Genomic DNA, 108,882 nt, shown 5'->3' with positions numbered 1-108,882 from the left:
CGTTTGTAGAACTGGATGAATACGGGCATAAAGAAGGCTTAATCCATATCTCGGATGTAGCTTCGGGCTGGGTCAAGTACATCAGGGACCATGTCAGGGAAGGGCAGAAAATAGTATGCAAGGTACTGTATGTGGATACAGCCAAGCACCACATCGACCTCTCGCTCAAGGACGTGAATGAACACCAGCGCCGTGAAAAGATACAGGAGTGGAAGAACGAGCAGAAAGCTGAGAAATGGATACAGTATGTGGCTAAAACCACAAAACTTGGAAACGAAGACCTGAATAAGTTGATAGAGCTATTCTATGGGAAGTTCGGCAGCGTTTATTCTGTTTTTGAGAAATCAAGGCTCGAAGGGGTGGCGGTACTAACAAAGATCGGAGTGGGCAAGGAAGTTGCCGAGGCTATCGCAAAGGTTGCAAACGAGAACCTGAAGAAACCCCAGGTGGATATTTCCGGCTATATTGACCTCACAAACTATCTTCCAGACGGCATCGAGCACATAAAAAAGGCTTTGATTGCAGCAGGCAGTGTGGATGGGGAGGATATCGGTGTGAAAATTGCATATACCGGAGCGCCAAGGTACAGGATTCATGTTACAGCACCTGATTATAAAAAAGCTGAGAGCGTGCTTAAAAAATCGGCACAGTCAGCGATTAAGATTATTGAAAAGGCAGGCGGAAGCGGCGAGTTCCACAGATATAGTGAGCAAAACAGCTAAACATGGTATCGAAAATAAAAAAATGTGCCTGCGGGAGATACACGCTGAAAGAAGTCTGTCCTGTGTGCGGCTCTTTGACAAAGTATTGCCGACCGGCACGATTTTCCCTTGAAGACAGATATGGCAAATATAGAAGGATAACCAAAAAAGAACCATGATTAAAACAACCATTTTACGCAGTAAAAAACCGAGGCTGAAAAACCCCGTACTTGTAGAAGGGCTGCCTGGAGTCGGGCATGTGGGGAAACTGGTAGCAGAGCACATGGTGGAAGAGCTCGGGGCGAAAAAGATAATGGAGATTTACTCTCCGCATTTCCCACCTCAGGTACTGGTTAATGATGACGGCACTATCAAACTCGTCAGAAATGAACTCTATGCGTATAAGTCCAAGGGAAAACACGACCTTCTGATACTGGTTGGCGACCATCAGAGCGCCACAAACGAGGGACATTACGAATTATGCGGCGTATTCCTCGATATCGCGGAAGAATTCAAGGTTGAGCGGATCTATGCACTCGGAGGCTACGGCGTAGGTCAGCTTGTTGAAACTGATGTTGTTCTTGGCGCTGCAAATAACATAAAACTTGTGCGGGAGCTTAAAGAATACGGCGTGGAATTCAGGGCGAACGAACCCGGCGGAGGTATTGTCGGCGCATCAGGACTTCTTCTTGGCTTAAGCGAGCTTCGCGGCATCGATGCTGCATGTCTCATGGGAGTGACCTCTGGCTACCTTGTTGACCCAAAAAGCGCCCAGGCTGTACTGAAGGTGCTGTGCAAGATTCTTGATATAGACGTGGATATGCAGGCGCTGGAAGAAAGGGCTGCTGAGATGGAAAAGATTGTTGCAAAGCTTCGGGAGATGGAGCAGGGTCAGATGCCAGCTTCCACGGATGAGGATTTGAGATATATAGGGTAGTTATAAACCGCAGAGTTCACAGAGGACACAGAGACAAAATACAATTCTCTGTGCTCTCCGTGTCCTCCGTGGTTGATTATGTTTTGCGGATGACTATATATCATTAAAACGATATCTGTTACAGGTGTGATTTATGTGGTAGAAGAAAAGAAATCCTTCATGCAGGAGTTTATAGACTTTTTGAACAAGTATGGAGTGATAGGGCTTGCCGTTGCGTTTGTCATTGGTGCAGCAGTTACCAAACTTGTGTCTGCCCTTGTTACAGACCTGATAATGCCGATTATCGCAGCTTTGCTTCCTGGCGGCGACTGGAGAGCTGCGACCCTGAATATTGGAAGCATAAGGTTCTTGGTCGGGGATTTTGTGGGGGAGCTCCTCGATTTCATAATCATCGCATTAGTGATATTCCTGATTGTGAAGTCTATCGTCAAGGAAAAGAAGTAAACAGGATATTTAGAAGGATTTTTCCAAGAAAATAATGTAAATATCAACTTTTTTCAACTTGCAACTGCCTCCAAGGATTATATTTAGAAAATTATTGTACTTAAAATTATGTCACAAACTATTTGATAAACTTGGGTTATAATCATAAAAGGTGAAACAGCGTGGGCGAAAAGATAAAACTCTACGGGATTTGCGGCAGCCCAAAAAAAGGCGCAACAGATTATATCGTGCAGGAGGCACTGGAATACGCAAAAGAGAAATACAATGCAGAAACGGAATACTTCTCTGCAATGCGGAAAAAATTAAACTTCTGCATCCACTGCGATTACTGCATTCGAGAGAAAAAAGGGTGCATCCACAATGATGACATGCTGGAGGTATATGAGAAACTCAAATGGGCTGATGCGCTCATAATCGGCACGCCTGTATACCAGGGAACGCTCAGCGGTCAGACAAAGGTAATAATAGACAGGTGCAGGGCAGTTGCCGCACAGGAGCCGCATTTTATCCTGAACAAGCCCGGTGCTGCTCTTGCCGCAGGTGGCGACAGGATAGGAGGGCAGGAAATTGCGATTCAGGCAATACTCAATTTTTATGTCATAAATGAAGCGCTGCCTGTTGGCGGGGGTTCATTCGGGGCAAACCTTGGCGGAACTTTCTGGTCAAAAGATAAAGGCGCAGAAGGTGCAAAAGAAGACGAGGAAGGATTAAAAAGTATGCGCAAGACCGTGAATAGATTGATGAAACTGGCTTTAACGATAAAGAAAACAAAAGAGACAGATGTTTAATCCAACCATCGAATCCGGAAGGATTGCCGCATCCTTTTACAAAAGCTGGATAATGGCTAAAAGGAATTTCTTCACCATTTTTGAGGTGCTATTCTGGCCTTTTATCGGTCTTATGTCCATCGGTCTTATGGGAAGCTTTTTCAGGCTCGACCCGAACACGATTTCGTTCATTCTCATAGGCGCAATCGCATTCAGCATAGTCCAGGTTTGCCAGATAGATATCGCATACGTAATGCTGTTTGATATGTGGAGCAAGAGCATAAAGCACACATTCATAGCTCCGGTGAGGGGGCACCACCTGATAATCGGTTCGCTGCTGTTCGGCATACTGCGCAGCAGCCTTGTGTTTATCATCCTGATGGCTATAAGTCTCTATGCTTTCGGATTTAATTTCCTGATTGCAGGCGTTATGCCGGTGCTGGTGTTTCTGGCAGGGCTTTTCCTGACCTCGGCATCGGTAGGGATTCTGGTCTGCATCTCGATACTCAGGTTCGGGCAGCGTGCAGAGGTGGCTGCTTGGACAATGACGGGCATAATGATGTTCATCTGCGGGATTTATTATCCTGTTTCTGTGCTTCCGCAGGCTGTTCAGGTCGTAGCAAGGGCGATTCCGCTTACGTATTTCCTTGAGTATATGCGTTCGTTCTATGGTTTTGGGGAGGCAAATATAATGCTCGGGTTTGGGCTTGGGATTTTCTATTTCGCCATCGGGTTAATTGCACTGGACAGGGCGATTATCATGGCGAGGCGGTCGGGGATACTGTTGCGACTTTCGGAATAATCACGCAATCCCGTACATATCCTTTAATCCGTGCCCTGTCGCAAGGCACACAGTCGTACCGCAGAGCTCGTTTTTAATAAAACCCGCATAAGCCACTGCGCCGCTGGGCTCGACAAATATGCCGTTCCTGGCAAGTTTATCTCTTGCAGAAAGCGCCTCCTTATCACTGACCTTGATTGCACAGCCTCCCGAATCCCGGATGGCACGAAGCGCAGCAAGACCGTCTATTGGGTCGCCGCATGCTATGGCTGTTGCTATCGTATCCGGGTTTCGCACCGGGATTATTTCCGAAAGCTCATTCTCCCATGCATGCACCACAGGGGCGCAGTTCTCAACCTGCACACCTACTATCTTCGGTATTTTATCAGTAATACCTACAAGCGCAAGCTCCCGGAAAGCTTCGTAAATACTCCATATCAGGGTGCCGTTACCCACCGGCACTACAACATACTCGGGCACATGCCAGTACAACTGGTCTGCTATCTCAAAACCCACGGTCTTTGTGCCTTCACTGCGCCATGGATAATCGCCTGTAAGGAACGAATCGCCATGGGAAAGAACATACTCTTCCGCCCGTTTCATTGCGACGGAATAATCCCCATCAACAATTATAGCCTCAGCGCCATAGGCTTTTATCTGTGTAATCTTTTCTCTGCCCACCATGTCAGGTATAAATACCGTGCACTCAAGTCCTGCAAATGCTGCATATGCTGCGATGGAAGCTCCCATGTTGCCCGTGGATGCAAGCGCCACCCTGTGTTTTCTGAACTCAAGTGCTTTGGTTATTTCAAGTGAAGAGCCGCGATCTTTAAAGGAGCCGGTGGGGTTTACAGCTTCATATTTTATGAGCAGCCTCCCGTTCTTGTCCAAACGTTTGTTCGAAAGTAAGGGAGTGCCGCCTTCTCCCATCGTTATTTTCTTGGAGAGGTCTTTTACAGGCATAAATGCCCAGTATTTCCAGTGGGTGGGCATATCCCGCATGAATTCATCGCGCAGAATTACTTTCTGTATGGACTTGTAATCGTATTCTGCGTCAACTGCGGAGCCGCATTCGCATCTCGGTATGGGAAGCCTTTCTATTTCATGGGGCTTATGCTTCCTCCCGCATCTGAAGCACTTGAAACCTGTAACATATACCATGAGTATTAATTCACACGCTTTTGTTAAATATTATTCGCTGATTAATCCAATAAACTTGATGAATTTAACACAAAAATCTGCGAAAGTTTTATTTTTATTGTTAATTTTGAAATAAAAATTGAAATCGCTATGCATTGAGGCAATAAGCTATATATGCTTTGAGAACAATTAGAGACGGAAGGAATTGAGCGGTCGAAGGAATGGAATGTTTAGATGCAATTAAAAAATTTATAATTATTTTTACTAGAATATAAAGGAATTTGATATGGCAGAAAATGAATACGGCGCAGAGCAGATACAGGTGCTTGAAGGGCTTGAGGCAGTACGCAAACGCCCCAGCATGTACATAGGCAGCACAGATGCCCGAGGGCTTCACCATTTAGTGTACGAAGTGGTGGATAACAGCATAGATGAAGCCCTCGCAGGCTACTGCAACAATATCGAGGTGACAATCAGACCCGACCACAGCGTCAGGGTGATCGATAATGGCAGGGGAATCCCGATCGAAGCCATGCCGAAGTATAATAAATCTGCACTGGAAGTTGTCATGACCATGCTCCATGCAGGCGGAAAGTTTGACAATAACGCCTATAAGGTCTCAGGAGGTCTCCATGGCGTTGGCGTATCCGTTGTTAACGCTCTCTCAGAATGGCTCGAGGTAGAGGTCAAACGGGATGGTAAGCTATACAAGCAGCGGTATGAGCAGGGGAAACCTGTTACCAAAGTAGAGGAGATAGGTAAAGCCGATGGAACGGGGACAACAGTCATATTCAGACCCGATAAAGCTATTTTCGAAACGCTTCAGTTCGATATTGAAATAATAGCAGGACGACTTCGTGAGCTTGCGTTCCTCAATAAAGGGCTGAAAATCTCAATCAAAGATGATTTTTCCCAGAAAGAGCAGGTGTTCCAGTACGAAGGAGGCATTGTATCGTTTGTTGAGTTCCTGAACAAGAACAAAAACCTGCTGCACGAGAAGCCAATCTATTTCCAGAAGCAAAAGGATTCCACAATAGTGGAAATCGCAATGCAGTATAACGATAGCTATACCGAGAACGTCTATACTTTTGCCAATGATATAAACACGCACGAAGGAGGGACTCATCTTGCGGGATTCAAGGCTGCCCTCACCAAGGTGTCCAACGATTATGCTAAATCAAAGGGGCTCCTGAAAGGCGAGGAAAAGCTGTCAGGAGAGGACGCGAGAGAGGGATTAACCGCAATAATCAACGTCAAGCTCACAAATCCCCAGTTCGAGGGACAGACCAAGACAAAACTCGGCAACAGCGACATCAAGGGCATCGTTGAGACGCTTGTTTCAGAAGGGTTATCGGAGTTCCTTGAAGAAAACCCAGCCGCAGCAAAGAACATTCTTTCAAAAGCGCTTGAAGCAGCCGAGGCGAGGGAAGCTGCAAGGAAGGCGCGCGAGCTCACGCGGAGAAAGAACGCACTTGAGGTTAGCTCGCTCCCTGGAAAATTGGCTGACTGCTCAGAGAAAGACCCGGCAAAGAGCGAGATATATATCGTGGAGGGTGATTCCGCAGGTGGAAGCGCAAAGCAGGGACGCGACCGAAAGTTCCAGGCGATACTTCCTTTGCGTGGCAAGATATTGAACGTGGAGAAGGCGCGCCTTACCAAGATACTGAAGAATGAGGAGATACGCGCGCTAATAACAGCCATAGGCGCGGGCATAGGCGAGGGAGAGGAATTCGATATTAATAAAGCCCGCTATCACAGGATTATCATAATGACAGATGCCGATGTTGATGGAAGCCATATCAGGACGCTTTTACTTACTTTATTTTACAGGTACATGCGCCAGCTTATTGACATGGGTTTTGTATATATTGCTCAGCCTCCGCTTTTCAAGGTCAAGAAGGGAAAGTCCGAGTTTTACGTGTATAATGAAGATGAACTCAATAAGAAATTAGCCGAGATAGGAAGGGAGGGTATTGCTATGCAGCGCTACAAGGGTCTTGGTGAGATGAACCCGCAGCAGCTCTGGGATACCACGATGAACCCCGGGACAAGGACGATGCTCAAGGTCTCGCTTGAGGATGCGATAAAGGCTGATGAGATTTTTACGATACTTATGGGCGATAAGGTGGAGCCGAGGCGGGAGTTCATCGAGAGGCATGCGAAGGATGTAAGGAATTTGGATGTGTGAATATGGTCGATTGGACATCATTTCCAATTTCTATTATTTATAGAGTATATTCTTATTTTAAGAAATATTTTGATTTAGATAAAAAAAAGAATGACTTGGATGTGAAAGAAAAACAACTTAAAATATGGGAAGAAGAACTAACTCGCTTGAAAAATATTAGCGAGGAGAATTCACATGACTATAAATCGATGATTGATTTTAATCTTCATAGCCCTTATGAAACATATATCCAGGCTGGAGACAATGTTCCATCGCCTAATTTAGAATTTAGGTTTTTTATTACAAATCACAGTCTATTTAATTTAAAAGTCAAAAAAATCCATATGAATCTTTATTTAGAGAATTTTGGTGAATTAGGTGAAATTAACATATCAAATGTCATTGATTTGCCACATCAACATACTCATGTCGATCGATTGAAATATCAACTGCATCCTAATACTATAAACATCTTAAAATCATTAAAAAGGGAAGGCAAAAAAAACTTACTTCGACTTAATCTACAACAGGTGCGGATAGATTTTGATGGAGATATGGTGTTTAGTAAGGATTGGCCTTACAATTTTATTTTAGAAATAGCAATGGACAGAGTTTACGTAACTTTGTGAGTAGAATCATGCAACCAATAACCGAAGAACTAATCCAGGAAATCAAAGACCGCATCGTCAGCGCCGTCCATCCCGAAAAAATAATCCTTTTTGGTTCATGCGCTTATGGAACCCCTACAAAAGATAGCGACTTGGATTTGTTAGTAATCCTTCCAACAAAAGAACCGATGCACACGAGAGTGACAAGGATAAGAAAATTGCTTCAGGACATAAGAATACCTAAAGAAATTATCGTTTACACTCCGCAGGAAGTTGAAAAATGGAAAAATGCATCTGCGGCATTTATTACTTCCGTCATGAAAAAAGGAAAGGTCATTTATGGATAATATATTTAAATTAAATAAAAAACCGCAGATAAACGCAGATGAACGCAGATTAGTTTCTCGGGTATCCATGTATGCGCCCGAAAGCATATGTGTGTGCGTCCTCCCACAGTGCGACTCCAGAGCTGATTCACAATGCCTTTAAACATCGCACAAATTTCAAAAGATAAAAAAATTCAGGACGCATTCACCGATATCATCCAGAGCATAATCAGCAACTATGCTCCACAGAAAATTGTGCTTTTTGGTTCTTACGCAAGAGGAGAAGCGCATGAAGGCAGCGATATAGACCTCATGTTGATAAAAGAAACCTCTAAAAGGTTCATAGATAGGATTGCAGATGTAATAAAGCTGAACAATACTCTCCTTACGCTTGAACCTCTGGTTTATTCTCCTTTAGAGCTTGAAACTATGAAAAAAGAAAAAATGGATTTCATAATGACCATTGAAGAAGAGGGAATTGAAATTTATGATGAAAGAAGCGGAAAGATGGCCTAATTTCACAATTAATAAATATTTAACTTATATCGATTTGAGCTGATACCATGACCGACCCAGAACCCAAAGACACACAGCAGAAACTTGTAGTTGAAAAAATCACCCCGGTAAATATCGAGGACGAGATGAAGCGCTCCTATATCGATTATGCCATGAGTGTCATTGTGGGGCGCGCGCTTCCAGACGTCAGGGATGGCTTGAAACCCGTTCATCGCCGCATCCTCTATGCGATGAACGAGCAGGGGATGACCCATGACAAACCATACAAGAAATCCGCAAGAATCGTGGGAGATGTTCTGGGTAAATACCACCCGCATGGTGATATCGCTGTTTACGATTCTCTCGTAAGGATGGTACAGGAGTTTTCGCTTCGTTATCCGCTTATCGACGGGCAGGGCAACTTCGGTAGTATTGATGGAGATAGTGCAGCAGCGATGCGATACACTGAAGTCAGGCTCGGAAAAATAGCAGATGAGATACTCGGGGACATAGACAAAGAAACCGTTGATTTCGTACCCAACTACGATGATTCATTAAAAGAGCCTTCAGTTCTCCCATGTAAGCTTCCCAACCTCCTCATCAACGGTTCGACAGGCATCGCGGTCGGCATGGCGACCAACATGCCGCCTCATAATCTTGGGGAGGTTATTGACGGAATTATTATGGTCATAGATAATCCTGCTGTCGAATGGAAAGAACTCATGACCGCTGTCAAAGGGCCTGATTTTCCCACAGCTGGATTCATATACGGACGGCAGGGAATTCAGGATGCGTACCAATTCGGTCGTGGCTCAATCAAGATGCGCGCCCGTGCAATAATCGAGGAAGAAAAGAACAAGGAACAGATAATTGTTAATGAGCTCCCCTATCAGGTGAATAAGGCAAAATTGATAGAGGATATTGCAGGTCTTGTGAGGGACAAGAAAATTGCGGGGATAACCGACCTTCGTGATGAATCTGATAAAGATGGTATCCGCATAGTAATGGAAGTATCAAGACAGGCGCAGGCGAACATCATTTTGAACCAGTTGTATTCGCATACCCAGCTTGAGACCACTTTTGGCGTTATCAACCTTGCACTTGTCGATGGGAGGCCAATTGTTCTTCCGTTAAAAGAAATAATTGTCCAGTATATTTCACACAGGAAGAATGTAATAATAAGAAGAAGCCAGTTTGAGCTCAAAAAGGCACAGCAGCGTGCCCATATCCTCGAAGGTTTGATAATTGCACTTGACAATATCGATGCGGTTATTAAACTCATAAAAGCTTCAAAGACACCGGATGATGCGCGTGTAGGTCTTATCGCAAAGTTCAGCCTGAGCGAAGAGCAGGCAAAGGCTATCCTTGATATGAGGCTTCAACGCCTCACTGGCTTAGAGCGCGAGAAGATAGACGCTGAATACAGCGAGCTTTTAAAAACGATTGCCTGGCTCAAGGACCTCCTGGCAAGCGAAATCAAGATACTTGCTTTGATAAAATCAGAGCTTTCCGACCTCAGGGCACGATTCGCAGATAAAAGGCGGACCGAGATCATCGAGAGTACAGGGGAACTCGTAACCGAAGACCTCATCCCGAAAGAGGATGACGTCATCACAATCACGAACAGTGGGTATATCAAGCGCATCGCCGTGGATGCGTACAAGCAGCAGCGCCGCGGCGGGAAGGGCGTTGTGGGCATGGAGACAAAAGAAGAGGATTTCGTAAGCGACCTTTTCATCGGCAACACGCACGACTATATTCTTTTCTTCACGGACAAAGGCAAGGTGTACTGGCTGAAAGTATATGCGATACCCGAGGCAGGGAGGCAGGCGCGGGGAACAGCGATAGTGAATCTGCTCCAGATTGAGCAGGGAGAGAAGATTAACGCCTATATTCCCATCAGCAAATTCGATGACAAGCACTATCTCTTGATGGTAACAAAGAAAGGGACAGCCAAGAAGACAGCGCTCTCAGAGTTCTCAAATCCAAGGAAGACAGGGATTATTGCCATATCGCTGGATGAAGGGGATAAGCTTGTTTCCGTGAAGCTCACTGATGGCAGCCGGGAGGTAGTAATCGGCACAAAGCACGGCAAAGCCATCAGGTTCAACGAAACTGGTGTTCGGGACATGGGGCGCGGTGCATACGGCGTCAGGGGCATGAAACTTGTGGGCGAGGACGATGTGGTGAGCATGGCAGTGGTGGAAGAGGGAGCGACGCTTCTCACTGTGACCGAGAACGGCTACGGGAAGCGCACGGGATTTGAGGAGTACCGCACCTCGAACAGGGGTGGGCAGGGTGTGATTACCATCGACGTGAACGTGAGGAACGGCAATGTTGTGGATATCAGGAGCGTTCATGAGGACGATGAGATAATGGTGACGACCTCGAACGGCATCGTCATCCGCGTGCCAGTGAGCGGGATTCGCGTGCAGGGCAGGAACACGCAGGGAGTTACGATAATGGATGTTAAGGAGAAGGACAGGGTGGTTGGGGTGGCGACGCTGGCGAAGGAAGAGAATGGGGAGGAGAAAGCGGTGCAGGAGAAGCTGGAATGAGGAAGGCAGGAGAGCAAACTATCAATTACATGGAAAGATTTGCATCTTTTAAAAATTTAACTGAAAAATTTACAATAAAATATTGTGATAAAAAACAGAACGCCCGTATCTCTATTTAGATGACCCTCGTATTCTTGCTAGATTTGCGGGATATCTCAAAAAAAATATAACAAAACCTGACTCAACATCAAAAGTTTTCCTTCGAGGTCAATATAAGGATGGTACCATGATACCTAGCCTTTTTAGAGAGGATATAACTAAGGAATTATTCAAAAGTCGATATTCAGCTTACAAAGAATTAATAACTTCCATTCAAAATGATTTCAAAAAACAACGATTTAAAAAAGATAGCGTTGGACCACTCTTACAAAATTATGGAATAAAAACGCCTTGGTTAGATTTGGTGGCTAATTTATACACTGCAATCTGGTTTGCGACACACAATCCAAAAAATGAAAAAACTAAGCCAAAATTTGGATGGATTTACTTTATTAGGACTAAGCTAGACAATGGCGCAGAGTTAAAGTATTATGATTTAAAAGAGGAGCAATCATCATTAAGCTTAAGATTACACGTTCAACATGGCTTATCTGCAACCAGAAAAGATCCAGCATGGAATTTTAATAATCGTTGCTTAAACGATTTTGTTGTAGCGACTGTTAAATTCCGTAACAATGATAAATGGAAACTAGAAGGGCCTCTTTTCGAGAAGAAGTATATGTTTCCAAGTGAATTATATGATAGTACATATAGATACCTTAAAGGTAATAAAAAATTCATAAACATAATTAACGACATTACAAATAAATACGATTTGTCTGATGGCGAATTAGGTAGAATTTACGAGTATATATAGAATTATTAAGAATCTTGATACAATTGCACGTGCAGAACGGAAGAAATATGAGCAAAAATAAAAGTTCAATATCGAAAGCACAGAGCTACAAAGAAATCGGTGAGTATTGGGACAAGCATGACCTTGCCGAGCACTGGGAAGAAACAAAACCAGCCGAATTTGAAGTTGATATTAAATCCGAAGTTACATACTATGCAGTTGACAATAAATTATCAGCAAAGGTTCAGGAATTTGCCAGGCAGCACGGTGTATCACCGGACACTCTTTTAAATTTGTGGTTGCAAGAGAAATTACAAGAGCAGAATACTTGAAGTGTAATCGTACTAACAGGTTTACAGGGTAAACCCCATCAAGCCTGCCGCCTCCACGCATGCGCGCCCTCCGGCTCGATGACAGGGCGGCGCCGCCCCTAAAACAGCATTAGCTCATCAAATCCTTCAAAGTGGTCTTTATTGAAAGTAAACAGCTTAAAACCCCGGTTTATCGCAACCGCTGCGATCATTGCATCAAACCTCGGAATCTTTTCACCTCTCTTCTCGGCTTTCACCTCAAGCTTTGCGGAGAGAATTGCATCGTTCTTGGTGAAATCAATAACTTCGAGAAATTTTACGTTCTCTATCTTTTTGTTATCAGCATACTTATACAGACCGAAAAGAATTTCATGGAGATTTAAAGATGTGAGGCTAATATCTTCTCCGGCATCCTCGATTTTCCTCAACGCTTCATCTCCTTTCTTCGAGTTCTTATCAAGGATTTCGATCAGTACATCAGTATCAACAAGAATCAATATCTTGTCTCCCTTCTTTTCACGGATAACTCTCCCAAAAGAGCTTCCTTGTTCATAAACTCAACAGAACCCCTCAATTCCCTGAGTTTATCGATGTTACTGCGGGATTTCACCAGGCGCTCGAAGAAATTGCTGAAGCTCTCATTTGTTCCCTTTATAGAGAGAAGCATTTTGTAAATATCTTCCTTTATTGTTATCGTCTTGGTTGCCATATGTCAACATATGTTCAAACATATATTTAACTTGCTGACAAAGCAGATTAGGACCGAAAGGATTATCAAAAGTTATTCAGCGACCTTTATATTCGTGTATGGAACTGCAGAAACCCACATCGCCCCTCCCTCATGCAGGCGCTCCTCCGGCTCGATGACAGGGCGGCGCCGCAGCACAACCACAGATGAATTGGGTTCGTATCAAGTTCGTACCCAGTTCGCGGCTAATAACCGTAATCCCGCTCAGAAAGAAGGGGTAATGCTTCGGAGAAGAGAGCGAAAGCTACCCTATTTTTTGTCAATCATACCACCAGCAGCATAATACAAAGTCTTATTAACTTTAAACAATAATATTAAAATTGGGACATTAAGGGACGAATTTCACGTGGAATCCCATATAGTGTGGATGTGGTAAAATTGAATATTGGAGGTAATCAGAACCAAAAGTCATTATATACTTATCTGATAATTTTAATAATAATTACTATAATAAATTCGCTTTTGTCGCGTTTTGCCGTAATTACCTGGCAGATTGCCCAGGGAGTTTCAGGATTATACTTTGCAGTTGCCTTCATGATTGCCTTTGCGCTATGGTTTGGGGTTTGGGGCGCAATTGCAGCATATATTGGATGTTTTATAGGAGCCGGGATGAGCACAACAGGTCTGCCACCCAGTGTCAATGTCTATTGGTCTTTAGCCGATTTCTGGCAGGTTTTGATACCATTGATAGCCTTCAGGACATTAGGTGCAGATGCGGTTCTTAAAACACAGAGGGACTTTTTAATATTCCTGGTTTTTGGCGTGGTGTTAAATAATCTTGTGGGGGCTGGATGGGGTGCAAGTACGCTTGCAGTGGGCGGGATTATTTCATGGAATAATGCTCCTGATATATTCGCCAGCTGGCTCATCGGCGATCTGATAGTAACTATCGCGATTACCCCATTGCTGCTCAGATACATTACGCCTCACATTAAAAAATCTGGAGTATATGTTAGAAATTATTGGATTTAAACAAGAGGAGGTGATGAGAAATGGCATTTATATGGGATCCGATCACCGCAGTAAATCTGGTGCTCAGCGTAATAATACTGGTCTTGGGCTATTGGGGCTATAAAAAGAGCAACGATAAGGTGCCTCTTTATGTTGGTGTAGCCTTCGGGCTCTTTGGCGTTTCGCATCTTGCAACACTGCTCGGCCTTGCACAAAGGATAGTAAGTATGTTAATAATAATCAGGACGCTTGCCTATCTGATAGTTATATTTGCTGTGAATAAAATAGCATTTAAGCGATAAACATAAAAGATATTCAGGCAAATATCGAAGAGAGAAGTCAGTTATGGATGTCTATATTGAAGCGGCTATTGAAGAAGCCAAAAAGGGGTTAGGTGAGGGTGGAATTCCAATCGGTTCCATCCTTGTGAAGGATGGGAAAATTGTCGGGAGAGGACACAACAGACGCGTTCAGGATAATGACCCGATAATGCATGCGGAAATTGATTGCCTGCGTAATGCCGGAAGAATTGGCAGATACAGCGGGACAGTTCTTTATTCCACATTGATGCCCTGTTATCTTTGCGCCGGAGCGATCGTCCAGTTTGGGATTAAGAAAGTCATTGTAGGAGAATCTGAGACCTTCGCAGGCGCCAGGGAATTTATGGAATCTCAGGGTGTTCTGGTAGTCGATTTGAACAATGATGAATGCAAGCAATTGATGAACAAATTCATATGGGATTTCCCTCTGCTATGGAAAGAAGACATCGGAAAACTTTGAGCTATTAAAATCTTTATTGTATCGATGCTTTGTAGCATGATTACCTTATTTTCTATTAGCACGTATACTTCTTGCCGAAGTACTTTTTTGAAGAAGTATACATTTAACCCAACCAAAACCAGCGACCTTCCCCATCAAGCCTGCCCCCCGCCCTCACGCGGGCGCGCCCTCGATTGGATTATTTTCTTCGCAAGATCGAAGTAATACTTCAACTTACAGCTATGCTCTATCTGTGCCGTAATAAAATAAGCTTCCTCAAGTGCTTTTCCAACTGCAAAAATGCCATGTCCGAAAATGATAGCCCCTTTGTGGTCTCTTAACGCGTCTGAAGTGCTTTTCGCAAGCTCTGGCGTCCCTGCGACGCCTCTCACTACAGGAATCTCAAGCAGGAAGTACTGCCCTTCGATATTTACCGGAACAATCTTATCTTCTTCAGCAAGCAGCGACTCAACAACAGCAAAAAGTGGATGAGCATGGATAACCGCAAGCGCCGAAGTGTATTTGTTATCGACCTGTGAACTGTCACCTCTGATGATGCGATATTATCGAGGCTCGAAGGCTTATCTATATCCACCTCCACAACACTTTTCCCGGATATCCCATCAAGAGGAGACCTGGTTTTGGTTATGAGCATTTCGCTTCCTGTGCGGACACTGATATTCCCGAAATGCGACTCCACAAGCCCGTGCTCAACGAGTCTCTTCCCGAATTTTGCCATGTCAGGCCACATGTTTTCATTTCCTTTTAAAGAAGAGCCAGGAATCCTTTCCTCTGAACCTTGTTTTTATCAGGGCGTACTTGCCCATTAGCTTTCGTCCTTTAAGTTCAAAGAGCAGTTCATCGCCCACATCTTTTTCAAGATTGAACTCGCCTTTATCCCAGATGCGCACTGTCCCGGCCCCGTACATACCTTCAGGAATTATGCCCTCAAAGTCTGCATACTCAAGGGGATGGTCTTCTGCCTGGATGGCAAGACGCTTGACGCCCTCCTTGTCCGGCGGCTCCTTCGGCACAGCCCATGAACGCAAGACACCGCCCATCGCAAGGCGCAGGTCATAATGCAGGTGCGAAGCGTCGTGTTCGTGCACTACGAAAATATTCCCACCACTTCTTTTCCCGCCGCCTTTTGGTTCGGGCGATTTTGAAAAATCCCTGTGTTTCTGGTATTCCTCAAGCGTCATAAACATCATCCGAAGGTAAACGCGCTCGGACAGACCTTGTTCAAAAAGCATATCTCGCACTTTGGTTTTTTGGCAATGCAAATCTCTCTTCCATGCTGAATCAGCCGGAGCGCAAAAATATCCCACTCGTTTCTTGGAACGGTCTTCATAAGGTCTTTTTCGATTTTATCTGGATCCGTGTTCTTGGTGAACCCAAGTCTTGCAGAAACCCTTTTCACATGCGTGTCCACTGCAATTCCCTCTCGCTTCCCGAATGCGCTTGATAATACGATGTTCGCAGTTTTTCTTGCCACGCCAGGCAGCGTAATCAGGTCTTCCATGGTGTCAGGAACTTTTGAGTTGAAATCATTAACCAGAATCTCGCACAGTTTTTTTATGTTCTTTGTCTTATTCCTGTAAAAACCCGTAGAATAGATGTCCTTTTCAAGTTCTTCCTGCGGAGTTTTTACATAATCCTGTGGCGTCCTGTACTTTTTGAAGAGGGTCTTTGTGACTTTATTTATCTGTTTGTCCGTGCTCTGAGCAGAGAGAATGGTGGCGATCAGCAACTCCAGAGGATTTGAAAAATCAAGAGCGATCTTGACATCAGGGTAATTCTTTTTTAAGAGTGCAACGATTTCATTAACCTTTTCATCCGCCATGATTTGTATTATACGATGCAAGATAATTAAGACTTTTGACCGATACGTATAAATTATAGTATTGTTAATTAATTTTCTATATAGATTTAATGGAGGTAAGAGTATGGCAAAGAAAAAAGCATCAAAATCCACCATATCATCTTCGTCTTCATGGTGGAAGGAGAGAGGTAAAATTATGGCAAGTGCTAAAACAGTTGCAAAGACCGCAAAACCCAAAGCAAAAAAGAAAGTACAGGCAAAGAAGGCTAAGAAAGCAGAGAGAGGCATGGCATATGTCTGCGATGTCTGCGGATGCGAAGTCGTATGCGTTTCAGACAGTGCCGGGAATGTTGTTTGCTGCGAAGAACCGATGAGTTTAATCTTCTAAAAATAACATTTTAAATTTTTATTTTAATTTTTCTTTTTTACTCTACTACATCTTCCAACGACTTTGAAACTTTACCCCCGATAGCTCTTTGCACTTTACACCTTTTTTCTGTATCAGCACTTTAAAGGTCTCGCCCATCTCCATGATTAGAGTCTTGACCTGAAGCAATCTTTTGTGATAGTCTTGCGGGTTGGTTTCCTGTAATTTTTTCAGATATTCCTCGATACCAAGTCCGAATAAGAAATGCGCCAGGTCGGTGAATCCGCAGAGCTCCACTCCATTTTTACTGCCAAAGTGAGCTAATGCCGAGAAATTTACATGGGAGGTTATATCCTGCTCACCGATGTGCTGGTAGGGATTTTCACCTGAAGTGTGTTTATAATAACACATGAGCGTCCCTTTATTCCTGTACTCCTGATATAACTCCGAGGAAGGGTAGCCGTAATCAATAGTGATGACAAATCCTTTTTTTAAGGCAGATGCAACTTCTTTTATCCATTTTATCGCATCAAGGTTTATTTCAGTCCTGTATCCATAAGGCAAAACCACGTTGAGTTCAGCGAGATAATTTTTAAGTTCTTTCGATGCAGGTTTCAGAACCTCGAAAAAATCGTTATTATAATCCACGTACACTTCCATAAGTTCACTTTCCATAGTTACTGCATGCACCGGAAAAGCATCCACAAGCTCGTTTGAGAACACGCAACCGGTAATGCCTGAAACCTCGTGTATGGAATCACACCACCTTACCCTATCACCCAGCCTCTTTCTCTGCTTTTCACGCATCGCAGGACTTTTTTCCACGATGCAGTAATCAAGGCTCTTGTATAGCTGATTTTTCTCAAGATAATAGAGGATATCATACGAAAGAAGTCCGGTTCCTGCCCCCATTTCAACGACCGTGAACCCTTCTTCTCCAAGGATATTCCACATCTCCCCGATTTGTTTTCCAAGCATTTCGCCAAAGGCAGGGCTGATGTTAGAACTGGTGTAGTAATCCCCTCTTTTTCCTATCTTATCTTTTGAAGAAGTGTAGTATCCAAGCTCGGGGTAATACAGCGCCATTTCCATGAAATCGCGAAAGGGTATGGCGCCATTTTGCCGGATTTTTTTTATTAGAATTTCGGACAACTCCGTATCTGCGTTCATCTGCGTTCATCTGCGGTTTTATATAATTTCAAACTTACCCCGCGTAATAAATCCTGTATATTTTACCCGCATTGTCATCGCTAACAAAGAGCGAGCCGTCCTGCGCCACAATAATATCCACAGGTCTTCCGAGCACGTCATTACTCTGAAGCCAGCCTGTTGCAAAATCCACAACTGTGGACGTGTTCATATCTATACTTACAATCTTGTAGCCGATAGGAACTTTTCGATTCCATGAGCCGTGGTAAGCCACGAACAGCCTGCCCCTGTATTCCTCCGGGAAGCTTTTGCCGTAGTAGAACGCTAAACCAAGAGGCGCAGAGTGTGCCTGCAGATCAATAAGGCTCGGCGTTTTATCAATGCATGGATCGCTGATGTTCCTGTCAAAATCAGTGTCGTGGATATTTTTCCCGTAGCATAGCGGCCAGCCATAGTTTTTTCCCTCCTCAACGAAATTTATCTCATCAGGCGGCACGTCCTCACCGAGGTTGTCGCGCCCGTTTTCCGTGGCATACATCCTGCCAGTCACAGGATGGAAGACAAAACCCACCGCGTTTCTCAAACCTCTTGCAAAAACACTGCAATTTGTTCCATCAAGGTTGCATTTCATAATGGCTGCCCTCCTTTCATCCTGCTCATAGCACACGTTGCATGAAGAGCCGATGCTTATGTATAAACTGTTGTTATGAACTTTTACCGTCCTGGTAAAATGACCTCCTGTTGGCAGATTGTCAACAAGAACTTCAAGTGTATTCCTGTCTGCAATCAAGCCGTTTTCGATTGATTTTACCCGTATTACCCTGTTTTCCTCGGCGATATAAAACCAGCCTTCATAATAATCTATTCCGTGCGGCTCGTTGAGCCCGTCGATAAACGTTATTGTTTCATCGGCTTTATTGTCGCCGTTCCTTGCAGGAAGCGCAACAACTCTTCCCTGGCTAGGTATGGTAACAAACAAAACATTATCCTTGAAAAGCATCATCCTCGGACCGGGATTTGTGCCCGGGTATGAAACCGGGCTTCCTCCAAGATTACTTGCAAAAACCTCAATATTGAATCCCCCCGGCAAATTAATTTCGTTGAGAGAATCCGATTTCACGGCAGGCTTGAAGCCGTATTGTAGAAACACAGCTGCGGCTAATGCAATTGCGAATAATGCCATTAACATCCATGCAATTTTTTTACTCATAACGCCTTCTCCCTCTTATCATGGCAAATAATAAGCCGGAATCGTTATCAAAACAGCGACAATTACCGAATATATGATAATCTGCCATGCCTTCCTCCTGTCTTTTGCTCGGAATTCTGCCTGTTCAATGGTATCGGTCTTACCAATTTCTACAAAATTAAACACGCCTCGCATGCCGAAGTAAGCGCAAAAATGCATCCGCGCTTGAAGGAAACCAATTGCAGTCATTGTCGCCGGAATAAAAATTAAAAGCCGCCAGAAGCGGGGCACTTCGAGGTACGTGAACAAACCGAAAAGACCGACCGTGATGATAAGTCCTATCCAGCCAGCAGTTTGTCTTTTTGTTATTTCATTTTTCCCGATGTTACATACACCCGGCACGTATTGGTTCTGTGTTTGCATTATCTTTTTCATTTATCTTTCAAATATCAAAAGGCTTCCCTGTCCGGCAGCATCGTTAATTATATATATCGTTATAACCATGTAAGTCTGTCACACACTAACATGAAATTGAATAAAAGGTGATTTAATTGTCGGAAATTGGTAAAAAAATTCGTTTAGAGAGGATAATGGACAGGGAAAGCAGGAACATGGTAATAATACCGATGGACCATGGAATATCCATGGGACCGGTGAGAGGTATCGTCAATCTTGCCGACATGGTGAACAGGGTGGCAGACGGTGGGGCAAACGCTGTTCTTTTGCAGAAAGGAATGGCAAAGCATGGGCACCGCGGATATGGACGCGATATCGGGCTTATCATACACATGAGCGCATCCACTTCGCTCGGGCCAGACCCCAACGACAAGGTACAGGTATGCTCTGTGGAAGAAGCCATAAAAATGGGAGCTGATGCCGTGAGCGTGCATATCAACATAGGTTCTGAAACAGAAGCAAAACAGTTGAAGAAACTGGGCTCTGTGGCGGAGCAGTGCGATAGCTGGGGGATGCCACTTATCGCGATGATGTACCCGCGCGGCAAGGATATCATGAACCCGAACGACCCGGAACTTGTGGCGCATGTAGCGCGCGTGGGTGCTGAGCTCGGCGCAGATATCATAAAAACCAATTTCACAGGCGATATCGATTCATTCAGAACAGTTGTTGAAGGTACTCCTGTGCCAGTGGTAATGGCAGGAGGACCCAAGACCAGTACGGACGAGGAATTCCTCGCGATGGTTCGCTCTGCGCTGGATGCCGGAGGAAGGGGCGTGGCAATAGGCAGGAACGTATTCCAGCATGAGAACCCAACTGCAATGACACACGCACTTACCCTTATAGTTCACAAAGGCGCAAGCGTAGAGGAAGCCATGGAGGCGCTGCGGTGAAAAAAGAAAAGGCAGTATGGATAAAGGCAGACAGCGAAGCGTGGGAAAAAAACAAGCCGCGTGTTACGACCGGGCTTGAGTCAGGCGCCGACTGCGTTCTTCTCAATGCCGGGGATATACCGAAGGTAAGAGAACTCGGGAATATCAGGATAGCGGCGCCCAGCGAGGAAGCCGATATAACAGTGGTAGGAAGGCAGAGCGAAGGCGACGGGACAAAAAAACTGCCCCCGGATTTTTCTAACTCCGGGGACATAGCCGAAGCAAGGCGCCTTACAATAGGGGGTAAAGCAGTTGCAGGATACGTGGTGATAAAAAACAAAAGGTACGAGCAATTCGCGTTGGAGCTTGGAAAATCGTGCGATTTTCTTGTCGTTATCGGCACTGACTGGAAGGTGATTCCGCTTGAGAACCTGATCGCAGGGCTCCAGAAGCTTGACGTGGAGATCATCGCGGGTGTCCGGAACGCGGAGGAGACAAAGCTTGCGCTTGAGACGCTGGAGCATGGCTCGGACGGCGTGCTGCTTGATACGGATAATCTCTCCGAGATTAAGAAGGTCATAGCGATTCGTGACAGGTCTGGAATGGAAAAGGTACCACTGGTAAAAGCCAAAGTTACAAAGGTTAAGCAGGTGGGCATGGGTGACAGGGTATGCGTGGACACAGCTTCGCTGATGGTTCCGGGAGAAGGAATGCTGATTGGTTCGCAGAGCAATGGGTTGTTCCTGGTGCATTCTGAAAGCGAGGAAAGCCCCTATGTGGCTGCGCGCCCGTTCAGGGTGAATGCCGGAGCGGTGCATGCCTATATCAGAGTCGGCGAGAAGACGCGCTACCTTTCAGAGCTTGCGTCGGGCGATGAGGTGCTGATAGTGGATTCTGAAGGCGAGACAAGACCTGCTGTCGTGGGCAGAGTGAAAATCGAGCGCCGCCCCCTGATGCTTGTGGAAGCCGAGGTTGAGGGAACAAGGATCAAGACGCTGCTTCAGAATGCTGAGACCATAAAACTTGTCGGCGCCGATGGGAAGCCCATAGCTGTGACCGCACTCAAGGAAGGGGATGAGGTGCTGTTGTATTTTGAGGCGGCGGCGAGGCATTTCGGGATTAAGATAGAGGAGACGATTATTGAGAAGTGATTTTCCGGCGCAGGCGTAGTCGCGGAACGCACGAGGAGACCTACCGTGCATAGCCGGGTACGTTATTTCAACTTCTTAGTTTCTTTTTTCCCTGTTATGCTGAGAAAGTTCTCAGAACTTACAACTTTTCTCCCTGTTTTTTTCTCAAGTTCTTTTCTTGCGTTTCCCGCAATCTTCCCGCCCTCTTTTGAAGAATCAAGACACTCATCGAATCCTTTTGAGTCCCATGATTTCGTGATTTCCGTTGTGGATTTTTCCCCGAGCATGGTGAAAATCAATTCCAGATCGGTCATGTGGTCTCTCAGGTTCTGGTTTTTGTTCAGCGGGTCCAAGCTTTTTATTTTTCTATGCTCCTTAATCGACTTCCCGAAGGTCGCCTTAGAAATCTCGTTTGTAAGGATGGCATAATCTCTTTTCTCGTCGGCCCCTCTTTCTCTCCATTCATCCGTGAGTTCCTGCCTGATTGCGACGCCACGGAGCCTTTTTTCTATCCAGTCTTCAGGATAGCCTTTGAGTTCATAATATTCTTTCGCCCTGTCCTGCGCCAGTTCGGGATTTTCTATTTCCTGTATCCTTTCGTATCCTACTTTTGCCAGCCATCTTTTGAAGGGTTCGGCTTTCTTTGAGGGGATGGACTGGATTATCCTGAACATGGATTCGGTGTTTGCGCAATCGGTTTCGTATTTTTTGCCGTCGGTTGATAGCAATTTCAGTTGTCGACAAAATGTCGATAACTCGATTCCGCTTGACTCGGCTTCGCGTTTTTTTAGCCTGTACCAGTAATCCTTTGGGTCGGCGCTGTCTGTCAAAACCCTTACAACATCAACCACTGAGAAAAACCATTGTTCATCATGCCATGTTCGTCTTATTTTAGCTCCTTCGAATACTACCAGCGCTTCTTTTGAATCCATGTTATTTCCCCTTGTTAAAGTTCATGGATGGTAAAGAGAGCGTCATGGTTAAAAAGGGTTAGGAGAGCGGGGTGAAAGTGATTGGTTATCATGATATCGAATCTATTTTCATACTAGCGATAAAGTGATATAATTAAAATAACCCCCTCACTCGCGCGCCGACGGGGCGGGCGGTGCGGCTTTCGGCTGCGCGGAGTTTGCGGAGGCGCGCCGCAGATTTATAATTTTTATAATATACTTCTACGCTTTGCGTTCTTTGCGCCCTTAGCGGTGGAATCACCAACTGCATGCGTGGATGGATTTGAGTATTGGAGCACATTCTCAGGAAAGAATTATGTTTTAGCTGAACAATTATATTATAAAGGATATTCAGAAAAGCTCAAAAGTGAAAGCAATACTGTGAGATTAGAATGTCCGATGAAGGCATAAAGGAGATTAATTTATGGACATGCAAATCAAACAAAAATTCCTTGAACTCTGGAAAAAATACTTTAACGATTCCGAACTTCCCATCACCTTTTATTATACTGACGAGGAAGGACACGCCGAACTCGCAAAACCCGGCTCGGTAGTCCGATGCGTGATCGGGGCAGTATCAAACATAAGAAAAGGAAAATCTTTCTGTTTTAACATCGAATCCATAGGCTGCTTTGGCGGGAAACGATATCTCGGCTTCACCGACAAAATCAGACCCAACTTCGAATATTTCCTCTCCTGCGGTATTCCCGGCGAACTTGAGGGGGAGCGCTATAAAAAATCCCCGCAGCTTGTTAAGGAACTGATGGAAAAAATCCCTGCATTCAAAGCGCCTGCGCAGTACATTGTATTCAAGAGGTGGGACATGCTCGAGGAGCAAGATAACCCGGAGGTTGTTATCTTCTTCGCTCATGCCGATGTTCTCTCCGGTCTTTTCACCCTTGCAGGTTTTGACATGGCTGAACCCAACGGGGTAATCTCGCCTTTCGGCGCTGGCTGTGCCACCATTGTCCAGTACCCATATCTTGAGAAGGACTCCGATAGTCCAAGGGGAGTTCTCGGCATGTTCGATGTCTCAGCGCGTCCTTTTGTTCCCGAGAACGTGCTCACATTTTCAGTTCCCATGAACAAGTTTGTAACCATGATAGAGAATATGGAGGAGAGTTTCCTTATCACCGGGTCATGGAAGATGGTGCAGAAGAGGATAGCGTCTGCCCGTAAATAACAGCGAAGGGAGATTTTACGAAAACCATTATCATCGGCGGCGGACTTGCAGGGCTGGCTGCTGCATACAGGCTTGCTGGCAGGGATGAAATATTGATCATCGAGAAAGAACCCGAGCTTGGAGGCATGGCTTCAAGCTATGATATCGATAACTATCATATCGAAAAATACTACCATCATATTTTTGCAGGCGATACAGAACTTATATGCTTGATAAATGAACTCGGTCTGGGGAATCGGCTTGAATGGCTCAGGGGCACGACCGGGTATTATCTTAACGGTAAGATCTATCCTATGAATACCCCTTTTGAAATCCTGAAAGCTTTGCCGTTGATGGATGTTATAAGGTTAACAAGGCTTGTGCTGAAAGCAAGGGCTATAAAAGACACTACTCCTTACGATGATATCACTGCAAAAGACTGGATAATCGACACCGCAGGCGAATCCGTTTATAATAATTTCTTCTTTCCTCTACTTTCGAGCAAGTTCGGGGAAAATAAAGAAAACGTCTCCGCTGCCTGGCTGCTCGGACGCGTCAGGATACGCTCGAACAGGGGTGCAAGGGGCGAGCGGTTGGGTTACATGCGCGGGGGATTTCATGCGCTTATAGAAGCAATGGCTGATAGTATCAGGAAACGAGGGGGCATAATAAGGCAGGGCAACGTATCAAAGATCGAGGTTGCGGATGGTTCAGTGCTGAGCGTGGTTGCGGATGGTGAGCGCATTGAATGCGACAGGATTATTTCAACTGTTGCCCCCCATATCCTTGAAAAAATAATCAATACAAGGCTTTCAGGACTTGATATGGATATAAATTATCAGGGTACTGCATGCGCTCTCTTTGGATTGACCGAAAAAGTAATGGGCGATGTTTACTGGCTGAACATCAAGGGAAAATTTCCGTTCGGCGCAGTGATTGAACATACCAACTTTATCCCGGCTTCAGATTACGGGGAGCATTTGATGTACGTGACCTCGTACTTCCAGAATCCCGACAGTATGCTCTGGAAATGTAGCGATGAAGAGCTTATCGAGCTGTACCTTGGCGGTCTTGAAAAACTCTTCCCGGGATTTCGGGAAAAGGTGAAATGGTGGCGCATGCGCAGGGATTTAGATACTGCGCCTGTGTATGAAGTAGGATACAGGAGAAAACTCCTTCCTTATAAAACAAATATCAATGGGCTTTATCTTGCCGGCATGTTCTCGGCTGGGAACTATCCTGAGAGGAGCATGAACGGCTCGATCAAGGCTGGTTTTGAGTGTGCAGAAAGTATGAACTCGATAAAATAACTCTATAAAACAAATGTCGCAAGAATAGCCAGTGTGGATACAAGCCCAACTGCAGCGACCGTACGGATTTTGGGGTTCTCGAAAAGCTTCAGTGTGGCAACGCATATAAAAATATAAGGCAGCAGTGTGGCGAGAACTGAAATCGTAGCAAGCTGTGCGAAATGATTGGTGAATAGCAGCAGCGATGCCCCGACTGCGGCACTGACTGCAATCGCCATATACGGCGTTCCTTTCCTGCTCAGATCAGGGAGCAGGCGAATACTGTTTTCAAACGATATATTCTGCAAAACACGCGAGGCTGCAAGAATATAAGCATTGAGCGCAGACAGCATGGCTATAATTCCGATTACAGCCATTACCTTTCCAGAGGTGTGAAATGCCTTGGCCGCCGCGAGTGCCAAAGGTGCTGAGGATGAAGCCAGCAACCCGCTTCCCATGCTGCCTATCAGGGCGACGTTCAGAAAAAGATATACAGTTGTGGTAATCAGCATCACAATTACAAGCGATGCGAACACATCCTTTATATTCCTGGTCTCACCCGCCGGTATTGCGCTTATCTCAAAACCTGTGTATGGCCAGTACACGATAATCGCTACTTTTAAAAAATCAGTTTTATTCCCTGTGAAAAACGGGGTAAAGTTTTCCTTAAGAATATACGGCAGCAAAAAAATAGCCAGAACAATCAGGGGAAGGGTTTTCAGGAGGGTGAGGACGTTTTCAATATTCCCTGAAGGTCTTACGCCTATAATGTTGATTATGCCTAACAGAGCTATGATTACTATCTCAAGCCAGAGCACATCAGGATACCCGAAAAAAGTCACATACTGCCCTATCCCTGCTGCAATTGTAGCTATGCCGAAAACTGAACCTATCAAATAAAGTATAACCACAGAGCCTGAAAGCCTTCTGCCAAAGACTTTTGAAAATATGGAATAAAAAGCACCCGTAGAGGGATATTTTGATGACGCCCAGGCAAGCGATAACATGACGCAGCTTGCTGAGATTGCAACCATGAGCCAGGCAAGCAGCGAGCTTGGACCTGCTAATCCAGCAGCTATGCCTGGAACCACGAATATGCCTGAGCCTATGGTTCCTCCCACACCGAAACTTACAAGCTCGGCAAGACCAAGGTTTTTTCGATACTCTGACATGAAATAAGCCGCCGGATAGACTGAGTAATTAGTGTGAATCCGTATCAGGTTGCGATTAACCTTATGTGTTTTCTATCGGGCAGATAACGGCATTGTACATTAATAAAGTTTAAAACTTTCCGTATAAGAATACGACCTTTTCACCAACAGGCGTGCAGATGATACGTCATTTGAGAACCTCGTTTTAATCCGTCAGCCCATATTTGGTTAAATCAAAGGGGTAGTCCTTTCGTTCTCCGTTTATCATCACACCAAGATTTAACGTTGGGGCATCGCTCTTATGGACTAAGGGATAGCACATGGCAAGATTTTGATTCGTATTAGCACTCAGCTTAAACTGCAAGCCGGTACTGCGCACGCACGCGGTACTTAATCCGCCCACGCTGTCGTACATATTCGGTGTTCTCCCGTCTTTTAGTCCGAGTGTGTTTTTAACCACTGCAACATCGAGGCTCTGCGGATTGTTATTTTTAACATCCAGATTTACTTGAGTACAGGGCTGTTTTGTTCCACTTACGATACAATCCGCAAGTGTCTTAACTTCAAGTGCAAGCTGATAGCTTGAGGTCGCAACAGGAGTCTGTTCGCCTGTGGTTTGCACAGCAGGGGTAGGCGCCGCAGTTTCTGATACTTTGCCCTGCTGGGTACCTGTGCATCCTGAGAAGAGAACTACAAGCCCGATAGCTGCTATAAATAGTGCATTCTTAAATGTTACCATAATACCACGAGAATTAAAATTACCTTCTATAATATAAAACTGTCATGTTATATGTTGGTGGAAGCCTTAAGCTCAGTTTTTATCCTTCTGAAATCTTCTTCGAGGCTGGACAAATACGCTGGATTGTAGAGCACCGCTGCCGGATGATATGTGGGTATTATCCTGACCGGAAAGTCAAAAAGCCTCTCCTTGTAGAGCCGTCCTCTAACCCCGGTTATTCCTTCACTCTCTATATTCACCTTTGATAGAATATATCGTGTTGAGTGCTTTCCCAGTGTAACAATAATCTCTGGCCTTATTATCTGAATCTGTTCATCAAGGTAAGGAGCGCAAGCCTTGATTTCATCCTCCTTCGGTGCCCTGTTCTCAGGAGGGCGATGCTTTACGATATTGCTTATATAAACATCCCTTCTCCCAAGACCAATGCCGCAGAGCAGCGTATCGAGGAGCTTGCCCGCCCTCCCAACAAAAGGTCTGCCCTTAATATCTTCCTGGTAACCCGGCGCCTCGCCTATTAGCATCAGCTTGGCATCCGGGTTGCCCTCTCCAGGAACAGGGTTCTTTGCATATCTCCAGAGCCGGCATTTCCTGCAATCCTGAACCTCTGCAACTACCTCCTCCATAAGTTTCTGCTTTGACATCCTGATTATGAGAGGTTGAGCAATCGCTTTAAAGTTTCCTTTGAGAAATTCTTTTTAAGCATCCTCACCTTTTAGCTCTGAAATGAACATCCAAGACCTCGACCTTCCTGACAGCGTCATCCAATTCTATAAGGATTCAGGTATAACCGAACTCTATCCTCCTCAGGCTGATGCTGTTGGTAGAGGGTTGCTCGAAGGCAAGAATCTCGTGGCGGCAATACCCACGGCCTCAGGCAAAACCTTGCTTGCAGAATTTGCCATGCTAAGCTCAATACTGGATGAGAACAAGCGGGGAAAAGCTCTGTATATCGTGCCACTGCGGGCGCTTGCAAGCGAAAAGTACGACAGCTTCCGCAAATTTGAAAGTATAAGGAAAAGAGACGGCAGGGGAATATCTACCGCCATTTCAACCGGCGACTATGATTCTTCTGAAGAGTGGCTCGGGAATTTTGACATTATCGTAGCCACGTCCGAAAAAGTGGATTCCCTCCTGCGCAACAGGACGCGCTGGATGGAGGAGATAACAATTGTAATCGCGGATGAGATTCATCTCATCGATTCCCCTGACAGGGGTCCCACGCTTGAGATAGTGCTTGCAAAATTGATGCGCATGAACCCGAAAATGCAGCTTATCGCGCTTTCAGCCACCATAGGCAATGCCAACGAGATTGCAAAATGGCTGAGTGCCGAGCTTGTTGTGAGCGACTGGCGCCCCATAGAGTTAAAAGAGGGGGTCTTCTTCGGAAATGCTATAAATTTCGCCACCTCCCAGCGCGAAATCAAAGAAACCCACAAAGACAGCACCATATCACTGGTTGTCGACACCCTTGCCGAGGGCGGGCAGTGCCTTATATTCGAGAGCAGCCGCAAGAATGCTGAAGGCATGGCTTTGCGCATCGGAACATCCATATCCTCTCTCCTATCCGGTGAAACAAAAGAGAAACTTCACGTTCTTGCCTCAGATCTCCGGGAATCAAGCGAGGTGGAGGCTGCAAGAAAGCTTGCCATGGGCATCGAGAATGGAAGCGCATTTCACCATGCAGGTCTTATCTCTGAGCAGCGCAAGATTATTGAGGACGGGTTCCGCGCGGGCACGATAAAAGTGATAGCTGCTACGCCAACGCTGGCTGCGGGGCTGAATCTCCCGGCGCGGCGCGTCATAATAAAAGGATATCGGAGGTACGATGTTAATTTCGGACTCGTGCCCATCCCTGTGCTTGAGTACAAACAGATGGCAGGCAGGGCAGGGCGACCTCGGCTTGATCCTTACGGCGAAGCCGTTCTTGTGGCAAAAACGTACGATGAACTTGAGGAACTCATGAGGCAGTATGTTCTTGCTGATGTTGAAAAAATCTGGTCAAAACTCGGTTCGGAAAATGCACTTCGCACACATATCCTTTCCACAATCGCAACAGGTTTTGCAAGGAGCATGGAAGAACTGCTTGAGTTCATGGGAGCAACTTTTTACTCTACCCAGCAGGAGCCGTGGAGCTTGAAGGCTGTGATTCAAAAAATAATAGATTTCCTTGTTGAAAAAAAGATGATAATAGAGAAAGACGGTCTTTTTGCCACCCGCCTCGGGGAACTTGTATCCCGCTTATACATAGACCCGCTTTCTGCATCAATGATACTTGAAGGGATGGAGAAGATAGATGAAAAAGGCATGCTGTACACGGAGCTGACGCTTCTTCATCTTGCATGCAGGACGCCGGACATGCGGCAATTGTATCTTCGCTCAAACGATTATGAATGGTTAAGTGATCTGGTCATGGAGCACCACATGGAGTTCGTTCACGTACCTGCGCAGTTCAAGGTTGACTACGAATGGTTCCTTTCAGAGGTAAAAACCGCATGCGTGATGCTTGACTGGATAAATGAGAAAAAAGAAGAAGATATTGTTAAGAAATTCGGCATCGGTGAAGGTGATATACGTGCTCTCTCCGAAACAATGCTGTGGCTTGTTCATTCAACGGCTGAACTTGCTGCATTCCAGAAAAGCCCGATAGCACACAAAACGCGGGAACTTGAAAAACGCGTTGAATACGGGGCAGCACAAGAACTTCTTGACCTTATCCAGATAAGAGGCATAGGCAGGGTGAGGGCAAGAAAGCTTTATGATGCCGGATTCAGGGATATGGAAGCGCTTCGGGCGGCGGAGCCGCGTATTATTGCAAAAATCATTGGCCCGAAAATTGCTCAAAAAATCCTGAAACAGATAGGTACTCCCGTACCCGTCGAGGAGCCAGCCGATGAGCAGCGTAAGCTGGGAGATTTCAGGTAAATTTTAATACTTATTAGACAGTTAATGATGCGTGGTTCGATTGAGCTTGTCGGGAATTTTGTACGGAGGTTATGAGGCTTTACTTGCCAATGAAATAAAGGATAAGCCTGTCCCATCGCATGTTGCAATTATAATGGACGGCAACAGACGCTTTGCAAAGAAGCATGGGCTGGCACAGTATTATGGTCATTTCAGGGGAGCAGACACGACAGAAAAAGTTCTTGACTGGAGTTTTGATCTGGGTATTAAACAGCTCACAGTCTATGCTTTTTCAACAGAGAATTTTGTAAGATCAGAATTGGAGAAAAAAAGGCTTTTTGAGCTTATAGGGATTAAGTTTGATAAAATATGCACTGATGAACGAACTCATAGACGCAGAATGAGAGTCAGGGTGCTTGGTACTATAGAAAATCTTCCCCTCTCTTTGCAATCTTCTGCAAAACATGCCGAAGAGATTACAAAAAATTACGACGGTGTATATCTTAATGTGGCGCTTGCCTATGGCGGGAGGCAGGAGCTTGTTGATGCTGCACGGAGGATGGCGTGGAAAATCAGGAACGGCGAGCTATCTCTAAGAGACATTAATGAAGAGACCATATCGAATAACCTGTATCCTGCAAGCGGCTCTGTGCCCTATGTAGACCTTATTATACGAACCGGTGGAGACGAGCGCTTATCAAATTTCCTTCCATGGCAGGCAAACGGGAATGAGTGCGCTGCATATTTCTGCGCCCCTTTCTGGCCCGAGTTCCGAAGAATAGACTTCCTTCGCGCTATACGCACGTATCAAACGAGGGAGCATGAAAGGCAAAAGAGCACGGTTATGCGAATTGTCAAACTGTTAAGTTATTACGGCATGGTGGAAGTGGAAGATGTTATCCGCATCTCAAGGAGATTCATTTCAATCCCCAAGGAAGAGATAATAAAGATACTCCACGAACTCGCACATCACAATGTTGCGATGCAAGGCATGATAAAGTGGTAACTATTATTTCCCGAACCTGCGCTGCCGCTTCTGGAAATCCCTTATCACCCTCAGGAAATCAACCTTCCTGAAATCCAGCCAGTTAACATCCGTAAAATACAGCTCAGAATAAACGGATTGCCATATTAGGAAATCTGTCAATCTCTTGCCTCCTGCACGTATTACAATGTCAGGTTCGGATTTGAACAACAGATAGGATTCGATTACTTCTTCATTGATATCCTCAGGGTTCAGGATTCCACGTTCTACCTGTGCCATTATTTCCTTAATTGACCTTGTCAATTCATATTTTCCGCTATACCCGAGTGAGATATCAAGAGCCATTCCTTCGCTTGCGTGTTTTTTTATTTCTTTGTCCCCGCGCGTGATTACATTAATATTGGGAGTTATGCCATGTAGTACGGACGGTATTTCCGTGGACAATTTACCGCATATTTTTTTGCTGAGCTGTGCATCCACTTCGATTATACTTATGTATATTGTAACGGCATCTGTCCCCGTCTCTTTGCACCATGCAGCGAAAGAATTCAGTTTATTATAATTGTTATCTGCGAGCACATCGCTTTCTGCTATGGCAAGGACGACATGTTTCGGTACATCCTGTTTTTTTATTGCATTTCTGAGCTTCCATTCATATAATGCTGAAATCAATCCCATTGTTCTTTTATTGGGGCGTAAGGATAAAGTATTTGCCTGTAAATACCGTTTCTGTGATGATGAGGCTTGCATCGGGCTGTAAGAAACAGGGCATCTATATTTTTCTTGGGCTGATTGTACTGCTCTTTCCTTTCGTAAAAACACCTTATTTTATGTCAGCAGCATTTTTTGGTGGAGCAGTATTTTTTTCAATAATCCCCCCTAAATCATCCATTTTCAGCTTCCTTGCTCGTGAATCCGATGTTAAAGCAGGAAAACTTATTGGTTTTATACAGCTCTTTTTTACCATGTCTATCCTTTTCATGATACGTTCAATTGTTGAATTCCCTCTATTCATAATAGGTGCGGCTTTTGCTATTACAACGTTTGGCGATGGCGTGGCTGATGTTATAAACGGTCTTGATAAAGCAAAACAAACTGAAGAGAACGATGCCAGGTTATATTCTGCAAAATCAAGCATTATTTTTTTGAGTGCGGGTAGCGTTTTTGCCTTCCTTGCAGGAGCTTGGATATGGATACTTAGCTCTACTTTACAGGATTTCCCCTACGGAAAGCTCTTTTTCCTTGCAGTAATCGGAGCCATTACCGCCGCACTTCTTGAATCCATGACAACCACAGAGGATAATATCGTTATCCCTTTTGGCTCGGCTATGGTAATGTGGCTTTTCTTTATGTTTGGATATAACGTGGGTATAGTATATCTTATGCTGGCGCTTGTTTTTTCTTTTGTACTCGGATATCTTGCATACAGGCTTCGTATCGCGGATATATCCGCCATGCTGAGTGCAACACTGTTCGGCGTCGTGATTATTATATCAAGCGATAAAGGCTGGTTTTTATTTTCTATACTTCTCGCCTTTTTTTTATTGGGAAGTATATTTACCCGTTACAAATACCACTATAAATTCGCTCGTGGGATTGCCGAGGAAAAAAGAGGTATGCGGGGATATAAGAACGTCTTCAGCAACTCGCTGGCTGCCCTTTCCCTCGCAGTGGCGTATGGGATATTTCCTTCGTATGCGAAGATTTTATTGCCCGCCTATCTTGGCTCGGTTGCCACAGCATGCGGCGACACGCTGGCAAGCGAGATAGGCGAAACATACAAAGGGGAGCCCAGGATGATAACGACATTCAAAAAAGTCAGGTCTGGCACCGATGGCGCAGTTTCGCACTTAGGCGAATGGGCTGCCTTTTTCGGAGCATCCATAATTGCTCTTTTTGCATACGTGTTAATAAAAAATGATGTCGGTATTCTGGTGGCTGTTATAGCAGGAGGATTTATCGGAACAAACATTGATAGTGTGCTCGGCGCCACGCTCCAGCGGAAAGGTTACCTTTCTAACAACGGGGTCAATCTGTTCGCTACCATTTCAGGGGCGATTATATCCGGAACACTTTATTATTCAATGGGCTCGTAGTATAGTCCGGATAGTACACGGGCCTCCGGAGCCTGTGACCCGGGTTCAAATCCCGGCGAGCCCGTATAAAATCAAACGAGGGTTTTAGCGAACTCAGGAATGAGCACTGATACTAAGAATAAGCCTGTAATTGCCGCGCACGCCCAGCAAAGATAGCCCAATAATAACGAAAGCTTCATTAATTCACCTCGTTTAAAATTGAGATATGACGTATAAAGCTGGCTTGAAAAAAAATAAAAAAATTTTATAATTTAAATTTTCGCAAGCTCCTCGACGCCTACCTTCTTTACATTCGGCTTATTGATCTTGGCAGGCATCCATTTTGGCTTGTTCTTGGGTGCAGATACGGTCTCTTTCCAGCCTTTATAGATATGGATCTTCTTGGATCCTCTCTCTCTCAATCTCAGTTCTACTGGTTTTGCTTTTGATCCACCGCTGCGGTTGGCTGCCTTCAATGCTGCCTGCCGCGGCTGATGTCCTGTGAATACTCCAGTCTCGTTCCCTTTCTTGTCTCTTAATACAAAGTTTCTTATTTCCATATTTAATACCCCGACAACGATTTGTTGTCTAAGCTTTAGAATGTAGCATCATAGTATTTAAGCCTTGTGGTTAAATATCAGGCTAAGCATGCTGATTTAATAAAAACTGGACTGCTGATGTTGGTATTTCAAAACCAGAGAAAACCGAATCTTGAGACTTAAAATACAGTTTACGCAGCTAAAAATCGAGAGTTATAGAATAGTCGAGCATTTCCTGCACAAAAAAATCACTACCTATCATGAACTTCGGGCTGTTAATGTCATATCAACCATTCTTTACAGCACTTTAATATTCTTTCCAGACAAAATTGGGCATGTGCTAAGTAACCGGGTTAAGAAAACTGTCATTGAACTCGCACCATGCATTCATGGAGCAAGGCTGGAAGAATTTGCAGAAGCTTCGGGAAAGAGCGTGGACGAGCTCGCGGACTTCAGCGTCAATCTTAATCCGCTTGGTCCGCCAAGATTAAAGAAGCTCCTTAATGGAGCCTCTAAAAGTATCAACTATTATCCCGACAACAGGTACATGGGTTTTAAAAAAGCAGCGGCGGATTATCTCCATGTGTCGCCTGAAAATATCGTCCCGGGTAACGGCTCATCCGAATTAATCCGTCTCTTTGCGGAAACAGTTATCGAGCCCGGGGACGGAGTGATAATACCATACCCAACGTTCGGTGAATATGAATTCCAGTGCAGGTTGTTTGGTGCAAAGGTTGAGTATATCGAATACAACGACATAGCGAATGTCAAGCCCGATGGGAACAAGGCTGTTTTTCTCTGCAACCCCAATAATCCAACCGGCAAACTTCTTCGGCGAAAGGAGGTCATTCAACTGGCTCAGATCTGCGCCTCGTCTCGCGTTTTCTTATTCGTTGATGAGGCGTTCATCGAGCTTTCAAACCCTGAGGAAAGTGTCGCAGGGCTTGCAGCCAATAACGATTTTGTCATCGCGCTCCGTTCACTTACCAAGACCTACGCTGTTCCTGGATTAAGAATTGGTTTTGCTGTCGCTTCTTTGGATTTTGCAAAGCTCCTGAACAATATCCGCCTCCCGTGGAATCTCAATTCCATTGCATCGTCAGCAGGTGAGCTGTTTCTTGAACATAATAAAAATTATATCGAAAATTCACTTCTCTTAATAAGAAAAGAGCGGCAGTGGCTAACCTCCCAGCTCAGTGGTATAAGGGGTTTTAAACCCTATCCAAGTGATGCAAATTTCATTCTCATTGATACCCGCGACTTTGCAATAAATTCCAAAGAGCTGGCTGAGAGAATGTTAAGATACGGGATTATTATCCGCGATTGTGCCTCTTTTGGTCTTGAAAATCACATCAGGGTTGCGGTTCGAAAGAGAAGCGAGAACAGACGGCTGGTTAAGGCTTTTGCAGGGGTGGTATCGGACTGGGGAGCCGAACTTGCAGAAAAGGAGATCGCCAGGTCTCTTGAAAGAGGAGTTGTTGCCAGGAGCAGGATTGACTGCGAGTATTATCCCTGCCACTTTGAAGGTCAGGATTGCACCTTCTGCTTCTGTCCTTTTTACCCATGCGAGGATGCAAGGGCGGGCGGAGAATTGGTCAAGAGATCCACAGGGGGAACAGTATGGAGCTGCGCAAAGTGCAGCATAATCCACAGTGGAGATATTGCAGATAAGGTTTTGTCCGCCTTGATGAAAGGAAGGAAAATCAACGAAGTCTGGAAGCTTGTAATGGAGCCGCATCTGTGATGGATTTCTGGATTCAGGTTTTGCTTCTTGCCGTTTTGTTTGATATTTTATTCGGGGAACCGCCTGCAGCTCTTCATCCTGTGGTGTGGATGGGAAAACTGATAAACCTGTTTGTGCGCAAATCACCCATTCACCGAAGGAGGCTGTACGGGCTGTTCATGGTGATTTTCTGCATCGGGGCAGCAGTGCTTGCCAGCTTAGCTGTAATCTCACTTGGCAGAGGCTTCCCGGGATTGATTGCATCGGCATATCTCTTAAAGTCCAGCTTTTCCATTCGCATGCTGTTAGCATCTGCTCTGGGAATAAAAAAAGACCTTGACGAAAGGAGGATTGAAAAAGTGAGAAGCGAGCTTAGGACTTTCGTGGGAAGGGATACATCAGAGCTAAATGAGTCACAGTCAGCTTCAGCGGTTATAGAATCGCTGGCTGAAAGCTTTGTGGACGGCATCCTTTCGCCATTGTTTTATTTTTTCTTATTCGGTCTTCCAGGCGCGCTTGCCTGCCGCATGATAAACACGCTTGATTCCATGGTGGGTTATAAAAAAGAACCTTATATCTATTTGGGTTATACCTCTGCAAAACTGGATGACCTTGTGAATTTTGTACCTGCTCGTTTGTCTCTGGTATTTATCTTCATTGCCGCCGTTTTTTTTGGCAAACCAATCGACGCAGTCAAAACGTGCATACATGACCATAACAAGACCGCATCTCCCAATTCAGGATGGTCCATGTCAGCGGTTTCGGGTGCTCTTCACGTAAGACTTGAAAAGATAGGTTATCATGTGCTGGGGGCTCAATATAATGAACCGCAGCCATTTCAGATTAAAAAAGCTGTATATATTGTAGGGTTCTCATCGTTCATGGTGATTGCAGGAATCTTTTTTGCCGGCAATGTCCCCTTAGTGCGAATTTAACCGCAGATAAACGCAGATGAACGCAGATTTAATGAATCGGATAAGTATGAGTAAGGTTGTTAGGGATTTATGAAACTGCATATAAGAGATTATTCGGATTGTTCAGTCAAAATTTTTGATTTTTGAAAAAATTTATACGGAAGAGCGTTATTGAAGTGAAATATGCCTGACATCCAGAAAATTAAACTTGATTTTCAGAATCTCTATGAGAAATCAAGGAAAAATCCTGAGATGCCTGAGGAAGAGCTAAGGACACTTTTTACTAAAAGTGATATTCTTGAAAATTTGGGATATAGAGCAATCGGGAAGGATATACGACTTGAGCTGTTTATTAAGGGAAAAAAAAGTGATATTACTTGCATAGATGACTATGGGAATGTTATCTTTGTAGTTGAATTCAAGAAACCTTCTGATACTGTTGACTTAAAAGACCATTTCGATCAGCTCTGGGACAGGTATGTAAAGCCTTTGCGCGCTGATTTTGGCGCATTAATAAATGGATATGAATTGATTCTTTACAGGAGAATCGGAGAAAACAACAAGCTTGAGCTTCGTGTAAATCTCAGCGAGATTTCGGATAAGGACTGCGAACTTATTATTAAATTGTTAAAAAAGCCGGATTATGAACTTACCAAAGTAAAAGATATATTAAATTATTTGAATAAATTTTCGGCGCCGGAATCAAGAATCTATTTGACTTCGGATGCCGCGCGTGAGCATTTTTTTGAGAACTTCAAGCTTGAAGAGGACTCCATCTTTGGCGAGCTCCTTAAAAAGACCATCAAGCTATTTGACTATGAGTATTCTCACTCAAAATTCCTTACCAGCGCGTACGATTTCTGGCGCAAATCCTACGCAAAGAAGCCTGATAAAGTGCCTGAAAGCTGGAAGAAGCTCCTGAAAGGCGCGGGGCTTACAACTGGCGAAGAAGATTTGTATAAATTCATGTTCTGCCTAGAGACCACATACGCTTTGTTCACCCGTCTCATCCTTGCCAAGGCGTGCGAAGACTATAATTTCCAGGGAATCGACTTTTCGGAATTCATAGAAAGTGAAATCAAAGGCAGCGAGCGCAGGGGCGGCACGTTCCTTGTGGTGTGGGGCGTGCTTGTGATGCGCCTTATCCGGAAAATGCGGCGCGACCTTGTAGAATCTGTTTTCGAAGAGGATTTGTTTTACTGGTGGACTGATGATTTTGAAGGCCTGCAGAACAATATCTACACAGACCAGAGAAGTTATGAAGTGGCGCTGATGGATTTCAGCAGGGCGCTGGCTAAGGTGCTATACGCTTTGTATAAATTCGATTTTTCAAAAATCATCGGCGACCCGCTTGGCGATCTATACCAGAAATATTTTGATCGTGAGACGAGGAAGGCACTGGGTGAGTTCTATACACCCAAAGAAGTAGTGGAATATATTGTTGATGCTGTTGATTACAGGGGGCGTGGAATCGTTGACAAAAGGCTTCTTGACCCTGCCTGCGGTTCAGGTACGTTCCTTGTGGATGCCTTGAAGAAGTATCTTGATGAAGCCAAGCCTCTTGCAGAGGAAAAGGGATGGGATTTTGTTCTTTCCAAGCTCTGCAACGAATATCATATCGTAGGTTTTGACATCCATCCTTTTGCAACAATAATGGCGCAGATTCAATTCATGCTTGTTCTTATTCCTTATTACAGAAAGGCTATCGAGAAGAACAAAAGTTTCGTGCTCAAGCGCCTGCCAATTTTCAGGACTGACTCGCTGATAGACGAAAGCAAGAGCGAAGCAATGACGCTTTCCATGTTCGAGGGCGGGCGCAGTATTTCGATTAAAATCACGCTTCCTGTTCGCGCCGGCAATAAGTTCGTGGATGCTGAGATAATAATGCCTTTCAGGGGCGAAGCAATATCCGAGAAAACAGGACTGCTGAACATCCCTGAATATTTCGCCGCGCTCCAGGCGCTCTTCGATACAGTGAAGGAAGCGGCGCGCGCCGAGCAAGAGGCGATAACGCAGGAGAAGCTTGAGAGCAACCTCAAAATATATCTGCAAAACAAGGACTGGTCGAGGCTTTCGGGTTTCTTTTTGCCCTATGGGCGCTACTTTCTGGATACGATAAAGAAGCTGAGGAGCGAATATGGCGATGGCAGGCTGGTGAAGTCAATAGAGGATATTATACTTGCTGGATTGTTGAAGAACCATGTGGAGTATGATTTTGTGGTGGGGAACCCACCTTATGTGAGAGTGCAAATGCTCTCAAAAGAAGTAAATGACTATCTAAGAAATAATTACACTACCGTTATAGGAAAATTTGATTTATACATTCCATTTGTTGAAAGGGGAATTCAGTGGTTAAATAATCAGGGAAGATTGGGATTTATAAATCCAAATCTTTTCTTTAATAGAGATTATGGGAAAAAATTGAGAGGTTTAATAATTGATAGTTGCATTATTAAACAAATTATCGACTTTGGTGATTCAGGGGTATTTGAAGATGCGACAAATTACCCATGTATAATAATACTTAACAAGCAAAAGCCTGATAAAAATATAATCAAATGTGTAATTATACGGATGCCAAAGGAGAATGTTTTAGCCGATGTAAAAACTAACATTAGCACATCGAAGTATCGAAACGAATTCTATTCGATTTTTGATATGGAGCAGTCTGTCTTGGGGTTAAAAAGCTGGAAATTAGCTCCAGTCCCTATTTTAAAAGTTATGGAAAAAATGGAGATGATTTGTGAAAATAACTTAGATACTCTCAAAGAAAATATTTACGAAGGATTTATAACAGGTGCAAATCCAATTTATTTTATAGATTCTGATAATTATTCCAAATTGAATTTGGAAAAAGATAGTCTAAAGAAAGTTCCAAAAGGTAGAGATATAAGGCGTTGGAAGATTTATTGGGATAACCGCTATGTAATTTATCCACATAATGATGAAGGAAATCCACTTGCAGAAGACCAATTCAAAACAAAATTCCCTCATGCATACGAGTATCTAAAATTACATATCGATGATTTAAAGGAAAGAAAATATTATGGAGAAACCCCTGAAGAAATGTTTGGGGTCTGGTTTGCATTAGTTCATCCGAAGCCAAAAAAGATTTTCGAGCAATATAAAATAATTACTCCCAATCTATCGACAGAAAATAATTTCGCTTTTGATGACCAAGATTATTATTTAGATCATGATTGTTACGGAATCATCTTAAAAAATAAAGAGAGAAATCATTACCTTTACATTTTAGCATTACTTAACTCAAGACCACTCGAATTTTACCTAAAACAAATAAGTCCTTTCGCATCTGGTAAATGGTATCGCTATATGACGGGTTATTTAAATCAACTTCCAATTTATATCCCCAAAACACCCGAAGAAACCCTCGTCTCCCAGATAACTTCGCGCGTGGAAAATATACTCGCAAAAGTCAAATCCGACCAGCGCGCCGCGCGCTTCCCAGAAGAGTACATCAAGGAATACCGCGCCCGTGGGGAGGAATTCGATGCGCAAGAGATTTTTTTCAATGCAAATCATAAGGAGCTTTCTGTTGATATCGAGAAGTCCCTGGATAAAGAATTTGTAATAAAAATAAAAGGCGTTGCGCCGATGCTTGTGGACAGCGAGGCAAAAGCTGAGTATGTTAAAGCCGCGCTCACAGGCAGGAAAGTAAGCAAAGGCGAGAAAATAACGATACTAATCCCGCGCGCCGAGGCGCTTGCGAAAGAGGCGCTGGCCCATTGGCAGAAAGATGTGCAGGAAGCACAGGGGATTGCGGCGCTTGAGGAAGAGATTAACGAGCTTGTGTATAAGCTGTACGGACTGGATGAGAATGATAAGAAGATTATTGAGGAGTTCTTGAATAAGTTTTGATGTTTGGAGCCGCAGATGGATACAAATAAACATTGTATTGAGGCTGTGCGGGTTTTGAACGAAAACGAACCGCAGATAAACGCCCCGAGTCGCGCCTCGGGAGGGCGCATCCACGTCAACCGTTGCGCCAGTTGGCGTCGCCTACACGTATGGCTTCTCCATACGTGGAGATACGTGTCTATGCATAACGGCGGGCATGACGCCGATGAACGCAGATTTAATGAAGCGGTGAGTATAGAAAAAGGTTGTTAGAGATTTATAATGGTTTGAAGATATGGAATCACAGATAAATATAGATGAACACAGATTGAATGAATTATCAGAGAAGATTATTGGCGCGGCGTTTGAAGTAAGCAATATTCTTGGCGCTGGCTTTCTTGAAAAAGTTTATGAAAATGCTCTTAATGTCGAGCTTAAACTAAGAGGGCTAAAAACATTCCCGCAGGCACCGTTAAAAGTGTATTATAAAAATGAATTAGTCGGCGATTACATCTCGGATATTCTGGTTGAGGATGAAATCTTAGTTGAACTAAAAACCGTTAAGGAATTCGATGAAATTCATCTCGCACAGTGCCTGAATTATCTTAGAATTACTGGTCTAAAACTGTGCTTGCTTATCAATTTCAGTAAGCCAAGAGTTGAAATCAAGAGGATAGTGAATGGTATATAAAAAACCACATATACGCGCTGACATGCGCAGAATTGTTCGATACGTATCTGCGTTTATCTGCGTTCATCTGCGGTTAAAAAATATACGAAACGACCTCTATCAGCAGCATTTATCTGCGCCCATGAGCGTATCAAAACCATTTCATAGCGCCGATATGTGGTTAAATGTTTTTCAGAGCGTCAATCAGCGGTTAAATTTTGAATGTTATAGCGATTAAAGAATGGAGAATATCATGAAACTATCCACCATAAAAGGAAAAAAGAAAAAGAACCAGCCAAAAGAAATCAAAGACACGGATGCAAGAAGCATAATGAGCGTCCTTGAAGAAGCCGGGCTCTCTGAAGAAGTGCTTGTATCAGCGGCTATGGAACTCTACGTCCCGCATCCGGGAGTTGAGAACAAGGACATAGCACAGCGTGTGTTCAGGCGCGAGTTAATGCATGCCCTCTCAGACCCGAATCTCTGCATACTGTTATACGCTGGCTTGCTCCTTGAAAAAGCAGGCGAGGAAGGGAAGCTTCCGGGCATGAGCAAGGAAATCTTCAATAAAGACCTTACCTTTTTGATCGTGGATGAGGTAATCGGGATGAGCATAGCAAAATACATCAGCGGCGACAAGGGAATCTTTGAATACGTCAGGTTTGACAAATTAAAACCCGGCATACTCTCAAAACTCGGGCCTTTCATGGACGATGTGATTGCAGGGCTCATAGGAGGAGCCTCAGCCAACATGTACTCAAGAGGGAGGGGCGACGGAGGTAAAACGAAGGCGAAAGAAAGAAAGGCTATCCCGAAAAGTGAGGGCGGGTTTGCCGGATGAAAAAATTAACCGGCTTTATGAGAGAGTTTCTTTCTGCCCTGCGCAGCGGTTTTGGTTTTCTCACCACAATACCCGTGGGTATAACCATGGAAGGCATAGAGAAGCTCATGAAGCACGCATATCTATTCCCTCTTATCGGCGCGGTTCTTGGCGTCATCCTTGGAATAATGGCTTACATATTCTCCATAATATTTCCCCAGGCTGTGATACCGTTTGCAATCATTATCGTTATTTACTACCTCACGGGATTCAATCATATCGACGGGCTTGCAGATTTTGGCGATGGCATAGCAGCGCATGGCACACGAGAAAAAAAGATAGCGGCAATGCGCGATACTGCTGTGGGGACAGGAGGGTTAATATTTTGTATTATTGCGATCCTTGGAATTTTTGCGTCTCTTTTTTCTATTGCAAAAAGTAATATGCTTCCCTATGCGTTAATAGTCGCAGAAACAGGCGCAAAACAATCCATGGTCACGGTTGCAGCTTTTGGCAGGAAGTTGCATGAGGGTTTCGGGGCAATGACGGTGGAGAATACGAGGTTCTCCGACTTCATAATAGGAATGGTTTTTACCGGCATAGTGAGCTACTTTTTTCTCGGGGTATTCGGCGTTGAAGCCTTCATAATCTCACAATTGGCTGCGCTTCTTGTCCTGAATACGGCAAACCGCCACTTCGGCGGGGTGAGCGGGGATATTATAGGTGCGTCTAACGAAGTGGGACGCCTCGCTGCTCTTCTCTTCATCGGAGGATTCGCATGGATGCAATTGTGATGGCAGGGGGAATGGGAAGGCGCCTTGGGAAGGATGAAAAACCTCTCACCCTCCTTCTTGGCAAACCCCTGATTTCTTATGTGCTCTGCGCTCTTCTTGGCTCAAAAAACATCGAGCGCATTTTTGTTGCAACCTCTCCACGGGTAAAAAAAACCAACGACTGGCTTCTGGATTTCAAGAAAGAGCATGATAATGTGGAGATAATCCCGACTGGCGGTGGCGGTTTTGTCCATGATATGGTTTATGCAGTGGAAAAAGCAGGCATCACAGGGCATGTGTTGGTTATAATGGCAGACCTGCCTCTTGTAACACCAGGACTGATAGACAGGATAATAGAAAAATACCATGAGATAAATATGCCTGCACTCTCGGTTCACATGAACCTTGATGTGTTTAATAAACTCGGGCTTCGTCCTGATACTGTTTTCCATAAGAATAACGGCTTAATAGTGCCGTGCGGGATAAACATCCTTGACGCAGGCAGGATACGGGAAGAGCAGGAGGATCACAACCTTATTTTAGAGGACAAGGAGCTTGCACTGAATGTGAATACGCAGGAGGATCTGGAAGTATGCGAGAGGTATTTGAAAAGAACCGCAGGTTTTTAACCTATTTATTCTATTTTTTACTCAACCGCCATACAAATAATATGACCGCAATTGAGGCGACAGACTCAAAAGCCGGTATCTTTGTCTTCTGTTTCGTTGGGGCAGCCGTGGCAGTTGGAGTTGGTATTACAATCCCGGGTATGAAGGGCGTGATCGTGGGTTTAACCGCGGTTTTATTTGAAGCTACGGCGTGGGAATTAAGCACAACAGAAGTCTTTGCAACCATTTTTGCATAGGAATACTGGGAAATCTTATCAAAGGGATTGGTCAATGTTTCGGCGTATTCATACGCGCTCACAGCAAGCGTGGGCTCGATTCCAGCCATTCGGGCTTCGTTAATTGCCGCCCTTGCAGACTCATTGCTCTCTTCTACTTTCAGCCTGGCATCGGTCGTGCCCAATAACCCGATGGAAGTGCTGGCTGTTATTGTCGCCTGAAGCGAATCAAAAATCGCGCCCGCATAATATCCGCGTTCCAGTTCTGTCTGGGCATTGGTAATGTCCTCATCCGCGCCTGTGAGAATCCCGGCGTGAGCCCCGCTTTCCGAAAGCAATGCCTGCATGTAGGTATTGATAGACTGCGCCTGGCTCAGGTACCATCCCGCGCGGTCTTTTAATATATTCTCTGGCACTGTTTTTTCCCCAGGCAAAGCAAGGGTAAGCCACCACTGCGCTGTTCTTGCCCTCTCGTTGGCAAAAGCCAGTGAAAAAATCTTCTCATTGGTATCATTGAGTTTTTTCGCCTCATCGAGTTTTGCCATTGAACCTGTAATCCTGGACTCTGCCGCGCCCACAGCCTCGACATCGCTGACCCCGTATAATGTAAAGTTATCAAGATCAGACTCAGAAAGCTGTATCTGCTGCTCGACTTTATTTACAAGTTCTGTAAGATATTGCTCTTTATCGGATGCCTTGCTGTAACCATCGCTCCACTGCGCAAAGCGCATGTCGATCATGGCATTAAAATACGAAGAAGTCGCAGCATAGTATTTCTTGTCGCCGTACATCTTGTCTGCACTGCTTAAAATGTCCTTTGCCTGTTGCAGGGACTGGCTTTTAGGCGCAAGTTGTGCGGTCTCGTCATACATGCTGCCGGATTCTTTTTTCAGGTTGGTGGCGAGAGGTTCAAGAAGGTTGAGGTAGCTGGGAGTTAGAATCGTTCCCTGATAAGCAGGCCTCTTTATCTCATTACCCGTAAAAGCCAACACTGCGTCCTGAATTGTGCCGACTTCTTTCACCGTTACACTTAAATTTTTCCCCAGATCCACCACATCCACATTTTCCTGCGTTTCCTGGGTGACGACGAAGGCACCTTTCGTCGTGGTAATTGTTTTTGTTATGGTAACATTACTCTGTCCTTGCGGTATCAGGAAAAGGGTGGCATTCTTTGCAGCTGCAGCTTCAAGCTTGAATGGAATCCCGCCTACCGGCCCTATGGACTCATCCGGATTTATCATCCCAGTCATGACCACATCAGGTTTCAATGTCCAGTTTTTTATGGCTGCAATCGTTGCCACCGTCAACGCCCCGCCTGCCGAGGGTCCTCCGATAATGGGTGAGCTTATGTCAATGATGTAATAGAAGTCATACGCCTTCTGGTCAATCCCGAGCACATCCGAAGCCACCATTGCGGCAAGCCTGGCTGAGCCCTGGAGGTCAACCTGCGTATAAGGATTTGTATCCACAAAAACATGACCTGTGCCGTTTGTAACAATTACCTGTGCACTCAGGAGAACGCCCTCATCCCCGTTCTCGGTGCTGCGGTCGGCTACGAGCGGTATCGTGACCCCGTCTTCCAGAGCATGGACAGGGTTTACAGCAGCCAATAATAATAGTATAGCACAGAAGGGCATTATCCAGAAGGATTTGGTCATCATTTTCTCACAAACACTCATATATTAGATTAAATACTTAAAACCAGTGTAAATATGCATCTATCCGACCCTTATAATATAACTTATAAAGGCATCTATGCAGTTGCGGACAGGAAAAACGAGCTTGTGGAGATAATGGAACATTCCAGCTGCTACGGAGGCTCTGCATGGGCATTATACCATTATTCCAAAAGCCCGCTTGTTATCAAAAGCCGTTCTGTGGGCGACATGATGCGCTACCTCGTAAGAACAGGGCATTCACCCCTTGACCTGCGCTCATCGACAGCGGCTGCGGGAATTGAATCGGTCTTCGTGAATGATAAAGAAATCGAGATAACATACAGCGGTCTCGGGGGCGGAGGCGTTGGGGCAACCACATGCAGAGCCTATGCGAACGGTGTTCTGCGCTGTCGAATTTCAGAGTCGGGAGGAGGAAAACGTGCAAGCGGTACAATCGTTGTCCCGCGAAGGGAAAGAGTGCTTGTAGGAATTGACAACACAGATTCAAAAGAGGTTGGAGCGACCTGGACGCTCGCCCACAATATCGCAGATGCGGTCGATACGCCTGAGCATAAGTACATCTCCCATACCCTTGTCCAGCTTTATCCCGTGCCAGAGAAGACACAGAACTGCGTTTCGACGGTTCTTGAATTTGCATGCATCGGCGGAGCAAAAAAAGAATTGCTTGCAAAAATAAGAAAAGGACTTCTAAAATACAGCGTGTCCCCTGAGACCGGAATGGTGGCTCTATCGGAATTTGATGCCTCCGCTCTCATGGAATACAGCAGGCTGTGCAGGAGCGGGATTGTATCAAAGGAACTTGCTCAAAAAACAGCAAAGGAAAATGGCGTTGAAATATGCATTGATGGTAAAGGCGTAATTGGCGCTCTGGCAGCACTTCCATGGTTTTCGCGCAATGATGAAGCGGTGGCACTATGAAAAACTCTATGAATGGTCTTGAGGCCATAGCTGCTGCGCTTTCGGACTGCGGCGTTAAAATAGTGACTGGAGTCCCGGGTTTCCCGATAACCGAACTCATGGAAGCTATCAAAACAAAGCATGAATGGTCTGTGAATGAAAAGGTTGCACTTGAAATTGCCCTCGGCTCATCGGTATGCGGGGAACGCAGCGCAGTGATAGCAAAACATGTAGGTGTGAACATCCTCGCAGACCCGCTTATCTCTTCTGCAACGCATACGATAGGTGCAGGCGTGGTAATCATTGCAGGGGACGACCCGGGCGCACAGAAATCCCAGAACGAACAGGATTCGCGTTTTTACGGATTGGTTGCAGAGGTTCCGGTATTTGACCCATCGACGCCGCAAACTGCCTACCAGTGTATCAAAGAGGCGTTTCTTCTGTCAGAAGATGCCAGTACTCCCGTGATAATCAGAATTACGGATAGACTCCTCAAAAGTGAGGGCGAAGTTACAAGGAGAAACGAACCTGCTGCACACATATCCTTTGACAAAAAAATATGGCATCTCACAATGCAGGGCAAACACCAGCGTTTTCACAGCACGTCTTATCCAAAAATGTGTGAGTACGCCGAAAGCTCAAAATTCAACAAATATAAAAAAAGAGGCGGCACAGGAGTAATCTCATCAGGTTTCCCGGCATCTCTCGTTGAATCCATAAAACCTCAAAACTTTTCCCATCTTTACCTCGCAATAACCAATCCCCTGCCACTTCGGTTAATTAACCGCTTCATAGGAGAGCATGACCGCGTGCTCGTTGTGGAAGAGACAGAACCCGTTATTGAAAGACAGCTTTCAAAAAGAGTGCTCGGGAAACTAACAGGACACCTGCCTTACGGGCTCGTTGAAGCCAGGGATATACGAAGTGCAATCAAAAATATCAACAACGACGCAGTAGAGCGCAGAATAATACCACAGACCATCAAGAAAAGAGGGAGCCGTCCCCTCTGCGAGGACTGCCCCTACATCCCTCTTTACAGGGCGATAAAAGAGCTAGGAGTGCCCGTGGCAGGCGACATCGGATGCTCCATAATGACAGCATCGCCGCCGCTCTCCCTCCTTGACGCCGCGTTTTCCCTCGGCTCGTCCATTGCCACAGCGTGCGGGTTCAGCAGGAAGGGAATAGCGATAATCGGTGATTTCGGTCTTGCACATTCAGGGATTTGCGGACTTATCAACGCAGTCCATAATAAACATGAGGTCTTGGTCGTGGTGCTGCAGAACGAGGTGGCTGCCATGACAGGGGGGCAGGAAGTTCCTGATTTAACAGATTTAATCAAAACGTGTGTCAAAGATACCGCAATAATAGACCCGCAGGACATTGATTTAAAAGACAAACTTCTGGAAAAACTCAAAAAGAAGGGAATATCCGTTTTAATAGCGAAGGCGCCATGCCCCAGATTTGATATACTGTGAAATTACCGATGTTCTAAATCCATGTCATGCTTTATGTATTATCAGTAATAAAACATGACTAAGAATCTATGACCGAAAAAATAATGCTTCGAGTTGCAGAAGCCTATCACAGGGATGCCGGAAGCGGGGTTGCAAAAATAGAACGTGATATTATGGAAAAGCTTGGCATCCTGAGCGGCGACACTGTCCTCATAATCGGCAAGGAAAAAGCCTGCGCCATAGCAAGACCTGGCTATCCGGAGGACGAGGGGAACGAGCTTATAAGGATAGACGGGAACATCAGGACGAATGCCCGTATTGGTTTAGACGACAAGGTCTCAGTACAGAAAATCGCTCCCCAGGAGGCAAAAAGGGTTGTGCTTGCCCCCACGCAGCAAATCCGATTGGTTGGAGGACCGCAGTACCTGCTCCGCCTACTTGAGGGAAGACCTCTCATGAAGGGACAGCGCCTCAGGGTAGAGACGGTAAGCAATCCCCTCTCGTTTATCGTCATCTCAACACAGCCTCCAGGACCTGTTATAGTAACACGGAACACAAGCTTGGTTGTAAAGGAACAGGTAATGGAAGAGCTGGAAGTGCGCCCCACGCATCTTACCTATGAAGATATCGGAGGACTGCGGCGTGAAATCGCCTTGATAAGGGAGATGATAGAACTTCCCCTTCGCCACCCTGAATTGTTCGAGAAACTCGGTATAGAGCCGCCAAAAGGGGTTCTGCTTCACGGACCTCCAGGCACGGGTAAAACTATGATAGCCAAGGCAGTAGCAAGCGAGACCGATGCAAATTTCGTTTCGATAAGCGGACCTGAGATCATGAGCAAGTACTATGGTGAGAGTGAAAAACAACTTCGTGAGATTTTTGATGATGCAGAAAAGACCGCTCCTACCATTATTTTCATAGACGAGATAGACAGCATTGCCCCAAAAAGGGAGGAAGTTACGGCTGAGGTGGAGAGGCGCGTGGTGGCGCAGCTGCTTTCGCTTATGGACGGTCTGAAAAAGCGCGGGCAGGTGATCGTAATTGCAGCCACGAACAGACCCAATGCAATAGATCTCGCGCTTCGCCGCGGGGGAAGGTTTGACCGCGAGATAGAAATCGGTATCCCGGATCGTATCGGCAGGCTTGAAATACTTCAAATCCATACGCGAGGAATGCCGCTTTCGGAGGATATGTCCGAGGAAAAAGGGATGCGCGAAATGGCAGACATAACACACGGCTTCGTGGGTGCGGATATATCGTCGCTCTGCAAGGAAGCTGCCATGCACGCAATTCGCAATATCCTGCCGAAAATCAATATCGAAGAGGAGATCCCACCCGAGATTATGGAGAAAATCACCGTCACAAGAGGGGATTTCCACAATGCCCTTCGCAATATCGAGCCTTCTGCCCTTCGTGAGGTGTTCGTTGAAGTGCCTGCGGTGAGGTGGGAAGATATCGGGGGGCTTGAATCCGTGAAGCAGGAACTCATCGAAGCGGTTGAATGGCCGCTCAAATATCCCGAAGCATTCGAAGCCATCAATACAAGACCGCCGAAGGGGGTGCTGCTTTTTGGACCTCCGGGCACGGGGAAGACATTGCTTGCAAAAGCCATAGCTACCGAGAGCCAGGCGAATTTCATAAGCATAAAAGGACCTGAGCTTTTGAGCAAATACGTGGGAGAATCCGAGCGCGCAATCAGGGAAACCTTCAGGAAAGCAAGGCAGGCAGCGCCAACCATCATCTTTTTTGACGAGATAGATTCAATCGTACCGGTACGGGGTGCGGCATTCGATACAGGCGTGACCGAGAGGGTGGTGAGCCAGATACTCACGGAACTTGACGGGCTTGAGGAATTAAAGAACGTTGTGGTGGTGGCAGCCACGAACAGACCTGATATGGTTGACCCTGCTCTGCTTCGCCCCGGAAGGTTTGACCGCTTTATTTTCATAAGACCTCCTGATTTGAAAGAGAGAGAGATGATATTCGATATCCATCTAAAAGGCAAGCCCTTATCATCTGAGGTAGATGTGGGAAAGCTTGCAGTGAGAACTGAAGGTTATGTCGGCGCTGATATCGAGGCGGTGTGCCGTGAAGCTGCGATAATTGCTCTGAGAGAAGCCATCAAACCCGGAATGGAAAGAGAGGATGTAAAGAAAAAAGCGCTCAATGTCAGAATTAGAAACGAGCATTTTGAAAAAGCCTTCAGTACGGTGAGACCCACTCCATGGGAAGAAAAAGAGTATGAAGACATACTGGATTTTTCGAAAGCCACCAAAGACAAAAAAAAAGGAAAATGAAACTATGAGAAAACGAAATGAATTTGAAGAATTCCTGAGACAATTAGAGGAAGCTATCGATAATATTATAGATGAGATGAACCTGCCGGAAGACAGACCTGTAAATATTGAAATCTCAATAAACCTGTGCCCGCACATGTTTTTTAATTCAGGGATCGCTGCCGAAGCGCCTGGGAAAACCCCTGTGGATATACTTGAAACGGAGAAAAATATTCATGCCGTGGTATCACTTCCCGGAATGGCGGAAGAAAAGATTCAACTGACCTGTTCAGGAACGGTTCTTGAGATAACAGCAGATAACGATGCAAAAACCGTAAGAGAGGTTATCAACCTGCCTGCAAGGGTCAATAAAACTGGCATGAAAACAACGTATAAGAATGGGATTCTTGAGGTGGTTTTCAATAAAAGAAATTCGAGAAAGGGATCCAAGTAAAGCAAAGCTTTTAATCGCTGAATTCATGTTAGGGTTAGTATGATAGACATCGCTCTCCCGAAAGGCAGCCTTGAGGAACAGACGCTGCTTTTGTTCAAGCAGGCAGACCTTGAGATAAGAAAAACCGACCGCGAGTATAACCCCACGGTACATGACCCGAGGATAAAAAAGGTCAAGATACTCCGGCCGCAAGAAATACCCAAGTACGTTGAAGAGGGTTACTTTGACCTGGGAATATCCGGAAAGGACTGGGTTATAGAGTCGGATGCCGATGTGGTGGAAGTAGCGGATATGTTCTACAGCAAACTTGGAGAGGGGATAGTGAAAATAGTTGTTGCAGTTCCTGTTGATAAGGAGATAAAAAGCGCAAAGGATATTAAACCCGGGAGCAGGGTCTCGACAGAGTATCCTAAACTCACGAAACGGTTCTTTGATAAGCTTGGAATCCCTGTGGATATACGCTACTCCTACGGGGCGACAGAGGCGAAAGTCCCTGAACTTGTTGACGTTATTGTTGACCTTACGGAGACAGGCTCGACTCTGAGGAAAAACGGATTAAAAATCGTGGACATTATACTTGAATCCAATACAAAACTCATAGCGAACAAGAAAAGCTGGAAAGACCCCGTGAAAAGGAAGGAAATCGAGGAAATAAAAATCCTCCTGCTGGCTGTTCTGGAAGCGCGAGGCAGGGTTTTTATTGTGATGAATGTACGCGAAGATAAACTGGACAGTGTTGTGAGCGCACTGCCGGCGATGAAGAAACCCACGGTCTCGAAACTCTACAAATCGGATTATTATGCCGTTGAAACCGTGATAAGCAAGAGTGAGATCAATATACTCATCCCGAAACTCAAGAGCCTGGGTGCAGAGGATATACTTGAGATGGACATTGCCAAGATTGTGCATTAACAAAATATGTTAAAAATCACCACACCATCCCGCCTTCATATAACTTTAATCGACATGAATGCAAGCATCGGGCGCGTGGACGGGGGCATCGGGCTGACGCTTGATGAGCCTGTTATAAGCATAAATGCGGAGAAATCGGACATCGTTGAGATTACAGGAGAAAGCGAGCATGCGGAAAGAATGAGACACAGCGCAACAAAGCTTTTGCCTGAAGGCGCAGGAATAAACATCGGAATAGAAAAGGATTATCCCTCTCATATAGGTCTTGGCTCAGGAACGCAGGCTGCCCTTGCATCAGGAATGGCTGCTAATAAACTATATGACCTTGGTCTTAGCGTGTACGAGATTGCGGTAAAAGTCGGAAGAGGAGGCACAAGCGGCATAGGCGTGGCTGCTTTTGAAACTGGAGGCTTCATTCTCGACGGAGGGCATAAGTTCAGCATGAAGAAGGATTTTCTCCCTTCATCGGCAAGCAAGCTTCCGCCTGCGCCTGTTTTATTGAGAAGGGATTTTCCTGACTGGGATATTGTAGTTGCAGTGCCGGAGCAAAAAGGTGCGTCATTGAAGAACGAGGTAAACATATTCCAGAAAGAATGTCCTTTGCCTTTGAAAGAAGTGGAAAAACTGTCCCATATCATCCTGATGCAGCTTCTGCCCGCGCTTGTGGAAGAGGATATGTTGACCTTCGGGAAAAGTATTAACGCGATTCAGGAAATTGGATTCAAAAAGAAGGAAGTGGAACTTCAGCCGGTTTCAATGAAGCTGATGAAGGCGCTGAGAGACGCCGGCGCCTACGGCGCAGGCATGAGTTCATTCGGTCCCACTGTGTATGCATTCGGAGAGGATACATGGAATCTCAAAAAAATAGCGAAGGAATTTCTGGGGGAAAAAGGGCAGGTGTTTATCACTAAGGCGAGGAACGAAGGGGCAAGAATAGAATATAATTGAGTCAACATTTATCTATCTTAGCCAATATGAATGAATCAAAATCTCCTGTTTCTCGGAGCATACCCGATGGTAGAATCAGAAGCCCATAAAAAATACGAATTCAAAAAAACGCTTGATGCGCTGCGCAACAAGCACGGCAGAGGCACGGAGCTCATCTCGCTCTACATCCCGCATGATAAACAGATACACGAAGTAGCCTCCCAGCTCAGGGAAGAATTCGGTCAGGCATCCAACATCAAATCAAGAGTGACAAGACAGAACGTGACTGGTGCAATCGAATCGCTGCTTTCAAGGCTCAAGTTAATACCAAAAGCGCCCGAGGACGGCGTTGTGATTTTCTGCGGCGCAGTGGATATAGGCGCTAACAAGACAGATATGGAGACATACATAATCGAGCCGCCTCAGCCAATAACGTCATACAAGTACCACTGCGATTCATCCTTCCTTCTCACGCCGCTTGAGGAGATGCTTCATGAAAAAAAGACATACGGTCTCCTTGTTATTGACAGGCGAGAGGCCACTGTGGGCGTGCTGCGCGGCAAGCATATCGAAGAGATGGCTCATCTTACTTCTAATGTTCCTGGCAAGCAGAGAAAAGGAGGTCAGAGTTCTCACAGGTTCCAGCAGCTTCGCCTCATTGCCATTAATGACTTTTATACACGCATCGCAGATGCCGCAAGCGAAGTCTATTTGGGGATTGACCCTAAGGACTTCGAGGGTGTTTTCATAGGCGGACCATCTCCCACCAAAGAAGAATTTGAAGCGGGCGAATTCCTTCATCATGAGATACAGAAAAAGATACTTGGCCTTTTCGATGTGGCAAACACTGATGAGTCGGGTTTGACCGAACTTTTCGATAAACTTGGCGATGCCCTGCAAAATGTGGAAGTTGTCCAGGAAAAAAAACACATGGAGCGTTTCCTTAAAGAACTTGTGAATGAGATGGGGCTTGCCTCCTATGGCGAGGAACAGGTCAGGAAGAACCTGGAGATGGGTTCTGTGGAGACGCTTTTGCTTTCGGATGAACTTCGAAAGATGCGCCTCACGCTGAAATGCAATAACTGTGATTTTGAGGAAAAGAAGACCTTTACGAAAAAACCCGGCGAGGAGGAATACCAGCCCGGGAACTGTCCTAAGTGCGGGTCAAGCCTCCGTATCGTGGAGTCCATTGATATCGTGGATGAGCTTTCAACCATTGCAGACCAGATGGGGACGAACGTAGTTTTCATTTCAAATGAGTTTGAAGAAGGCAATCAATTACTCACGGCGTTTGGAGGGATAGGGGCGATACTGAGATTCAAGACGGGAATCTAATATTTTTTCTTGCATACTCTGCATTTTACTGTCAAATCAATGGTAAGCCCATTGATGGATTCCTCTGCTTCGCGCAGAGCTTCTTTTATATTTGCTTTGTCTAAAATCTGCTGAATCTCTTCCTTTATCCTGATATAGCGCACATACTCCTCAACCGTGAGCTGGTTTTCATTGCTTGACTCTATCGAAATCGAACTCATCCAGTTGAGTTATATGAGATAATAAGCAAAAAACGTATGGAATACCGATATGTCAAATTTAATCTAATAAAAAAGAAATTATGTGATGTGGTTATCACATCACTTTAAACTTTACTGACCTTCCATGAATGGGCTCTTGACACCTGTCAAGACCGCCATCACACGTACTCTGCCTGTCAGTTGATCATCCACTTTTGCGCCCCAGATAACCCTCTTGGTATTCGGGACCTTGTCCATGATCAACTCGCCAGTTACAGCGACCTCTTCGAGAGTTAAGTCCTCGCCGCCCACGATGTGGATGAGCACACCATACGTTGCTGCCATGTCGGAGATATCGAGCAATGGAACAGCGATTGCCTGTGATACGGCTTTTGCCACTCTGTCCTCGCCGTCGCCTTCGCCTATGCCAATAGCGGATATCCCGCCCCTCTCCATGACAGCACGAAGGTCTGCATAGTCAAGGTTAATAAGGCTTGGCTGGGTGATTGTCTCGGTTATGTTCTTTACGAACGCGCCCACAAGTGCATTTGCGACTGCGAGTGCTTCTTTCAAAGGAAGGTTTCCTGCCACTTCCCTTAACTTTGAGTTATCGATCACGATAGTTGAATCGCAGCTTTCTGTGAGTGCCTTTATGGCTTCTCTTGCCTTCTCTCTTCTAAACTGCTCAATCTTGAAAGGAATCGTTGTGCATGCGATTGTAAGTGCCCCGACTTCTCTTGACACTTCTGCAACGACAGGGATCGCGCCTGTACCTGTTCCTCCTCCCAATCCTGCAACGAGGAAAACGAGGTTTGCCCCCTCTAATTCAGCTTTTATCTCTGAAATATTCTCTTTGGTTGCCTGCGCACCCATTTCAGGATATCCACCGCATCCATGCCCCTTGCATAATTTCTCACCAAGTAAAATCAGCTTATCAGCCTTGCTCATTGTACTCAGGTGATTTACATCAGTGTTGGCTGCGATAATCTTGCCGCCAGCCATTCCCTTTTCGTGAATCCAAGTCGTTATATTGCATCCTGCACCACCAAGCCCGACTACGGCCACAGATGGTTTTGCAGTTTTTACGAATTCTGCTAACTTCTCGTTAACCATGTTAATGCCTCCTTAAACCAAATTATGGCTTAAATCTACCAAATTATGGCTACTCCAGTTACAACTTTTAAGTATATAGATATTATTGATGAACTCGTGTGGAGTTGAAAAAAAGCTCCGGGCTTTACTTTGGTTTAGGCGGCCAATTTTTCTCCATCCATCCCGGGATACGCCCGGAATCAGGGGGTCCTATCATAACCCTCAAGCCCGTCGCATCCTCCACATCCCCCTGCAGCCGGGCTGCAAGACCTGGCAGTATCAGGGTATTATGAGTTGTCTTATCCTTGAATTCGAAATTGGCTTTCTGGAAGGTATCCTTTATCTTGGCTGCGGTGAGCTGCCCGCCTGCAACTGAAGCCTCTACTCCTATGCCGTCTGTATCCACAGCTGCAAGATAACAGTTTATCTTGTTGGAAGAAAGGTCGCTCTCCACAGTATAATAAGTGAGGGCAAAATTGGTTGTAATTATCACTGGCGAATCCTTTGTTGGCGAGCCAACTTCATTCACGCCAGGCGCCACTTTAACAGGGGTTCTGGGGTCTGTGTAAATCGTATCCCTGATATGAACCTCGGGTAATACGGCATACGGCTCAAGGCTGTGAAGAATCATGATGTCCCCATACCTGACCATGAAAACCGAAGCAAGCACTGTTTCCCAGTAGGAAGCCGTCACCGTGTCCTTATAAACAAGCCATGCATTCAGTGGAACAGCCATAATCGGATAGGCTATATCCTTCTGCCCTTCTTTTATACCGGCGCGGCGAAGCTTTACGAATCTCTCGAAGGTTTCTTTCAGTTGCTTTCCCTGCGGATAAGTACCTGGATCGAGCACAAGGTCTTTTATTCCCATTTCCCGGAACGTCAGAGCAAGCGATTTGAGTTTATCCAGATCAGTCGAGAACAGCACCACTGGAACCTTATAATTCAGGGCAAGTTCTGCCACTTCTCCCCAGTTTTTCTCTGTTGCAGCGTATATCAGCGGGTTTTCATCCTTGACCACTTCAAGTGCAGCCTTAAGAACAGCCGGGTCAAAAGAGCACAGTATCAGGGGAAGTTTCGTTGTTTCACTTACCTTCTTAACAGTACTGGCAAACTTTAGCGCATCTCCTGAAACGCACCTCACTGCCACCATGTTCACTTTCAGGAATTTTCCGACATAGAATTTCCTGAAGTTCTGAATCCTGTTTATCCTCTCCACAAGTTCGATGTCGGGCATGGTGTCCCAGACATCATAGGCCAACGCGGTGGGGTCAAAAAAGGTCAACTGGTGGCGGTAGAGAACGTCGTCTCCGCCTATCTTTTTGGCATGTTCCCCAGTGCCTATTGTGATTTCACGTATCTCTGGAGCAAGAAGCGTCTGTAACTCTACATATTTTTTCTTGAACTCGCCTTTAAGCATGGGAGGACAATCCTCCAGCTTCTTTGAGCGGTCAATGAGATGGGATGCAAAAGCCATGCATGTCGCTTCGCCGCATTCCGCGCAGTTTGTCTGGGGTAAATACTTATAAACCTGAAGCGGGCTATTCAGTTTCATTATACCACCGCCGATATCCAGTTATCGATATTTATTAATTCGGTTTCCTTCAAGCCGTACAACGTCTGGGTTATCTCTTTCAAAACCTGCACAGCCGTTGGATGCATCATCATAAAAAGGTCGTTGCCTGCGAGCGATAAAGTCAATCCTGTGACAATCTCCCATATCGGTCCCCTGTATTCACGGGGTCCCCAGTCCGAGTCTTCTTTTAGAGGCGATGAAACCATCCATGCCTCGCGCGCTCCCCATGCGTTGGTGGTGCCGCTCGACATGGGGAAATTGAGCTCGGCATCGCCAGACAAGCCTGCAAGCCTTATCCTTTCCATATTGGTGTAAGCATAATCAAGGCCGTATCCAAGTGCTGCGGTCGTGGGGTCCATCAGCATATTCTCGCGCGCCACGCCGCACTGCTTCATTAATTTCCTGTTCAGCTCTTTCTGTGCATTTATCTCAAGCTGCGTCCATGAAAGCACGACATGGTTGTATTTCTTGGCTGCTTCCGCTATTCGCGCATAGTCAAGGTTCAGGCTTGCCGAGGCAAGCAGGCAGCGTTCACCTTCTGCTGCCTCTGCAGCTTTCTCAAGTACGGCAGGATCTTTTTCAGGATTGCCGGAGCCTCCGATCACGATCGGAACATCCACAGCCTGGAGAACATCTTCCACTGTTTTTGCCGCGTCCTTCGGAGAGGTGTCCTTGACATTGGGGTCCGTGCTTATGAGATGGATCGTGACCATGTCTGCCCCATAATCCCGTACCACCTTTTTTGCCCACTCTGCAGGGCTGTTGATTACGTCCTCATAGTTGGATTTGACAGCCTTTGCCATGTTTATGGGCATGTCGAAAACATCCATGGTTATGTAATTGCGGTGGGGCATCGGGGAATCGAAATAATACGGAAGCGCTCCCTCCCCTCCCAGTGTTACCGTGCTCTTGCGTGAGCCTCCGTCAGAGGAAGTAGCACCCAGCACCACCTCCTGTATCGGCGTCTTCCATTCCTCGGTTCTGCCGACGCTGAACTTTGACTCGATTAATTTTGAGAGCTTCTTCGGCTGGGGGGCGGCGCCGAGCATCTGGTCAATGGGATAACCCAGAATCCTGGAGATATTCATTAAGTGAAGGGCAAGTTGCGCCGTCTCATGCCCCAGCGCATATGCAAGCTGGGGGCTGAGCCCCATTTGTCCAAGGTCGATCTCCACATCGCCTTCTATCTTCACTCCTTCGAGGGACTGGATTTCGCCGCCAAGCAGGCTTCCGAGTTCGGAGAGTTTAATCTTTTTTGCCATTATTGCATCTCATTTAGCATTATTAATCGTCCCAGATAGGAGTTGCTACATATATATTTTTAGATTCAAGATTTGCAAGGGTGAAAAAAGATTCTAATAACATTGTATCCGGTCAGATAACCCTGAAATTATTGTCGATAGAAAACATTAACTTATATAAGTAGTGATAACAAGTTATAGGATGTGAAAACCGCGATCCTAGGTGGAGGTCTTACCGGTGTCACGGTAGCCCGACTGCTTCATGAAAAAGGTAATGAAGTTTTAGTACTTGAGCGAGAATCTGATTATGGAGGGTTATGCCGTTCAAGGTGCGATTCAGGGTTCACTTTTGATATAGGAGGCTCACACATCATTTTCAGCCGGGATGCAGAGGTCCTCAAATTCATGCGTGATGTGCTGGGAGAGAACAGCCAACAGAACAAACGCAATACAAAAATTTTCTACAGGGGGCGATATATCAAATATCCTTTTGAAAATGGGCTATATCAGCTTCCAAAGGAGGATCTTTATTTCTGTATCAACGAATTTGTCAAGACTTTGATTGCAGTTGAAAAAGGTGAATTGCAACCCCCTAAAAATTTTCGTGAGTGGATAACATACACCTTCGGGAAAGGCATAGCTGATTTATACCTGATCCCTTATAACGAGAAAATCTGGAAATTTCCCACGGAATTTATGTCGTTGCATTGGGTAGAAGGGCGCATTCCCAGACCCCCGGTTGAGGATGTGATAAAGTCTGCTGTCGGGATTGAGACAGAAGGATATACCCACCAAGCAATTTTTAATTACCCTAAAAGAGGCGGAATAGAAGCCATGATCAAAGCAATCGCATTACTCATTGAAAAAAACATACAAACAGGATTCACGGTTTCTTCGATCAGAGTAGAAGATGGAATGTTTATTATCAGTGACGGTGTCAATAAAATTACTGCCGATCGCTGCATATCAACCATCCCATTACAGGATCTCCTGAAATGCCTGGATAATGTCCCTGAAAGTGTCCAGCGATGTTGTGATGAATTAAAGTATAACTCGCTTGCATGCGTTTTCCTTGGCATAAGGGGTAAAGTTCCGGACATTTCATGGCTGTATGTTCATGAGAAAGATTTAGGGCTCTTTAACCGGGTCTCATTCCCTTCCAACTACAGTACCGAGGTTGCACCGCTTGGACACTCGTCAATCCTCGTTGAGATTACATATCACGAAGGTGATCAGGTATCAGCCATGACCGACAATGATATAATTACCCATGTAATCTCAGCGCTTAAAAACATGGAGATTATAACTAGCAAAAAAGATGTGGTATTAGCTGCTTTGGATAGGCAAAAATATGCCTATGTTATATACGATCTCGATTATATTCAGAATGTAACCGTAGTGAAAGATTTCTGCGCAAGGAGGGGTATCGGGCTCATTGGGCGTTTTGCAGAGTTTAAATATCTCAATATGGATGACTGTATTAGAAGTGCAATAAATTTTGTGAGGAACAACTGATGCGAGTGAATATTTTCGCGGAGGATATGCTTTTTTTAAAGTACATTGGATGTGCAACAGTAGCAAAGACGTTATATAGTCATTTATCCCAAATGCCAGGGATGGACATATCGTGGAACTCGAATGGTCATGATTTTGATCTGGTACATTACCATACTTTTGGGCCACTATCACTTTTGAATCGAAAATATTCCCAAGGTATCAAGGTATTGACTGCGCATTCCACACCTCGCCTTAATGAAGGCAATCTGGCTTTTTGCAGTTCCATCAATTCCCATTATCCCTCTATATATCGAAAGTTTGATCATATTATCAACATATCGCTTTCATGCCAGCGGGAGATTGAACAGATGGTACCAGATATGCCTGCTACATTAATACCGAATGGAATTGATAGAGATTATTTCAAAAAGGATCCAGGTAAAAGGAAGATTTTCAGGGACAATTTCCATATCGATGATAACGATAAAGTTGTGCTCACGGTGGCTCAGCTAACACCGCGAAAGGGTATATACGATTTTATTGAACTCTCAAGAAAGTATCCTGAGATACGCTGGGTCTGGGTAGGCGGGTTTCCTTACGGGGCGCTGTCAAAGGATTATCTCAATATAAAAAAGATAAAGAGCTTGTGTAGAGAGAATGCCATATTTACTGGGTTTATTCCCGACATCGTAGAGGCTTACAGTGGAGCAGATGTATTTTTCATGCCTTCGTATGCAGAGACCTTTGGACTGGCAATATTGGAGGCGCTATCCTGTGGTCTACCTGTAGTTGCTCGCGGAATACCAGAATTTAGAGAGATTTTCGGAGATGCGGCGCTGTTCTTCAGTAATATTGAGGAGGCAGGAGCCCACATCACAGATGACGTTTCATTGCGGCGCAATTCAGCCAAAGCTCGTGATTTTACCGAGCATTACGACATCAAAAATATTGCTGACATGCATTATGATCTATACAGGAAGCTGGTCGAATCATGATATCAGTAATTGTCCCTACCTATAATGAAGAAGCGAACGTTACAACCTGTCTGCAATCACTCTGCCACCAGACACTTCACCGGGATAAATACGAAATCATTGTAGTTGATGGAAATTCAACAGACAGCACCCGTGAATTAGCACGGGCTTATGCGGATGATGTCATTATTCAAAGTAGCAAAAAGGTGGGAGGGGCGAGGAATGATGGAGTAAATCTTGCCAGTGGAGATATCATAGCTACTACTGATGCAGATTGCTTTATTCCTTTTGATTGGCTGGAGATAATAAAGAATGATTTTGAAACACATGATATTGCGCAAGTTTATGGGATTGTTTATCCATTAGAACAAGAGATAAAACATAAGTTCTTCCTCTCAAGTGCAAATATCTTTTCCAGAATAGGATACTATACCCGCACCTTTTATTATACGCTGGGATGCAATACCGCCTTTGATAAAAAGGCATTCATCAAGTCCGGCATGTATCGATGCATCGATGCAGGCGATGATCTTGAGATTGCACAAAGAATGAAAAAACTAGGTCATGTAATGTTGGATAGTCGCATGAGAGTTGGATTCTCAATGCGAAGATTCCAGCAATTTGGCACTATAAAATCCCTTTATGAATGGTTTTACATAGTTACCAATGGAGGCAAAGCTTCAAAATACTCATACTCGAAACGAAATTACAGATGAAAAAATCTGTTCTTTGACAAAAAACACTCATGCACGCCTGAAAAAAACATTCTAATAGCATTGTATCCGGTCAGATAACCCTGAAATTATATCTGCTGCTTTTTTGCATCCCTCCATCTTTTTTGCCATCTCAGCGTACTGTTTTGCTCTTTCCCCGAATCCTGAATCGTTTAATAGTAAATTTATTTTTTCAAAAAAAGACTCGGTATCAAGGGATGCATAATCAAGGGTTTCGCAAATCCCGAGTTCCTTCATCCGTGCTGCATTGCTTTCCTGTTCAATCTGTCCTTTATCAGGAATAATAAGGGCTGGTTTTCCGAGTGTTAATATCTCCATAGCAGTACTGTGTCCTGCCTGTGTGACTATCAATTCGGCACCTTGCATATACGAAGAAATATCCTCCGCAAATCCCATTACTTTGACATTTTTCGGTATATTTTCGCTCTTGAATTTTGTAAATATAAGGAAATCGAAATCCGGGAATCTATCGGCGATCTTTAAGATTCCATTGAAAATGGGAAGTCTGAATGAATGCCCGCCAAGAATTGTTACAACAAAAGGCTTTTCTGGCATATCAGGGATATTCTGTTGGCTTACACCATTCATAGATACTACCGGTCCGATAAAGCGCTGTTTTTTCATGATATGCCTGCTTTTGCTCAGGGTATTAATACACACGGTATGCGGAGGCGGGAAATCCGGGATTAAAACCTCGTCCGTAAGTGACATTGTAGTTTTCATCATTAATTCCATAGGTTTCCCAACAAGGCGCAAAAAAAATGTCTCGTCTTTGAAAAAAGGCTCAAGGCTCGTCTGATTGGAGATCATAATGCATGGCAGCCCAAGTTTGAAAGCAGCTAAAACCGAAGCGATTCTGCCGTCCGATACCACGCATGTTGCGCCAAATTCCTCCATGATTTTTTTCTCATCTGAAATAGTTTTTGAAAAATGAATTGCCGTGCTTGAACTTCGGGATATTGTGCCTTTAAGGTCAAAAGTTCCTTCCTTTCCCACCATCTCGAACTCGTTTTTGATTTCAACAGCATTGAAACTCTTTTTTAAGCGATCTAACACGTATCCATAACTTCCCATCAGGACTTCGCTGCCTGCGCCGGTAAGTGACTCTGCTATCACCATGTCCCTGCTTGAGTGACCGTAACCCTCGCCGCATACTGAAAAAAATATCCTGTGTGCCATACTTTTCTTTAGCTTCGATTTTATATTCTTTAGCTATTATCCTACGCCGAGGGGGAGATTTGAACTCCCGCTGTGCGTAGCACAACCGGTTTTCAAGACCGGCGCCTTAGGCCGCTGGGCTACCTCGGCATGTTTCCTGCGAAATGGTTCGCATTGCTTATTAATATTGCCTGCATCGAAACATTTAAACATAAATAATAGTTATTGACTAAATCAACAACATTAAAATGAGGTAAAAAATGACAAACTTGTTACTGGTCCTTTCAAAAGACCCATATACAACAGAAACACCCGATCTCGCACTCGATATCGGGCTTGATGCAAAAGAAAAAGGGAACGATGTATCGCTGTATCTGGTTGAAGACGGCGTCACTGCTGCAAGGAAATCAGGGTTCGGAAATAAACTTGCTGCCGCGCATGAAAAAGGCATAAAGATATACGCAGACGACAAGGCTGTGCTTTCACGTTCACTCACCAATAAATTAATAAGCCGGGTGGAAATCAAGGAAATAGGCACGCTGCTTGATTTCATTATGGAGCACGACAGAGTCGTGTGGTTTTAGGTGATAATATGACAAAACAACTTACAATCGTATCGATAAACGGTCCTTACAGGGACGAGGGTGTGTTCACAATGATGAGGCTTGCACACGCTGCAAAGGAAAAGGGCATTACAGTAAATTTTTTTAACTATCTTGATGCCACGTTGATTGCGCACAGGGACCAGGCACCAAAGGAGTTCCCTCCCATAGAAACCATTTTCGGAACTATCGTCAAGAAAGGCTTGAAGAAACCCAAAGCAGATGCAGTCGCATGCATAAAATGCACGGATGCACGAGGGGTAACAAAGTACCAGACAGAAGGTGTCATAATCGGCGGACTTTACGACCTCGGCGAGTGGACTGGCGAATCGGACAAGACCATACTCATAGGGTGAAAACATGAGCAAGAAAGTAAATATAATAGTAACACAGCCCCCCTACGGGAAGGAAGATGCATTCTCAGCAATCCCGATGGCAGCTTCGCAGGTGGCTGCGGGAAACGAAGCCATCATGATATTTGTGAGCGGCGGCGTTCATTCCATTGTCAAAGGGCAGAAAACCGGCTACGGAGACCTTGCAGTATGGATTAAGGATGTCCCGACAGTTGAGGCTGAGATAACCAAGAATATCGAGCTTGTGAGTTTCTTTGCTCTTGATAGGGATATTGCAAAACGCGGCATAAACGACAGCGAAATCATTGCCGGGATAAAGAAGATCTCACTTTCCGAATTAACGGACAGGATACTTGAGGCTGATGTTAACCTGGTATTCTGATGGCTGAGATAATCCCAGACGAAACTCTTGACGTGAGGGGCGAATGCTGCCCCTATCCTCTTATTTTAACGAAAAAAAAAGTTGAACAGTTAAAAAGCGGGCAGATTTTAGAGATAATAGCAGACGACTCTGTTGCTCCCCAGAATATAGATTCATGGGCAAAAAAGTCAGGGAACAAACTGCTCGCAGTCAAACGCGAAGGTAATATTTTTAATATCTTTGTGCAGAGAACTTAGGCTTTCCCCGTCGATTCCCCCAGCACGACACCTGTGGCAATAAGATGCGCAACTCTTAGAGGTTCCGGGATATTGCTGTGTGTGGAGGTCTTACGCACAATCTCAACAGCGCTTTCCTTATCTATGCCAGTGAATTGAATAAAAACAGGATTCTCCTGTGCAATTTTGTATATTTTACCCGCACGCTGGATTATTTCCCATCTTTTTTCTGATTGGGGTAAATTTTCAAGGGCTGATTTGATTTTTTCAAAATCAGGACATGAGCGCATGAAAACAATGATCGGGATATTTGTTTCATCGTAAAGGCTTTTTATATCCACAGGGTTAAAACCTGCATACGTGATACCGTCAAGCATAATGACCCTGATCTGGGAATAGTATTTTGAATTCTTAATCATCTGGATAATAATATCAGTGGCATCCATGCCATCTTTTGTGATCTCAGAACGCAGGACGCCGTCGAGCTGCCCACCTCCACGGAAGAAAGTCCCGATTATGGTTACTTTCTCGTTGATCAAAGCAGAGTCGTCGATGGCAAGAACCCTTATTTGCGGTTTTATATGCATTGGTTTTTGTTAGTCAGTCCCGGTATTTAAATATGGGGTCTTTTTTATATAGATTTCCGTTAATCTTAATACTGCCAGAATATTATATACGGTTTATGAAATTTGCCAAGAAATGCCCGAAATGCGGCGGCAATGTCCAGACAAAGAGTATAAGAAAATCCATAGGGTTAGGTTTTGTGAATATTCCAGTGGCGCAGTTCTGTTTAAATCCAACATGCGACTGGTACCAGGATTTCTCCGAGGCAAAAAAACCTGAGGAGCTTGAGGAAACCATCATGCAGGTAAAAATCCCAGTATCAAAGGACAGGATGGCAGAAATAAAAAAACGGACTCCTGGAATAATCAAAGAAAATATGATGGTGGTGAAGGGTGCAATTGTTGTCATTATTCTGTCTATTTTGCTAATCTACGCACTCCAATTCCTGCTGCCCCAATCACCGAAAATCGAGGCGCCTGAGACGAATGCCCAGTTTGTAAATACAACTCAGTCGTCAGGAGCTGTATCAACCGAAACCCCTGCCGAAATACAGGTTATGCAGGAGCCAAAGAAATATTCTGTAAAAATGGATGTTACACATGGTTTTAATCCTAAAGTTCTAACCATTAACAGGTCAGATACCATAATCTGGGATAACGGGGAAAACCAGCGCCCCAGGGTTGCCCTGATAAGCAAAGAAGGCTTGTTTAAAGACAGGCTTATGGAATATTCGGATAAATACCCTTACCAATTCAACCAGTCCGGAAATTATACTTTTGTGCTGGGCGAATACAATCCCGTAAATCAGAATATTACTGAATATCCAGATATCGCAGGCAGCGTGATTGTAAAATAATCATCACGTTTATTCATTTGGAAAGCATTATATTCCCAAAGCCCAATAGAGATTGCGGGTGAAAAAAATGGCAGTAGGTTTTGTGTTAATAAATGTCGCTCCAGGCGCTGAAAAAAAGGTTTTTGACACGCTGATAAAATTTGAGGAAATCCAGGAGTTGTATCCGCTTTTCGGGGATTACGACCTGATAGCGAAAATACAGGCGCCCGATTACGAGACGCTGAGCGATATCGTGGTCAATAAGATAAGGGCGTTGAAGGGCGTTACCGAGACGAAGACGCTGACCGGGGCGAAGTTCTGAGCCCTGAAAAATCCCAGAATTACAGCCTGATAATCCTGCGGGCTGCACTTGGGATAATACTTTTTGCCCACGGCGCACAGAAGCTCCTCGGCTGGTTCGGAGGAGCTGGTTTCGATGCAACGCTCCAGTTTTTCCAGACCCAGCTTGGAATCCCGCCCGCGCTCACAATCATGGCAATCTTCGCGGAATTCTTTGGCGGGCTCATGGTGTTACTTGGCATTTTCACACGGCTGGGTGCAGCCCTCATAGCCATCGATATGGCAGTTGCTCTGGTAACAGTCCATCTACCCCAGGGATTTTTCATAGCAGGCGGAAAAGTGGGGTTCGAATATGTATTTGCGCTTCTCCTCGTGGCACTGTATCTTGCGATAAACGGCGCCGGCGGTCTGTCGCTGGACAGAATTATCCTGGAAAAAGCAGGCAGCGGTGCTCTTGGAAAACTGCTGTCCTAGGCTCACATCAATCCAAGCTGCTTCATCATTCCCACCAGGTCGTAGAAGAGCCTCTCCTCTACAATCTCCCCGTTCTTCCAGTGGGCGACGGTGCAGAACTCGAGTCGGAATTTTTTGTTGGTCGCCGGAATAATTTTGCCGCCAGGACCCTTCATCGCTCCCTTCATTGTGCCTGTAAATTCGGCTACCGAGCAGGTGTAGTCGCCCTGACCGAAAAGGATCTTGTATGGATTGTTCTCCACACGGTTGTCGGGAATTGTCTTGAAAAATTCCACAGCTTCCCTGTGATGCGCCATTCGTCCTCTCGTGGGTTCAGGCTGTCCCGGCCAGAACACGGCTACATTCTCAGCATGGCGTTCCTTGAACGTATCCCATTCCTGGGTATTCCATGCGTCATCCAGCGTTTTCATCAGTCGCAGGTTTTCTTCCACGCTCATAGTTTTATCACTCCCATTTTCTTATGGTAAAGTATCCGAAATAAAGCTTGCGGTCTGTACAACAGGAATTATATACTAACGTTACCAATAGTTATATTGGAAGTGGAAAAATTGGCGCCTGAATCTTCATGGGTCTTTGCAATCGAGGAGAATAAATTGCAGGAAAACAGCTTGAACATGGTGTTCCCGAAAGGATTACCGGTTCTTCTTATCAAAACGGCGGGGGAGATTTTTGCTATATCGAATAAATGCGCGCACATGGCATGCCCGCTGGCAGGAGGTATATTAGATGATTATACAATCGAATGCCCGTGCCATGACTGGAGATTTGATATCAGGACAGGTGAGTTTTTAGACGCAAGGGAGATTAAAATACCTGTTTATGAATGGAAGTTATCGGATGGAAAAATATTTCTAAAGATATAGGAGGAAATATGGCGAAAATATTCATGTACACGCTCAGTACCTGCCCGTGGTGTCGGAAAACAAAACTATTCTTCAAGGACAAAAATATTCCTTTTGATTATGTGGATTATGACCTGCAGGGAGAGGAAGAACAGGAGAAGATAATGAAAGAAATGGGGAGGCTTGGCGGCGGCATGGCTTTTCCGTTCGTGAAAATTGGCGATAAGATTGTTGTGGGATATAACCCGGAAAAGTATTCAGATTTATTAGGGCTGGAATAAAGAAATGAACGTTGAATCAAGAAAAAAGGCTTTGAGATACCTGTATCAGAAAGTAGTAGACCCGTTGGGCTACAAATTCAGTCCCGATGAGGAGATGGTGGATTTTTTACTTGAACAGGAGGTTATGTTAGAACAGAAACACGGCATCCCCTTCTGTCCATGCCAGGGGCTCACGAAGAAACGTGAGGAGAATATGAAAATAGTCTGTCCCTGCATACCTTTCCACAGGGAACATTTCGATGCCATCAAACGCTGCTGGTGCTTACTTTTTGTGCACAAGGACGTTACCAATCCGAATGAACTGAAGCAGATTCCTTTCAGTGAAATCAAAAGAGGCTAAAATGTTCGTTGAAGTAGCAAAAGTGGATGATATAGCCCCCGGGGGAATGAAAGCAGTTGAAGCGAATGGCAAAGAGATTGTTCTGTGTAATTACGATGGGAAAATATACGCAGTCAGCAGACGATGCGGTCATACGAATGCCCCTCTGGAAATGGGAACCCTGGAAGGCTATATTCTGACCTGTCCCCTGCACTTTTCACAGTTCGACATACGGACTGGCGAAGCATTGAGCGGTCCTGTTCCCCGCGATTTTGGAGATGAGCCGTTCCCGGAAGGTGTGAAGAGATTTTTCCAGTATGTAAGCCCACTCCTTGATAAGATTAAGACGTATGATATAGAAACATATAAGGTTAAAATAGAGGAAGATTCGATAAGAGTGGAAGTTTAGGTCTTTAAGAACGTCGTAGCCGCAGGAGCTTAACATGACCACTTTCGATAATATATCAGGTCAATATAAAGAAAAATCGCTGGTTCAGCAAAAAGCAGCACTGAAGCTGCTAGATCTCTTAAAAATCGGCCGTACAGATAGCGCCATTGATGTTGCCTGCGGACCTGGGCATATTACGAATTTGCTCAGTAAAGTAACAAGCGGAAAAGTTACAGGCATAGATATTTCTGACGGCATGATTAAACAGGCCAGAGCATTGTATCCGGGGATAGAATTCAGGCAGGTCGCGGCTGAAGATATGGATTACAATAACGAATTCGACATTGCCTTCTGTAATTCTGCACTGCCGTGGTTCAGGGATCCAGCCAAGGCAATAGCAGCAGTTTTCAGATCATTAAAGAAATCCGGTAGATTGGGGCTTGCCTGTCCTGGAACCTATAACTGGGTACCATGGAGTGACAGAATTATATCTAAAGTTGTGCAGGATGAAAAGATTAGACCCATCTTTTCTCACTGGAGAGACCCGTGGTTTCGCCTTCCAACCAAGGATGACTATAAGCTCTTTTTTGAAAGACAGGGGTTCTCTACTGTTTTAATTGAAGTAGAGTATGAGGAAACGTACTATTCAACAGAAGATGCATTCAATATATATCTTTCAAGCACTGCGAATGGATATACTGGAAGAGAATACTACGACATTGATATTGATGATGATTATATCACCTATTTTAATAATGGTGTTAAGGAAGAGATTGAGAGACAGTCAAAAGATGGGAAAATAAAGGTGGATTTTATTCGTTTGTACTACATAGGCAAAAAACAATTTTCGGGAGTGTAATCAATTTGCAGAGACTCCTATAAGGTTAAGGTAGAATAAACTACCCTTATCCCATCTTCTCCGCGAATATCTTCGCCACTTCCTTAGCCTCCATCACCGGCACAGAATCAACCTTCGCGATATCCAGCCACATATCATTGGCTGCCAGCATGACTTTGGGGTCATCTACCTCGTACAGGACAAATATCCTGTTACTGGTCAGGTCAAGCCACTCGCCAACGACCTTCAGCTCTTCAGGATATTTGAATTCGCTCCATCTTTTTTCTACTTCGCGCCTATTTTCCGGTTCCCACGTCCAGGTGTCCATGAATAACATATCGATGTAACCTCCACAGATAATGTTAATATTTATCAGTAATAAGGCTTTTGCCCCAACTAAGGATGGCTATAAGCTCTTTTTTGAAAGACAGGGATTCTCTACTGTTTTAATTGAATACTACGACATCGGGATTGATGGTGATTATATCACCGGTTTTAATAATGATGTGAGGGAAGAGATTGAGAGACAGTCAACAGATGGGAAAATAAAAGTGGATTTTATTCGTTTGTACTACATAGGCAATAAATAATTTTCTCCTATAACCTATTTTCAGGGTACACAATAAGCATAAGCATAGAACAATTTTGATGGATATTATTTACCTATGATTAGAATAATAATAATTATAATCATGTTAATATAATAAATTTTATATACCACCTTGAACGTATATAATAAGTGTACTTTGGCACTGCAAAAAGTGCTGAAGTGGCGGTGAAATGATGGTTAGCGTTATTATTTTATTAATTGCAATATTTGCTGGTTGTGTCTACCGTCGAGTACGATTACAATTTAATAACCGTACTAAATGGTACAATCATGGAATTTTTTATTACTTTTTAGTGGTATCTTTTTCTCTCAAGTAATACTTCATTAATAGCTCAACACCATTATACTTTCATATAAGTTAAAAAAACCTTGACGCAAGCGTGGATTTCACATCGCATATCCCCGTGAACCCGCAGTATTCACACGGCGCATCCTTGGGTTTCTCAGGCATGAAACCGTCATGTATCTTTTTAATCCTGTCCCTTATCTGCAGCACCTTCCTGCGCTCATGCCGTTTGATAACCGCCTCTCTCACCTTACCCCAGCGCGCATATTCCACAAACCCTTTTTCTACCGATGAATTATATTGCTCTTCCACAAGAACAGCGTATGCGGTAAGCGCCAGCCTGTCGCTGCTCCAGATGCCGTTTTGCGGTATGCTGCCCGTTTTTATTATCGATGGTATGAGTTCGCCGTTTATCTTTATCAATTTATCCGGGCTTCCCGATAATCCGAATTTCTCACAATGCAGCCGCGGCTCAACCTGAGCATCGTTTGTATAAAAATCGCCGTTTGTAGAAAGATTCGAACATATGTTTCCAAGGCAGGAACGGACATTTGACACGGAATCTGCCAGCGTGCCGTCATCGATCCCTGAAAGCTCATTGCGGTAGATTATACGGATCTCACCTGAAATCCTGTCAAGCTCATCGCCAAGAAATGAAAGTTTATCCGCCGCTAAAAAAGCCTCTCCATACGTTAAAGCCAGTTCTTTCAATACTATGCGCTCTACGTAGGCTGGGGTGATGTCGTTTACTAAATTGTGCCCCCTATTCACGAAATAGCATATCCTGGGGCATTTCAGGTAAACCGTAATGTCCGAGACCCGAATCATGGAATGTACAATACCGCAGGCATTTAAAAGTATTGCTGTTTATTCCTGTAGCATCTTTTCGAATACCCCCGCGTGCTCATGCGGTTCTGTCAGAAACTCAAGTTTCTTGATATCCCTCACAAGCCCGTACATCTCCCTGCCTTTTTGCAACCCCAGTTCCTTAACATTAAAAGGCGCAAGATTCCGTATTTCAGGCACTTCGCTGTATCTCGGGTTTTTCACAGTCCCTTTTTCAAGAAAGAAATATGCGCCTCCGCCTTTTTCCTTTATGGGTGCATATATTGATTCAAAGTCGCGTGCTACCCAGTTTGCCATTTTCAGCACCTTGTTGGAAGAGTTGATGGTGAGGTGTCCGTAACCCGGGGGAATTATTACCTTATCTCCCTCCCCTGCTTTTATCAGTACTACATCTTTTATCCCGTCATCCTCGGGTTTTTGCATAAGATACTGCGCCTCGCCGCTTAGCACTTCATATATCTCAGGAAAGGTGGTATCGGTTCCAGGGACTTTGGGGTGGTAATGTCCTGCAGTTTTCACGAATTCGCAGCCCATCATGCGCGGCGGGATGATGGTGATGTCATACCGCAGATTGTGTTCTTTCATGACGAGCGCATCATTTTTACTGAGCCACAGTTCCCTGTACATGTAGTATAGTTCGATGTTGTCTGCACCGGAGAGCCACTTGCGGTCGTAAATGACATCTTTCATATCAAAAAGTTTTCGGGTTGTCGGCTTGATGTTCCTTGCCCCGAACTCAAGTATGGTCTCCATCAGATGCTAAATAAGCCTTTGTGTATTTAAAAATATATGATTTGCAGTAGTGATTTTCTTTCAGGAGATAATTCCATCATAATTATTGATGTGCAATAAATATATATACTCATCATAACTATGTACATGATGGGGTTGTTACCTTCCAACTAATTTCTTATGGAGTTATATTATGATACAGCTATCAGATAAACAATCATGTGCGTCTCATCCCGATGTAAGGGTCAGCAAGCTGACCGTGATAATCCCGGCTTATAACGAAAAGGAAAGCATTGCCGATACTATTCGCAGTCTCAAGATGCAGACAGTGCCGGCAGAAGAGATAATTGTCGTGGACGACTGCTCGACAGACGGAACTGGTGATGTTGCGCGTTCTTGCGGGGTGACGGTAATACGACCTCCCTTAAATACAGGCTCCAAGGCTGGTGCCCAGAACTTTGCACTGAGCTTGGTCAAGACCGAATTCACAATGGCAATAGATGCGGATACCACGCTTGCGCCCGATGCCATCGAGATACTTTTGCCGGCGTTCGACGACCCTAGAGTAGCCGCTGCATGCGGCTTCGTGCTTCCAAGACATGTGGGCACCATATGGGAACGCGGACGTTATATAGAATATCTCCTTGCGTTCACATGGTATAAACCTATTCAGGACTACTATGAAAAACCCCTTATCTCGTCCGGATGTTTCTCCATGTACCGGACTGAGATTCTAAAGGCAAATGGCGGATGGTCGAGGCGTACGCTTGCAGAGGACATGGATCTGACATGGAGCTTCTACCTGAAAGGGCATTGTGTACGTTTTGTACCGGAGGCTGTATGCTATCCTATCGAGCCTCATAACTACACCTTTATGCGTAAGCAATTGCGGCGCTGGTCTCACGGCTATGTTCAGAATGTAAGGCTCCACTGGAAAGGGATTCTTGAAATACCGTATCTTAGATCGTTTGTTGCTGTTGCTACGTGGGATGCGGTAGTTGCCTCGCTCGTTTATCTCTTTCTTCTTCCTCTTATAGCACTCCTGTTCGCAAATCCGATTATACTTATCGGCTATGTTATCGACATCCCTGTGGTTCTAATTCCTGTTCTCTCCAAATCTATGGAGAGGAAGGAGGTACTGCGCTCGCTGGCGAGTTTACCCTCATTCTTTATCCTGCGAACTGTTAACGGATTCTTCATACTTGAGGCATTCTTTACCGAACTGGTTTTGAAAAAACAATTACTAGTCTATGAGAAGGGGCATTAGCATGATTGCAGGACTTCCAGGAACCGGGATTGGCGGGCTCTTCTATCTGCTTATGGCTCTGTGGATGTCAATCCGTGAGTTTTACTCCACCCTGCGCAGGCGTAGCAACCCGGAGCGATGGCGCGCGGTCAGCAGGCACACGCTGCTTACAGCCTGTATAATCATTGGTATGTGGGCAACTGGCTGGCTCCTTGGCTGGCTCATCGAGCTCACTTTTCCAGCCGCAATAAGCTATCTTAGCACTACCGGCATACATGTAACCAATTTAATCCAGGTTACACCCTTTCTCTTTACACTTGCCACTCTTGTAAGCGTCAACCTGGGTGTTCATGTGCTTCGCATCATCGTCGGGTTGAAAAATTCCCATCGTGCAGAGCAGTTTATTCAACGACAATAAACGAAGCTATTCTGTCCGGATAAAAAGAAAAAATGTTCCCCGCAGTGATCAATATCATCCCGCTCCAGAAAATTGATAAATGAAATGGGCTTTCTCTCAGTGACACAAAATTAAAAATCAGCAGCACAACACCCAGATGCAGAAGCGATGAGCCAAGTCTTCCTATATAACTTTCTTTTTCATACCTGATTGTTTTGCTCTTTTTAAAAGTCATTATAAATACAAGACCCTGCACGCCTGTCATAACCGCAAGGATAAAACCCAGTCCCGTCTCGATGCCGTATAAAGCCGTCAGGATAAGAGTCGCTGCAAGCGCCAGCGCGCTGAACTTTATCAGAATATCCTGTTCAAACAGCCTTTTCGGGATGCATAAGCCGAGGGAAATAAGAAGCAGCACAAGGAGGGGATAGAGGTATGAATTCATGTCGCCGATGTACTTCGTATACTGGATTGTGCCCGTCCACTCCGGGCTTACGGCAAGGTAGTTGTAGTAAGAAATCCCGTAAACGCAGACTATGCCGATGGCGAAAAGGATGAGCACAGTCACGATAATCAGATAATAGTCGTATCTCTGCCTCACGGCTGCACCACCGAGTGAATTCCTGGAACAAGATAAGGCAAAAGATAAGTAAAGATTAATGACGCAAAGCAAGCTATCCCGAGGTAGGCTGTCGTGCTCCACATCTTTTCCCTTGCCACATATATCCTGGCATGTAAGTACGCAGTATAGAGCGCCCACATCATTATAGAGCCTGAGATTATAGGATCCCACCACCATGCACTGCCCTTCCATGCCTCGACTGCCCAGGGGTAGCCGATAAGCATTCCTGCCGTAAGCAGGATGTAACCTATTTTCGCATACCTGTAGGCAATCTCATCATAGAGCTTATCGCGGTTCGTAAGCATGTAAACACATGCCGCAAACGTAATGATGAGCGAGGCGTATGCAATAAAAAGCATGGGAGGATGCGTCCACATATATGTTGAATTATAGTAGAAAGTAATGCGCCCGTAGAAAGTCCCGGCAATCTGGAAAATACTCTCATCCCCAGCCGCGAGGGATGCATACCATCGGGTGATCTCTGCATTCAGTATGGGCAGCGGCTCCCTGAAAGGGTTCGAGAAGAAATATACTATTATGGAGAGAAGGGATAGAATTACACCGAGAAAGGAAACCAGTTCTTTCCTGCGCTGCATCGTTAATACAAATACCATTGAGACCATAGCCAGGAAGTAGAGTTTTTCAGATTCGATCCACAGGGGTACGGCTATGCGGCTGTTCTCAACCGGTATCATCTGCCGCAAGAATACCGGATATTCAATTAAAACGGTATTATAAATCTGTAGGTGGAACCATGCTAAAAAGATAAATCCGAGGATATACAGACCTGCGGTGATATATAAGCATTTTATTAAATAATTATAATATTTCTCTTTTTTCAGGAAATAAAGGATTGAAAAAGCACCCAGCAAAAACGACATTACAAGTATATATGTGATTACAGGCTGTCCAATAAAGCCCAAATATTCCCTTGCAGCCTCATATTCAGAAAAACCCATTACAGCTCGATCTCCTCAATCGGCTTGCCTTCGATTGTTTGGGGTGCAAGCCAGTCGATAATTTTCAAAAGGTCTTCCCTATTCTCTGCAGTTATCTCAACATATACCGAACCCAGGCTTTCCTCACCTGCCGGGAAGTTCACCTTTCCCGTGAAAGCCACCTGTTTATTCAAACGAAACTGTGTTGTATTCCCTGAAATACCAGACATGAGAACATGGCGCGCAGTATCAAGAATCTGCTCCTCCCTTAAACGAAGGTGCAGCGAACGCAGGCCCTCAAGGTTTCCTTCACCGCAGAGCCGCGGGATTCCAAACTCTTCAGTATGAAGTTCAACAGGAAATAAATTGGTTATTGCTTTCTTGACATTTTCCTCGATTTCAGTTGGATAGACCAGTGCAGAGACTTTCAGCGTTACTTTCATAAATCTCTTAGCAATTGTTCCATTTGTTTTCGAAATTTTTCAATAGTGCCGGTATTCTCGATGGTCACATCCGCAGTTTCGATGGCGGAATAAAGTCCCCAGCCTTTTTCACGTTCATCCCGTCTTTTTAATTCCTCCATGCTGCTCATATCGTCTGAACGGGAGCGCCTTTTCACGCGTTCAAACCGCAGTTCAAAAGGAGTGTGAATCGCTATAAGTTTAAAATCATCCCCGAATGTTTTTTTGAAGTAATTTACTTCCTCTATATTCCGTATCCCGTCAACCACTGCCACACGGGAATTCAACGGGATTCTGGGAACACAGCGTTTTGCAACCGCATCCAAGCCCTCTTCCCTGCGAAGCGCAGTTCCCGTGCCTCCGATATTCTCATCCGTGGGAGGAAGACCGCGTTTTGCAGTTTCTTCCCTTACAACATCGCCCATGTTGATAACAGGGATATTAAGGCTTCTTGCTATGGCTGCGGCTTCTGATTTTCCTGATGCCGGCATTCCTACAAATGCAATGAGCTTCATGGGGCGAGTAAATCTTGCTTGAAGATATTAAATCTATGTAATGTTTATATGGAAATAAGTCCAGAGTATAGTATATATGGCAGATGCAATAGCAAAGACTCCTGTTACCGGGGGCACGATAAAAAAAGACTCTGAGGCTGAGATAAAAGAACTTCAGGAAACCCTTGAGTCGCTGAAAAACCAGATAAAAGAGATGCATTCAAGGCTTCTTGAAGCCGCTGTTCTGAATAATAAATATATCCAGACCGTTCAGGAATATCAGAAACAGATAGAACAGTTGAAGAAGCCGCCGTTGTTCATTTGCAGTATTGTTGAAGTGCTTGATGATATGGCACTATTAAGACAGCACGGAAGCAATCAGGAAGTGGTGACCAAGATACCCGATGAGCTTATCCCGGAGATAGAAACAGGAGCAAGAGTTGCTGTTACAGGAAACCTTGCAATTGTAAAAGTATTGTCAAGATCCGTTGACGTCCGTGCACGGGTAATGGAACTGATAGAAGCTCCGGATGTGGATTACAACATGATAGGAGGCTTGCAAAAGCAGATCGAGGAAGTCATAGAAACGCTTGAACTTCCGCTCACAAACCCTGAGCTTTTTGCTGAGGTGGGGATTGAACCTCCCCACGGAATACTGCTTTACGGTCCTCCCGGGAACGGCAAGACCCTCATAGCAAAAGCCGTGGCGCACAGGGCTAAAGCCACTTTTATCAGGATGAGCGGGAGTGAGCTTGTGCAGAAATACATAGGAGAAGGGGCAAGGCTTGTAAGGGATGTGTTCAACATAGCAAGGGAAAAAGCTCCGAGTATCGTTTTCATCGATGAGATAGATGCCGTGGGAAGCAGAAGAACCTATGACGGCACCACGGGTTCCTCGGAAGTAAACAGGACGATGGTTCAGTTGCTGGCTGAACTTGATGGCTTTGATACGCGTGGAGATGTGAGAATAGTTGCAGCCACAAACCGCATCGACCTTCTCGACCCTGCGCTATTGCGGCCCGGAAGGTTTGACAGGATAATCGATATACCATCGCCTGATGCCGAAGGGCGTAAGGAAATATTTAAGATACATACACGAAACATGAAACTTGAAAATGTTGATCTTGAAGAGTTAACAAAAATAACTGAGGGGTTAAGCGGCGCTGAATTAAAGGCAATCGTTACAGAGGCAGGGATGTTTGTAATCAGGCGAAGAGGCAAAGCTGTTACCATGCAGGACTTCAAGGATGCCTATAACAAGATAATAGTCAAGGAAACGAAAGAGGAAGTAGCGGGGATGTTCGTGTAAGTGAAAAAGACTACAAATCCCTTACAAGGCGAAAGCCGGGGCATCGGCGTGGACTGCCTAATTAATATGGAAAATCTTCTGGATGATAAACCTCAATCGGTAAATTTTCATCTTTCAATTTTAAAATAAAGTCCTCATTGTCAAGAGATAAAAGAATCGAGTACGAGTCCAGAGCGGTTTGTAAGTATAAGGAATCGGTTGAATATATCCTGTGCACAGCCCCAGTTATTCCAGCCTTTTTGCAGAATTCTTTATCGCATGCGGTAAACCAGGAAACAATATTTTCAACCTCAATAACTCTGTTTGCTCCAGATTTTATGCCGACATTTCTGCCAATAGCGTTTCCAATTTCCGCAAGAAGAACTGTTGGTTCTACAAGCAAAAAATCAGAACCTATCCGAGAAATTATATCTGTGCACTTATCGCTCTACTTTTCATTCCCTTTTGTCTCGCTAATAAAGATGTTTGAGTCAAGAGTAAGCAACTTTAGCATTCAGTAGCCTCTTGCATGTCTCCGCATTGCTCTGACTTCCTCTACTGCCGATAATCTCCCCTTCCAGAGAGTTCTAATCTCGCTCGAGGATCTAAAATATCTTTTAAGTGCATCCTTTATTTTCTTGGTATTGGCATCGATTATGCGAGGCGTAGGGGGTTTTTCAAGCTCAGATATTTTAGATTCAAGAGCATCAACTTTCTTAGCTATTGTCTCTACGTCGATATTCATTTCAATCACCTGATTATTATAACTCTTTTATAAGTAATAATACTTAAGCTCTATATGATTGAGTTGAAGCAGTACAAAAATTAACAATTACCTGATTTTTTCCTGTATTTTTTCAGCAATCCCTCTTAGATGCTCGATATTACCAGCTTTATCTTTCTTGTACTTCGCACTTACCGCTGCAAAAACATTGCTTTTTAAGAACAGGAGATTATACGTTGTGCCATCGCTTTGCCTTTTCTTTAAAATAATTGACGCTTCACCTACTGTTTTTGCTTTTACAGGCCTTCCGTAATTGTTCTCCTTTAAATAATTCACGTCTGCATTATATGCCTGGTTTGCCCCGTCGCGATTCTGAAATGTGGTAACCACCTGTATTATTACATCCTTCTTATCCAGCAACAAACCGCTAAAACAACCTTCTGAAAATCCCCAGTTTTTCAATTCCTCTGTTGTGGCATAATTAAAGCACAGTTCTGGCTCTGTTGCAAGTGTGCATACATTTTCATATACTGTTTCCATGCCGTCTCCGGCTTCAGCACGAGTGAGTGCGATATCAATCGATCTTGTCATACACTGCAATAAATGTAAAAGCTGGATATGAAAGTATCGCTGTTTTATTACTCTCTTCCTGCTGTCGGCAGTAAAAAGGTAAACGTGCTGCCTTCTCTGTACCTGCTCTCAACTGTGATCTTCCCTCCGTGCAGCTCCACGAGCTGTTTTGTTATCGCAAGTCCCAGCCCCGTTCCGCCGTATTTTCTGGATATTCCAGAATCAAGCTGTTCGAATTTCTGGAAAAGTTTTGGTATGTCGTCCTCCCTGATTCCTATGCCTGCGTCAGAGATTGAAATTTTTGCCATATTCCCTTCTTTTTTCGCTGATATTGTAACAGTACCCCCGTCTTCCTTGCTGAATTTCAATGCATTGCTAAGCAGGTTGAACAATATCTGCTTAAATTTCTGCCTGTCTGCTTTTATGAGCGACATGGCAGGGTCAAGTTCTTTTTTCAGAACAATATTCTGCCCTGCAGCTTTCTCTTTCATTAGGTATAGCACCTCGTTTATTGTATCTGGCACAGATACATCCTCGAAAGCCAGTTCTATCTTCCCGGCTTCTATTTTTGCAAGGTCGAGAATACCGTTGATAAGATCAAGCAGGTGTTTGCTGCTTGTAAGAGTATTATCCACATAGAACTCCTGTTTTTCGTTCAATCCCCCGTAGGTCTTTTCCTTAAGGAGTATCGAATAACCGATTATTGAAGTAAGAGGAGTGCGCAGTTCATGGCTCATCACGGTCAAAAACTCTGACCTGGCTCTGCTCGCACTCATGAGCCGCTCGTTTTCAAGACGTACTTCTTCTATTTTTTCGCGCTCGGTAATATCATCGATGGCAAGTAGAATCATCTCTGCACCATCCTGGTAGAATGAGCTGGCATTGAGCAGCATCGTCCTTTTTCCTATAATTGGGAATTCGTGGTCAACCCTGAAATCCTTGACATGTTTATTCCTGGGGATAACCTCCTCCAGCAATTTTCTCAACTCAGGAATATCCCACTGGCGGTTCCCAAGTTCATAGAGCAATTTGTCCTTAGTATCTTCTATCGAGACCTTGAATATTTTATAAAAAGCATGATTCGCAGTTTTCACTCTCAGGCTTGAATCGATGATTACAAGGGGTTGAGGTACTGTATCTACAATGCTTTCCGCATAGGTCAGAGCTTTCTGGGTAGCCTGTTCGGCTTTTATGCGCTCGGTCACGTCCACAAGAGATAATACCAGCCTGTCAACTTTCCCTGAAGCTTCCTTGATTGGAGTAAGCGTCCAGTCCCTGTAGGTGGTGCCTCTCCATGGCTGGTCTGGAAACTCAAAGGGCCTGGCTTTGAACTCTACAGCCTCTCCTGTATCTCTAACCCTCTCAAATATTGCCTTGTTTTCAGGGTCAGGGAAAAGCTCGAAATAGTTTTTGCCTATCAGTTCCCCCTTCTTATGCCCTGAACCATCTGCGTATGCTGAGTTCACCCTGACGAAATTGAAATTCGAGTCGAGGTAGGCAAGCTGTGTCCCGGTATTTTCCATGATTATCTGGAGGGTATCACGCTCTTTCTTAAGGTTCATCGCTAAATTTTCTGCTTGCCCGTGCCTTTTCTTTATTTCCTCGATCAGGCGCAGGCGTTCTTTTTCAGCCTGCTTGCGCTCTGTGATGTCCCTGAGTATACCCGATAAGCCGATAATTTTCCCCTCTGTATTTATTATCGGAGAGAAGGTCAAACTCACGTCAACTCTTCTGCCGTCCTTGCGCAGGCGAACCGTCTCAATCCCTGTAATATTTTTGCCCGTTAAGGCATCACGCAAGATCTTTTTCCTCTCGGATTGCAGATCCTTGGGAATTGTTAGCTCATTGAGGTTCTTTCCTATCGCTTCGCTGGTCCATCCAAATATCCTCTCTGCGCCTTGATTCCAGGAGGTAATCCTGTCTTCAAGGTCGATGGTTATGATTGCATCAACTGCACTGTCGAATAGGTTGCGGTATTTTTGCTCGCTCTCCCGCAGCGCCTCCTCGATCAGCTTGCGCTCTGTGATGTCCTGGAATGCATTGGTTAGCAGAATCTCCCCAGTTGAGTTTGTCTGAGTTATTGAGCTTAGAGAGCCCCAGAATACAGTACCATCCTTACGCATAAAGCGTGCTTCAAAATCTTTACCCGTACCCTTTTTAGCGAGTTCAACTAATCTCTTCCTGTCCTCAGGGTCGTAATAGAAAGCAGAAGCAGGTATTTTTAAGAAGGATTCTTTTGAGTCGTAGCCAAATATTTTCAGCATAGTGGAGTTTACTTCAGTTGTTATCCCTTCAAGAGTTGTGATTGAAATGCCGAGAGGAACACTTTCAATCAGACTTTTCAATTCCTCCTTCGATTCCTTATTGCTTTTGGAGTTGTGAGGGGTTCCAGAATTTTCCCCACCGAGTTTTGAATTTTTTTCTTTTTTATTCATTTTATGCAGGTAAACTTCACCTTTCTTCGTTTAATTTTGGTTTGAATTATGATAAGTTTTGTGGAAAACTGAATTGGCTGTGTTTACCTGAGAAATCATCCCTATATCTTGAAATATCAAGTTCCAGTAGAAATAGAGGGGTTGTACATAGCGTTTAAAAATTAATGAACTAATTAGAAAGTTTTAAATACTTTACTGGCATACTCTTATTGGTTGGCATGGTTGGGGTTAGTTGCCCATCTCCCGGATCGGTTATCGCTCCTAACTTTCCTATGTATTAAGATCCCGTATTCAGGAGAGGGGCACACTTCCAGTAATTAAAGTGTGGTTGAACGTTCATTATCCTAAACAAAATATTTTATCTATTTGCAGAGCGTTTAAAAATGAATGGATTTAATAGAAAAATTTAAATACCATTATAACATACGATTACCCTTGCTCGTGACAGAGGAGCAAGGAGTGGGAAATCATCGTGCCCAACCTTTGCATCAGTAACCAGGTGAAGGGCACATTTCCAATAATTAAGATAAAAATAGGAGGTAAAAAGATGGAAGAAAAAAATGAAAACAGAATCGAAACATTGTTGAACGACATGGATAAAGAATTTCGGAGACTTGACCACTTCCAGCGGGCTAAGTTCGCAATAGAGCAGATAAGCGTGTGGCAGCAGAAATTCAATGAGGCAAAGGGTAAAATCCAGAGAGAAAATTTTGTGGATACCATTGCAGCAGCTGAAGTAATAGGCCAGTATCCCGAGATAGAAGCATAGCTTTAATTTTTAAAATTATCAGGCATGATTCGAATTATTTTGCCTCATCCTCATTTTTATTCTTGCCTTTAACTCCCTCGGGTCAAAAGGTTTTACAATGTAATCGTCTATGCCCATTTCCATCGCCCTGAGCTTATCCTCCACGCTGACCTTTGCAGATAATATTATTATAGGCATATTCTTTGTATGCTCATGTTTTTTTAATTCCTCGCATACCTTGTAGCCATCCATGTCCGGCATCATAATATCCAGAATAAGAATGTCAGGTGATTCAGCAAAAACCATTCCCAATGCTTCTTTTCCATTCACAGCTTCTAAAACTTCAAATAATTCCGCAGCAAGCGAATCCCGGATAATGTTTATGACATTCTTATCATCGTCGGCAACCAGCACCTTGACTTTCTTTTCAATTTCTCCTTCTTGTGGTTTTAAAAACCAGACCTTTGCAGGACCTATCTCTTGGTAATCAACCAGATTTTTTTCTTTCAGGCTTTCCAGGTACTTCAGGGCTGTTACCTTGCTCATATTAACCCTGCTCACTATCTCAGTGGTTGTCTGTTTTCCTTTTTTCACAACCCCAAGTAATTCTCTTTCACGCCAGTGCATGTTAATCTTTAAGCCACCCGTTAAAATTTGAATGAATGCTCTATTCATTTATTAACTAATTAATGTTTGCATTGAAAATAAATATTGTTGAATGTGCTTCTAAGCCTGTAATTTTAAAAATGCAGAAGATTGAAAGTATCGCTGTTTAAAGGGATAGAATAAAATAGATAGAGTAACTTATTAATATCCCATATTATATTTGTATCGAGGAGGCTTAAAATGTTTAAGGCAGTAATTGGCGCTGAAAAACTAAAGGATTCAATAGAATCGATATCCACACTGGTGGATGAAGCGAAGTTTAAACTTACGCCTGAGGGTATATCTGTCAGGGCTGTAGATCCTGCCAATGTCGCCATGGTGAGTTTCGACCTTGCAAAAGATGCCTTTGATTCCTTTGAAGCGACAGAGGGAGAATTAGGCATCGACCTGACAAAATTGAACGGGGTAATGGAAATGGCAGATAAGAGCGACAATATTGAACTTGAGCTTGACGAGAATGCCCATAAACTCGTTGTCAGAATGCGCGGACTTGCCTACACCATGTCCCTGCTTGACCCCTCTTCTATCAGGAAGGAACCAAAAGTCCCTGCCCTTGACCTGCCTGCGCGCATAGTTATCAGGGGCGAGGATATGAAACGGGCGATTAAAGCTGCTGAAAAGGTGAGCGATTATATGTCCATAGGGGTAAAAGGAGATGTTTTCTTTATGGAAGCCGAAGGGGATACGGATAAGGTGCTGGTGGAGATGACCAAAGACCAGCTAATAGATATCCAGCCGGCAGAAGCCAGATCCTTATTCTCGCTTGACTATCTCTCGGACATGAGCAAAATCGTGGGGAAAGCCAATGAGATTACAATCGATCTTGGAAAGGACTATCCCCTGAAGCTTCGGCTTAAGATAGCCGAAGGGCATGGCGAGGTCAGTTATATGCTGGCTCCCAGGGTTGAATCCGAATAAGCATGGATGTTTTCAAGTTTGCTTATTTTCCATTTGTTAACGGCGCGGTAAAATATGTAGAAGCTCTGGATTTCAAACTCGATGAGCTTTTTTCTGAAAGGGCGTTCGAACAGGTTCGATTGCGGGGAAAAGAGCGCGTACTTTCCGCCCTCGGGGAGGGAATCGCAAAGAATGAATATCCTGACACGGTGAGTGCGGAGAAAGAGCTGCTCTCGTACCCTGTAGCAAGGATACTTGTTTCGTGCATAAATGACAATTATCTTATCCGACGGTATGCCCTTGCTGAAGCAAAATATGCCCATGAGCAGGTAAAACAACTCTCAGGTGATGATCTTAAAGAGCTTGCAGAGGATTTTAATATCTCCGCTGTGCTGGATGAGCGGTCAGTGGTGATGCATTTTACCGACTATATCCGCTTTGCAAATGCTATCCATGAACCTAAATGGAAGCTCGTAAACAGGAATATGGACCACGGGAATGTAACTCTCATCAGGGAGGATTTCTCGCGCATCCTGGAAGAGGCTATCAGGAAAAGGATTGAATCAAACCTGCCTGTAGACGTACCTCCCACGATATGTTCAAAACTTCAAAGCTACATTGGCGAAATCCGTAATGCCCTGACATCACGCAAATCAGAGTTCAGCATTGAGGAGTTCAAGGAAATAATGCCGGATTGTTTTCCCCCGTGCATGGTTCATGCGCTTTCAAATGCCAAAGCTGGCGTGAATCTCCCCCATTCGATGCGCTTCGCCCTTGTCTCTTTTCTGCTCAATATAGGAATGAATGCCGAAGGAATTATTGAACTTTTCAAGGTCTCGCCTGATTTTGATGAAGAGCGCACAAGGTATCAGGTAATGCATATCCACGGCGCCACAGGTACTGCCTATACTTCCCCTTCGTGCGCCACCATGATAACGTACGGGAATTGTTTCGGGAAGGAGGCGCTGTGTGAGCGGATTTCGCATCCGTTGAACTATTACCGGAGGAAGGCATGGATACTGAAGAAAGGAAAACCTGACGGGAATTGACATTAACGGCGAACATTTAGAAATCTTTTTATCTCGCCAATCTATCAGCACGTCCCATGAAAAAATTTTTGATAATTATAGTATTATTAATTTTGGTCTCAAACACCGCCTCTGCGGTCTCAGAAATCACATTAAACGATGTCAAAAAACCACAAAGCGCCATCCTTTTTATCGTTGACGGTTTCGGCTCCTCGTATTATTATCCTGAACTTACACCCATCGCCCTCGATGGCGGTGAAATACCCAAAGCAATAACACAAAACCTTTCCTTCGGGGCAAGGGTAATAAACATTAAAACCCCAACCCCTGTCACCGGAATAGCGCATTCGGTGATAGTCACAGGCGATTCGAAAGCAAACGAGGAAATCGTTGGCTATCCTGATGCGACCATTTATGATATCACAAGGCAGCACGGCTTCGTTAATCTTGCAGTAATGGAAACCGGCGATTTTTCGAACATGAGGGCGGAGCAGGATATAATCCTGTTCGCGGAGAATAATTCACTTGACAAGCCACTGATTTCTATCCAGATAAAAAATGCGCCCTCGGGTGTTTATGAACTGATGTATGACTGGAAGATGAAAATGCCTTCATATCTGAACAACCTATCCGGGACAGAGAAGTATGCTGCTTACAATAAATGGAGCATCGACGCTGCCAATGCAGTTGCTGGCGCCATGATAGAAAACCACCCGAATCAAAAATTCCTGCTCACAGTGAATGTGGGAGAAATAGATAGCGGTGGTCACAATCTCGGGAATGATGATTACGTGAAGTTAATCGAAGACCTGGACCGGGATTTTTATCCTCTGTACAGAACCGCTTCCGATAACAATATCGCTTTATTCTTAACCGCCGACCACGGAATGTCTTTCGCCACGAAAAACGCACGAAGGGGCGGGCATTCGGGTGATAAATACGTTTCAAAGCAGGAAAGCCTGAGGATACCTCTCGTCATACTTTCCCCAAATGCGGTATCCGGGGTTGTATCAGGAGAATACGGACAGGAGGATATTGCTCCCACTCTCCTGAGCGTGCTTGACCTCCCCAATCATCTCCAGTATGCGGATGGTAAAACCATCAATATAAAAAATTACGCCAGCATATTCATAAAAGCGGATTCGCAGTATACAGTTTCATTATGGAATGACGGCGGGAAACTATCTGAAAGCCAAGATTCCGAGCTTGTTTTTGCAGGACTGCCCTTGAATACGAGTTATACACTGAAAGCCGCTGGTGCAGGAGGAACGTATGAGGAGCACGTATCGCTTGACTCGGATAAAGAATTCAATTTTAAGAGTGCAGAGGCAGGTCTTGGCATCAGGAATATTATTGCGATTATTCTAATATTGATTGTAATTATCGCTGGAATAATAATCATAAAGCGGATTAAGTAGTCGTTTGCATGGGCGGGCACCGCTTATCCGCATACGAACAGAATACGCAGCAATCGCCTTCCTCAGGTCTTATGACAACCCGCATTTCCTGCACTGATAAAAGACAAGGCAGCTATCCCGCGGCATTGTTTCCTTGCGGGAATAGCCGCACTCAGGGCAGGTTATGGTTGCTTCGTATGATATCACGAATAAGCCTTTTCTGCATGCTGGGCGATGTCCAGACCCACTGCTTCCTCTTCATCGCGAACGCGCAAGCCAATGGTTGAGTCGATAACCTTCGAAAGAATAAAGGTCGCCACAAAAGCGTAGACCGAGGTCGCTACGACCGCTATCAATTGTGTCACGACCTGCCCTGCATGGTTATCTATCAAACCTGAACCTGCCGGATTTACTAAAGTTGTCGCAAATATGCCCACGGCAATTATACCCCATATTCCGCCTATGCCGTGGCATGCCCAGACATCAAGGGATTCGTCCACGTTCTGTTTCATCCTGAAAAGCATTGCGTAATAGCATATCACTGCAGCTACAGCACCTATTACCATGGCTGCAAGAGGTGTGACAAAACCAGATGCCGGCGTAATTGCAGCAAGTCCTACAACTGCGCCTGTTGCCATACCAAGGGCAGTTGGTTTTTTGTAATACCAGCCCAGCAGCGTCCATGTCAGCGCGCCAACGGCTCCGGCTGTATTTGTTGCCACAAATGCGCTTGCGGCGACTCCATTACTTGTGACTGCGCTGCCTGCGTTAAACCCGAACCAGCCAAACCACAGAAGCGCTGCGCCCAGCATGGTTATGGGTATGCTGTGAGGCTCCATCGTATATTTTCCAAAATCCTTGCGCGCACCTATCACCAGGGCAATTGCGAGAGCTGACATTCCGGCGCTTATGTGCACCACTGCACCGCCGGCGAAATCTAGCACTCCAAGGTTGTGAAGCCATCCTCCTGCGCTCCAGACCCAGTGCGCTATGGGGTCGTAAACAAGAGTAGCCCAGAGAAAAGAGAATATCAGGAAAGCACTGAACTTTATTCGCTCAACGAATGCACCGGTAATCAGAGCGACTGCGATTATGGCAAACATCGCCTGGAATATCATAAAAGCAAGTGCAGGGATGGTAGTAGCGTAATTATTAGGCTCCTGACCTACGCCAATGAGCCCGGCCCAGTGAAGGTTCCCGATCACGCCGCCCACATCAGGTCCGAAGGCAAGGCTGTAGCCAAAAAGCACCCACTGCACGCTTATCAGCGCCAGGATTGCAAAGCTTAATATTATCGTTGAGATGGCATTTTTCTTTCGCACCATGCCTCCGTAGAAAAGACCTACTCCAGGAATCATTATCATCACGAGCGCTGCGCTGGCAAGAACCCAAGCGGTATCGGCTTTGTCTATTTGCGGCGCGGCTGCATACGCTGCATCCGCCAGTACTAACAGTGGAATTGCTGACAGCAAAATATACTTCAAATAGTGTAGAGGGCTTTTGATATTCATTTTTTCATCTTCCATGCTATAAGAATACGGATACCTACTGAATATTAATTACATATAAACTTAACTCAAACAAACCATTCCGATTTTTAGCTTTTCCTTGCTATATATATCCCGTCCACAACCCTTTCCATCCTCACAAAAACATCTATTCCCACAGGGATTCTATCGGCATCCAGAATTGTAACCACCCTGTCCCTAGCAACTGCAAGCTTCTCCCCCTTCATCCAGCCCGGGCCCACTACTTTGACCTTCACCCTTTCATACCTTTTGAAAACACGCGGCAGAGCTTTACACTGGAAACTTCCAAAATCCTGCGGCGCCAGAACAATCTTTGTATTATAGATTTTTTCCCACTCCTTGAGCCTGGAATAGAATACCTGCCAGCCCATTACCTCTATATTCGGTTTTCTTCCGTACCTGTGGGGCAGGAACTTCTGTATGCCCAGCGCAGGCCATTTTTTCCCTGCACCTATTTCGCAGGCAAACTGGATTAGTTTTGGTATCTCATCATCGTTAATGCCGGGAAGCCACACTGGGGCGACGAGAAGGTCGATAGCAGAGCTTTTAGCGATGTATTCAGCATTCTCAAGAACCTCATCTATATTGTAAGATTTAGTCCCTGCAATCCTCCTCGCAAGCTCCGGGTCAAGCGACTCGATGGACATATTTATCCTTGAAAGCCCGGCATCTTCAAGTTCATCTATAAGTTCAGTGTTCAGCAGCGTGCCGTTGGTCTGCATGGATACTGTCCTGACATGCCTGTTCCCCGATAAACCAGATACAAGCTCAACAATATGAGGGTACATCAGCGGCTCCCCGACCGTGTCGATGTGTGCCTCGATTTCGTTAATTTCCTTGTAAGAAGCCGCCCAATCAAATGCAGCGAGTAATTGCGGAAGGTCAACCATGTACTCGGATATCCTGCGCCTTGAATGAGGACCAGCATCGGTTGAGCAGAAGATACAGGATAATGGACATTCGCTGATGGGGCGCACCTGCAGCACATTCGTTCCGCGGTCGATGATTCCAAAAGCTATGCAGCCGAAAAGAGGCAAATCGCGGATGAGGATATTATGACATCTTGCCATTTTCTACCAATATACATCCCATGCATCTCTTTTTCCCGCAGAATTGTTTTCCGTATTCCACGATGAGGGCATGAAATTCCTTGTAAAGGGGAACATCCTGAGGAAGCGACTCTTCGAAAAGCGACTGCAATTTCCTGTAATCACCCTCAATTCCCAGACATCTGCACATCCTCTTTGTATAAGCATCGATTACGAATCTGGGCTTGTCTGCTGCATATAATACGATGCTATCAGCCGTTTCATCCCCAATACCAGGAAGAGACAGAAGCATATTGCGAAGTTCATCCGCAGGTTTTTCAAGGATTCGGGGATGTTCAAAAAAAAATGCTGAGATATTTTTTACCCTCCGGGCTTTCTGCCTGTAAAACCCCGTGCACCTGATGCGCTCCTCCACGTCTTCAATATCAGCCTTTGAAAGAGGTTCTGGCTCCATCAATCCCCGCTCTTTCAGGTTCAGGATTGCCCTCTCTACGTTCTCCCATTTGGTCTGCTGGGTGAGCACGGCGCCCACCACGACCTCGAAAGGTGTGTCTGCAGGCCACCAGTGCCTGTGCCCGAATTCATCTAAAAGTCTATTGTAAATCTCGAAGAGCCTTATTGCTGAAATCATAAAGGGTTACGCCCCTTTATGACGTATAGGGGATGTGAAACATCCCCTTCCCGAGTCACGCCTCGGGAGGGCGTGTCCACGTATGGCGAAGCCATACGTGTGCGCGGTGTAAACTGACGCAACAGTTTTTGATAAAACTTTCTTAAAGTTTTTCATACAAATTTAACGCCGAGGTCAAAGAGCCCGTTTCGAATCGCAAGGTTGATCAAAAATGGTGTCAGGGACTCGCTCATATACGAAGAGGCAAGACTTCCCCCATCAAGAGGACGAAGATTCTTTATTTCCTTCGTTAACCCCATCACGGTTTTTTTCGCATCCTCATCATCGCCGCAAACAACAACATCATAGTCAAGGCTCAATTCAGGATGTGCCAGTTTCTTTGCAGACACATTATGGTAAGCCGATACAATCTTTACACCCTCTGGAAGGATATCCCTTATCTCAAGTGCGGCGCTGCCCTGCTTTGGAGGCGTATATTCAAACCATTTATTTTTTTTCATTGGTACTACAAGTGAGATTACAATCTGCTCCTTAAAACACGGCTTCAGGTTTTTTAACATCGCCACCACGCCCTGGTACGGGACTGAGAGCACTACAACATCAGCATCGCCGATAGCGGTTTCATTCCCGCATCCTGTAATGCCGCAGCACAGCAGCCCTTTAGTTGAAAGCGTGCCTTTATATTCTTCCGCTGCTCTGACCGCCCTGTCAATCTCACGCGAACAAACCATTATATCATGTTTTGCTGCCCACCGAAGCGCGAATCCTTCCCCTATGCTGCCTGTGCCTCCGAGTATTGCTATCTTCATAATTTTTACCTTTCCTTTATTATTCTGCGCAACATATGCATATTTTCCCTGTGCATGGACACGATAAGGTCGCTCATGATAGCAAAAATGAACATCTGAATCCCGGTAACGATGAGAAGCGTTGCGAGGATGGTAAGAGGAATATGGGTAATGTTTTTCAGCCATTCGTCAACGACATAGATACCAATGGCTAAGCCTCCTAGAGTAAGAAACCCTCCAATTAAATTGAAATAAAAAAGAGGATTGTGTGTTTTCGCAAGCAGGTATATGGTAGATGCGATTCTGAAACCATCCCTGATAGGTTGCAGTTTTGTGGCAGCACCGCTTACCCTTGCAAGGTAAGTTATGGGTACCTCGACTATTTTCAGGTCTTTTTTCACGCATTCAACCGTAATTTCGGTTTCAACCTCAAAACCTGTTCTGTTCAATTCAATCTGTTTAACAGCAGTATTGTTAAAGGCTCTGTAACCCGAAAGTATGTCCTCAAGCCAGACACCATAGGCAAAGCCGAACATCTTGTTGAGCAATCTGTTCCCCAGAAGATTCAAGCGGGTAAATGCGCCTTTCTGATAGTTTGCAAACCTGTTTCCAATCACATGGTCGGCTATTCCTGCGATAACTGGTTCAAGAATTTTATCAACCTCTTCGGGGAGATACGTTCCATCTCCATCCAGCATTACCACATATTCACTTGTTATTGACTGGAATGCCTGGCTCACAGCCTGTCCTTTTCCTGTCCCGCTCTGGATTATAACCTTTGCGCCTTCGTTTTGTGCCTTCTCCACTGTATCATCGGTACTGTGACCGTCGATGACAAGAACATTTGAATAACCCAATGATTTAAATTCCCTTACCATCCCGCCTATTGTCTTTCCCTCATTGAGTGTGGGAATTAATATGCAAACATCTTCTTTATTCATTTTCTATCCTTTATTCATTCTGTTTATACATAATAGTTAGGATTTCCTACCTGCATAAACTGTAACTATTCCAAAAGTGAGGTCATAAGATTCAATATCTATCAGACCCGCTCCTTTCATAAGTTCAACAAACTCATTCCTTTGCGGAAATGCCGTCACAGAAGATGGGAGATAACTGTATGCGTCCTTCTTTTTAGAAACCAAGGCGCCTATGAAAGGTAATATCTTATGAAAATAAAGATAATAAATCGATTTGAAAGCTTTATTCTCTGGCAAAGAAAACTCAAGTACGACTACTTTTCCACTTTTTTTGACAACGCGGTTCATCTCAGATAATGCTTTTTTGATATCCGCCACGTTCCTGATTCCGAAAGCAACGATAGCGCCATTAAAAGTTCCATCCTTAAAAGAAAGATTCTCAGCGTCGTTCTGGACGCAGTAGACATTCTTTATATTCTGTTTTTTTATTTTTTTGAGACATAATTGCAGCATTTCTTCACAAAAATCCGAGGCGATTACGTTGCTTTTTTTTGAAACTTCTACTGCCACATCACCTGTTCCTGAACAAACATCAATTATATATCCGTGTGGCAGTAAAGCTGCTGCGAACCTTCGCCAGTATTTATCACGTCCCATGCTCAATAAACGATTGAGAAAATCGTAGCGATGGGAAATGCCGGCAAACATTTTCTGGATATATTCTTTTTTTTGCAACTTACCTCTTTTATTTATGTTTTTGTGGCTGTACCAATTTTCCACCTTTGTATTTGAATTTTCGCATCTTGAACTAAAAATCAATTAACCAAAACCTATAACTTATCTCGATTCCAAGAAGATGACATGAGTAAAGAGAACAGCCAGGATATTAAACCAGAGGTAATGCGTATCATCCTTAATATATCCAAGAGTCTGGCTAAAGAGAATCAGGGCGCTCTTTTCATCATAGCAGACCGGGATAAAATCGAAGGGAATTACCGCTTCCACTATCCTCAACTCCAGTTTGCCGGTAATCTCCTGAGCAAGGGAATGGATGCTGTGGTAGAAAAACTTGCCATGCTCGACGGCGCTGTGATTTTAACACCTGAAGGTGAGCTGATTGCATACGGTTCAAGGATATTGAAATCAAAAACGCTGCTCGGTTTTGGGACGAGACACGCAGCCGCTCATGGTATTACATTATTTGATGATTCGTTCACTGCAGTACTTATATCAGAGGAAAGCGGATGGATAAAAGTCTTCCAGAAAGGGGAGGTAGTTCTTGAAACCGACTCCGTAGCTATCGAGCCATCCACGCTCGATAAGGTTTCCCGTTTTCTCACAAACCATGACATGGCACTGCTTGCAAGCGCGGGAATAGCCGCAGCCGCTGGTGTTGCTGCGCCGGCGATACTGGTAGTGGGCGGCGCATACATGGTGGTGAAAACCGCAGGTTCTATGATTTCTTCTGCCTTAAAGAAAGAAAAGAAGTGATATGATCCATTTCACCAAACTCCAAGGCAACGGGAATGATTTCATTCTCATAGACGAATATAAAGGAGAGACAATATCTGAAAAATCCGCTTTTGCATCAAAATATTGTGACCGCCGTTTCGGAATAGGGGCGGACGGCGTGCTGTATCTTGGAAGCTCGTATAAAGCTGATATCGGGATGCGGATTTTTAATCCGGACGGTACTGAGGCTGAGATGTGCGGCAACGGCATACGCTGTCTTGTGAAGTATGCGCTGGATGAAGGGTATGTCAGAGAGAATGCCAGCGTTGAAACACCTGCAGGCACTTTATCGGTCAGCTCCCGGATTGATGACAGGACATGGGTGAAAGTCGATATGGGAAAACCACAATTTACAAGGGAAAAAATCCCTTCAAAAGGAAGCGGGGAATTTCTCGATGTGTCTCTCCATGGAAATAAAGTCTCGGCGGTAAATACCGGAGTTCCACATGCTGTAATTTTTGTGGACTCTTTTAATGCCGATTTGATGTCGATAGCGCCCAGGATTCGCTATGACCCTGTTTTTCCAAAAGGTACAAACGTGAATTTTGTGGTTGTGAACTCAAGCAACGAGATTACAGTACGTACATACGAGCGCGGAGTGGAAGCTGAAACTCCGAGCTGCGGCACAGGTGCAGTGGCATGCGCAGCAATGGCTCACAGGCTTGGCAAAACAGAAAAAAAAGTAAAGGTGAATACAAAGGGTGGAGAATTGAGAATAACCCTTACAGAAGATGGTGCTTTTATGGAAGGCCCAGCAGAGCGGGTGTTTGAGGGTACGATTCTTTGAGTATATAGACCATCATCAATAAATTTAAATTTAAGTGCCGCCTAATAGGTGTGATGTTGCATCATATTATCTCAATGAGGGATTTTTCGCGGGATGAGATTGATGATATTCTAACAAGGGCAAGGGAATTTGAACCTATAGCAAGAGGAAAAAAATCCACCCTGCTTTCAGGAAAAATACTTGCCACCCTTTTCTATGAACCCAGCACACGCACGCGCCTGTCCTTCGAGACTGCCATGAAGCGGCTCGGCGGGGAGGTTATCGACCTCGGCTCGCTTGAGACAAGCTCGGTAGCGAAGGGGGAAAGCCTTGCAGACACCATAAGGGTTGTAGGAAACTATGCAGACGCCATCGTTTTGCGACATCCCAGAGAAGGCTCAGCCCGGATGGCGGCAGAGTACTCAAATGTCCCGATAATCAATGCAGGCGATGGAGCAGGGCATCATCCCACGCAGACGCTGCTTGACCTTTATACCATAATGCGGGAGAGCAGTCTTTCCTCGCTAAAAATTGCGCTTGTGGGCGACCTGAAGTACGGCAGGACTGTCCACTCGCTTGCTTACGCCTTGTCACTCTATCATGCCAGCATGACCCTCATCTCGCCAGTGCAGCTCAGGATGCCAGATGTGATTAAAAAAGACCTGAAAAAGCAGGGCGCCAGCCTGAGCGAGACTACGAACATAGAGGATGTGATCGGGGATATTGATGTATTATACGTAACACGGATACAGAAGGAACGCTTCCCTGACCCGGCTGAGTACCTGAAAGTTGCGGGCAGCTACAGTGTCACGGAGGAATTATTGAAAAAGGCCCGCGATAAACTCATAGTGATGCATCCGCTTCCCAGACTTCAGGAGATTGACCCCTCGGTCGACAGGACAAAATACGCACGGTATTTCCAGCAGTCTTTCTACGGCGTACCGGTCAGGATGGCGCTTCTTGCGATGGCAATGGAGGCGATATGACTGAGAAGGAGATGAGAGTGCGCCCGATAAGGCACGGCACTGTGATCGACCACATCACAGCAGGTCAGGCGCTCAATGTGCTTCGCATACTCGGAATATCGGGCACCACGACTGCTGTTGTCAGCGTGGCTATGAACGTACCCAGCGGGGTTCTCGGGTCAAAGGATATAGTAAAGGTTGAGGACAGGGAGCTTGAAGAGGAGGAGGTTGACAGGATTTCGCTGATTGCTCCGGATGCCACGATCAACATCATCCGTGATTTCGAGGTGATAGAGAAATACAAAGTTGATCTGCCAGAACATCTTGAAGGCGTGGTGAAATGCTCCAACCCTAACTGCATCTCCAATACAAGCGAGCCTGTTATTTCAAAGTTTGCGGTGAACAAGAAGCCAGTTGAATTGAGGTGCATTTACTGCGATCATGTGATTTCCGAGGGGATTGCGGAGCATTTGATTTAGGGTGCAAACCTTAATTTAAGAAAAAAGACTATATCATCGCATGGATGAGAACACCGTAAACAGGACAAAGGCTGCCATCAACGCTCTGATTGACGTGGAGCAGTTGTGGATTGAGAATACTCCTAACTACAACCTCACGACGCAGGAACTGCTTGTTCTCAAAAAAAGGCTTGAGAGGGCTATGGAAAATGTCTCGAAGATTTACGAGGAGAATAAGCCCAAAATGCAGGCGGCAGAGGACGAGATAAAGAAGATGCATGAGGGGAAGAAAAGGAAGTAGGCGCGTCTTGGTTCGGATTTATGAACAAAAAAGAGAAGGAAGAATTCAGGAAAAAGGTCAGGGAGACCACTGAAAAAGAAATTATAAGGGATGCTTTGCGGGCGAGGAAATTTTCAGGTGCTGAAACCCTTGAGCAGAGCATTGATCTCATTGATTTTGCTTTACGGATAAGAAAGATGCGCGATGAGAAGTGTTGACGAAATATTATATTGCCGGAGATAATCGATAGGCTGAGGTTATATACAGGCCACTTACATTGTGCGGGGTATACCGTGACACAAAACCCAACCATCACCTATTTATATCAAGTAAACTTTAGCGAAATCAAGTTTAATTGATTTGGTGAGCATAAATGCACATCTCAGACGGGATTCTGGAGCCGCAGTGGATTTTATTCTGGTATCTGATATCAGCAATATTTATCGCCCTCGGTTTGCGGATAATCAATGCGCGTATCAGGGACAATCCATCGTATCTTCCCAGGGTTTCACTGATTGGCGCCGTGGTTTTTGTTATCTCGGTATGGCACATCCCTGTGCCTGTGACTGGTTCATCCTCCCATCCAGTCGGGACTCCTCTGGCTGCAATTATCATAGGACCATTTGCTACAGTCGTGATAAGCGCGATTGCCCTGTTCTTCCAGGCATTCGTAGGTCACGGCGGTTTAACCACCATCGGCGCGAACACGTTTTCTATGGGAATTGTGGGAGCATTTAGCGGCTATCTTGTATACAGGATGCTGAAAAATATCTCTCCTTTGTGGTTTTCCGCTGGAATGGCAGGATTTGTGGGAAGCATCTTAACTTACCTCATGACAGCTTTTGAGCTTGCGCTTTCCCTGAACCCTGAAAATGTGATGCACTACTGGAAATTGTATTCCCTGGGTTTTATCCCCACACAACTGCCTCTTGCATTTGCTGAATTCGCATTCACAGGATATGTGATAAAATATATATCCGAGACAAAACCAGAAGTGGTTGCGCCAGCCGGTGTTTTTCTTGACAGGTTCACAAAAACAGCTCTATTGTTAATGATATTAATCGCATCTGTTATTGCAGCGGGCGCTTACATCGGTTACTCAGGAGGGGGAAGTATGGCAGGGACTGACGGCACTATAGAAGCGCTCGCCGCTCCTGCAGCAGCCCATGATGGAATAGGGGTGAGATTGATGGCACGTTTTGGTGAACCATTGGGTTTTGCTCTTGTGGGTATAACAGGAGGTCTCTTTACAGGATATTTCTGGAACGCATGGAGGAAAAACTGATGCTGGAATGGCTTACCCGCGACCCCTTGAACGGAGTCGTAATCACCCTGACTTTTTTTATCTCTATGATTATAGGCAGATATCTTGGAAAAAGAAGACAGCAACCCGAATGCAGAGGCAAGATTGTTGATTCCAGAATTAAAATCCTTGTATCGTTCCTCCTGATTACTGCCGCAACCTTGATGAAACACTGGTATTTTCCAATCGCCATATCAATACTGTGCATTCTTTTTGCGGCAAAACTCGATGTAATCAGGGATTACAGTAAAAAGCTTTTTTTTCCGTTGGTTTTAGCTTTATTTATTTTCGCGCTCCAGAGTTTTACCTATGGTGCAAATACAATTAATGTGGGGATCGTTTCGGTATATTCAGAGGGAGTTGAGTATGGTTTTCTAATATTCTCGCGGGTGTTGGCTTCTGCCTCTATCCTGCTGCTCCTTGTAATCACAACTTCCGAGAGCGAGCTGCTTGAAAGCATGCGCTACTTTGGGGTTCCAAAAACCATGCTTGAGATTTCCTCGTTCATGGCACGCTACATCAAGACGTTTTCAAGCGAGGGGAAAAAACTGAAACTGGCGCAGGAATCACGGTGCGGCTTTTCAAAGAATGCGGGGTTCACGAAGAAAATGCACAACATTGCCTCGATATCAGGGGCGCTCATCACGCGCGCATTTGCAAGAAGTGAAGAGGTTTACAGAGCCATGCTCTCGCGGGGCTGGAAGCCTGATTTGAGGTATTCGATAGAGACCCGACCATTAAATAAAAGAGATTTGATTATGGGAATTATGTTATCTTCTGGGATTTTCGTACTGCTTGGACTTGACAGGCTGGTGTGGTAGAATGAACGCTATAAGAACAATCGGACTTGAATATACGTATGCCGACGGGACAAATGCCCTGTCAGGCATAAATTTTGAAGCAAAGGAATACGAAAAAATTGCCGTGCTCGGACCAAACGGAAGCGGAAAAACCACGTTGTTCTATCACTTCAACGGCTTGATCAAACCCACATGCGGGGAGGTACTGATATTCGGTGAAAATATCAGCAAAACCAATATAGATGAGGTGAGGAAACGTGTGGGGCTAATCTTCCAGGAGCCAGACAGCCAGTTATTTGCACCTACTGTTTTTGAAGATATCGCTTTCGGTCTCAAAAATCTCGGACTGGACACAAAGGAAACCAAAGAAAGGGTTTCAAAGGTGCTGCACAAATATGAGATAGAAAGCCTTTCTGGAAGAAATCCTGCCAACCTGAGCGGGGGACAGAAAAAAAGAGTGGCTATTGCAGGTGTTGTTGCGATGGAGCCTGATGTCCTTGTGCTGGATGAACCCACTTCAGGCATGGATGCAGGCGGAATTACGGACACCATGGAGATCCTGGATGAATTAGGCGATGAAGGGAAAACAATCATCATATCAACCCATGATTCTGACCTCGCTGCATCCTGGGCTGACCGCGTGTATATACTCAATAAAGGAAAGGTTTTCAGGTCAGGTGCCCCAAGACATATTTTTGCAGATGAAAAACTGATTGCAGATGCTGGATTGAGGCAGCCTGTCATTGTCCAGACGTATCGTGAATTCAAAGCGCGCGGCATATCAAAAGGAGAGGTCCCGCTCACTGTTCTTGATTTTATGGAATCTGTTGATGTGAAGGTAATGAATATCAGGTGTGCAATAGCAGGGTGCGATATAAAAGCGGGCGATGAGGTCTGCCTTGAGATCAAGGACGGCATGCTGGCTGCAAACAAAAGTTCAAAAGGCGTAGCTGGAAAAGCCTTATTTGACGGGAAAAAAGGCGAGGATATTGCTGTAAAAGACGTGGTAGGGGACTTGCGTCAACTGGCCGGTAATATCACCATAATCAGGGTTCCTGGAATAATTGAAGGGGGATCGAGGGCTGCGCATCTGGACAGGGTACGTGATATACTTTCTAAAAATGAGCATCAAAAAATAGGTGCTATGGGCACATCTGCAAAGGTATTGATGAACAGGATGGGAACCAGATGCGATTTCGAGTTTGATGTAATCCAGTCAGGCATACTCGCTGCCTTGCGGGGTTTTGATGTGACCATTTTCGCATCGGGTGGGATGGCTGAGCGGGTAATTGAGAAAGTGAAAGAGAGAAAGCTCAATTATTCGTGTGTTGTGCTATAGCTATAAAGCACAGCACGATAGTTGTTTAAGCAAGATATGAACAAAATAGTGATAGCAATAGGCGGGAACGCGATATTGAATCCAACCAGGGGAAGCCCGATAGAGCAGCAAGAATTGATAGATAAGACCTGCAGGGAAATCGTTCAAACCATAAGCCTTGGTTATGATGTAGTCCTGACACACGGCAACGGTCCCCAGATAGGGAACATCCTTGCCATGCAGGAAGAATGCGGTATCGTTCACCCCCAGCCCCTGGATGTATGCGGGGCAGAGACGCAGGGGATGCTCGGTTACTCGCTTCAGCAATCGCTGGATAACAGGCTTAAAGAAAAGAAAATTAAGAGGCACGTCACCACAATACTGACTCAGGTTATAGTGGATGAGGAAAGCCCCTCATTTAAGAACCCGACAAAGCCAATAGGTCTTTATTATCCGCAATACCGTGCAAGGAAAATGATTGAGCAGGGGGTAACGATGATGCAGGACAAAAAGGGTTACAGGCGGATTGTTCCATCTCCCGAGCCAGAAGAGATCGTGGAAGTAGAGATCATCAAGAAGCTCGTTCAGGAAGGCGTTATAGTAATAGCGGCAGGTGGAGGCGGGATTCCCGTTATCCGAAAGCAGGGTTCGCTTCTGGGTGTTGAGGCTGTGATCGATAAAGACATCACGGGCAGCTTAATGGCATCCTCTATCGGAGCAGGGACTTTTCTTATACTGACCGACGTTGAAAAGGTAGCCCTGAATTTTGGAAAGGAGAACCAGCTTGACCTCGATGAAATAACAGTTAAAGATGCAAAGAGATATATCAAAGAGGGGCATTTCGGGAAGGGGAGCATGGAGCCAAAGGTAGTTGCGGCAGTCAGATTCATAAAATCAGGTGGAGAGGTTGCGATTATTTCAAGTCTTGAGAAGGCACTTGCGGCGCTGGAAGGAAAGGCAGGCACAAGAGTTGTTGGCGATTAGGATTTTCTCATCGCTGCAACCTTATTCAGGTCTAAGACCAGCGCATCTACATTAATCCCGTGCGCCATTGCGCCTTCCTCGATGCTTTCAAAAGCCGATACATGGCATCCGACGCAGTGCAAGCCGTGCCTCATAAACACCATCATGGTTTCAGGATACTGGGTGACTACCTCTTCTATTGTCATTTCTTTGGTTATTGTCATGTTTCCTCTTTATTCGTATATTAACGAACATTAATAAAGCTTTCTTACCCTTTCAGAAATCTAACTGTCTTTCACGAACTTAAAAGTTATGTCCTGCCTATCAATGATGCGTCCCTTCCACGACTTTCACACCTTTTTTGATGATCATCTGTTTTATCTCCTCTGCGTGAGGGCATTTAGGATAACCACTTTCCATGAGCATGCATGAACTTAAATGAACCACATCCACCCCGTGCTTCAAGAGGCTGTCCACAAGCCTGTGAACCCGCCTCCCTGGGCAGCCTCCACAGGTGAAAAAACCAACAATCTCAGCTTCGCCGTAACCGCTGAAATGCACCTTTCTCTTATTGAATGCTTTAAAACATGCCACACCCGGGCAGACTTCGCTTACGATATCGCATCTTACAACTGCAATCTTCGCAGTCTTTTCGTCCGTTTCCATTAAAGCCCCGAAACGCTGCGCAGCTTCCTTTACATCCTCATAAGTTACGATGTCCTTACCATTCTTTTCTGCCGACGCCTCGATACCCATTTTCGCCATTTTGCGGCCATGCTCGGGTATTCTCTCAAGTTCTTGGGCTGCCTCGGGTTCCCATTCCATCGTATCACTTAAAGCCGTATGTCACAACTTCCATGTCCGCATCCACAAGATAATCAAAATCAATCAATTTATCCCAGCCTGCTTTCTGGAAAACCCCTCCGACGCAGACTCCAAATACTTGCCTCTCAGGATGCCCATCCGTAATCTCATCGATCAATCTATTCAATCCGTTGACATCCACTTCCATTTTTGGCATCGCAAGACCACCGAGAAGCACGACTGTATCCGAACTTGGGTCGGCTTTATCTCCAAGCTGCATCCCATAACCGGTCATTTCGACCTTTGCCGCCATATCCTTCCTTAGATTTGGTATAAAGACCATCTCCTTCCCGGCATCGCGCAAAACATAGCCAAGAAGTTCAGCAAACGGGTTGCACCAGCCCGGGCAGCCGATAAAGGTGATTTTTTTACTGCCGCGCGCAAGCTTCCTGAAAGCGGTGAGCATTCCGCCTATGCCTTCGGTCTTTTCTATCGGTTTCATGAAATCACAGGTATGGATTGTTAAAGGTGGGATATAACACTTTATTTTTAAGATGGTTTTGATTTCAAAGATACCTGTGATTGAAAATATTACAGTTTTTATTGTTGTTTATTGTCGATATTGCGCTTGAGAAGACGAATAGCAGCAGAAAGGGCTTCTCTCTCAAGCGATGTGGTATCTTTCCTTTCTCCAATGTTTCGAAGCAGCATCATAGCGCAGGTATAATCCAGAGCGGCTTCCCTCATTACGAATTCAGGGCATTCCTTGATATTCTGCGTATATTCAAAATTTCTTTCGATATCTATTCTTTCAATAGTTAATTCCATAATCTCATTACTCCTTGATTCCAAGAGAGAATCTCAGGATATTATATCTGATGCAAGCAGGGTGAAACTAATCAGTATTCAAAAAAATTACAATAACAAGAGCTAATGAAATCAAAAAATAAAAAAGGAAAACTGAGGATCAGATCAATGCTGCAGTTATTCCCAATACGCCTGACTGAATGATGATTGCAACAGTGATTATTACACCGGCCATCTCAAGCGCAACCGCGACGTTTCCCTTCTTGAGTTCCTCAAATTCCTCAATTCCCTTGGTCAATTTGTCCAGGATATTCAATGCAAGATATATTGCAACTATTGCAAGCACTATTCCCAGTATCAACTGGACAATGCTAACAACAATTATCGCGATTCCAGTGCCTGACATTATGCCGGCTTTCATGGCTTGGGATATCCCTATCGAGATGCCTGAAACACCTGACTGCACCACGATACCTATGGCGATAAATACTGATGCGACAAGAATACCTACCGCAACATTACCCTTAGCTATCTCTTTTTCTTCATCTATTCCTTTAGTTATTTTTCCCAGCACTGAAAACCCAATATACAATGCAACGACTGCAAGTATAATGGCAATAACTAATTGTATGATCCCTACAACTGCATTTACCAATTCCATAATTTCACCTCACGCTTAAAAGCGCAGGTGTGTATAATGGTGGCAGGGGAATATAAAATTAATGCGATAACCAGCCTTGCACTTTTTAAAATAATTGGATCAGCTATTATTCTTGAAATTTGCCACACATCAACCTCGCCAGGAACTTGGTGTACATCACCAGATCCTCTATCAGGATATTCTCATCCTCTGCATGTGCGTTGCTCTCCGTCCTTCTTCCCAGTCCAAAACAGCATGCAGGCAGCCCCGTAACTTTAACCGCATAAGCCACGTCAAGGCTCCCCTGCGCTCCTGCAAGCCTCACCTCCCTTCCGGCAACCTCCTCCGCAACCCTCGCCACTTCCGTAACCCATGGATGGTTCCTATCAGTAAGCATAGGCGCATATATGTCATCGCATCTCAATTTAAGATCAATATCAGGGTGTTTTTCCTTTACGCGCGTGATTGCAGCGTTCAATTCCCTGCAGACGTCCTGGAATTTCTCTTCCGGGATGTATCGCCGGTCTCCTTTCATCGTGCACCGATCGGGTATGATGTTCTGTTTTACACCTGCGTTGATCACTGTTATATTGAGAACGGGCATGAGCGTTTTAATCCCGGTTTTCCGGGAAATCGCAACACTTGCCGGCACTGTTGAGCGTCTTTTCTCAACCTTTGCCTTCAATTCAAGCAGTTCATTCATCACAGGAACTGATTTCTCTATGGCATTCACGCCAAGAAAACTGCTCCCGCTGTGGTATGATTTCCCAAATACATCTATCTGCCAGTCCACATTGCCATTGGAAGCTATTGTGATATCATCGCTGTCTCCGTCCATACTTAAAAAATAATCAGCCTTGAGTTTTCCGAGGTCTGCAAGGTGGCAAAGACCGGAATAGGGCCCCATCTCCTCATCCGTCGTCAGGGCGATGGTCAGGTTGTACTTTGGTTTTAGTTTTAGTTCTCGCATAGCTGAGAGTACAGTTAAAAGCGCGGCAACACCTCCTTTTGAATCTGCTACGCCTCTCCCCAAGAGGCGCCCATCCTTGGTCGTGACTTCAAACGGCGGCACACTCCAGTTGGCACTTGCAGGGACAACGTCAAGATGGGTGTTGATCAGAAGCGTCTTCTGTGCACTCACATTTTTTGTAGCACATAAATTAACCCTCATTCCCTGAAGATGCGAAAGCCTGGGATTTTTCTTCTCAAATAATTCCCTGGGCATGTGAATAATCTCAACCTCAAAATCAAGGTCTTTGAGTCTGGAAGCTACAAAGTCCATAATTTTTTCATAGTTCTCACCCGGTGGCACCTGCGTGGGAATGCGTACAAGTTCGTCCAGTTTCTTTACAGTCTCGCCTGTTTTGGATTCCAGATAATCGAGTAATGCTTGCATTGTGGTTCAAGCACGCTCTTATAACCCAAATCCTTTTTGCCTTGATTACAGCTATTAGAGCAGATGACCATCGAAGAAGAAATAAAGGCAATCGGAGATGAAATCTCCAAAACAAAATACAACAAAGCCACCGAAGGTCACCTCGGTCGCCTTAAATCCAAGATTGCCCGTTTGAGGGACGAGGTACAGAAAAGAGCGTCGTCAAAATCGGGCGGGGAGGGGTTCTCGGTGAAGAAATCCGGCGATGCGTCCGTTGTTCTCGTGGGATTCCCGTCGGTAGGCAAAAGTACACTCCTGAACAGTCTCACAGGTACAGAATCTGCGGTTGCAGCCTATGAATTTACCACAACTGACGTGGTGCCGGGGGCGATGGAATACAAGGGAGCCACAATCCAGATACTGGACGTGCCTGGACTTGTACGGGGGGCTGCCTCAGGCAGGGGCAGGGGCAAGGAGGTCATCGCTGTAATACGGAACGCTGACCTTGCGGTGATATTGCTCGACGTTTTCCAGCTCGTACACTATGATGTTCTCGTCCAGGAATTAAATGAAGCGGGCATCCGCGTCAATTCAAGACCGCCGGATGTCACGATAAAGAAAAAAGCAAGGGGTGGAGTAGGTATCAACAGCACTGTTGAACTGGGTCTAGATGAGGACACCATAAAATCCATTCTTGGAGAGTACAGAATCCACAACGCCAACGTATTGATACGTGAGAATATCACCATCGACCAGTTGATAGATGCTGTCCTTGGTAACAGGAAATATATCCCTGCTGTTGTGGTAATCAATAAAATCGATCTTGCGGACGAATACACACTCAGGGAATGTAAAGAGAAATTCCCGGATGCGCTTTTGGTTTCTGCTGATAAAAAGGTGCATATCGAAGAGCTTAAAGAAAAACTGTATGAAAAATTAGGGTTTATCAGGATTTACCTGAAGCCCCAGGGCAAGCCCGCCGACATGGACGAACCACTGATAGTGAGGTACGGTTCCACAGTTGGCGACATATGCGACAAACTTCACCGCGATTTCAAAAAAAGGTTCAGGTACGCGCAGGTCTGGGGCTTGTCTGCGAAGCATGAAGGTCAGCGCGCAGGTATTGAGCATGTGCTGTACGACAACGATATACTTACGATAGTATTGAGGAAATAAGAATGGAACCGCAGATTCCGAATCGCGCCTCGGAAGGGAGCAGATTTGTTCCTGTAACGCCATTGCTGACTGTGGATGCACTTATTATATACGATGGGAAAATCGTGCTTATCAGGCGCAAAAACCCGCCTTTTAAGGATCGTTTTGCGCTTCCCGGCGGGTTTGTTGAAGTGGGAGAAACTGTTGAAGAGGCTGCTGTTCGTGAGGCAAAGGAGGAGACAGGGCTTGATATAGAAATAATCAAGCTTCTTGGCGTGTACTCGGAACCTTTGCGCGACCCCAGAGGTCATACTGTTTCAATATGTTATCTTGCAAAAGGCAGGGGAAAACTTAAAGCAGGTTCGGATGCTAAAGAGACAGGGCTTTTCGGTTTGAATGAAATACCCGAACTGGCATTTGACCATAATAAAATCATAGAGAACGCCAAGAGTGATATCAATGGAATTTTGTCCTAAATGCAAGAGCATGATGATGCCCGCTAAAAATGTCTATAAGTGCAGGAAATGTGGGCATGAACAAGAGATAAAAGGAGGTTTTGTCTCAAAGACCAAACGGGATGAGCGCGAGGTAACTGTCCTGGAGGGACGCGAGATGGGGATGCCCACGACCAGAGTTAGATGCGAGGACTGCGGAAACGATACAGCTTACTGGTGGCTCAGGCAGCTTCGCTCGGCTGATGAGAGCGAGGTGAGGTTTTTCAGGTGCACGAAGTGCGGGAAGACGTGGAGAGAGTATAATTAATAAATCTTATTACCTTTCCAGCCAATTCAGCCCTTCATGAAGCAGAAACTCACAGTTGACCTTGAAAAAGACCTTAAACTCCCCGCAAACGTCTGGAAATTCGGGGATGACATAGACACCGATGCAATAATCCCGGGCAAGTACCTCACCATCAATAAACCCGAAGAGCTTGCAAAACACGCTTTTGAGGGCGTGCGCCCTGAATTTGCCCGCGGCGTGAAAGAAGGGGATATCGTAGTAGGAGGCTTCAATTTCGGGTGCGGCTCATCGCGCGAACATGCGCCTCTCGCGCTTCGGGGAGCGAAGGTACAATGCATCATCGCAAGCTCCTTTGCGCGCATCTTTTTCAGGAACGCCATAAACATCGGACTTCCACTGCTTGAGTGCGCAGATACGGATAAGATAGAGGAAGGAGACCACGTAGAAGTCGATTTTAAGTCCGGCATAATCACCAATACCACAAAGGGCCAGACTTACAAGGCAACGCCGCTTCCCGACTTCGTGCGCGGTATAGTCGATGCCGGCGGGCTTATAGGGTATGCTAAAAAATTAGTGGTGTAAAATAAAAATAAAAAAAATTAGTAATATGCTTTTGGCATATTACTGGCTTGATTCATATCTTTTCAGAATGGCTATAACCTGATTCAGCAGGTTCTTTGATTCTGTAAGGTGCTTGGCACCGATATCTGCTGCCTTATCAAGATTTGCATCCAGTATTTGCAAGTTCTCCTGGAGCAGATATATCAGGTACATCATTACGCACCAGTACACTGCAAGAGCCAAGAATGAAAAAATACCGATAACAACCACCTGGCTGTATACCAGCGCTGTGGATTGATCAAGCGGCTTTAATATATTTATTGCATCCATGAAATTCCAGAGAATTACTACTCCAAATATCAGGGGTACAATTGTTGCAAAAATTAAAGTTTGTTTGCTCAGCCTCATACCATTACCTCCGGTTAGTCTTTGTAGGTTATCTTTCTATTTAAAATTATCTTACCTGACCTTATATTTGTAACTCTATTAGATATTTATATGTAGAGAGCCTCCAATTTTGTGATATGGAAAAAATCGAGGCAGCATGTCCTTCATGCTCGCCGCTTACACCTGTACCCCATATTATTCTGAAAGGCGGAAGGGATATACTTTTGCAGTGCGAGGAGTGCGGATCGGTTCACAGAGAGAAAAAGCCTAAAAAAATGCTGGTGAGGGTGATCGTGAGCAGGGGAGAAAAAGCAATTCATGCAAGTGCCATGCTTTCAGGTATAATAAGGAAGGGTGACGAACTCGTTATAGACGACGAGGAAACCGGGGAAGCCACTCTTGTGCAGGTTGCTTCTCTTGAGGTCGGGGATAAAAGGAAAGATAGCGCTGAGGCAGAAGACATAAACACCATCTGGGCGCGTGCGATTGATGAGGTGGTTGCGAAAATAGCAATAAGCCGCGGGAGAATAACCGAATCCATAGAAATGCGGGTGCCAGGTGAGCGGGAATTTGTGATCGGGGATAAAGTCAGGGTAAACAATCGCGAATTAAAAATCATCAGGATAAAAATAAGGGGCGGTGGCTTTAAAAGCAGAAAAGGTGTTGCAATTAAGGCAAAGGATATCAGGCGCATTTACGCCGACTCCGGAATCCGCGAACCCAGAAGAATTTCAAGCGCTGGGGAGCGCGTTGTGATTAAAAAGCGGGAGTCTGTATGGAGTTTGAAGTCCAGAACAACAACCTGATGGAGGATTTGCGGCTGCACGGTATAAGCGAACGGGTGCTTGATGCCATGCGTAAAGTCCCAAGACACCTCTTTGTCCCTGAAAGGGAGAAGAGGAATGCGTATGTTGATTATCCATTACCCATAGGATGGGGGCAGACTATATCAGCCCCTCATATGGTCGCTATAATGTGCGACCTCCTTGATATTCAGGATGGCATGAAAATCCTTGAGATAGGAGCCGGTTCGGGCTACCATGCTGCAGTGATGGCAGTACTTGCCGGAAGCGGGCATGTGTATGCAGTTGAAACGATAGAAGGTCTGGCTTTATTTGCCAGGGATAACCTGAAAAAAGCGGGCATTACCAACGTCACCGTACTTGTGGAGGACGGCTCCCTTGGATTGCCAGGTTTTGCGCCCTACGACAGGATCAGCGTTGCATGCGCCTCACCTGAGATTCTTGACACATTGACCGACCAGCTCAGGGTCGGGGGAAAACTCATTATCCCTGTGGGCAGGCATTTCCAGGAACTTTATCTTGTGACAAAAACCAATGGATTGAAAAAGGAGGCAAAAGGGGGCGTTGTGTTCGTGCCCCTTGTGGGTAAAAAGGGATTTAAATAAGGCCAAGCTCTCCTGATTTTATTTTCTCAACCAGCCTGTTCCACTCATTCTTCTTTAACCTCACGGTATTTGCGGCTTCTCCGATCAATACCACATCTCCAAGGATTTCGACTGCAGGACAGCAGCTTTTTTCGCAGATATATACTTTCATTTGGATCACCGGCTAAATGTAAGCAGGTATGGATATAAAAGTTTGCTTTGCTTGAATCTGTATCCTGCAATCCATTAACTATATGCCAAATGCTTTCCTAAAAAGTGGTCATGAAGTACATCATAGTCACAGGCGGTGTGATGAGCGGGCTTGGGAAAGGGATAACAGCAGCTTCCATCGGCAGAATTCTCAAAAACAAGGGCTTCAATGTAACCGCTATCAAGATAGACCCTTACATCAATATCGATGCAGGTACCATGAGCCCCTACCAGCACGGCGAGGTTTTTGTACTGAAGGACGGGGGCGAGGTCGACCTTGACCTTGGCAACTATGAACGCTTTCTCGACATCGAACTCACGCGCGAGAACAACATCACCACAGGACAGGTGTACCAGACAGTTATAGAAAAAGAGAGGCGTGGGGATTATCTCGGAAAGACTGTGCAGATTATTCCCCACATAACAAACGAGATAAAAGAACGTATAAGGAAAGTGGCTAAAAAAAGCAGCGCAGATATATGCATCATAGAAATAGGCGGCACAGTCGGAGATATAGAGAGCATGCCTTTCCTTGAAGCGGTGCGCCAGATGCACAGCGATGAAACACGGGAGGATATTGCTCTGGTGCATGTAACGTTGGTACCATTGGACACGCAGGGTGAGCAGAAGACAAAGCCCACGCAGCATTCGGTAAGGGAACTTCGAAGCCTTGGTCTCCAGCCCGATGCCATCGTGGCGCGGTGCAAGGAAGCTTTACTTTCTGATACCAAATCAAAAATCGCACTATTCTGCGATGTCCCGGTGAATGCTGTTGTAAGCGCACATGATGCAAAGGATATCTATTACGTCCCATCCATGATGGAACAGGAGGGACTTTCCGACTACCTGATGGAGAAGCTCAAGCTTACTCCGGGGGAAACATCCCACGAATGGGATATCCTGATGAAAAAGATGGCTTCTATAGAGAAGGAGATACGCGTCGCTGTTGTTGGAAAATACGCCCATCTTGGGGATTCCTACATAAGCATAAACGAAGCGCTCAAGCATGCCGGGATAGAGTGTGGCTGCAGGGTCAGGATCGATTGGCTTGATGCAGAGGAGTTTGAGAAGAGACCCGATGCAGTGGAGATGCTTAAAAAATACAAGGGAATTCTTGTGCCGGGAGGTTTTGGGGTGCGCGGGACTGAAGGCAAGATACTTGCGATAAAATTTGCGAGAGAAAACAATGTTCCCTATCTTGGTTTGTGCCTCGGGATGCAGCTTGCAGTCATCGAGTTTGCACGCAACATGGTGGGATGGATGGATGCCAATAGCTCTGAGCTTGCACGGACTGAACATCCCGTGATTGACCTTTTGCCTGAGCAGGAAAATATTAAAAACATGGGAGGCACGATGCGCCTTGGAAACTGCGAGGCTGTACTGACAGAAGGGTCGCTCGCATACAAAATGTATGGCGATCGACTCATCGAACGTCACAGGCACAGGTATGAGGTAAACCCCAAGTATATATCGCAGATAGAGGCAAAAGGCATGAAATTCACAGGCAGGAGCGACCGCAGGATGGAGATTGCTGAGATACCGGGGCATAAGTTCTTCTTTAGCTCGCAGTTCCACCCCGAGTTCAGATCCCGACCCGGGAAGCCCTCGCCTCCTTTTCTGGCATTTGTGAAAGCAGCGAGTGAGTGAGGAGTAAATAAAGCAATTAGTATGATCTCCAAGCTTCTCCCCAACCCGATAAAATACGACGGCTCGCAGATAGCTCCGCTCTGGGCGTACAGCATGGGAATAAAGGGTGACTCCATCGTGGTTTTCCATGGACCGATGGATGTGACGCCTGATAACATGAAGGACCTTGAAGACCGGAAAGCAAAAAAAACCATTCGGGGCGATGATTTAATCCATATTATCGTGGAGAGGTTCGATTCACCTGCAAGTATGCGCCTTGCTTATTACATGCAGCGCCTTCTCATAGTTTGTATCAAGGATGCACTTGAGAGGCATGGAATAAAAGCAACCAGAAACGGTGATGACCTTTTTATCGATGGGAGAAAGCTCACAGTGAGTATTGCCAGCGCCGGCGTATCGAGTGAGAAAATACACTGCGGGATAAACCTCATCACACGAGGGACACCCGAAGATGTTAAGACTGCCGCACTTCTGGACTTTGGGATAAAGGACTGGAAAACTTTTGCCAGCGAGATAGCCGAAACTTTTGTACATGAAGTAGAGGATATCGAAAGCGATATTGCAAAAACAAAGAGTCTATGACGGATACAATCAAATTCGGGATTTACCTTGTACTCATAGGTTCTGCGCTTATTCTAATCGGGACGATATTATCAGCGCAGAATATCTCTTTCGGAGGACTTGTCATGATAGGTCCGGTACCAATCGCATTCGGCACATCACCCTTGATGATGTTAATTGCGATGGTCATAGGCTTGCTGCTTATGATTGCGTATTTTATTCTCAGGAGGAAAAATGCCTGACTGGGCTCTTCTGATCACAGCAGGAATGGTACTGATAATACTGGGATTTTTTTTAGTGGTTTTTGGTATAATGCGTTCTGCCAGGGAAAGCGCCAGTTTGGAGGAGGGAGGTCAAGAACCCACAGAAGAAAAGATAAAAGGCGGAGGCGTGATTTTAATCGGTCCAGTGCCGATTGTTTTCGGAACAGATAAAAGGTATGCCCTGCTCCTCATGATTCTGGCGATTGTGCTGATGCTGCTGGCTGTGCTATTCCTGAAATGGCAGACTCTGCGTCATTAACGTGACTCAAAGGTATTTATGGAATTAAAGTTAAATAGATAGCTGTGCTGAAAAAAAGATTGGCTTATAGGATTCGCTGATTACTCACATGAAAAACGTTGTGTTTTTACTGGCACTGTCGATTGCTCTCTTATTTATTCACGTAGGGGATGCTCAGTTCGAAGATTGCATGTCCTGTCACAGAAACGACATAGGGGTTTTCCCTGCTATAAACGAAACCCTCTTTGGTTCACACAGAGATGTTAACACCACCGATGGCGCTGGCATTATTTCCAACAGTGACTGCATAGTATGCCACTACAATACCTCAAAAATGCTCGAAGGCGTAGTGTCCACCTATGCCTGTGAGGATTGCCATATAAATGGAGTCGTCAGCTCTCCCAGAGTTAATAATCATATAAGAAACGCTAATATCTCGGTGAGCGCAAATTGCTTCGATTGCCACAACATTACCTCTACTCTTTTTAAATTCAACGCCAATTCAAGTGCAGCGCATTACGGCATCAATGCAAGCTTTGGCTTGCCACCAGGAAATCAGTACTGCGCCTACTGCCACCAGAACTCCACAACCGCCTTCTCAAACGTGATGCAGAATGCAGGCAACTCGATGTTAGGTAACCATACCTCAGACGTGGTTTTTACTTTTCCTGCTCATCCTGCTGGTCTCCCAAGCTGTACACGTTGCCACGGGCAGGATATACTGCATGGAGCGAATATCTCCAAGCCTGTTCCAA

Annotated in this window: 132 protein-coding genes, 2 tRNA genes and 2 pseudogenes (1 of these 136 only partly in view); 85 read left to right on the top strand and 51 right to left on the bottom strand. The window is 45.0% G+C overall.

Annotation, left to right across the window (positions count from 1 at the left end; all coding sequences use genetic code 11):
* The 6 genes from O8C68_01720 to O8C68_01695 all read left to right on the top strand — a co-directional run.
* Nucleotides 1-722, top strand: the 3' portion of a protein-coding gene (locus tag O8C68_01720; protein MCZ7394519.1) for a translation initiation factor IF-2 subunit alpha. The gene continues 73 nt to the left of window position 1, outside the view; only the last 722 of its 795 coding nucleotides appear in the window; its start codon lies off the left edge, out of view; its stop codon occupies nt 720-722.
* A 2-nt stretch (nt 723-724) separates the two neighbouring features.
* A complete protein-coding gene (locus tag O8C68_01715; GenBank protein ID MCZ7394518.1) occupies nt 725-880 on the top strand; it encodes an RNA-protein complex protein Nop10 in 156 nt (51 codons plus the stop codon).
* Nucleotides 877-1,638 carry a proteasome assembly chaperone family protein gene (locus O8C68_01710; protein MCZ7394517.1) on the top strand — a complete coding sequence of 254 codons (762 nt, stop codon included), beginning with the start codon at nt 877-879 and terminating at the stop codon, nt 1,636-1,638. The genes O8C68_01715 and O8C68_01710 overlap by 4 nt, the downstream gene beginning before the upstream one ends.
* Nucleotides 1,639-1,773: 135 nt before the next feature.
* Nucleotides 1,774-2,082: an MscL family protein gene (locus O8C68_01705; protein ID MCZ7394516.1), complete on the top strand. Its 309-nt coding sequence runs from the start codon at nt 1,774-1,776 to the stop codon at nt 2,080-2,082.
* A 161-nt stretch (nt 2,083-2,243) separates the two neighbouring features.
* Nucleotides 2,244-2,870, top strand: coding sequence for a flavodoxin family protein (locus O8C68_01700; GenBank protein MCZ7394515.1), 627 nt, complete (start codon nt 2,244-2,246; stop codon nt 2,868-2,870).
* Nucleotides 2,863-3,651, top strand: a complete 789-nt coding sequence (locus O8C68_01695; GenBank protein ID MCZ7394514.1) for an ABC transporter permease — start codon at nt 2,863-2,865, stop codon at nt 3,649-3,651. The genes O8C68_01700 and O8C68_01695 overlap by 8 nt, the downstream gene beginning before the upstream one ends.
* On the opposite strand, the gene thrC is transcribed toward O8C68_01695, so the two are convergent.
* On the bottom strand, nt 3,652-4,791 hold the full coding sequence (gene thrC / locus O8C68_01690) for a threonine synthase (GenBank protein MCZ7394513.1): 1,140 nt from the start codon (nt 4,789-4,791) through the stop codon (nt 3,652-3,654).
* A gap of 265 nt (nt 4,792-5,056) precedes the next feature.
* Here thrC and gyrB point away from each other — a divergent pair, with 265 nt between their 5' ends.
* The 8 genes from gyrB (at nt 5,057) to O8C68_01650 (ending at nt 12,091) form a co-directional block, all read left to right on the top strand.
* Complete coding sequence (gyrB, locus tag O8C68_01685) at nt 5,057-6,958, top strand: DNA topoisomerase (ATP-hydrolyzing) subunit B (GenBank protein MCZ7394512.1); 1,902 nt, start codon at nt 5,057-5,059, stop codon at nt 6,956-6,958.
* Between the two features lie 2 nt (nt 6,959-6,960).
* Nucleotides 6,961-7,566 (top strand): hypothetical protein, encoded by a 606-nt coding sequence (locus O8C68_01680; protein ID MCZ7394511.1) that lies wholly within the window; start codon nt 6,961-6,963, stop codon nt 7,564-7,566.
* An 8-nt stretch (nt 7,567-7,574) separates the two neighbouring features.
* Nucleotides 7,575-7,892 carry a nucleotidyltransferase domain-containing protein gene (locus tag O8C68_01675; GenBank protein MCZ7394510.1) on the top strand — a complete coding sequence of 106 codons (318 nt, stop codon included), beginning with the start codon at nt 7,575-7,577 and terminating at the stop codon, nt 7,890-7,892.
* Nucleotides 7,893-8,024: 132 nt separating this feature from the next.
* Nucleotides 8,025-8,387, top strand: coding sequence for a nucleotidyltransferase domain-containing protein (locus O8C68_01670; GenBank protein MCZ7394509.1), 363 nt, complete (start codon nt 8,025-8,027; stop codon nt 8,385-8,387).
* 47 nt (nt 8,388-8,434) lie between these two features.
* Nucleotides 8,435-10,924: a DNA gyrase subunit A gene (gene gyrA / locus O8C68_01665; GenBank protein ID MCZ7394508.1), complete on the top strand. Its 2,490-nt coding sequence runs from the start codon at nt 8,435-8,437 to the stop codon at nt 10,922-10,924.
* Complete coding sequence (locus O8C68_01660; protein ID MCZ7394507.1) at nt 10,921-11,043, top strand: hypothetical protein; 123 nt, start codon at nt 10,921-10,923, stop codon at nt 11,041-11,043. Before gyrA ends, O8C68_01660 begins: the two co-directional genes overlap by 4 nt.
* 47 nt (nt 11,044-11,090) lie before the next feature.
* Nucleotides 11,091-11,780: an FRG domain-containing protein gene (locus tag O8C68_01655; GenBank protein ID MCZ7394506.1), complete on the top strand. Its 690-nt coding sequence runs from the start codon at nt 11,091-11,093 to the stop codon at nt 11,778-11,780.
* 47 nt (nt 11,781-11,827) lie between these two features.
* Nucleotides 11,828-12,091, top strand: a complete 264-nt coding sequence (locus O8C68_01650) for a CopG family antitoxin (protein MCZ7394505.1) — start codon at nt 11,828-11,830, stop codon at nt 12,089-12,091.
* A 98-nt stretch (nt 12,092-12,189) separates the two neighbouring features.
* Here O8C68_01650 and O8C68_01645 read toward each other — a convergent pair whose 3' ends face one another.
* On the bottom strand, nt 12,190-12,567 hold the full coding sequence (locus tag O8C68_01645) for a type II toxin-antitoxin system VapC family toxin (protein ID MCZ7394504.1): 378 nt from the start codon (nt 12,565-12,567) through the stop codon (nt 12,190-12,192).
* Entirely contained in the window at nt 12,564-12,779 is a 216-nt protein-coding gene (locus tag O8C68_01640) for an antitoxin VapB family protein (protein MCZ7394503.1), read from the bottom strand. Before O8C68_01640 ends, O8C68_01645 begins: the two co-directional genes overlap by 4 nt.
* A 501-nt stretch (nt 12,780-13,280) precedes the next feature.
* Between O8C68_01640 and O8C68_01635 the strand changes: the two genes are divergently transcribed.
* The 3 genes from O8C68_01635 to O8C68_01625 are packed head-to-tail and all read left to right on the top strand — an operon-like array spanning nt 13,281 to nt 14,549.
* Complete coding sequence (locus O8C68_01635; protein ID MCZ7394502.1) at nt 13,281-13,790, top strand: hypothetical protein; 510 nt, start codon at nt 13,281-13,283, stop codon at nt 13,788-13,790.
* 20 nt (nt 13,791-13,810) lie between these two features.
* Nucleotides 13,811-14,071 carry a hypothetical protein gene (locus O8C68_01630; GenBank protein MCZ7394501.1) on the top strand — a complete coding sequence of 87 codons (261 nt, stop codon included), beginning with the start codon at nt 13,811-13,813 and terminating at the stop codon, nt 14,069-14,071.
* 43 nt (nt 14,072-14,114) lie between these two features.
* Nucleotides 14,115-14,549 (top strand): nucleoside deaminase, encoded by a 435-nt coding sequence (locus O8C68_01625; protein MCZ7394500.1) that lies wholly within the window; start codon nt 14,115-14,117, stop codon nt 14,547-14,549.
* 134 nt (nt 14,550-14,683) lie between these two features.
* Here O8C68_01625 and O8C68_01620 read toward each other — a convergent pair.
* From O8C68_01620 to nth, 3 genes and pseudogenes are all read right to left on the bottom strand, one after another.
* A pseudogene (locus O8C68_01620) lies at nt 14,684-15,279 on the bottom strand (aldolase).
* 4 nt (nt 15,280-15,283) lie between these two features.
* Complete coding sequence (locus O8C68_01615) at nt 15,284-15,730, bottom strand: 3'-phosphoesterase (protein ID MCZ7394499.1); 447 nt, start codon at nt 15,728-15,730, stop codon at nt 15,284-15,286.
* A 5-nt stretch (nt 15,731-15,735) separates the two neighbouring features.
* Complete coding sequence (nth, locus tag O8C68_01610) at nt 15,736-16,371, bottom strand: endonuclease III (GenBank protein ID MCZ7394498.1); 636 nt, start codon at nt 16,369-16,371, stop codon at nt 15,736-15,738.
* A gap of 103 nt (nt 16,372-16,474) precedes the next feature.
* On the opposite strand from nth, the gene O8C68_01605 reads away from it, so the two are divergent.
* Nucleotides 16,475-16,738 (top strand): hypothetical protein, encoded by a 264-nt coding sequence (locus tag O8C68_01605; GenBank protein MCZ7394497.1) that lies wholly within the window; start codon nt 16,475-16,477, stop codon nt 16,736-16,738.
* 45 nt (nt 16,739-16,783) lie between these two features.
* Here O8C68_01605 and O8C68_01600 read toward each other — a convergent pair whose 3' ends face one another.
* The 3 genes from O8C68_01600 to O8C68_01590 are packed head-to-tail and all read right to left on the bottom strand — an operon-like array spanning nt 16,784 to nt 19,478.
* On the bottom strand, nt 16,784-17,887 hold the full coding sequence (locus O8C68_01600) for an SAM-dependent methyltransferase (GenBank protein MCZ7394496.1): 1,104 nt from the start codon (nt 17,885-17,887) through the stop codon (nt 16,784-16,786).
* 34 nt (nt 17,888-17,921) lie between these two features.
* Nucleotides 17,922-19,076 carry a PQQ-dependent sugar dehydrogenase gene (locus tag O8C68_01595; GenBank protein MCZ7394495.1) on the bottom strand — a complete coding sequence of 385 codons (1,155 nt, stop codon included), beginning with the start codon at nt 19,074-19,076 and terminating at the stop codon, nt 17,922-17,924.
* An 18-nt stretch (nt 19,077-19,094) separates the two neighbouring features.
* Entirely contained in the window at nt 19,095-19,478 is a 384-nt protein-coding gene (locus tag O8C68_01590; protein ID MCZ7394494.1) for a hypothetical protein, read from the bottom strand.
* A 128-nt stretch (nt 19,479-19,606) separates the two neighbouring features.
* On the opposite strand from O8C68_01590, the gene O8C68_01585 reads away from it, so the two are divergent.
* Together O8C68_01585 and O8C68_01580 are read left to right on the top strand one after the other, a co-directional pair.
* Nucleotides 19,607-20,404 (top strand): 2-amino-3,7-dideoxy-D-threo-hept-6-ulosonate synthase, encoded by a 798-nt coding sequence (locus tag O8C68_01585; GenBank protein MCZ7394493.1) that lies wholly within the window; start codon nt 19,607-19,609, stop codon nt 20,402-20,404.
* Complete coding sequence (locus O8C68_01580; GenBank protein ID MCZ7394492.1) at nt 20,401-21,534, top strand: 3-dehydroquinate synthase II; 1,134 nt, start codon at nt 20,401-20,403, stop codon at nt 21,532-21,534. Before O8C68_01585 ends, O8C68_01580 begins: the two co-directional genes overlap by 4 nt.
* 62 nt (nt 21,535-21,596) lie before the next feature.
* On the opposite strand, the gene O8C68_01575 is transcribed toward O8C68_01580, so the two are convergent.
* Nucleotides 21,597-22,445: a Bro-N domain-containing protein gene (locus O8C68_01575; GenBank protein ID MCZ7394491.1), complete on the bottom strand. Its 849-nt coding sequence runs from the start codon at nt 22,443-22,445 to the stop codon at nt 21,597-21,599.
* 270 nt (nt 22,446-22,715) lie between these two features.
* Here O8C68_01575 and O8C68_01570 point away from each other — a divergent pair, with 270 nt between their 5' ends.
* Genes O8C68_01570 through O8C68_01560 form a run of 3 tightly spaced genes read left to right on the top strand, consistent with a single transcriptional unit; the run spans nt 22,716 to nt 24,935 of the window.
* Nucleotides 22,716-22,874, top strand: a complete 159-nt coding sequence (locus O8C68_01570; protein MCZ7394490.1) for a hypothetical protein — start codon at nt 22,716-22,718, stop codon at nt 22,872-22,874.
* Nucleotides 22,875-22,887: 13 nt separating this feature from the next.
* On the top strand, nt 22,888-23,646 hold the full coding sequence (locus tag O8C68_01565; GenBank protein ID MCZ7394489.1) for a DUF169 domain-containing protein: 759 nt from the start codon (nt 22,888-22,890) through the stop codon (nt 23,644-23,646).
* Entirely contained in the window at nt 23,643-24,935 is a 1,293-nt protein-coding gene (locus tag O8C68_01560) for an NAD(P)/FAD-dependent oxidoreductase (protein ID MCZ7394488.1), read from the top strand. The genes O8C68_01565 and O8C68_01560 overlap by 4 nt, the downstream gene beginning before the upstream one ends.
* 2 nt (nt 24,936-24,937) lie before the next feature.
* Here O8C68_01560 and O8C68_01555 read toward each other — a convergent pair whose 3' ends face one another.
* The 3 genes from O8C68_01555 to udg all read right to left on the bottom strand — a co-directional run bounded on the left by O8C68_01555 (nt 24,938) and on the right by udg (nt 27,445).
* Nucleotides 24,938-26,086, bottom strand: a complete 1,149-nt coding sequence (locus O8C68_01555) for an APC family permease (protein ID MCZ7394487.1) — start codon at nt 26,084-26,086, stop codon at nt 24,938-24,940.
* A gap of 184 nt (nt 26,087-26,270) precedes the next feature.
* Nucleotides 26,271-26,804, bottom strand: a complete 534-nt coding sequence (locus O8C68_01550) for a hypothetical protein (protein MCZ7394486.1) — start codon at nt 26,802-26,804, stop codon at nt 26,271-26,273.
* Nucleotides 26,805-26,851: 47 nt separating this feature from the next.
* Nucleotides 26,852-27,445 carry a type-4 uracil-DNA glycosylase gene (udg, locus tag O8C68_01545; GenBank protein MCZ7394485.1) on the bottom strand — a complete coding sequence of 198 codons (594 nt, stop codon included), beginning with the start codon at nt 27,443-27,445 and terminating at the stop codon, nt 26,852-26,854.
* Between the two features lie 82 nt (nt 27,446-27,527).
* Between udg and O8C68_01540 the strand changes: the two genes are divergently transcribed.
* Together O8C68_01540 and uppS are read left to right on the top strand one after the other, a co-directional pair.
* Nucleotides 27,528-29,726: an ATP-dependent DNA helicase gene (locus tag O8C68_01540; GenBank protein ID MCZ7394484.1), complete on the top strand. Its 2,199-nt coding sequence runs from the start codon at nt 27,528-27,530 to the stop codon at nt 29,724-29,726.
* Nucleotides 29,727-29,757: 31 nt separating this feature from the next.
* The gene (uppS, locus tag O8C68_01535; protein MCZ7394483.1) at nt 29,758-30,711 is read left to right on the top strand and encodes a polyprenyl diphosphate synthase; all 954 of its coding nucleotides are present in this window, start codon (nt 29,758-29,760) and stop codon (nt 30,709-30,711) included.
* Nucleotides 30,712-30,714: 3 nt separating this feature from the next.
* Here the strand turns inward: uppS and O8C68_01530 are convergent, their stop codons facing one another.
* A complete protein-coding gene (locus O8C68_01530; protein MCZ7394482.1) occupies nt 30,715-31,368 on the bottom strand; it encodes an undecaprenyl diphosphate synthase family protein in 654 nt (217 codons plus the stop codon).
* On the opposite strand from O8C68_01530, the gene O8C68_01525 reads away from it, so the two are divergent.
* Entirely contained in the window at nt 31,350-32,786 is a 1,437-nt protein-coding gene (locus tag O8C68_01525) for a TIGR00297 family protein (GenBank protein ID MCZ7394481.1), read from the top strand. The genes O8C68_01530 and O8C68_01525 overlap by 19 nt on opposite strands.
* Nucleotides 32,777-32,850 (top strand) — tRNA-Arg (locus O8C68_01520). Before O8C68_01525 ends, O8C68_01520 begins: the two co-directional genes overlap by 10 nt.
* 187 nt (nt 32,851-33,037) lie before the next feature.
* On the opposite strand, the gene O8C68_01515 is transcribed toward O8C68_01520, so the two are convergent.
* Nucleotides 33,038-33,325, bottom strand: a complete 288-nt coding sequence (locus O8C68_01515) for a non-histone chromosomal MC1 family protein (protein ID MCZ7394480.1) — start codon at nt 33,323-33,325, stop codon at nt 33,038-33,040.
* A 151-nt stretch (nt 33,326-33,476) separates the two neighbouring features.
* Between O8C68_01515 and cobD the strand changes: the two genes are divergently transcribed.
* The 7 genes from cobD (at nt 33,477) to O8C68_01480 (ending at nt 42,691) form a co-directional block, all read left to right on the top strand.
* Nucleotides 33,477-35,048: a threonine-phosphate decarboxylase CobD gene (gene cobD / locus O8C68_01510; protein ID MCZ7394479.1), complete on the top strand. Its 1,572-nt coding sequence runs from the start codon at nt 33,477-33,479 to the stop codon at nt 35,046-35,048.
* Nucleotides 35,048-35,962, top strand: coding sequence for a cobalamin biosynthesis protein (locus tag O8C68_01505; protein ID MCZ7394478.1), 915 nt, complete (start codon nt 35,048-35,050; stop codon nt 35,960-35,962). The genes cobD and O8C68_01505 overlap by 1 nt, the downstream gene beginning before the upstream one ends.
* A 162-nt stretch (nt 35,963-36,124) precedes the next feature.
* The gene (locus O8C68_01500; protein ID MCZ7394477.1) at nt 36,125-39,820 is read left to right on the top strand and encodes an N-6 DNA methylase; all 3,696 of its coding nucleotides are present in this window, start codon (nt 36,125-36,127) and stop codon (nt 39,818-39,820) included.
* 274 nt (nt 39,821-40,094) lie between these two features.
* Complete coding sequence (locus tag O8C68_01495; GenBank protein ID MCZ7394476.1) at nt 40,095-40,490, top strand: GxxExxY protein; 396 nt, start codon at nt 40,095-40,097, stop codon at nt 40,488-40,490.
* Between the two features lie 232 nt (nt 40,491-40,722).
* The gene (gene cobZ / locus O8C68_01490; protein MCZ7394475.1) at nt 40,723-41,310 is read left to right on the top strand and encodes an alpha-ribazole phosphatase CobZ; all 588 of its coding nucleotides are present in this window, start codon (nt 40,723-40,725) and stop codon (nt 41,308-41,310) included.
* Nucleotides 41,307-42,083 carry an adenosylcobinamide-GDP ribazoletransferase gene (cobS, locus tag O8C68_01485; protein MCZ7394474.1) on the top strand — a complete coding sequence of 259 codons (777 nt, stop codon included), beginning with the start codon at nt 41,307-41,309 and terminating at the stop codon, nt 42,081-42,083. The genes cobZ and cobS overlap by 4 nt, the downstream gene beginning before the upstream one ends.
* The gene (locus O8C68_01480; GenBank protein ID MCZ7394473.1) at nt 42,068-42,691 is read left to right on the top strand and encodes an NTP transferase domain-containing protein; all 624 of its coding nucleotides are present in this window, start codon (nt 42,068-42,070) and stop codon (nt 42,689-42,691) included. The genes cobS and O8C68_01480 overlap by 16 nt, the downstream gene beginning before the upstream one ends.
* 10 nt (nt 42,692-42,701) lie before the next feature.
* Here O8C68_01480 and O8C68_01475 read toward each other — a convergent pair whose 3' ends face one another.
* Complete coding sequence (locus O8C68_01475; protein MCZ7394472.1) at nt 42,702-44,567, bottom strand: hypothetical protein; 1,866 nt, start codon at nt 44,565-44,567, stop codon at nt 42,702-42,704.
* Nucleotides 44,568-44,618: 51 nt separating this feature from the next.
* On the opposite strand from O8C68_01475, the gene O8C68_01470 reads away from it, so the two are divergent.
* The 7 genes from O8C68_01470 to prf1 all read left to right on the top strand — a co-directional run bounded on the left by O8C68_01470 (nt 44,619) and on the right by prf1 (nt 52,840).
* Entirely contained in the window at nt 44,619-45,503 is an 885-nt protein-coding gene (locus O8C68_01470) for a DUF1743 domain-containing protein (GenBank protein ID MCZ7394471.1), read from the top strand.
* Nucleotides 45,500-46,957, top strand: a complete 1,458-nt coding sequence (locus O8C68_01465) for a thiamine pyrophosphate-dependent enzyme (protein MCZ7394470.1) — start codon at nt 45,500-45,502, stop codon at nt 46,955-46,957. The genes O8C68_01470 and O8C68_01465 overlap by 4 nt, the downstream gene beginning before the upstream one ends.
* Before the next feature lie 68 nt (nt 46,958-47,025).
* On the top strand, nt 47,026-49,233 hold the full coding sequence (locus tag O8C68_01460; protein ID MCZ7394469.1) for a CDC48 family AAA ATPase: 2,208 nt from the start codon (nt 47,026-47,028) through the stop codon (nt 49,231-49,233).
* Nucleotides 49,234-49,237: 4 nt separating this feature from the next.
* On the top strand, nt 49,238-49,666 hold the full coding sequence (locus O8C68_01455; GenBank protein ID MCZ7394468.1) for an Hsp20/alpha crystallin family protein: 429 nt from the start codon (nt 49,238-49,240) through the stop codon (nt 49,664-49,666).
* Between the two features lie 39 nt (nt 49,667-49,705).
* On the top strand, nt 49,706-50,578 hold the full coding sequence (gene hisG / locus O8C68_01450; protein ID MCZ7394467.1) for an ATP phosphoribosyltransferase: 873 nt from the start codon (nt 49,706-49,708) through the stop codon (nt 50,576-50,578).
* 6 nt (nt 50,579-50,584) lie between these two features.
* Entirely contained in the window at nt 50,585-51,526 is a 942-nt protein-coding gene (locus O8C68_01445) for a beta-ribofuranosylaminobenzene 5'-phosphate synthase (protein MCZ7394466.1), read from the top strand.
* A 66-nt stretch (nt 51,527-51,592) separates the two neighbouring features.
* Nucleotides 51,593-52,840 (top strand): peptide chain release factor aRF-1, encoded by a 1,248-nt coding sequence (prf1, locus tag O8C68_01440; protein MCZ7394465.1) that lies wholly within the window; start codon nt 51,593-51,595, stop codon nt 52,838-52,840.
* On the opposite strand, the gene O8C68_01435 is transcribed toward prf1, so the two are convergent.
* The 4 genes from O8C68_01435 to cdhD form a co-directional block, all read right to left on the bottom strand.
* Entirely contained in the window at nt 52,837-53,040 is a 204-nt protein-coding gene (locus O8C68_01435; GenBank protein MCZ7394464.1) for a hypothetical protein, read from the bottom strand. The two genes, prf1 and O8C68_01435, sit on opposite strands and share 4 nt — an antisense overlap.
* 111 nt (nt 53,041-53,151) lie before the next feature.
* Nucleotides 53,152-54,132 (bottom strand): cell division protein FtsZ, encoded by a 981-nt coding sequence (ftsZ, locus tag O8C68_01430; protein MCZ7394463.1) that lies wholly within the window; start codon nt 54,130-54,132, stop codon nt 53,152-53,154.
* A 124-nt stretch (nt 54,133-54,256) separates the two neighbouring features.
* Complete coding sequence (gene acsC, locus O8C68_01425) at nt 54,257-55,666, bottom strand: acetyl-CoA decarbonylase/synthase complex subunit gamma (protein ID MCZ7394462.1); 1,410 nt, start codon at nt 55,664-55,666, stop codon at nt 54,257-54,259.
* On the bottom strand, nt 55,666-56,949 hold the full coding sequence (gene cdhD, locus O8C68_01420) for a CO dehydrogenase/acetyl-CoA synthase subunit delta (protein ID MCZ7394461.1): 1,284 nt from the start codon (nt 56,947-56,949) through the stop codon (nt 55,666-55,668). The genes acsC and cdhD overlap by 1 nt, the downstream gene beginning before the upstream one ends.
* 183 nt (nt 56,950-57,132) lie before the next feature.
* On the opposite strand from cdhD, the gene O8C68_01415 reads away from it, so the two are divergent.
* The 3 genes from O8C68_01415 to O8C68_01405 all read left to right on the top strand — a co-directional run bounded on the left by O8C68_01415 (nt 57,133) and on the right by O8C68_01405 (nt 60,115).
* Entirely contained in the window at nt 57,133-58,443 is a 1,311-nt protein-coding gene (locus O8C68_01415) for an FAD-dependent oxidoreductase (GenBank protein ID MCZ7394460.1), read from the top strand.
* A gap of 350 nt (nt 58,444-58,793) precedes the next feature.
* The gene (locus O8C68_01410) at nt 58,794-59,420 is read left to right on the top strand and encodes a glycosyltransferase family 4 protein (GenBank protein ID MCZ7394459.1); all 627 of its coding nucleotides are present in this window, start codon (nt 58,794-58,796) and stop codon (nt 59,418-59,420) included.
* Entirely contained in the window at nt 59,417-60,115 is a 699-nt protein-coding gene (locus O8C68_01405) for a glycosyltransferase family 2 protein (protein ID MCZ7394458.1), read from the top strand. The genes O8C68_01410 and O8C68_01405 overlap by 4 nt, the downstream gene beginning before the upstream one ends.
* A gap of 51 nt (nt 60,116-60,166) precedes the next feature.
* Here O8C68_01405 and O8C68_01400 read toward each other — a convergent pair whose 3' ends face one another.
* The gene (locus O8C68_01400; protein MCZ7394457.1) at nt 60,167-61,312 is read right to left on the bottom strand and encodes a UDP-N-acetylglucosamine--N-acetylmuramyl-(pentapeptide) pyrophosphoryl-undecaprenol N-acetylglucosamine transferase; all 1,146 of its coding nucleotides are present in this window, start codon (nt 61,310-61,312) and stop codon (nt 60,167-60,169) included.
* 44 nt (nt 61,313-61,356) lie between these two features.
* Nucleotides 61,357-61,441: transfer RNA gene (locus tag O8C68_01395), tRNA-Ser, on the bottom strand.
* Between the two features lie 110 nt (nt 61,442-61,551).
* Between O8C68_01395 and O8C68_01390 the strand changes: the two genes are divergently transcribed.
* From O8C68_01390 to O8C68_01375, 4 genes are read left to right on the top strand one after another with little or no spacing between them, the layout of a single operon-like run.
* Nucleotides 61,552-61,875, top strand: a complete 324-nt coding sequence (locus O8C68_01390; GenBank protein MCZ7394456.1) for a DsrE family protein — start codon at nt 61,552-61,554, stop codon at nt 61,873-61,875.
* Nucleotides 61,876-61,883: 8 nt separating this feature from the next.
* Entirely contained in the window at nt 61,884-62,249 is a 366-nt protein-coding gene (locus O8C68_01385) for a DsrE family protein (protein MCZ7394455.1), read from the top strand.
* 4 nt (nt 62,250-62,253) lie between these two features.
* Nucleotides 62,254-62,628, top strand: coding sequence for a DsrE family protein (locus O8C68_01380; GenBank protein MCZ7394454.1), 375 nt, complete (start codon nt 62,254-62,256; stop codon nt 62,626-62,628).
* Entirely contained in the window at nt 62,628-62,864 is a 237-nt protein-coding gene (locus O8C68_01375) for a sulfurtransferase TusA family protein (protein MCZ7394453.1), read from the top strand. Before O8C68_01380 ends, O8C68_01375 begins: the two co-directional genes overlap by 1 nt.
* Here the strand turns inward: O8C68_01375 and O8C68_01370 are convergent.
* Nucleotides 62,861-63,430, bottom strand: coding sequence for a DUF99 family protein (locus tag O8C68_01370; GenBank protein MCZ7394452.1), 570 nt, complete (start codon nt 63,428-63,430; stop codon nt 62,861-62,863). The two genes, O8C68_01375 and O8C68_01370, sit on opposite strands and share 4 nt — an antisense overlap.
* Before the next feature lie 95 nt (nt 63,431-63,525).
* On the opposite strand from O8C68_01370, the gene O8C68_01365 reads away from it, so the two are divergent.
* The 3 genes from O8C68_01365 (at nt 63,526) to O8C68_01355 (ending at nt 65,016) form a co-directional block, all read left to right on the top strand.
* The gene (locus O8C68_01365; GenBank protein MCZ7394451.1) at nt 63,526-64,263 is read left to right on the top strand and encodes a hypothetical protein; all 738 of its coding nucleotides are present in this window, start codon (nt 63,526-63,528) and stop codon (nt 64,261-64,263) included.
* A 67-nt stretch (nt 64,264-64,330) separates the two neighbouring features.
* Nucleotides 64,331-64,564: an Lrp/AsnC ligand binding domain-containing protein gene (locus O8C68_01360; GenBank protein MCZ7394450.1), complete on the top strand. Its 234-nt coding sequence runs from the start codon at nt 64,331-64,333 to the stop codon at nt 64,562-64,564.
* Nucleotides 64,565-64,620: 56 nt separating this feature from the next.
* Entirely contained in the window at nt 64,621-65,016 is a 396-nt protein-coding gene (locus tag O8C68_01355) for a DoxX family protein (GenBank protein ID MCZ7394449.1), read from the top strand.
* Nucleotides 65,017-65,018: 2 nt separating this feature from the next.
* Here O8C68_01355 and O8C68_01350 read toward each other — a convergent pair whose 3' ends face one another.
* On the bottom strand, nt 65,019-65,453 hold the full coding sequence (locus O8C68_01350) for an ester cyclase (GenBank protein ID MCZ7394448.1): 435 nt from the start codon (nt 65,451-65,453) through the stop codon (nt 65,019-65,021).
* Nucleotides 65,454-65,555: 102 nt separating this feature from the next.
* On the opposite strand from O8C68_01350, the gene O8C68_01345 reads away from it, so the two are divergent.
* From O8C68_01345 to O8C68_01325, 5 genes are read left to right on the top strand one after another with little or no spacing between them, the layout of a single operon-like run.
* Complete coding sequence (locus tag O8C68_01345; protein ID MCZ7394447.1) at nt 65,556-65,879, top strand: Rieske (2Fe-2S) protein; 324 nt, start codon at nt 65,556-65,558, stop codon at nt 65,877-65,879.
* An 8-nt stretch (nt 65,880-65,887) separates the two neighbouring features.
* The gene (locus tag O8C68_01340) at nt 65,888-66,139 is read left to right on the top strand and encodes a glutaredoxin family protein (GenBank protein MCZ7394446.1); all 252 of its coding nucleotides are present in this window, start codon (nt 65,888-65,890) and stop codon (nt 66,137-66,139) included.
* Nucleotides 66,140-66,143: 4 nt separating this feature from the next.
* Nucleotides 66,144-66,479 (top strand): ferredoxin:thioredoxin reductase, encoded by a 336-nt coding sequence (locus tag O8C68_01335; protein ID MCZ7394445.1) that lies wholly within the window; start codon nt 66,144-66,146, stop codon nt 66,477-66,479.
* Between the two features lies 1 nt (nt 66,480).
* Complete coding sequence (locus tag O8C68_01330) at nt 66,481-66,867, top strand: Rieske 2Fe-2S domain-containing protein (protein MCZ7394444.1); 387 nt, start codon at nt 66,481-66,483, stop codon at nt 66,865-66,867.
* A 34-nt stretch (nt 66,868-66,901) separates the two neighbouring features.
* Nucleotides 66,902-67,705, top strand: a complete 804-nt coding sequence (locus O8C68_01325) for a methyltransferase domain-containing protein (protein ID MCZ7394443.1) — start codon at nt 66,902-66,904, stop codon at nt 67,703-67,705.
* Between the two features lie 46 nt (nt 67,706-67,751).
* Here the strand turns inward: O8C68_01325 and O8C68_01320 are convergent, their stop codons facing one another.
* The gene (locus O8C68_01320) at nt 67,752-68,021 is read right to left on the bottom strand and encodes a DUF3303 family protein (protein ID MCZ7394442.1); all 270 of its coding nucleotides are present in this window, start codon (nt 68,019-68,021) and stop codon (nt 67,752-67,754) included.
* Between the two features lie 22 nt (nt 68,022-68,043).
* Between O8C68_01320 and O8C68_01315 the strand changes: the two genes are divergently transcribed.
* Nucleotides 68,044-68,274: a hypothetical protein gene (locus tag O8C68_01315; GenBank protein ID MCZ7394441.1), complete on the top strand. Its 231-nt coding sequence runs from the start codon at nt 68,044-68,046 to the stop codon at nt 68,272-68,274.
* Nucleotides 68,275-68,652: 378 nt separating this feature from the next.
* Here O8C68_01315 and O8C68_01310 read toward each other — a convergent pair whose 3' ends face one another.
* Together O8C68_01310 and O8C68_01305 are read right to left on the bottom strand one after the other, a co-directional pair.
* On the bottom strand, nt 68,653-69,408 hold the full coding sequence (locus tag O8C68_01310; GenBank protein ID MCZ7394440.1) for a Dna2/Cas4 domain-containing protein: 756 nt from the start codon (nt 69,406-69,408) through the stop codon (nt 68,653-68,655).
* 39 nt (nt 69,409-69,447) lie between these two features.
* Nucleotides 69,448-70,179 (bottom strand): glucose-6-phosphate isomerase, encoded by a 732-nt coding sequence (locus O8C68_01305; protein MCZ7394439.1) that lies wholly within the window; start codon nt 70,177-70,179, stop codon nt 69,448-69,450.
* A gap of 172 nt (nt 70,180-70,351) precedes the next feature.
* Here O8C68_01305 and O8C68_01300 point away from each other — a divergent pair, with 172 nt between their 5' ends.
* Nucleotides 70,352-71,425 carry a glycosyltransferase family 2 protein gene (locus O8C68_01300; GenBank protein MCZ7394438.1) on the top strand — a complete coding sequence of 358 codons (1,074 nt, stop codon included), beginning with the start codon at nt 70,352-70,354 and terminating at the stop codon, nt 71,423-71,425.
* A gap of 1 nt (nt 71,426) precedes the next feature.
* Nucleotides 71,427-71,822 (top strand): hypothetical protein, encoded by a 396-nt coding sequence (locus tag O8C68_01295; protein ID MCZ7394437.1) that lies wholly within the window; start codon nt 71,427-71,429, stop codon nt 71,820-71,822.
* Here O8C68_01295 and O8C68_01290 read toward each other — a convergent pair.
* The 4 genes from O8C68_01290 to O8C68_01275 form a co-directional block, all read right to left on the bottom strand.
* A complete protein-coding gene (locus O8C68_01290; GenBank protein ID MCZ7394436.1) occupies nt 71,806-72,402 on the bottom strand; it encodes a hypothetical protein in 597 nt (198 codons plus the stop codon). The two genes, O8C68_01295 and O8C68_01290, sit on opposite strands and share 17 nt — an antisense overlap.
* On the bottom strand, nt 72,399-73,118 hold the full coding sequence (gene ccsA / locus O8C68_01285; protein ID MCZ7394435.1) for a cytochrome c biogenesis protein CcsA: 720 nt from the start codon (nt 73,116-73,118) through the stop codon (nt 72,399-72,401). Before ccsA ends, O8C68_01290 begins: the two co-directional genes overlap by 4 nt.
* Before the next feature lie 263 nt (nt 73,119-73,381).
* The gene (locus tag O8C68_01280) at nt 73,382-73,804 is read right to left on the bottom strand and encodes a hypothetical protein (GenBank protein ID MCZ7394434.1); all 423 of its coding nucleotides are present in this window, start codon (nt 73,802-73,804) and stop codon (nt 73,382-73,384) included.
* Complete coding sequence (locus tag O8C68_01275; GenBank protein ID MCZ7394433.1) at nt 73,801-74,337, bottom strand: dephospho-CoA kinase; 537 nt, start codon at nt 74,335-74,337, stop codon at nt 73,801-73,803. The genes O8C68_01280 and O8C68_01275 overlap by 4 nt, the downstream gene beginning before the upstream one ends.
* Nucleotides 74,338-74,413: 76 nt before the next feature.
* Here O8C68_01275 and O8C68_01270 point away from each other — a divergent pair, with 76 nt between their 5' ends.
* Nucleotides 74,414-75,625, top strand: coding sequence for a proteasome-activating nucleotidase (locus tag O8C68_01270; protein MCZ7394432.1), 1,212 nt, complete (start codon nt 74,414-74,416; stop codon nt 75,623-75,625).
* A gap of 61 nt (nt 75,626-75,686) precedes the next feature.
* On the opposite strand, the gene O8C68_01265 is transcribed toward O8C68_01270, so the two are convergent.
* The 4 genes from O8C68_01265 to O8C68_01250 all read right to left on the bottom strand — a co-directional run bounded on the left by O8C68_01265 (nt 75,687) and on the right by O8C68_01250 (nt 79,333).
* Nucleotides 75,687-76,007, bottom strand: coding sequence for a hypothetical protein (locus O8C68_01265; protein ID MCZ7394431.1), 321 nt, complete (start codon nt 76,005-76,007; stop codon nt 75,687-75,689).
* A 111-nt stretch (nt 76,008-76,118) separates the two neighbouring features.
* Nucleotides 76,119-76,349, bottom strand: a complete 231-nt coding sequence (locus O8C68_01260; GenBank protein MCZ7394430.1) for a hypothetical protein — start codon at nt 76,347-76,349, stop codon at nt 76,119-76,121.
* 87 nt (nt 76,350-76,436) lie between these two features.
* Nucleotides 76,437-76,919, bottom strand: coding sequence for a hypothetical protein (locus O8C68_01255; GenBank protein MCZ7394429.1), 483 nt, complete (start codon nt 76,917-76,919; stop codon nt 76,437-76,439).
* A 47-nt stretch (nt 76,920-76,966) separates the two neighbouring features.
* A complete protein-coding gene (locus O8C68_01250; GenBank protein ID MCZ7394428.1) occupies nt 76,967-79,333 on the bottom strand; it encodes a PAS domain-containing sensor histidine kinase in 2,367 nt (788 codons plus the stop codon).
* A 547-nt stretch (nt 79,334-79,880) separates the two neighbouring features.
* Here O8C68_01250 and O8C68_01245 point away from each other — a divergent pair.
* The gene (locus tag O8C68_01245; GenBank protein MCZ7394427.1) at nt 79,881-80,102 is read left to right on the top strand and encodes a hypothetical protein; all 222 of its coding nucleotides are present in this window, start codon (nt 79,881-79,883) and stop codon (nt 80,100-80,102) included.
* 18 nt (nt 80,103-80,120) lie between these two features.
* Here O8C68_01245 and O8C68_01240 read toward each other — a convergent pair whose 3' ends face one another.
* Nucleotides 80,121-80,756 (bottom strand): response regulator, encoded by a 636-nt coding sequence (locus O8C68_01240; protein ID MCZ7394426.1) that lies wholly within the window; start codon nt 80,754-80,756, stop codon nt 80,121-80,123.
* A gap of 171 nt (nt 80,757-80,927) precedes the next feature.
* Between O8C68_01240 and O8C68_01235 the strand changes: the two genes are divergently transcribed.
* Genes O8C68_01235 through O8C68_01225 form a run of 3 tightly spaced genes read left to right on the top strand, consistent with a single transcriptional unit; the run spans nt 80,928 to nt 84,090 of the window.
* A complete protein-coding gene (locus O8C68_01235; protein MCZ7394425.1) occupies nt 80,928-81,665 on the top strand; it encodes a DNA polymerase sliding clamp in 738 nt (245 codons plus the stop codon).
* Nucleotides 81,666-81,667: 2 nt separating this feature from the next.
* On the top strand, nt 81,668-82,693 hold the full coding sequence (gene priL / locus O8C68_01230; GenBank protein MCZ7394424.1) for a DNA primase regulatory subunit PriL: 1,026 nt from the start codon (nt 81,668-81,670) through the stop codon (nt 82,691-82,693).
* Between the two features lie 56 nt (nt 82,694-82,749).
* Entirely contained in the window at nt 82,750-84,090 is a 1,341-nt protein-coding gene (locus tag O8C68_01225; protein ID MCZ7394423.1) for an alkaline phosphatase family protein, read from the top strand.
* A gap of 182 nt (nt 84,091-84,272) precedes the next feature.
* On the opposite strand, the gene O8C68_01220 is transcribed toward O8C68_01225, so the two are convergent.
* The 6 genes from O8C68_01220 to ubiE form a co-directional block, all read right to left on the bottom strand.
* Nucleotides 84,273-85,595, bottom strand: coding sequence for an ammonium transporter (locus tag O8C68_01220; protein MCZ7394422.1), 1,323 nt, complete (start codon nt 85,593-85,595; stop codon nt 84,273-84,275).
* Nucleotides 85,596-85,666: 71 nt separating this feature from the next.
* Nucleotides 85,667-86,668 (bottom strand): radical SAM protein, encoded by a 1,002-nt coding sequence (locus O8C68_01215; protein MCZ7394421.1) that lies wholly within the window; start codon nt 86,666-86,668, stop codon nt 85,667-85,669.
* Nucleotides 86,652-87,278 carry an endonuclease gene (locus tag O8C68_01210; protein MCZ7394420.1) on the bottom strand — a complete coding sequence of 209 codons (627 nt, stop codon included), beginning with the start codon at nt 87,276-87,278 and terminating at the stop codon, nt 86,652-86,654. Before O8C68_01210 ends, O8C68_01215 begins: the two co-directional genes overlap by 17 nt.
* A 152-nt stretch (nt 87,279-87,430) precedes the next feature.
* On the bottom strand, nt 87,431-88,087 hold the full coding sequence (gene npdG, locus O8C68_01205; GenBank protein MCZ7394419.1) for an NADPH-dependent F420 reductase: 657 nt from the start codon (nt 88,085-88,087) through the stop codon (nt 87,431-87,433).
* Nucleotides 88,088-88,092: 5 nt separating this feature from the next.
* Nucleotides 88,093-89,007, bottom strand: a complete 915-nt coding sequence (gene aglJ, locus O8C68_01200) for an S-layer glycoprotein N-glycosyltransferase AglJ (GenBank protein MCZ7394418.1) — start codon at nt 89,005-89,007, stop codon at nt 88,093-88,095.
* Nucleotides 89,008-89,043: 36 nt separating this feature from the next.
* Entirely contained in the window at nt 89,044-89,721 is a 678-nt protein-coding gene (gene ubiE, locus O8C68_01195) for a bifunctional demethylmenaquinone methyltransferase/2-methoxy-6-polyprenyl-1,4-benzoquinol methylase UbiE (protein MCZ7394417.1), read from the bottom strand.
* 126 nt (nt 89,722-89,847) lie between these two features.
* Here ubiE and O8C68_01190 point away from each other — a divergent pair, with 126 nt between their 5' ends.
* The 10 genes from O8C68_01190 (at nt 89,848) to arcC (ending at nt 97,372) form a co-directional block, all read left to right on the top strand.
* Entirely contained in the window at nt 89,848-90,477 is a 630-nt protein-coding gene (locus O8C68_01190; protein MCZ7394416.1) for a DNA integrity scanning protein DisA nucleotide-binding domain protein, read from the top strand.
* A gap of 1 nt (nt 90,478) precedes the next feature.
* The gene (gene dapF, locus O8C68_01185; protein ID MCZ7394415.1) at nt 90,479-91,285 is read left to right on the top strand and encodes a diaminopimelate epimerase; all 807 of its coding nucleotides are present in this window, start codon (nt 90,479-90,481) and stop codon (nt 91,283-91,285) included.
* 53 nt (nt 91,286-91,338) lie between these two features.
* Complete coding sequence (gene pyrB / locus O8C68_01180; GenBank protein ID MCZ7394414.1) at nt 91,339-92,250, top strand: aspartate carbamoyltransferase; 912 nt, start codon at nt 91,339-91,341, stop codon at nt 92,248-92,250.
* Complete coding sequence (gene pyrI, locus O8C68_01175; GenBank protein ID MCZ7394413.1) at nt 92,247-92,708, top strand: aspartate carbamoyltransferase regulatory subunit; 462 nt, start codon at nt 92,247-92,249, stop codon at nt 92,706-92,708. The genes pyrB and pyrI overlap by 4 nt, the downstream gene beginning before the upstream one ends.
* A 40-nt stretch (nt 92,709-92,748) precedes the next feature.
* Nucleotides 92,749-92,988 (top strand): hypothetical protein, encoded by a 240-nt coding sequence (locus O8C68_01170; GenBank protein ID MCZ7394412.1) that lies wholly within the window; start codon nt 92,749-92,751, stop codon nt 92,986-92,988.
* A 20-nt stretch (nt 92,989-93,008) separates the two neighbouring features.
* A complete protein-coding gene (locus O8C68_01165) occupies nt 93,009-93,185 on the top strand; it encodes a hypothetical protein (protein MCZ7394411.1) in 177 nt (58 codons plus the stop codon).
* A 155-nt stretch (nt 93,186-93,340) separates the two neighbouring features.
* The gene (locus tag O8C68_01160; protein ID MCZ7394410.1) at nt 93,341-94,252 is read left to right on the top strand and encodes an energy-coupling factor ABC transporter permease; all 912 of its coding nucleotides are present in this window, start codon (nt 93,341-93,343) and stop codon (nt 94,250-94,252) included.
* Nucleotides 94,252-95,091, top strand: a complete 840-nt coding sequence (cbiQ, locus tag O8C68_01155) for a cobalt ECF transporter T component CbiQ (protein MCZ7394409.1) — start codon at nt 94,252-94,254, stop codon at nt 95,089-95,091. Before O8C68_01160 ends, cbiQ begins: the two co-directional genes overlap by 1 nt.
* Before the next feature lies 1 nt (nt 95,092).
* On the top strand, nt 95,093-96,409 hold the full coding sequence (locus tag O8C68_01150) for an ATP-binding cassette domain-containing protein (protein MCZ7394408.1): 1,317 nt from the start codon (nt 95,093-95,095) through the stop codon (nt 96,407-96,409).
* Between the two features lie 36 nt (nt 96,410-96,445).
* Entirely contained in the window at nt 96,446-97,372 is a 927-nt protein-coding gene (arcC, locus tag O8C68_01145) for a carbamate kinase (protein MCZ7394407.1), read from the top strand.
* On the opposite strand, the gene O8C68_01140 is transcribed toward arcC, so the two are convergent.
* From O8C68_01140 to O8C68_01110, 7 genes and pseudogenes are all read right to left on the bottom strand, one after another.
* Entirely contained in the window at nt 97,369-97,575 is a 207-nt protein-coding gene (locus O8C68_01140; GenBank protein MCZ7394406.1) for a DUF1858 domain-containing protein, read from the bottom strand. The two genes, arcC and O8C68_01140, sit on opposite strands and share 4 nt — an antisense overlap.
* Before the next feature lie 100 nt (nt 97,576-97,675).
* Nucleotides 97,676-98,017, bottom strand: coding sequence for a CGGC domain-containing protein (locus tag O8C68_01135; protein ID MCZ7394405.1), 342 nt, complete (start codon nt 98,015-98,017; stop codon nt 97,676-97,678).
* Between the two features lie 33 nt (nt 98,018-98,050).
* Nucleotides 98,051-98,176 (bottom strand): annotated as a pseudogene (locus tag O8C68_01130) (PCP reductase family protein).
* Between the two features lie 4 nt (nt 98,177-98,180).
* On the bottom strand, nt 98,181-98,657 hold the full coding sequence (locus O8C68_01125) for a DUF2124 domain-containing protein (GenBank protein MCZ7394404.1): 477 nt from the start codon (nt 98,655-98,657) through the stop codon (nt 98,181-98,183).
* Between the two features lie 98 nt (nt 98,658-98,755).
* Nucleotides 98,756-98,983, bottom strand: coding sequence for a hypothetical protein (locus O8C68_01120; protein MCZ7394403.1), 228 nt, complete (start codon nt 98,981-98,983; stop codon nt 98,756-98,758).
* Nucleotides 98,984-99,122: 139 nt separating this feature from the next.
* Nucleotides 99,123-99,623 (bottom strand): DUF350 domain-containing protein, encoded by a 501-nt coding sequence (locus tag O8C68_01115; protein ID MCZ7394402.1) that lies wholly within the window; start codon nt 99,621-99,623, stop codon nt 99,123-99,125.
* Nucleotides 99,624-99,729: 106 nt separating this feature from the next.
* A complete protein-coding gene (locus O8C68_01110) occupies nt 99,730-100,998 on the bottom strand; it encodes an ArgE/DapE family deacylase (protein ID MCZ7394401.1) in 1,269 nt (422 codons plus the stop codon).
* Nucleotides 100,999-101,061: 63 nt separating this feature from the next.
* On the opposite strand from O8C68_01110, the gene O8C68_01105 reads away from it, so the two are divergent.
* The 4 genes from O8C68_01105 to O8C68_01090 are packed head-to-tail and all read left to right on the top strand — an operon-like array spanning nt 101,062 to nt 103,455.
* Complete coding sequence (locus tag O8C68_01105; protein ID MCZ7394400.1) at nt 101,062-102,153, top strand: GTP-binding protein; 1,092 nt, start codon at nt 101,062-101,064, stop codon at nt 102,151-102,153.
* Between the two features lie 2 nt (nt 102,154-102,155).
* Nucleotides 102,156-102,608: an NUDIX hydrolase gene (locus tag O8C68_01100; GenBank protein ID MCZ7394399.1), complete on the top strand. Its 453-nt coding sequence runs from the start codon at nt 102,156-102,158 to the stop codon at nt 102,606-102,608.
* Nucleotides 102,592-102,894: a transcription factor S gene (locus tag O8C68_01095; GenBank protein ID MCZ7394398.1), complete on the top strand. Its 303-nt coding sequence runs from the start codon at nt 102,592-102,594 to the stop codon at nt 102,892-102,894. The genes O8C68_01100 and O8C68_01095 overlap by 17 nt, the downstream gene beginning before the upstream one ends.
* Before the next feature lie 36 nt (nt 102,895-102,930).
* Nucleotides 102,931-103,455 carry a 3-isopropylmalate dehydratase small subunit gene (locus O8C68_01090; GenBank protein ID MCZ7394397.1) on the top strand — a complete coding sequence of 175 codons (525 nt, stop codon included), beginning with the start codon at nt 102,931-102,933 and terminating at the stop codon, nt 103,453-103,455.
* A 39-nt stretch (nt 103,456-103,494) separates the two neighbouring features.
* On the opposite strand, the gene O8C68_01085 is transcribed toward O8C68_01090, so the two are convergent.
* The gene (locus O8C68_01085) at nt 103,495-103,842 is read right to left on the bottom strand and encodes a hypothetical protein (GenBank protein ID MCZ7394396.1); all 348 of its coding nucleotides are present in this window, start codon (nt 103,840-103,842) and stop codon (nt 103,495-103,497) included.
* 116 nt (nt 103,843-103,958) lie between these two features.
* Here O8C68_01085 and O8C68_01080 point away from each other — a divergent pair, with 116 nt between their 5' ends.
* Nucleotides 103,959-104,627: an HVO_0476 family zinc finger protein gene (locus O8C68_01080; protein ID MCZ7394395.1), complete on the top strand. Its 669-nt coding sequence runs from the start codon at nt 103,959-103,961 to the stop codon at nt 104,625-104,627.
* The gene (locus O8C68_01075; protein MCZ7394394.1) at nt 104,597-105,229 is read left to right on the top strand and encodes a protein-L-isoaspartate(D-aspartate) O-methyltransferase; all 633 of its coding nucleotides are present in this window, start codon (nt 104,597-104,599) and stop codon (nt 105,227-105,229) included. Before O8C68_01080 ends, O8C68_01075 begins: the two co-directional genes overlap by 31 nt.
* Here the strand turns inward: O8C68_01075 and O8C68_01070 are convergent.
* Nucleotides 105,222-105,380 (bottom strand): hypothetical protein, encoded by a 159-nt coding sequence (locus tag O8C68_01070; GenBank protein ID MCZ7394393.1) that lies wholly within the window; start codon nt 105,378-105,380, stop codon nt 105,222-105,224. The two genes, O8C68_01075 and O8C68_01070, sit on opposite strands and share 8 nt — an antisense overlap.
* A gap of 110 nt (nt 105,381-105,490) precedes the next feature.
* Between O8C68_01070 and pyrG the strand changes: the two genes are divergently transcribed.
* The 5 genes from pyrG to O8C68_01045 form a co-directional block, all read left to right on the top strand.
* Nucleotides 105,491-107,065 (top strand): CTP synthase (glutamine hydrolyzing), encoded by a 1,575-nt coding sequence (pyrG, locus tag O8C68_01065; GenBank protein ID MCZ7394392.1) that lies wholly within the window; start codon nt 105,491-105,493, stop codon nt 107,063-107,065.
* A gap of 21 nt (nt 107,066-107,086) precedes the next feature.
* Entirely contained in the window at nt 107,087-107,647 is a 561-nt protein-coding gene (locus tag O8C68_01060) for a DUF366 family protein (GenBank protein MCZ7394391.1), read from the top strand.
* On the top strand, nt 107,644-107,868 hold the full coding sequence (locus tag O8C68_01055; protein MCZ7394390.1) for a DUF131 domain-containing protein: 225 nt from the start codon (nt 107,644-107,646) through the stop codon (nt 107,866-107,868). The genes O8C68_01060 and O8C68_01055 overlap by 4 nt, the downstream gene beginning before the upstream one ends.
* Nucleotides 107,861-108,148 (top strand): TIGR00304 family protein, encoded by a 288-nt coding sequence (locus O8C68_01050; GenBank protein MCZ7394389.1) that lies wholly within the window; start codon nt 107,861-107,863, stop codon nt 108,146-108,148. The genes O8C68_01055 and O8C68_01050 overlap by 8 nt, the downstream gene beginning before the upstream one ends.
* Before the next feature lie 88 nt (nt 108,149-108,236).
* On the top strand, nt 108,237-108,882 hold a 646-nt coding region (locus O8C68_01045; GenBank protein MCZ7394388.1), incomplete at its 3' end, for a hypothetical protein.

The organism is Candidatus Methanoperedens sp., from assembly GCA_027460525.1.
GTDB lineage: Archaea > Halobacteriota > Methanosarcinia > Methanosarcinales > Methanoperedenaceae > Methanoperedens.
Note: the sequence above shows the minus strand (reverse complement) of the source record. Positions and strands in the feature narration are given on the sequence as shown.

What these genes read in the sequence shown, in the direction of transcription:
- O8C68_01715 (MCZ7394518.1), top strand. Translation starts at nt 725, where the DNA reads ATGGTATCGAAAATAAAAAAATGTGCCTGCGGGAGATACACGCTGAAA.
- O8C68_01710 (MCZ7394517.1), top strand. Translation starts at nt 877, where the DNA reads ATGATTAAAACAACCATTTTACGCAGTAAAAAACCGAGGCTGAAAAAC.
- O8C68_01695 (MCZ7394514.1), top strand. Translation starts at nt 2,863, where the DNA reads ATGTTTAATCCAACCATCGAATCCGGAAGGATTGCCGCATCCTTTTAC.
- thrC (MCZ7394513.1), bottom strand. Translation starts at nt 4,791, where the DNA reads ATGGTATATGTTACAGGTTTCAAGTGCTTCAGATGCGGGAGGAAGCAT.
- gyrB (MCZ7394512.1), top strand. Translation starts at nt 5,057, where the DNA reads ATGGCAGAAAATGAATACGGCGCAGAGCAGATACAGGTGCTTGAAGGG.
- O8C68_01680 (MCZ7394511.1), top strand. Translation starts at nt 6,961, where the DNA reads ATGGTCGATTGGACATCATTTCCAATTTCTATTATTTATAGAGTATAT.
- O8C68_01675 (MCZ7394510.1), top strand. Translation starts at nt 7,575, where the DNA reads ATGCAACCAATAACCGAAGAACTAATCCAGGAAATCAAAGACCGCATC.
- O8C68_01670 (MCZ7394509.1), top strand. Translation starts at nt 8,025, where the DNA reads ATGCCTTTAAACATCGCACAAATTTCAAAAGATAAAAAAATTCAGGAC.
- gyrA (MCZ7394508.1), top strand. Translation starts at nt 8,435, where the DNA reads ATGACCGACCCAGAACCCAAAGACACACAGCAGAAACTTGTAGTTGAA.
- O8C68_01660 (MCZ7394507.1), top strand. Translation starts at nt 10,921, where the DNA reads ATGAGGAAGGCAGGAGAGCAAACTATCAATTACATGGAAAGATTTGCA.
- O8C68_01650 (MCZ7394505.1), top strand. Translation starts at nt 11,828, where the DNA reads ATGAGCAAAAATAAAAGTTCAATATCGAAAGCACAGAGCTACAAAGAA.
- O8C68_01640 (MCZ7394503.1), bottom strand. Translation starts at nt 12,779, where the DNA reads ATGGCAACCAAGACGATAACAATAAAGGAAGATATTTACAAAATGCTT.
- O8C68_01630 (MCZ7394501.1), top strand. Translation starts at nt 13,811, where the DNA reads ATGGCATTTATATGGGATCCGATCACCGCAGTAAATCTGGTGCTCAGC.
- O8C68_01625 (MCZ7394500.1), top strand. Translation starts at nt 14,115, where the DNA reads ATGGATGTCTATATTGAAGCGGCTATTGAAGAAGCCAAAAAGGGGTTA.
- O8C68_01615 (MCZ7394499.1), bottom strand. Translation starts at nt 15,730, where the DNA reads ATGACGCTTGAGGAATACCAGAAACACAGGGATTTTTCAAAATCGCCC.
- nth (MCZ7394498.1), bottom strand. Translation starts at nt 16,371, where the DNA reads ATGGCGGATGAAAAGGTTAATGAAATCGTTGCACTCTTAAAAAAGAAT.
- O8C68_01605 (MCZ7394497.1), top strand. Translation starts at nt 16,475, where the DNA reads ATGGCAAAGAAAAAAGCATCAAAATCCACCATATCATCTTCGTCTTCA.
- O8C68_01600 (MCZ7394496.1), bottom strand. Translation starts at nt 17,887, where the DNA reads ATGAACGCAGATACGGAGTTGTCCGAAATTCTAATAAAAAAAATCCGG.
- O8C68_01595 (MCZ7394495.1), bottom strand. Translation starts at nt 19,076, where the DNA reads ATGAGTAAAAAAATTGCATGGATGTTAATGGCATTATTCGCAATTGCA.
- O8C68_01590 (MCZ7394494.1), bottom strand. Translation starts at nt 19,478, where the DNA reads ATGCAAACACAGAACCAATACGTGCCGGGTGTATGTAACATCGGGAAA.
- O8C68_01575 (MCZ7394491.1), bottom strand. Translation starts at nt 22,445, where the DNA reads ATGGATTCAAAAGAAGCGCTGGTAGTATTCGAAGGAGCTAAAATAAGA.
- O8C68_01565 (MCZ7394489.1), top strand. Translation starts at nt 22,888, where the DNA reads ATGGACATGCAAATCAAACAAAAATTCCTTGAACTCTGGAAAAAATAC.
- O8C68_01555 (MCZ7394487.1), bottom strand. Translation starts at nt 26,086, where the DNA reads ATGTCAGAGTATCGAAAAAACCTTGGTCTTGCCGAGCTTGTAAGTTTC.
- O8C68_01550 (MCZ7394486.1), bottom strand. Translation starts at nt 26,804, where the DNA reads ATGGTAACATTTAAGAATGCACTATTTATAGCAGCTATCGGGCTTGTA.
- udg (MCZ7394485.1), bottom strand. Translation starts at nt 27,445, where the DNA reads ATGTCAAAGCAGAAACTTATGGAGGAGGTAGTTGCAGAGGTTCAGGAT.
- O8C68_01540 (MCZ7394484.1), top strand. Translation starts at nt 27,528, where the DNA reads ATGAACATCCAAGACCTCGACCTTCCTGACAGCGTCATCCAATTCTAT.
- O8C68_01525 (MCZ7394481.1), top strand. Translation starts at nt 31,350, where the DNA reads ATGCTGAAATCAATCCCATTGTTCTTTTATTGGGGCGTAAGGATAAAG.
- O8C68_01530 (MCZ7394482.1), bottom strand. Translation starts at nt 31,368, where the DNA reads ATGGGATTGATTTCAGCATTATATGAATGGAAGCTCAGAAATGCAATA.
- O8C68_01515 (MCZ7394480.1), bottom strand. Translation starts at nt 33,325, where the DNA reads ATGGAAATAAGAAACTTTGTATTAAGAGACAAGAAAGGGAACGAGACT.
- O8C68_01505 (MCZ7394478.1), top strand. Translation starts at nt 35,048, where the DNA reads ATGGATTTCTGGATTCAGGTTTTGCTTCTTGCCGTTTTGTTTGATATT.
- O8C68_01500 (MCZ7394477.1), top strand. Translation starts at nt 36,125, where the DNA reads ATGCCTGACATCCAGAAAATTAAACTTGATTTTCAGAATCTCTATGAG.
- O8C68_01495 (MCZ7394476.1), top strand. Translation starts at nt 40,095, where the DNA reads ATGGAATCACAGATAAATATAGATGAACACAGATTGAATGAATTATCA.
- cobZ (MCZ7394475.1), top strand. Translation starts at nt 40,723, where the DNA reads ATGAAACTATCCACCATAAAAGGAAAAAAGAAAAAGAACCAGCCAAAA.
- cobS (MCZ7394474.1), top strand. Translation starts at nt 41,307, where the DNA reads ATGAAAAAATTAACCGGCTTTATGAGAGAGTTTCTTTCTGCCCTGCGC.
- O8C68_01480 (MCZ7394473.1), top strand. Translation starts at nt 42,068, where the DNA reads ATGGATGCAATTGTGATGGCAGGGGGAATGGGAAGGCGCCTTGGGAAG.
- O8C68_01475 (MCZ7394472.1), bottom strand. Translation starts at nt 44,567, where the DNA reads ATGATGACCAAATCCTTCTGGATAATGCCCTTCTGTGCTATACTATTA.
- O8C68_01470 (MCZ7394471.1), top strand. Translation starts at nt 44,619, where the DNA reads ATGCATCTATCCGACCCTTATAATATAACTTATAAAGGCATCTATGCA.
- O8C68_01465 (MCZ7394470.1), top strand. Translation starts at nt 45,500, where the DNA reads ATGAAAAACTCTATGAATGGTCTTGAGGCCATAGCTGCTGCGCTTTCG.
- O8C68_01460 (MCZ7394469.1), top strand. Translation starts at nt 47,026, where the DNA reads ATGACCGAAAAAATAATGCTTCGAGTTGCAGAAGCCTATCACAGGGAT.
- O8C68_01455 (MCZ7394468.1), top strand. Translation starts at nt 49,238, where the DNA reads ATGAGAAAACGAAATGAATTTGAAGAATTCCTGAGACAATTAGAGGAA.
- hisG (MCZ7394467.1), top strand. Translation starts at nt 49,706, where the DNA reads ATGATAGACATCGCTCTCCCGAAAGGCAGCCTTGAGGAACAGACGCTG.
- O8C68_01445 (MCZ7394466.1), top strand. Translation starts at nt 50,585, where the DNA reads ATGTTAAAAATCACCACACCATCCCGCCTTCATATAACTTTAATCGAC.
- prf1 (MCZ7394465.1), top strand. Translation starts at nt 51,593, where the DNA reads ATGGTAGAATCAGAAGCCCATAAAAAATACGAATTCAAAAAAACGCTT.
- O8C68_01435 (MCZ7394464.1), bottom strand. Translation starts at nt 53,040, where the DNA reads ATGAGTTCGATTTCGATAGAGTCAAGCAATGAAAACCAGCTCACGGTT.
- ftsZ (MCZ7394463.1), bottom strand. Translation starts at nt 54,132, where the DNA reads ATGGTTAACGAGAAGTTAGCAGAATTCGTAAAAACTGCAAAACCATCT.
- acsC (MCZ7394462.1), bottom strand. Translation starts at nt 55,666, where the DNA reads ATGAAACTGAATAGCCCGCTTCAGGTTTATAAGTATTTACCCCAGACA.
- cdhD (MCZ7394461.1), bottom strand. Translation starts at nt 56,949, where the DNA reads ATGGCAAAAAAGATTAAACTCTCCGAACTCGGAAGCCTGCTTGGCGGC.
- O8C68_01410 (MCZ7394459.1), top strand. Translation starts at nt 58,794, where the DNA reads ATGGTACCAGATATGCCTGCTACATTAATACCGAATGGAATTGATAGA.
- O8C68_01405 (MCZ7394458.1), top strand. Translation starts at nt 59,417, where the DNA reads ATGATATCAGTAATTGTCCCTACCTATAATGAAGAAGCGAACGTTACA.
- O8C68_01400 (MCZ7394457.1), bottom strand. Translation starts at nt 61,312, where the DNA reads ATGGCACACAGGATATTTTTTTCAGTATGCGGCGAGGGTTACGGTCAC.
- O8C68_01390 (MCZ7394456.1), top strand. Translation starts at nt 61,552, where the DNA reads ATGACAAACTTGTTACTGGTCCTTTCAAAAGACCCATATACAACAGAA.
- O8C68_01385 (MCZ7394455.1), top strand. Translation starts at nt 61,884, where the DNA reads ATGACAAAACAACTTACAATCGTATCGATAAACGGTCCTTACAGGGAC.
- O8C68_01380 (MCZ7394454.1), top strand. Translation starts at nt 62,254, where the DNA reads ATGAGCAAGAAAGTAAATATAATAGTAACACAGCCCCCCTACGGGAAG.
- O8C68_01375 (MCZ7394453.1), top strand. Translation starts at nt 62,628, where the DNA reads ATGGCTGAGATAATCCCAGACGAAACTCTTGACGTGAGGGGCGAATGC.
- O8C68_01370 (MCZ7394452.1), bottom strand. Translation starts at nt 63,430, where the DNA reads ATGCATATAAAACCGCAAATAAGGGTTCTTGCCATCGACGACTCTGCT.
- O8C68_01365 (MCZ7394451.1), top strand. Translation starts at nt 63,526, where the DNA reads ATGAAATTTGCCAAGAAATGCCCGAAATGCGGCGGCAATGTCCAGACA.
- O8C68_01360 (MCZ7394450.1), top strand. Translation starts at nt 64,331, where the DNA reads ATGGCAGTAGGTTTTGTGTTAATAAATGTCGCTCCAGGCGCTGAAAAA.
- O8C68_01350 (MCZ7394448.1), bottom strand. Translation starts at nt 65,453, where the DNA reads ATGAGCGTGGAAGAAAACCTGCGACTGATGAAAACGCTGGATGACGCA.
- O8C68_01340 (MCZ7394446.1), top strand. Translation starts at nt 65,888, where the DNA reads ATGGCGAAAATATTCATGTACACGCTCAGTACCTGCCCGTGGTGTCGG.
- O8C68_01335 (MCZ7394445.1), top strand. Translation starts at nt 66,144, where the DNA reads ATGAACGTTGAATCAAGAAAAAAGGCTTTGAGATACCTGTATCAGAAA.
- O8C68_01330 (MCZ7394444.1), top strand. Translation starts at nt 66,481, where the DNA reads ATGTTCGTTGAAGTAGCAAAAGTGGATGATATAGCCCCCGGGGGAATG.
- O8C68_01325 (MCZ7394443.1), top strand. Translation starts at nt 66,902, where the DNA reads ATGACCACTTTCGATAATATATCAGGTCAATATAAAGAAAAATCGCTG.
- O8C68_01320 (MCZ7394442.1), bottom strand. Translation starts at nt 68,021, where the DNA reads ATGTTATTCATGGACACCTGGACGTGGGAACCGGAAAATAGGCGCGAA.
- O8C68_01315 (MCZ7394441.1), top strand. Translation starts at nt 68,044, where the DNA reads ATGTTAATATTTATCAGTAATAAGGCTTTTGCCCCAACTAAGGATGGC.
- O8C68_01310 (MCZ7394440.1), bottom strand. Translation starts at nt 69,408, where the DNA reads ATGATTCGGGTCTCGGACATTACGGTTTACCTGAAATGCCCCAGGATA.
- O8C68_01305 (MCZ7394439.1), bottom strand. Translation starts at nt 70,179, where the DNA reads ATGGAGACCATACTTGAGTTCGGGGCAAGGAACATCAAGCCGACAACC.
- O8C68_01300 (MCZ7394438.1), top strand. Translation starts at nt 70,352, where the DNA reads ATGATACAGCTATCAGATAAACAATCATGTGCGTCTCATCCCGATGTA.
- O8C68_01295 (MCZ7394437.1), top strand. Translation starts at nt 71,427, where the DNA reads ATGATTGCAGGACTTCCAGGAACCGGGATTGGCGGGCTCTTCTATCTG.
- ccsA (MCZ7394435.1), bottom strand. Translation starts at nt 73,118, where the DNA reads ATGATACCGGTTGAGAACAGCCGCATAGCCGTACCCCTGTGGATCGAA.
- O8C68_01280 (MCZ7394434.1), bottom strand. Translation starts at nt 73,804, where the DNA reads ATGAAAGTAACGCTGAAAGTCTCTGCACTGGTCTATCCAACTGAAATC.
- O8C68_01275 (MCZ7394433.1), bottom strand. Translation starts at nt 74,337, where the DNA reads ATGAAGCTCATTGCATTTGTAGGAATGCCGGCATCAGGAAAATCAGAA.
- O8C68_01270 (MCZ7394432.1), top strand. Translation starts at nt 74,414, where the DNA reads ATGGCAGATGCAATAGCAAAGACTCCTGTTACCGGGGGCACGATAAAA.
- O8C68_01260 (MCZ7394430.1), bottom strand. Translation starts at nt 76,349, where the DNA reads ATGAATATCGACGTAGAGACAATAGCTAAGAAAGTTGATGCTCTTGAA.
- O8C68_01255 (MCZ7394429.1), bottom strand. Translation starts at nt 76,919, where the DNA reads ATGACAAGATCGATTGATATCGCACTCACTCGTGCTGAAGCCGGAGAC.
- O8C68_01250 (MCZ7394428.1), bottom strand. Translation starts at nt 79,333, where the DNA reads ATGAATAAAAAAGAAAAAAATTCAAAACTCGGTGGGGAAAATTCTGGA.
- O8C68_01245 (MCZ7394427.1), top strand. Translation starts at nt 79,881, where the DNA reads ATGGAAGAAAAAAATGAAAACAGAATCGAAACATTGTTGAACGACATG.
- O8C68_01240 (MCZ7394426.1), bottom strand. Translation starts at nt 80,756, where the DNA reads ATGAATAGAGCATTCATTCAAATTTTAACGGGTGGCTTAAAGATTAAC.
- O8C68_01235 (MCZ7394425.1), top strand. Translation starts at nt 80,928, where the DNA reads ATGTTTAAGGCAGTAATTGGCGCTGAAAAACTAAAGGATTCAATAGAA.
- priL (MCZ7394424.1), top strand. Translation starts at nt 81,668, where the DNA reads ATGGATGTTTTCAAGTTTGCTTATTTTCCATTTGTTAACGGCGCGGTA.
- O8C68_01225 (MCZ7394423.1), top strand. Translation starts at nt 82,750, where the DNA reads ATGAAAAAATTTTTGATAATTATAGTATTATTAATTTTGGTCTCAAAC.
- O8C68_01220 (MCZ7394422.1), bottom strand. Translation starts at nt 85,595, where the DNA reads ATGGAAGATGAAAAAATGAATATCAAAAGCCCTCTACACTATTTGAAG.
- O8C68_01215 (MCZ7394421.1), bottom strand. Translation starts at nt 86,668, where the DNA reads ATGGCAAGATGTCATAATATCCTCATCCGCGATTTGCCTCTTTTCGGC.
- O8C68_01210 (MCZ7394420.1), bottom strand. Translation starts at nt 87,278, where the DNA reads ATGATTTCAGCAATAAGGCTCTTCGAGATTTACAATAGACTTTTAGAT.
- npdG (MCZ7394419.1), bottom strand. Translation starts at nt 88,087, where the DNA reads ATGAAGATAGCAATACTCGGAGGCACAGGCAGCATAGGGGAAGGATTC.
- aglJ (MCZ7394418.1), bottom strand. Translation starts at nt 89,007, where the DNA reads ATGAATAAAGAAGATGTTTGCATATTAATTCCCACACTCAATGAGGGA.
- O8C68_01190 (MCZ7394416.1), top strand. Translation starts at nt 89,848, where the DNA reads ATGAGTAAAGAGAACAGCCAGGATATTAAACCAGAGGTAATGCGTATC.
- dapF (MCZ7394415.1), top strand. Translation starts at nt 90,479, where the DNA reads ATGATCCATTTCACCAAACTCCAAGGCAACGGGAATGATTTCATTCTC.
- pyrB (MCZ7394414.1), top strand. Translation starts at nt 91,339, where the DNA reads ATGTTGCATCATATTATCTCAATGAGGGATTTTTCGCGGGATGAGATT.
- pyrI (MCZ7394413.1), top strand. Translation starts at nt 92,247, where the DNA reads ATGACTGAGAAGGAGATGAGAGTGCGCCCGATAAGGCACGGCACTGTG.
- O8C68_01170 (MCZ7394412.1), top strand. Translation starts at nt 92,749, where the DNA reads ATGGATGAGAACACCGTAAACAGGACAAAGGCTGCCATCAACGCTCTG.
- O8C68_01165 (MCZ7394411.1), top strand. Translation starts at nt 93,009, where the DNA reads ATGAACAAAAAAGAGAAGGAAGAATTCAGGAAAAAGGTCAGGGAGACC.
- O8C68_01160 (MCZ7394410.1), top strand. Translation starts at nt 93,341, where the DNA reads ATGCACATCTCAGACGGGATTCTGGAGCCGCAGTGGATTTTATTCTGG.
- cbiQ (MCZ7394409.1), top strand. Translation starts at nt 94,252, where the DNA reads ATGCTGGAATGGCTTACCCGCGACCCCTTGAACGGAGTCGTAATCACC.
- O8C68_01150 (MCZ7394408.1), top strand. Translation starts at nt 95,093, where the DNA reads ATGAACGCTATAAGAACAATCGGACTTGAATATACGTATGCCGACGGG.
- arcC (MCZ7394407.1), top strand. Translation starts at nt 96,446, where the DNA reads ATGAACAAAATAGTGATAGCAATAGGCGGGAACGCGATATTGAATCCA.
- O8C68_01140 (MCZ7394406.1), bottom strand. Translation starts at nt 97,575, where the DNA reads ATGACAATAACCAAAGAAATGACAATAGAAGAGGTAGTCACCCAGTAT.
- O8C68_01135 (MCZ7394405.1), bottom strand. Translation starts at nt 98,017, where the DNA reads ATGGAAACGGACGAAAAGACTGCGAAGATTGCAGTTGTAAGATGCGAT.
- O8C68_01125 (MCZ7394404.1), bottom strand. Translation starts at nt 98,657, where the DNA reads ATGAAACCGATAGAAAAGACCGAAGGCATAGGCGGAATGCTCACCGCT.
- O8C68_01120 (MCZ7394403.1), bottom strand. Translation starts at nt 98,983, where the DNA reads ATGGAATTAACTATTGAAAGAATAGATATCGAAAGAAATTTTGAATAT.
- O8C68_01115 (MCZ7394402.1), bottom strand. Translation starts at nt 99,623, where the DNA reads ATGGAATTGGTAAATGCAGTTGTAGGGATCATACAATTAGTTATTGCC.
- O8C68_01110 (MCZ7394401.1), bottom strand. Translation starts at nt 100,998, where the DNA reads ATGCAAGCATTACTCGATTATCTGGAATCCAAAACAGGCGAGACTGTA.
- O8C68_01105 (MCZ7394400.1), top strand. Translation starts at nt 101,062, where the DNA reads ATGACCATCGAAGAAGAAATAAAGGCAATCGGAGATGAAATCTCCAAA.
- O8C68_01100 (MCZ7394399.1), top strand. Translation starts at nt 102,156, where the DNA reads ATGGAACCGCAGATTCCGAATCGCGCCTCGGAAGGGAGCAGATTTGTT.
- O8C68_01095 (MCZ7394398.1), top strand. Translation starts at nt 102,592, where the DNA reads ATGGAATTTTGTCCTAAATGCAAGAGCATGATGATGCCCGCTAAAAAT.
- O8C68_01090 (MCZ7394397.1), top strand. Translation starts at nt 102,931, where the DNA reads ATGAAGCAGAAACTCACAGTTGACCTTGAAAAAGACCTTAAACTCCCC.
- O8C68_01085 (MCZ7394396.1), bottom strand. Translation starts at nt 103,842, where the DNA reads ATGAGGCTGAGCAAACAAACTTTAATTTTTGCAACAATTGTACCCCTG.
- O8C68_01080 (MCZ7394395.1), top strand. Translation starts at nt 103,959, where the DNA reads ATGGAAAAAATCGAGGCAGCATGTCCTTCATGCTCGCCGCTTACACCT.
- O8C68_01075 (MCZ7394394.1), top strand. Translation starts at nt 104,597, where the DNA reads ATGGAGTTTGAAGTCCAGAACAACAACCTGATGGAGGATTTGCGGCTG.
- O8C68_01070 (MCZ7394393.1), bottom strand. Translation starts at nt 105,380, where the DNA reads ATGAAAGTATATATCTGCGAAAAAAGCTGCTGTCCTGCAGTCGAAATC.
- pyrG (MCZ7394392.1), top strand. Translation starts at nt 105,491, where the DNA reads ATGAAGTACATCATAGTCACAGGCGGTGTGATGAGCGGGCTTGGGAAA.
- O8C68_01060 (MCZ7394391.1), top strand. Translation starts at nt 107,087, where the DNA reads ATGATCTCCAAGCTTCTCCCCAACCCGATAAAATACGACGGCTCGCAG.
- O8C68_01055 (MCZ7394390.1), top strand. Translation starts at nt 107,644, where the DNA reads ATGACGGATACAATCAAATTCGGGATTTACCTTGTACTCATAGGTTCT.
- O8C68_01050 (MCZ7394389.1), top strand. Translation starts at nt 107,861, where the DNA reads ATGCCTGACTGGGCTCTTCTGATCACAGCAGGAATGGTACTGATAATA.